Source organism: Ornithinimicrobium sp. F0845 (genome assembly GCF_023015765.1).
In the GTDB taxonomy this organism is placed as follows: Bacteria; Actinomycetota; Actinomycetes; order Actinomycetales; family Dermatophilaceae; genus Ornithinicoccus.
Window position 1 is genome coordinate 569,986 of record NZ_JALKAL010000001.1, and the last position, 113,831, is coordinate 683,816.

Annotated in this window: 106 protein-coding genes, 1 tRNA gene and 3 pseudogenes (2 of these 110 only partly in view); 69 read left to right on the forward strand and 41 right to left on the reverse strand. The window is 71.3% G+C overall.

The window, feature by feature from the left end:
• Nucleotides 1–479, reverse strand: partial view of an ABC transporter permease gene (locus tag MWU75_RS02675; RefSeq protein WP_247088007.1) — the beginning only. The gene continues 532 nt to the left of window position 1, outside the view; only the first 479 of its 1,011 coding nucleotides appear in the window; it begins with the start codon at nt 477–479; its stop codon lies beyond the left edge, outside the window.
• 118 nt (nt 480–597) lie between these two features.
• Nucleotides 598–2,325 (reverse strand): ABC transporter substrate-binding protein, encoded by a 1,728-nt coding sequence (locus MWU75_RS02680; RefSeq protein ID WP_247088008.1) that lies wholly within the window; start codon nt 2,323–2,325, stop codon nt 598–600.
• 230 nt (nt 2,326–2,555) lie between these two features.
• On the opposite strand from MWU75_RS02680, the gene MWU75_RS02685 reads away from it, so the two are divergent.
• The 11 genes from MWU75_RS02685 (at nt 2,556) to MWU75_RS02735 (ending at nt 15,481) form a co-directional block, all read left to right on the forward strand.
• Nucleotides 2,556–2,978 (forward strand): (deoxy)nucleoside triphosphate pyrophosphohydrolase, encoded by a 423-nt coding sequence (locus tag MWU75_RS02685; protein WP_247088009.1) that lies wholly within the window; start codon nt 2,556–2,558, stop codon nt 2,976–2,978.
• A 31-nt stretch (nt 2,979–3,009) separates the two neighbouring features.
• Complete coding sequence (gene typA, locus MWU75_RS02690) at nt 3,010–4,917, forward strand: translational GTPase TypA (protein ID WP_247088010.1); 1,908 nt, start codon at nt 3,010–3,012, stop codon at nt 4,915–4,917.
• A 97-nt stretch (nt 4,918–5,014) separates the two neighbouring features.
• Nucleotides 5,015–5,842: an N-acetyl-1-D-myo-inositol-2-amino-2-deoxy-alpha-D-glucopyranoside deacetylase gene (gene mshB / locus MWU75_RS02695; RefSeq protein WP_247088011.1), complete on the forward strand. Its 828-nt coding sequence runs from the start codon at nt 5,015–5,017 to the stop codon at nt 5,840–5,842.
• 38 nt (nt 5,843–5,880) lie between these two features.
• Entirely contained in the window at nt 5,881–6,393 is a 513-nt protein-coding gene (locus tag MWU75_RS02700) for a flavin reductase family protein (protein WP_247088012.1), read from the forward strand.
• A 270-nt stretch (nt 6,394–6,663) separates the two neighbouring features.
• Complete coding sequence (locus tag MWU75_RS02705) at nt 6,664–8,187, forward strand: FAD binding domain-containing protein (protein WP_247088013.1); 1,524 nt, start codon at nt 6,664–6,666, stop codon at nt 8,185–8,187.
• The gene (gene xdhB / locus MWU75_RS02710; RefSeq protein ID WP_247088014.1) at nt 8,184–10,568 is read left to right on the forward strand and encodes a xanthine dehydrogenase molybdopterin binding subunit; all 2,385 of its coding nucleotides are present in this window, start codon (nt 8,184–8,186) and stop codon (nt 10,566–10,568) included. The genes MWU75_RS02705 and xdhB overlap by 4 nt, the downstream gene beginning before the upstream one ends.
• Nucleotides 10,569–11,417, forward strand: a complete 849-nt coding sequence (xdhC, locus tag MWU75_RS02715; protein ID WP_247088015.1) for a xanthine dehydrogenase accessory protein XdhC — start codon at nt 10,569–10,571, stop codon at nt 11,415–11,417.
• Between the two features lie 10 nt (nt 11,418–11,427).
• Nucleotides 11,428–11,646 carry a hypothetical protein gene (locus tag MWU75_RS02720; RefSeq protein WP_247088016.1) on the forward strand — a complete coding sequence of 73 codons (219 nt, stop codon included), beginning with the start codon at nt 11,428–11,430 and terminating at the stop codon, nt 11,644–11,646.
• 261 nt (nt 11,647–11,907) lie between these two features.
• The gene (locus tag MWU75_RS02725; RefSeq protein ID WP_247088017.1) at nt 11,908–13,632 is read left to right on the forward strand and encodes a VanW family protein; all 1,725 of its coding nucleotides are present in this window, start codon (nt 11,908–11,910) and stop codon (nt 13,630–13,632) included.
• Between the two features lie 135 nt (nt 13,633–13,767).
• Nucleotides 13,768–14,094, forward strand: a complete 327-nt coding sequence (gene fdxA, locus MWU75_RS02730; protein ID WP_247088018.1) for a ferredoxin — start codon at nt 13,768–13,770, stop codon at nt 14,092–14,094.
• A gap of 100 nt (nt 14,095–14,194) precedes the next feature.
• A complete protein-coding gene (locus MWU75_RS02735; RefSeq protein ID WP_247088020.1) occupies nt 14,195–15,481 on the forward strand; it encodes a citrate synthase in 1,287 nt (428 codons plus the stop codon).
• Between the two features lie 131 nt (nt 15,482–15,612).
• Here the strand turns inward: MWU75_RS02735 and MWU75_RS02740 are convergent, their stop codons facing one another.
• Complete coding sequence (locus MWU75_RS02740; protein WP_247088021.1) at nt 15,613–16,485, reverse strand: hypothetical protein; 873 nt, start codon at nt 16,483–16,485, stop codon at nt 15,613–15,615.
• Nucleotides 16,486–16,589: 104 nt separating this feature from the next.
• Between MWU75_RS02740 and dapE the strand changes: the two genes are divergently transcribed.
• From dapE to MWU75_RS02765, 5 genes are all read left to right on the forward strand, one after another.
• Nucleotides 16,590–17,666 (forward strand): succinyl-diaminopimelate desuccinylase, encoded by a 1,077-nt coding sequence (gene dapE / locus MWU75_RS02745; protein WP_247088022.1) that lies wholly within the window; start codon nt 16,590–16,592, stop codon nt 17,664–17,666.
• 64 nt (nt 17,667–17,730) lie between these two features.
• Entirely contained in the window at nt 17,731–18,447 is a 717-nt protein-coding gene (locus MWU75_RS02750; protein ID WP_247088124.1) for a TIGR00730 family Rossman fold protein, read from the forward strand.
• Complete coding sequence (locus MWU75_RS20175) at nt 18,444–18,836, forward strand: DivIVA domain-containing protein (RefSeq protein WP_247088023.1); 393 nt, start codon at nt 18,444–18,446, stop codon at nt 18,834–18,836. The genes MWU75_RS02750 and MWU75_RS20175 overlap by 4 nt, the downstream gene beginning before the upstream one ends.
• Nucleotides 18,823–19,257: an SRPBCC family protein gene (locus tag MWU75_RS02760; RefSeq protein WP_247088024.1), complete on the forward strand. Its 435-nt coding sequence runs from the start codon at nt 18,823–18,825 to the stop codon at nt 19,255–19,257. The genes MWU75_RS20175 and MWU75_RS02760 overlap by 14 nt, the downstream gene beginning before the upstream one ends.
• Nucleotides 19,254–20,453 (forward strand): hypothetical protein, encoded by a 1,200-nt coding sequence (locus MWU75_RS02765; RefSeq protein WP_247088025.1) that lies wholly within the window; start codon nt 19,254–19,256, stop codon nt 20,451–20,453. Before MWU75_RS02760 ends, MWU75_RS02765 begins: the two co-directional genes overlap by 4 nt.
• 303 nt (nt 20,454–20,756) lie before the next feature.
• Here MWU75_RS02765 and MWU75_RS02770 read toward each other — a convergent pair whose 3' ends face one another.
• Together MWU75_RS02770 and MWU75_RS02775 are read right to left on the reverse strand one after the other, a co-directional pair.
• Nucleotides 20,757–21,560: an enoyl-CoA hydratase-related protein gene (locus MWU75_RS02770; RefSeq protein ID WP_247088026.1), complete on the reverse strand. Its 804-nt coding sequence runs from the start codon at nt 21,558–21,560 to the stop codon at nt 20,757–20,759.
• Nucleotides 21,557–22,384: a PaaX family transcriptional regulator C-terminal domain-containing protein gene (locus tag MWU75_RS02775; protein WP_247088027.1), complete on the reverse strand. Its 828-nt coding sequence runs from the start codon at nt 22,382–22,384 to the stop codon at nt 21,557–21,559. Before MWU75_RS02775 ends, MWU75_RS02770 begins: the two co-directional genes overlap by 4 nt.
• Before the next feature lie 173 nt (nt 22,385–22,557).
• On the opposite strand from MWU75_RS02775, the gene MWU75_RS02780 reads away from it, so the two are divergent.
• Nucleotides 22,558–22,725: a DUF3117 domain-containing protein gene (locus MWU75_RS02780; RefSeq protein WP_247088028.1), complete on the forward strand. Its 168-nt coding sequence runs from the start codon at nt 22,558–22,560 to the stop codon at nt 22,723–22,725.
• Nucleotides 22,726–22,731: 6 nt separating this feature from the next.
• Here MWU75_RS02780 and MWU75_RS02785 read toward each other — a convergent pair whose 3' ends face one another.
• A complete protein-coding gene (locus MWU75_RS02785) occupies nt 22,732–23,364 on the reverse strand; it encodes an O-methyltransferase (RefSeq protein WP_247088029.1) in 633 nt (210 codons plus the stop codon).
• 117 nt (nt 23,365–23,481) lie between these two features.
• Between MWU75_RS02785 and sigE the strand changes: the two genes are divergently transcribed.
• From sigE to MWU75_RS02800, 3 genes are read left to right on the forward strand one after another with little or no spacing between them, the layout of a single operon-like run.
• Nucleotides 23,482–24,060 carry an RNA polymerase sigma factor SigE gene (sigE, locus tag MWU75_RS02790; protein WP_247088125.1) on the forward strand — a complete coding sequence of 193 codons (579 nt, stop codon included), beginning with the start codon at nt 23,482–23,484 and terminating at the stop codon, nt 24,058–24,060.
• 50 nt (nt 24,061–24,110) lie between these two features.
• Nucleotides 24,111–25,568, forward strand: coding sequence for a trypsin-like peptidase domain-containing protein (locus tag MWU75_RS02795; protein ID WP_247088030.1), 1,458 nt, complete (start codon nt 24,111–24,113; stop codon nt 25,566–25,568).
• 4 nt (nt 25,569–25,572) lie between these two features.
• Nucleotides 25,573–25,992, forward strand: coding sequence for a Sec-independent protein translocase TatB (locus tag MWU75_RS02800; protein ID WP_247088031.1), 420 nt, complete (start codon nt 25,573–25,575; stop codon nt 25,990–25,992).
• Between the two features lie 26 nt (nt 25,993–26,018).
• Here the strand turns inward: MWU75_RS02800 and MWU75_RS02805 are convergent, their stop codons facing one another.
• From MWU75_RS02805 to MWU75_RS02815, 3 genes are all read right to left on the reverse strand, one after another.
• Entirely contained in the window at nt 26,019–27,152 is a 1,134-nt protein-coding gene (locus MWU75_RS02805; protein WP_247088032.1) for an Mrp/NBP35 family ATP-binding protein, read from the reverse strand.
• 92 nt (nt 27,153–27,244) lie between these two features.
• Complete coding sequence (locus MWU75_RS02810) at nt 27,245–27,745, reverse strand: DUF1003 domain-containing protein (RefSeq protein ID WP_247088126.1); 501 nt, start codon at nt 27,743–27,745, stop codon at nt 27,245–27,247.
• A 130-nt stretch (nt 27,746–27,875) separates the two neighbouring features.
• Nucleotides 27,876–29,234 (reverse strand): CBS domain-containing protein, encoded by a 1,359-nt coding sequence (locus MWU75_RS02815; RefSeq protein WP_247088033.1) that lies wholly within the window; start codon nt 29,232–29,234, stop codon nt 27,876–27,878.
• A gap of 132 nt (nt 29,235–29,366) precedes the next feature.
• Here MWU75_RS02815 and MWU75_RS19775 point away from each other — a divergent pair, with 132 nt between their 5' ends.
• From MWU75_RS19775 to MWU75_RS02825, 3 genes and pseudogenes are all read left to right on the forward strand, one after another.
• The gene (locus tag MWU75_RS19775) at nt 29,367–29,489 is read left to right on the forward strand and encodes a hypothetical protein (protein WP_281496650.1); all 123 of its coding nucleotides are present in this window, start codon (nt 29,367–29,369) and stop codon (nt 29,487–29,489) included.
• A gap of 79 nt (nt 29,490–29,568) precedes the next feature.
• The gene (locus MWU75_RS02820; RefSeq protein ID WP_348647720.1) at nt 29,569–30,111 is read left to right on the forward strand and encodes a general stress protein; all 543 of its coding nucleotides are present in this window, start codon (nt 29,569–29,571) and stop codon (nt 30,109–30,111) included.
• A gap of 14 nt (nt 30,112–30,125) precedes the next feature.
• Nucleotides 30,126–30,374 (forward strand): annotated as a pseudogene (locus tag MWU75_RS02825) (LLM class flavin-dependent oxidoreductase); the annotation flags it as partial.
• A 49-nt stretch (nt 30,375–30,423) separates the two neighbouring features.
• On the opposite strand, the gene MWU75_RS02830 reads toward MWU75_RS02825, so the two are convergent.
• The 3 genes from MWU75_RS02830 to MWU75_RS02840 all read right to left on the reverse strand — a co-directional run bounded on the left by MWU75_RS02830 (nt 30,424) and on the right by MWU75_RS02840 (nt 31,961).
• Nucleotides 30,424–31,074, reverse strand: coding sequence for a cation transporter (locus MWU75_RS02830; RefSeq protein ID WP_247088034.1), 651 nt, complete (start codon nt 31,072–31,074; stop codon nt 30,424–30,426).
• The gene (locus MWU75_RS02835) at nt 31,071–31,430 is read right to left on the reverse strand and encodes a metalloregulator ArsR/SmtB family transcription factor (RefSeq protein ID WP_247088035.1); all 360 of its coding nucleotides are present in this window, start codon (nt 31,428–31,430) and stop codon (nt 31,071–31,073) included. Before MWU75_RS02835 ends, MWU75_RS02830 begins: the two co-directional genes overlap by 4 nt.
• 141 nt (nt 31,431–31,571) lie before the next feature.
• A complete protein-coding gene (locus MWU75_RS02840) occupies nt 31,572–31,961 on the reverse strand; it encodes a heavy metal-responsive transcriptional regulator (RefSeq protein ID WP_006215441.1) in 390 nt (129 codons plus the stop codon).
• 105 nt (nt 31,962–32,066) lie between these two features.
• Here MWU75_RS02840 and merA point away from each other — a divergent pair, with 105 nt between their 5' ends.
• Nucleotides 32,067–33,488: a mercury(II) reductase gene (gene merA / locus MWU75_RS02845; protein ID WP_247088036.1), complete on the forward strand. Its 1,422-nt coding sequence runs from the start codon at nt 32,067–32,069 to the stop codon at nt 33,486–33,488.
• Nucleotides 33,485–33,840 (forward strand): annotated as a pseudogene (locus MWU75_RS02850) (hypothetical protein). Before merA ends, MWU75_RS02850 begins: the two are co-directional and overlap by 4 nt.
• 18 nt (nt 33,841–33,858) lie before the next feature.
• Here the strand turns inward: MWU75_RS02850 and MWU75_RS02855 are convergent.
• Entirely contained in the window at nt 33,859–34,731 is an 873-nt protein-coding gene (locus MWU75_RS02855; RefSeq protein WP_247088038.1) for a hypothetical protein, read from the reverse strand.
• On the opposite strand from MWU75_RS02855, the gene MWU75_RS02860 reads away from it, so the two are divergent.
• Nucleotides 34,730–35,566, forward strand: a complete 837-nt coding sequence (locus tag MWU75_RS02860) for a hypothetical protein (protein ID WP_040158803.1) — start codon at nt 34,730–34,732, stop codon at nt 35,564–35,566. The genes MWU75_RS02855 and MWU75_RS02860 overlap by 2 nt on opposite strands.
• A gap of 343 nt (nt 35,567–35,909) precedes the next feature.
• Here the strand turns inward: MWU75_RS02860 and MWU75_RS02865 are convergent, their stop codons facing one another.
• The 4 genes from MWU75_RS02865 to MWU75_RS02880 all read right to left on the reverse strand — a co-directional run bounded on the left by MWU75_RS02865 (nt 35,910) and on the right by MWU75_RS02880 (nt 40,208).
• Nucleotides 35,910–38,102, reverse strand: coding sequence for an RNA helicase (locus MWU75_RS02865; protein ID WP_247088039.1), 2,193 nt, complete (start codon nt 38,100–38,102; stop codon nt 35,910–35,912).
• A 26-nt stretch (nt 38,103–38,128) separates the two neighbouring features.
• Entirely contained in the window at nt 38,129–38,377 is a 249-nt protein-coding gene (locus MWU75_RS02870) for a helix-turn-helix domain-containing protein (RefSeq protein WP_040158807.1), read from the reverse strand.
• Nucleotides 38,377–38,589 carry a hypothetical protein gene (locus MWU75_RS02875; RefSeq protein ID WP_040158809.1) on the reverse strand — a complete coding sequence of 71 codons (213 nt, stop codon included), beginning with the start codon at nt 38,587–38,589 and terminating at the stop codon, nt 38,377–38,379. The genes MWU75_RS02870 and MWU75_RS02875 overlap by 1 nt, the downstream gene beginning before the upstream one ends.
• 182 nt (nt 38,590–38,771) lie before the next feature.
• Nucleotides 38,772–40,208 carry a recombinase family protein gene (locus tag MWU75_RS02880; protein WP_247088040.1) on the reverse strand — a complete coding sequence of 479 codons (1,437 nt, stop codon included), beginning with the start codon at nt 40,206–40,208 and terminating at the stop codon, nt 38,772–38,774.
• A gap of 35 nt (nt 40,209–40,243) precedes the next feature.
• Here MWU75_RS02880 and MWU75_RS02885 point away from each other — a divergent pair.
• Nucleotides 40,244–41,023 (forward strand): annotated as a pseudogene (locus MWU75_RS02885) (LLM class flavin-dependent oxidoreductase); the annotation flags it as partial.
• A 153-nt stretch (nt 41,024–41,176) separates the two neighbouring features.
• Here the strand turns inward: MWU75_RS02885 and MWU75_RS02890 are convergent.
• Complete coding sequence (locus tag MWU75_RS02890) at nt 41,177–42,670, reverse strand: aminopeptidase P family protein (protein ID WP_247088041.1); 1,494 nt, start codon at nt 42,668–42,670, stop codon at nt 41,177–41,179.
• A 59-nt stretch (nt 42,671–42,729) separates the two neighbouring features.
• Here MWU75_RS02890 and MWU75_RS02895 point away from each other — a divergent pair, with 59 nt between their 5' ends.
• Nucleotides 42,730–44,241, forward strand: a complete 1,512-nt coding sequence (locus MWU75_RS02895; protein ID WP_247088042.1) for a threonine/serine exporter family protein — start codon at nt 42,730–42,732, stop codon at nt 44,239–44,241.
• A 107-nt stretch (nt 44,242–44,348) separates the two neighbouring features.
• Here the strand turns inward: MWU75_RS02895 and MWU75_RS02900 are convergent, their stop codons facing one another.
• Complete coding sequence (locus tag MWU75_RS02900) at nt 44,349–45,017, reverse strand: DcrB-related protein (RefSeq protein ID WP_247088043.1); 669 nt, start codon at nt 45,015–45,017, stop codon at nt 44,349–44,351.
• Between the two features lie 71 nt (nt 45,018–45,088).
• Here MWU75_RS02900 and MWU75_RS02905 point away from each other — a divergent pair, with 71 nt between their 5' ends.
• Complete coding sequence (locus tag MWU75_RS02905) at nt 45,089–45,949, forward strand: PHP domain-containing protein (RefSeq protein ID WP_247088044.1); 861 nt, start codon at nt 45,089–45,091, stop codon at nt 45,947–45,949.
• A gap of 28 nt (nt 45,950–45,977) precedes the next feature.
• On the opposite strand, the gene MWU75_RS02910 is transcribed toward MWU75_RS02905, so the two are convergent.
• Nucleotides 45,978–47,525 (reverse strand): DEAD/DEAH box helicase, encoded by a 1,548-nt coding sequence (locus MWU75_RS02910; RefSeq protein ID WP_247088045.1) that lies wholly within the window; start codon nt 47,523–47,525, stop codon nt 45,978–45,980.
• Nucleotides 47,526–47,747: 222 nt separating this feature from the next.
• Between MWU75_RS02910 and MWU75_RS02915 the strand changes: the two genes are divergently transcribed.
• A complete protein-coding gene (locus tag MWU75_RS02915; protein WP_247088046.1) occupies nt 47,748–48,503 on the forward strand; it encodes a ferritin-like fold-containing protein in 756 nt (251 codons plus the stop codon).
• Nucleotides 48,504–48,656: 153 nt separating this feature from the next.
• Here the strand turns inward: MWU75_RS02915 and MWU75_RS02920 are convergent, their stop codons facing one another.
• The 3 genes from MWU75_RS02920 to MWU75_RS02930 form a co-directional block, all read right to left on the reverse strand.
• Nucleotides 48,657–48,944 (reverse strand): GlsB/YeaQ/YmgE family stress response membrane protein, encoded by a 288-nt coding sequence (locus MWU75_RS02920; RefSeq protein WP_247088047.1) that lies wholly within the window; start codon nt 48,942–48,944, stop codon nt 48,657–48,659.
• A 151-nt stretch (nt 48,945–49,095) separates the two neighbouring features.
• The gene (locus tag MWU75_RS02925; RefSeq protein ID WP_247088048.1) at nt 49,096–49,320 is read right to left on the reverse strand and encodes a DUF3107 domain-containing protein; all 225 of its coding nucleotides are present in this window, start codon (nt 49,318–49,320) and stop codon (nt 49,096–49,098) included.
• A gap of 44 nt (nt 49,321–49,364) precedes the next feature.
• Nucleotides 49,365–50,054: a TetR/AcrR family transcriptional regulator gene (locus tag MWU75_RS02930; RefSeq protein ID WP_247088049.1), complete on the reverse strand. Its 690-nt coding sequence runs from the start codon at nt 50,052–50,054 to the stop codon at nt 49,365–49,367.
• Between MWU75_RS02930 and MWU75_RS02935 the strand changes: the two genes are divergently transcribed.
• The 3 genes from MWU75_RS02935 to MWU75_RS02945 are packed head-to-tail and all read left to right on the forward strand — an operon-like array spanning nt 50,049 to nt 56,975.
• Nucleotides 50,049–50,375: an MGMT family protein gene (locus MWU75_RS02935; protein WP_247088050.1), complete on the forward strand. Its 327-nt coding sequence runs from the start codon at nt 50,049–50,051 to the stop codon at nt 50,373–50,375. The two genes, MWU75_RS02930 and MWU75_RS02935, sit on opposite strands and share 6 nt — an antisense overlap.
• A gap of 13 nt (nt 50,376–50,388) precedes the next feature.
• The gene (locus MWU75_RS02940; protein WP_247088051.1) at nt 50,389–53,772 is read left to right on the forward strand and encodes an ATP-dependent DNA helicase; all 3,384 of its coding nucleotides are present in this window, start codon (nt 50,389–50,391) and stop codon (nt 53,770–53,772) included.
• Nucleotides 53,769–56,975 (forward strand): ATP-dependent DNA helicase, encoded by a 3,207-nt coding sequence (locus tag MWU75_RS02945; protein WP_247088052.1) that lies wholly within the window; start codon nt 53,769–53,771, stop codon nt 56,973–56,975. The genes MWU75_RS02940 and MWU75_RS02945 overlap by 4 nt, the downstream gene beginning before the upstream one ends.
• A gap of 31 nt (nt 56,976–57,006) precedes the next feature.
• On the opposite strand, the gene MWU75_RS02950 is transcribed toward MWU75_RS02945, so the two are convergent.
• Complete coding sequence (locus MWU75_RS02950; RefSeq protein ID WP_247088053.1) at nt 57,007–58,770, reverse strand: phosphotransferase; 1,764 nt, start codon at nt 58,768–58,770, stop codon at nt 57,007–57,009.
• Nucleotides 58,771–58,852: 82 nt separating this feature from the next.
• On the opposite strand from MWU75_RS02950, the gene nudC reads away from it, so the two are divergent.
• The 4 genes from nudC (at nt 58,853) to MWU75_RS02970 (ending at nt 62,911) form a co-directional block, all read left to right on the forward strand.
• Nucleotides 58,853–59,815, forward strand: a complete 963-nt coding sequence (nudC, locus tag MWU75_RS02955; protein ID WP_247088054.1) for an NAD(+) diphosphatase — start codon at nt 58,853–58,855, stop codon at nt 59,813–59,815.
• A complete protein-coding gene (locus tag MWU75_RS02960; RefSeq protein ID WP_348647721.1) occupies nt 59,812–61,935 on the forward strand; it encodes an ATP-dependent DNA helicase UvrD2 in 2,124 nt (707 codons plus the stop codon). The genes nudC and MWU75_RS02960 overlap by 4 nt, the downstream gene beginning before the upstream one ends.
• A gap of 527 nt (nt 61,936–62,462) precedes the next feature.
• Complete coding sequence (locus MWU75_RS02965; RefSeq protein WP_247088129.1) at nt 62,463–62,726, forward strand: WhiB family transcriptional regulator; 264 nt, start codon at nt 62,463–62,465, stop codon at nt 62,724–62,726.
• Between the two features lie 35 nt (nt 62,727–62,761).
• A complete protein-coding gene (locus MWU75_RS02970) occupies nt 62,762–62,911 on the forward strand; it encodes a hypothetical protein (RefSeq protein ID WP_247088055.1) in 150 nt (49 codons plus the stop codon).
• A gap of 150 nt (nt 62,912–63,061) precedes the next feature.
• On the opposite strand, the gene MWU75_RS02975 is transcribed toward MWU75_RS02970, so the two are convergent.
• Together MWU75_RS02975 and MWU75_RS02980 are read right to left on the reverse strand one after the other, a co-directional pair.
• Nucleotides 63,062–63,889 (reverse strand): hypothetical protein, encoded by an 828-nt coding sequence (locus MWU75_RS02975; RefSeq protein WP_247088056.1) that lies wholly within the window; start codon nt 63,887–63,889, stop codon nt 63,062–63,064.
• Between the two features lie 170 nt (nt 63,890–64,059).
• Complete coding sequence (locus MWU75_RS02980; protein ID WP_143782589.1) at nt 64,060–64,233, reverse strand: DUF5679 domain-containing protein; 174 nt, start codon at nt 64,231–64,233, stop codon at nt 64,060–64,062.
• A gap of 187 nt (nt 64,234–64,420) precedes the next feature.
• Between MWU75_RS02980 and MWU75_RS02985 the strand changes: the two genes are divergently transcribed.
• Nucleotides 64,421–64,999 (forward strand): M48 family metallopeptidase, encoded by a 579-nt coding sequence (locus MWU75_RS02985; protein ID WP_247088057.1) that lies wholly within the window; start codon nt 64,421–64,423, stop codon nt 64,997–64,999.
• 43 nt (nt 65,000–65,042) lie between these two features.
• On the opposite strand, the gene MWU75_RS02990 is transcribed toward MWU75_RS02985, so the two are convergent.
• Nucleotides 65,043–66,587: a zinc-dependent metalloprotease gene (locus MWU75_RS02990; protein WP_247088058.1), complete on the reverse strand. Its 1,545-nt coding sequence runs from the start codon at nt 66,585–66,587 to the stop codon at nt 65,043–65,045.
• Between the two features lie 130 nt (nt 66,588–66,717).
• Here MWU75_RS02990 and MWU75_RS02995 point away from each other — a divergent pair, with 130 nt between their 5' ends.
• The 3 genes from MWU75_RS02995 (at nt 66,718) to MWU75_RS20180 (ending at nt 69,462) form a co-directional block, all read left to right on the forward strand.
• Complete coding sequence (locus tag MWU75_RS02995; RefSeq protein WP_247088059.1) at nt 66,718–67,824, forward strand: NAD-dependent epimerase/dehydratase family protein; 1,107 nt, start codon at nt 66,718–66,720, stop codon at nt 67,822–67,824.
• Nucleotides 67,825–67,894: 70 nt separating this feature from the next.
• Nucleotides 67,895–68,329 (forward strand): molybdenum cofactor biosynthesis protein MoaE, encoded by a 435-nt coding sequence (locus tag MWU75_RS03000; RefSeq protein ID WP_247088060.1) that lies wholly within the window; start codon nt 67,895–67,897, stop codon nt 68,327–68,329.
• The gene (locus MWU75_RS20180) at nt 68,326–69,462 is read left to right on the forward strand and encodes a S16 family serine protease (RefSeq protein WP_247088061.1); all 1,137 of its coding nucleotides are present in this window, start codon (nt 68,326–68,328) and stop codon (nt 69,460–69,462) included. Before MWU75_RS03000 ends, MWU75_RS20180 begins: the two co-directional genes overlap by 4 nt.
• A 64-nt stretch (nt 69,463–69,526) precedes the next feature.
• Here MWU75_RS20180 and MWU75_RS03010 read toward each other — a convergent pair whose 3' ends face one another.
• Nucleotides 69,527–70,045 carry a PPA1309 family protein gene (locus MWU75_RS03010; protein ID WP_247088062.1) on the reverse strand — a complete coding sequence of 173 codons (519 nt, stop codon included), beginning with the start codon at nt 70,043–70,045 and terminating at the stop codon, nt 69,527–69,529.
• A gap of 184 nt (nt 70,046–70,229) precedes the next feature.
• Here MWU75_RS03010 and MWU75_RS03015 point away from each other — a divergent pair, with 184 nt between their 5' ends.
• The 5 genes from MWU75_RS03015 (at nt 70,230) to MWU75_RS03035 (ending at nt 77,868) form a co-directional block, all read left to right on the forward strand.
• Nucleotides 70,230–73,412, forward strand: coding sequence for a UPF0182 family protein (locus tag MWU75_RS03015; RefSeq protein ID WP_247088063.1), 3,183 nt, complete (start codon nt 70,230–70,232; stop codon nt 73,410–73,412).
• A gap of 85 nt (nt 73,413–73,497) precedes the next feature.
• Nucleotides 73,498–73,574 (forward strand) — tRNA-Met (locus MWU75_RS03020).
• A 114-nt stretch (nt 73,575–73,688) separates the two neighbouring features.
• A complete protein-coding gene (locus MWU75_RS03025; RefSeq protein ID WP_247088064.1) occupies nt 73,689–75,074 on the forward strand; it encodes an NAD(P)/FAD-dependent oxidoreductase in 1,386 nt (461 codons plus the stop codon).
• Between the two features lie 74 nt (nt 75,075–75,148).
• Nucleotides 75,149–76,441, forward strand: coding sequence for a pitrilysin family protein (locus MWU75_RS03030; protein ID WP_247088065.1), 1,293 nt, complete (start codon nt 75,149–75,151; stop codon nt 76,439–76,441).
• Nucleotides 76,438–77,868: a pitrilysin family protein gene (locus MWU75_RS03035; protein WP_247088066.1), complete on the forward strand. Its 1,431-nt coding sequence runs from the start codon at nt 76,438–76,440 to the stop codon at nt 77,866–77,868. Before MWU75_RS03030 ends, MWU75_RS03035 begins: the two co-directional genes overlap by 4 nt.
• Here MWU75_RS03035 and MWU75_RS03040 read toward each other — a convergent pair.
• Genes MWU75_RS03040 through MWU75_RS03070 form a run of 7 tightly spaced genes read right to left on the reverse strand, consistent with a single transcriptional unit; the run spans nt 77,808 to nt 83,873 of the window.
• On the reverse strand, nt 77,808–78,506 hold the full coding sequence (locus tag MWU75_RS03040) for a M15 family metallopeptidase (RefSeq protein WP_247088067.1): 699 nt from the start codon (nt 78,504–78,506) through the stop codon (nt 77,808–77,810). The genes MWU75_RS03035 and MWU75_RS03040 overlap by 61 nt on opposite strands.
• A gap of 33 nt (nt 78,507–78,539) precedes the next feature.
• Nucleotides 78,540–79,355, reverse strand: coding sequence for an inositol monophosphatase family protein (locus tag MWU75_RS03045; protein WP_247088068.1), 816 nt, complete (start codon nt 79,353–79,355; stop codon nt 78,540–78,542).
• A 47-nt stretch (nt 79,356–79,402) separates the two neighbouring features.
• Entirely contained in the window at nt 79,403–80,422 is a 1,020-nt protein-coding gene (rsgA, locus tag MWU75_RS03050) for a ribosome small subunit-dependent GTPase A (RefSeq protein ID WP_247088069.1), read from the reverse strand.
• A complete protein-coding gene (gene aroA / locus MWU75_RS03055; protein WP_247088070.1) occupies nt 80,419–81,795 on the reverse strand; it encodes a 3-phosphoshikimate 1-carboxyvinyltransferase in 1,377 nt (458 codons plus the stop codon). The genes rsgA and aroA overlap by 4 nt, the downstream gene beginning before the upstream one ends.
• 5 nt (nt 81,796–81,800) lie before the next feature.
• Nucleotides 81,801–82,301, reverse strand: coding sequence for a DoxX family protein (locus MWU75_RS03060; RefSeq protein WP_247088071.1), 501 nt, complete (start codon nt 82,299–82,301; stop codon nt 81,801–81,803).
• Nucleotides 82,302–82,353: 52 nt separating this feature from the next.
• Entirely contained in the window at nt 82,354–83,028 is a 675-nt protein-coding gene (locus MWU75_RS03065) for an alpha/beta family hydrolase (RefSeq protein ID WP_247088072.1), read from the reverse strand.
• Nucleotides 83,025–83,873, reverse strand: a complete 849-nt coding sequence (locus MWU75_RS03070; protein ID WP_247088073.1) for an SOS response-associated peptidase — start codon at nt 83,871–83,873, stop codon at nt 83,025–83,027. The genes MWU75_RS03065 and MWU75_RS03070 overlap by 4 nt, the downstream gene beginning before the upstream one ends.
• Nucleotides 83,874–84,005: 132 nt before the next feature.
• Here MWU75_RS03070 and MWU75_RS03075 point away from each other — a divergent pair, with 132 nt between their 5' ends.
• The 3 genes from MWU75_RS03075 (at nt 84,006) to rsrA (ending at nt 86,792) form a co-directional block, all read left to right on the forward strand.
• The gene (locus MWU75_RS03075) at nt 84,006–85,250 is read left to right on the forward strand and encodes a pyridoxal phosphate-dependent aminotransferase (protein ID WP_348647722.1); all 1,245 of its coding nucleotides are present in this window, start codon (nt 84,006–84,008) and stop codon (nt 85,248–85,250) included.
• 586 nt (nt 85,251–85,836) lie between these two features.
• Entirely contained in the window at nt 85,837–86,508 is a 672-nt protein-coding gene (locus tag MWU75_RS03080; protein ID WP_247088074.1) for a sigma-70 family RNA polymerase sigma factor, read from the forward strand.
• Complete coding sequence (rsrA, locus tag MWU75_RS03085; RefSeq protein WP_247088075.1) at nt 86,505–86,792, forward strand: mycothiol system anti-sigma-R factor; 288 nt, start codon at nt 86,505–86,507, stop codon at nt 86,790–86,792. Before MWU75_RS03080 ends, rsrA begins: the two co-directional genes overlap by 4 nt.
• A gap of 153 nt (nt 86,793–86,945) precedes the next feature.
• On the opposite strand, the gene MWU75_RS03090 is transcribed toward rsrA, so the two are convergent.
• The gene (locus MWU75_RS03090) at nt 86,946–87,095 is read right to left on the reverse strand and encodes a hypothetical protein (protein ID WP_247088076.1); all 150 of its coding nucleotides are present in this window, start codon (nt 87,093–87,095) and stop codon (nt 86,946–86,948) included.
• 310 nt (nt 87,096–87,405) lie between these two features.
• Here MWU75_RS03090 and MWU75_RS03095 point away from each other — a divergent pair, with 310 nt between their 5' ends.
• From MWU75_RS03095 to MWU75_RS03120, 6 genes are read left to right on the forward strand one after another with little or no spacing between them, the layout of a single operon-like run.
• On the forward strand, nt 87,406–88,842 hold the full coding sequence (locus MWU75_RS03095; protein WP_247088077.1) for an HD domain-containing phosphohydrolase: 1,437 nt from the start codon (nt 87,406–87,408) through the stop codon (nt 88,840–88,842).
• The gene (locus MWU75_RS03100) at nt 88,839–90,164 is read left to right on the forward strand and encodes an HD domain-containing phosphohydrolase (protein ID WP_247088078.1); all 1,326 of its coding nucleotides are present in this window, start codon (nt 88,839–88,841) and stop codon (nt 90,162–90,164) included. The genes MWU75_RS03095 and MWU75_RS03100 overlap by 4 nt, the downstream gene beginning before the upstream one ends.
• Nucleotides 90,165–90,212: 48 nt before the next feature.
• Complete coding sequence (gene tsaB / locus MWU75_RS03105; protein WP_247088079.1) at nt 90,213–90,905, forward strand: tRNA (adenosine(37)-N6)-threonylcarbamoyltransferase complex dimerization subunit type 1 TsaB; 693 nt, start codon at nt 90,213–90,215, stop codon at nt 90,903–90,905.
• Nucleotides 90,902–91,429 carry a ribosomal protein S18-alanine N-acetyltransferase gene (gene rimI, locus MWU75_RS03110; RefSeq protein WP_247088080.1) on the forward strand — a complete coding sequence of 176 codons (528 nt, stop codon included), beginning with the start codon at nt 90,902–90,904 and terminating at the stop codon, nt 91,427–91,429. The genes tsaB and rimI overlap by 4 nt, the downstream gene beginning before the upstream one ends.
• A complete protein-coding gene (gene tsaD / locus MWU75_RS03115; protein ID WP_247088081.1) occupies nt 91,422–92,483 on the forward strand; it encodes a tRNA (adenosine(37)-N6)-threonylcarbamoyltransferase complex transferase subunit TsaD in 1,062 nt (353 codons plus the stop codon). Before rimI ends, tsaD begins: the two co-directional genes overlap by 8 nt.
• Nucleotides 92,480–94,282, forward strand: a complete 1,803-nt coding sequence (locus tag MWU75_RS03120) for a glycoside hydrolase family 3 N-terminal domain-containing protein (protein ID WP_247088082.1) — start codon at nt 92,480–92,482, stop codon at nt 94,280–94,282. Before tsaD ends, MWU75_RS03120 begins: the two co-directional genes overlap by 4 nt.
• A gap of 209 nt (nt 94,283–94,491) precedes the next feature.
• Here MWU75_RS03120 and MWU75_RS03125 read toward each other — a convergent pair whose 3' ends face one another.
• Entirely contained in the window at nt 94,492–94,851 is a 360-nt protein-coding gene (locus tag MWU75_RS03125; RefSeq protein WP_348647723.1) for an integrase core domain-containing protein, read from the reverse strand.
• Nucleotides 94,852–95,260: 409 nt separating this feature from the next.
• Entirely contained in the window at nt 95,261–96,502 is a 1,242-nt protein-coding gene (locus MWU75_RS03130) for a class I SAM-dependent methyltransferase (RefSeq protein WP_247088084.1), read from the reverse strand.
• 110 nt (nt 96,503–96,612) lie between these two features.
• On the opposite strand from MWU75_RS03130, the gene MWU75_RS03135 reads away from it, so the two are divergent.
• The 3 genes from MWU75_RS03135 (at nt 96,613) to groL (ending at nt 100,089) form a co-directional block, all read left to right on the forward strand.
• The gene (locus tag MWU75_RS03135; protein ID WP_247088085.1) at nt 96,613–97,860 is read left to right on the forward strand and encodes a phospholipase D-like domain-containing protein; all 1,248 of its coding nucleotides are present in this window, start codon (nt 96,613–96,615) and stop codon (nt 97,858–97,860) included.
• A gap of 166 nt (nt 97,861–98,026) precedes the next feature.
• A complete protein-coding gene (groES, locus tag MWU75_RS03140) occupies nt 98,027–98,323 on the forward strand; it encodes a co-chaperone GroES (protein WP_247088086.1) in 297 nt (98 codons plus the stop codon).
• Between the two features lie 164 nt (nt 98,324–98,487).
• Nucleotides 98,488–100,089, forward strand: a complete 1,602-nt coding sequence (gene groL / locus MWU75_RS03145; protein WP_247088087.1) for a chaperonin GroEL — start codon at nt 98,488–98,490, stop codon at nt 100,087–100,089.
• 73 nt (nt 100,090–100,162) lie between these two features.
• On the opposite strand, the gene MWU75_RS03150 is transcribed toward groL, so the two are convergent.
• Entirely contained in the window at nt 100,163–100,501 is a 339-nt protein-coding gene (locus MWU75_RS03150; RefSeq protein ID WP_247088088.1) for a WhiB family transcriptional regulator, read from the reverse strand.
• Between the two features lie 236 nt (nt 100,502–100,737).
• On the opposite strand from MWU75_RS03150, the gene guaB reads away from it, so the two are divergent.
• Nucleotides 100,738–102,261 carry an IMP dehydrogenase gene (guaB, locus tag MWU75_RS03155; RefSeq protein WP_247088089.1) on the forward strand — a complete coding sequence of 508 codons (1,524 nt, stop codon included), beginning with the start codon at nt 100,738–100,740 and terminating at the stop codon, nt 102,259–102,261.
• Nucleotides 102,262–102,298: 37 nt separating this feature from the next.
• On the opposite strand, the gene MWU75_RS03160 is transcribed toward guaB, so the two are convergent.
• Nucleotides 102,299–103,105: a class III extradiol ring-cleavage dioxygenase gene (locus MWU75_RS03160; RefSeq protein ID WP_247088090.1), complete on the reverse strand. Its 807-nt coding sequence runs from the start codon at nt 103,103–103,105 to the stop codon at nt 102,299–102,301.
• A gap of 123 nt (nt 103,106–103,228) precedes the next feature.
• On the opposite strand from MWU75_RS03160, the gene MWU75_RS03165 reads away from it, so the two are divergent.
• The 8 genes from MWU75_RS03165 (at nt 103,229) to MWU75_RS03200 (ending at nt 111,649) form a co-directional block, all read left to right on the forward strand.
• A complete protein-coding gene (locus MWU75_RS03165) occupies nt 103,229–104,350 on the forward strand; it encodes a GuaB3 family IMP dehydrogenase-related protein (protein WP_247088091.1) in 1,122 nt (373 codons plus the stop codon).
• Nucleotides 104,351–104,501: 151 nt separating this feature from the next.
• Entirely contained in the window at nt 104,502–105,830 is a 1,329-nt protein-coding gene (locus tag MWU75_RS03170) for a YncE family protein (protein ID WP_247088092.1), read from the forward strand.
• 43 nt (nt 105,831–105,873) lie between these two features.
• Nucleotides 105,874–106,677, forward strand: a complete 804-nt coding sequence (locus tag MWU75_RS03175) for an SURF1 family protein (RefSeq protein ID WP_247088093.1) — start codon at nt 105,874–105,876, stop codon at nt 106,675–106,677.
• Nucleotides 106,670–106,999: a DUF3817 domain-containing protein gene (locus tag MWU75_RS03180; RefSeq protein ID WP_247088094.1), complete on the forward strand. Its 330-nt coding sequence runs from the start codon at nt 106,670–106,672 to the stop codon at nt 106,997–106,999. Before MWU75_RS03175 ends, MWU75_RS03180 begins: the two co-directional genes overlap by 8 nt.
• A gap of 107 nt (nt 107,000–107,106) precedes the next feature.
• Nucleotides 107,107–108,684, forward strand: a complete 1,578-nt coding sequence (gene guaA / locus MWU75_RS03185) for a glutamine-hydrolyzing GMP synthase (RefSeq protein WP_247088095.1) — start codon at nt 107,107–107,109, stop codon at nt 108,682–108,684.
• Between the two features lie 194 nt (nt 108,685–108,878).
• Nucleotides 108,879–109,478: a DoxX family protein gene (locus MWU75_RS03190; RefSeq protein ID WP_247088096.1), complete on the forward strand. Its 600-nt coding sequence runs from the start codon at nt 108,879–108,881 to the stop codon at nt 109,476–109,478.
• 117 nt (nt 109,479–109,595) lie between these two features.
• Nucleotides 109,596–110,894, forward strand: coding sequence for a Mur ligase family protein (locus MWU75_RS03195; protein WP_247088097.1), 1,299 nt, complete (start codon nt 109,596–109,598; stop codon nt 110,892–110,894).
• Complete coding sequence (locus MWU75_RS03200) at nt 110,891–111,649, forward strand: cobalamin biosynthesis protein CobB (RefSeq protein WP_348647724.1); 759 nt, start codon at nt 110,891–110,893, stop codon at nt 111,647–111,649. Before MWU75_RS03195 ends, MWU75_RS03200 begins: the two co-directional genes overlap by 4 nt.
• Before the next feature lie 47 nt (nt 111,650–111,696).
• Here the strand turns inward: MWU75_RS03200 and MWU75_RS03205 are convergent, their stop codons facing one another.
• Nucleotides 111,697–112,899, reverse strand: a complete 1,203-nt coding sequence (locus MWU75_RS03205; RefSeq protein WP_247088098.1) for a lysylphosphatidylglycerol synthase transmembrane domain-containing protein — start codon at nt 112,897–112,899, stop codon at nt 111,697–111,699.
• 217 nt (nt 112,900–113,116) lie between these two features.
• On the opposite strand from MWU75_RS03205, the gene MWU75_RS03210 reads away from it, so the two are divergent.
• Nucleotides 113,117–113,725, forward strand: a complete 609-nt coding sequence (locus MWU75_RS03210) for an NUDIX domain-containing protein (protein ID WP_247088099.1) — start codon at nt 113,117–113,119, stop codon at nt 113,723–113,725.
• Nucleotides 113,726–113,792: 67 nt separating this feature from the next.
• Nucleotides 113,793–113,831, forward strand: the beginning of a protein-coding gene (locus MWU75_RS03215) for a hypothetical protein (protein WP_247088100.1). 327 nt of this gene lie beyond the right edge of the window; only the first 39 of its 366 coding nucleotides appear in the window; its start codon is at nt 113,793–113,795; the stop codon falls past the right edge of the window.

Below are 113,831 nucleotides of genomic sequence, written 5' to 3' on the forward strand. Positions count from 1 at the left end.
TTCACCGCGAAGATGTACTTCAGGACGTAGGCCAGGAAGAAGACGGGGACCGCGACGCCGACCAGGGAGAAGATCACGCTGCCGGTGTCGAGGGGCCCCCCGCGGCGCCGCGCCGCGATGTAGCCCAGCGGTATCGCCAGCAGGAGCGCGAGCGCGATGGCGAAGATGCTGAGCTCCAGGGTCGCGGGGAAACGCTGGATGAAGACGTCGAGCGCGGGCTCGCCGCGATAGACGCCGTTGGACACGCCGAAGTCGCCCTGGATCGCGCGCTGCAGGAACCGCCAGTACTGCACGAAGATCGGGTCGTCGAGGCCGAGCTGGGCCCGGAGCTGGGCCGCGGTCTCCGGCGTGCCGCGCTCACCGAGCAGCGCGCTCACCACGCCTCCGGGCAGCGAGCGGAGCCACGCGAACAGGAGCACGCTGAGCACGAAGAGTGCCAGCACCGCCTGCAGCACGCGGCGGATGATGAACTTCAGCACCTAGACCTCCTGGGGGCTCGGCTGTCCGGACATGATGACGGGCTGGGCCAGTGTGCAGCCCAGCCCGTCATCTGTGCTGTCCCGCGTCAGGATAGACGTGGGATCGGGCGGTGTCGCCTTACTCGGTGATGGTGACCGTCGAGAAGTCCTCAGCGGTCAGCGGGCTCGCGACCATGCCCTGCACGTTCGCCGCGACGACGAGGGCCGGCGGGCTGTGCGAGAGCGGCAGCCCGGGCAGCCACTCGGGGCTCATGATGTTGGCGTTGAGCTCCTCGTAGAGCGCGGTGCGGGCCGCCTCGTCCGGCTCGGCGTCGGCCGCGGCGATCTGCTCCTGCAGGTCGGCGTGGAAGTCGTAGGCCGAGGTGCCGAACTGGTTGTCGTCACCACAGAAGAAGGCGCACAGGAAGTTGTCCGCCGAGTTCAGGTCACCGGTCCAGCCCAGGAAGAAGGCGGGGGCCCGGCTGGCCTGCGTGTCGTCGATGTAGCCACCGGCCCACGGCTTGGTGACGGTCTCGACGGTGATGCCGGCCGCCTCCCAGTCAGCCTTGACCGCGTCGTAGATGCGCTGCGGGTCCGGCATGTAGGGACGGGTGACCTCGCTCGGGTACCACAGCTCGATGGTCAGGTCGGACTTGCCGGCCTGCTCGAGCAGGTCCTTGGCCTTCTCCACGTCGTACTCGTACGCCGCGATGTCGGCGTTCCAGCCGCTGACGGTGTCCGGCATGAACTGCGTCGCCACGCTGGCGCCGGCCGGCAGCTGAGAGGTGACCAGCTGGTCGCGGTTGAGCGCGTGGTAGAGCGCCTGGCGGACCAGCGGGTCCTCCAGCTGCGGGTCGGCGACGGGGTTCAGCGCCAGGTAGAGGACGTTGAACGGGTCGCGGATGAGCACCTGGTTGCCGGCGTCCTCAAGGGCCTGCCAGTCGATCGGGTTCGGCAGGTCGTAGCCGTGGATGGTCCCCGCCTCGAGCTCCTGACGGCGGGCGTTCTCGTCGGCGATGATCTTGAAGACGAGCGTGCCCACGCCGGCCTGCTCGCCCCAGAAGTCGTCGTTGCGGACGAGGGTGACGGTGCCGGCGGCGTTGTCGTAGCCCTCGAACTTGAACGGACCGGTGCCGGTCGGGTGCTCCCGGCCATACTCCGGGAAGACGAAGGCCTCACCCTCGAGGGCGATGTCGTTGGCGTTGAACTCCTCCATCGCGGTCGGGGACTGGATGGCGTAGGAGGACTGCGACAGGACCGACGGGAACTTGCCAGTCACCCGCGTGACGGTCACCTGGGCGGTGTAGTCCTCGGTGGCCTCGCAGCCGCCGTAGAGCGAGTCCTCGCCCCACCCGAAGTCGTTGCCGTAGTAGTAGGCGCCGGAGGGGCTCATGCCCGCCTCGTTCTGGTCGGCCCAGCGCTCGAAGTTGTCACAGACCGCCTGGGCGTTCAGCTCGGTGCCGTCGTGGAACGTCACACCCTCCTGGATGGTGAAGTCCCAGACCAGGCCGTCCTCGCTGGTCCACTCGGTGGCCAGCTCGGGGACGAAGTCGGTGCCACCCGGCTCGACGCCGATCAGGTTCTGGTAGATCTGACGGGTGACGCGGAAGGTCTCGCCGTCGCTGGCGTAGAACGGGTCGAACACCGTCGGCGCACCCGCGGCACCGAAGATGAACGTGGCGTCGGACGCGGCCTGGGCCCCGTCGTCGCCACCGTCGTCGGTGGAGTCGGCTCCGTCGCCGGCGTCCTCGCCTGCAGTGTCTTCGGCCCCGGTGTCGGGCTCGTCCCGGTCGGACTCGGCGCACGACGTCAGGACGAGCGCCAGAGCGGCGGTCCCGGCGATCGCCGCCATCTTGCGGATAGTCATTCTGCCTCCTCGTGAGGCCGCCGGAGGAACCCGGGGCCGGATCGCAATGGCCCAAAGGTAGGCGCATGTGCGGCCCAGCGGAAGCAGGGGGCACGGATCGATGCCGAACCTTGACCTAATCGATGCCGGGCCTGCCCTGGGCAACGGTGATATGTCTGTGAGAGCGGTATATCCGCTGCGCCGGCCCGGGGCCGCGCCCGGGGAGGTGGGGGAGCCGTAGCGTGTCGGTCGTGACCGACCGACTCGTCGTGGCCGCAGCCCTGGTGGACGACCTCACCCACCCCTCCCGCCTGCTGGCGGCCCGCCGCTCGGCGCCCGCGGCACTGGCCGGCCGGTGGGAGTTCCCCGGCGGCAAGGTCGAGCCCGGCGAGGACCCGCTCGCGGCGCTCCACCGGGAGCTGGAGGAGGAGCTGGGCATCGGCATACTGCCCGGCGAGCAGATCCCAGGTCCGCGGGACGGGCGCTGGCCGCTCACGGCCCCGGGTCTGACCCTCGCGCTCTGGTGGGCGCTGCCCCTGGCGGAGCCGCGGCCGCTGGAGGACCACGACAGGCTGCGGTGGCTCACCGCGCCCGAGCTGGACGACGTGCCGTGGCTGCCGAGCAATGCGCCGATGGTGGCCGCGATCAGGGCGTCCCTGACCGACGTGTCCTGAGCACGGCCCGCGGGATGAGAAAATCGTCCCCATGCCCTTGAAGAACCGCGACGACATCCGGAATGTCGCCATCGTTGCCCACGTCGACCACGGCAAGACCACGCTGGTCGACGCCATGCTGTGGCAGGCCGGCGCGTTCACCGGACACGACGCCGAGTCCCACACGGTCGAGCGGGTGATGGACAGCGGCGACCTGGAGCGGGAGAAGGGCATCACGATCCTGGCCAAGAACACCGCCGTGCACTACAACGGTCCGGCCGCCCAGGAGCGCGACCTCGACGGCGGCGTCACCATCAACATCATCGACACCCCCGGTCACGCCGACTTCGGGGGCGAGGTCGAGCGCGGTCTGTCGATGGTCGACGGGGTGGTGCTGCTCGTCGACGCCTCGGAGGGGCCCCTGCCGCAGACCCGCTTCGTGCTGCGCAAGGCGCTGGCGGCGCGCATGCCGGTCATCCTGTGCATCAACAAGGTGGACCGGCCCGACTCGCGCATCGAGGCGGTGACCGAGGAGGTCTACGAGCTGTTCATGGACCTGCTCGACGATGCCGACCACAACGAGTCGGCCCTGGAGTTCCCCATCGTCTACGCCTCGGCCAAGGCGGGACGGGCCAGCCTGGAGCAGCCGGCCGACGGTGCGATGCCGGACAACGACAACCTGGAGCCGCTGTTCCGCACCATCCTGGAGACGATCCCCGCGCCGTCCTACGACGACGAGGTGCCGCTGCAGGCGCACGTCACCAACCTGGACTCCTCCCCGTTCCTCGGGCGGCTGGCGCTGTGCCGGGTGCACTCCGGCACCATCACCAAGGGACAGCAGGTGGCCTGGTGCCGCAGCGACGGCAGCATCCAGAAGGTCAAGATCACCGAGCTGCTGCTCACCGAGGCGCTGGAGCGCGTGCCGGCGACCAGCGCCGGCCCCGGCGACATCATCGCGATCGCCGGGATCCCCGAGATCACCATCGGGGAGACCCTCGCCGACGCGGACGACCCGCGTCCCCTGCCGCTGATCACGGTGGACGAGCCGGCGATCAGTATGACGATCGGCACCAACACCTCCCCGCTCGCCGGGCGAGTGAAGGGGGCCAAGGTCACCGCCCGGCTGGTCAAGGACCGGCTGGACAAGGAGCTGGTGGGCAACGTCTCCCTGCGGGTGCTGCCGACCGAGCGTCCCGACGCCTGGGAGGTGCAGGGCCGTGGCGAGCTGGCGCTGGCGATCCTCGTCGAGCAGATGCGTCGCGAGGGCTATGAGCTGACCGTCGGCAAGCCGCAGGTGGTCACCAAGGAGATCGACGGCAAGCTCCACGAGCCGGTCGAGCGCCTCACCATCGACGCCCCGGAGGAGCACCTGGGCACCATCACCCAGGTGCTGGCCGCCCGGAAGGGCCGGATGGAGCAGATGTCCAACCACGGCACGGGCTGGATCCGGATGGAGTTCGTGGTCCCGGCCCGCGGCCTGATCGGCTTCCGCACCGAGTTCATGACCGAGACCCGCGGCACCGGCATCGCCAACCACGTCTTCGACGGCTACGCCCCGTGGTTCGGCGAGATCCGCACCCGGCAGACCGGTTCCCTGGTCTCCGACCGCGCCGGCGTGGCGACGACCTATGCGATGTTCAACCTGCAGGAGCGCGGCTCGATGTTCCTCGAGCCGACCACCGAGGTCTACGAGGGCATGATCGTCGGGGAGAACTCCCGGGCCGACGACATGGACGTCAACATCACCAAGGAGCGCAAGCTGACCAACGTGCGCAGCTCCACCTCCGAGGTGCTGGAGCGGCTGATCCCGCCGCGCCGGCTCTCCCTGGAGCAGTCGCTGGAGTTCTGCCGCGAGGACGAGTGCGTCGAGGTGACCCCGGAGGCCGTGCGCATCCGCAAGGTTGTGCTTGACCAGTCGCTGCGGGCCCGTGCCGCGGCGCGCGCCAAGAACCGTGACTGACCGGCCGAGCGGGACGGACGCCTCGCGTGCGGCGTCGGGTCGGCGTCCGACCCTGAGCGAGGCCGTGGCCGGTGAGGGCGCCCGCAGGCTCAGGGTCGTGGCCGTGCACGCCCACCCCGACGACGAGACCCTGGCCTCCGGGGTCGCGCTGGCCCACCACGCGGCCCGCGGCGACGTGGTGCACGTGATCACCGCCACCCTCGGGGAGGAGGGTGAGGTGATCCCGGCGGACCTCGCGCACCTGGAGGGCGACCCGTCCCTCGGCCCGCACCGGGCGGGTGAGCTGGACCGGGCGATGGCCGAGCTCGGGGTCGAGCACGACTACCTCGCCGCGGGAGCCAGCCGGCTGACCCGGCCCCGCTGGCGGGACAGCGGCATGGCGGGGTCCGAGGCGGCCGCGCACCCCCGGGCCTTCGCAGGTGCCCCAGTCGCGGAGGCGGCGGAACTGCTGGCCGAGCGCCTCGGCATACTGCTGCCCGACCTGGTGATCACCTATGACCAGCACGGCGGCTACGGCCATCCGGACCACATCCAGACCCACCGGGTCACCGTCGCGGCGGTCGCCGCGCTGCCCGAGGCGGTCCGACCCCGGCTGTATGCCGTGCTGACCCCGCGGTCCTGGGCGCTGGAGGACCGCGCGTGGCTGGCCGAGCACGTGCCCGAGGGCAACGGCCTGACCGTGCCCGCAGCCGACGACCCGTGGCCGCCCTCGGTGGTGGACGACGCCGTGGTCACCCACGCGGTCGTCGACCCGGCGGTCGTCGCGGACCAGGTCCGCGCGCTGCGCGAGCACCCGACGCAGGTGACCGTCATGGACGACGCCGACGCGCCGTACTACGCGCTGTCCAACAACATCGCCGCGCGGCTCGCGGGGCGCGAGGGGTTCGCGGAGATCGACCCGGGGACCGGCGAACTGGTGCCGTGAGGCACGATGGAGCGGACGCGGTGAGAGGAGCTGGAGTGGTGGAGGACGTGGGTGCCGAGCCGGTGCCCGTCGACCCCCAGGACTACCGGCGGGCCATCGGCCGCTTCGCCACCGGCGTGACGGTCGCGACGACCTTCGCGGGACAGCACGACCACGCGATGACCGCCAACTCGATCACCAGCGTGTCCCTCGAGCCGGTGCTGATGATGATCTCCGTCGAGCAGTCCGCGCGGTGGCACGAGGCGGTGCTCGAGGCGGGGGTCTGGGGGATCAGCGTCCTGGCGCAGAGCGCCCGTCCAGCCGCCTCGTGGCTGAGCACCCCGGGCCGGCCGCTGCACGGGCAGCTCGACCGGGTGCCGCACCACCGCGGCGCCGCCACCGGCGTGGCTCTCCTGGACGGCGCGCTCGCGGCGTTCGAGTGCCGCACCACCGGGGTGCACGCTGCGGGCGACCACAGTCTGGTGGTCGGCGAGGTCGTCGGCCTGGAGATCCCGCCGCGGGTGGAGCCGGCGCTGATCCACTTCCGCGGCCGGTACGGGCGCCTCGACTAAACAATTTTCGTAGTGGTTTTGTCGGTGCTCCACGCATTTTCGTAGTGGTTTTGTCGCCGCTCCGCGCACCCCGGGTCGCCCCGTCGTGCGCTCGGTCGTCTCGAATCGCGCCACGCCATGCGCTCGGTGGGGTGAGGCTTTCGGGACTATGCTCGAAGGTCACAGCGCGGCCGTCGTTCGCATGGATAACCGGTGGTCGCGGGAGTGCACCGAACCATGCACCGCGCGGTCGACGACGCCCGCGCGGCCGCGGCCGGAAGGAGCACGCCGATGGGCTCGAGCGACATCACCGTCAACGGCACCGCGCGCCCGTGCGACGCGTCCCCCCACACCAGTCTGCTGGACTGGCTGCGCGACCAGGGGTGGACCGGCGCCAAGGAGGGGTGCGCCGAGGGGGAGTGCGGGGCCTGCGCGGTGCTGGTCGCCCGGCCGGACGGCCCGGAGCGGACCCGCTGGGTCGCGGTCAACGCCTGCCTGCCGCCGGCGCTGGCCTTCGACGGTCAGGAGGTCGTCACCTCCGAAGGGCTGGGCACCCCGCCCGCCCCGGGGCGGGAGGGTGATCTCCACCCGGTGCAGCGCGAGATGGCCGACCGGGGCGGGTCGCAGTGCGGCTACTGCACGCCCGGGTTCGTGTGCGCGATGGCCGCCGAGTTCTACCGCCCCGAGCGGACGCCGCAAAACAGTGCCGACGATCACGAGTGCGGTCCCAACGGTTTCGACCTGCACGCCCTGAGCGGGAACCTGTGCCGGTGCACGGGCTACCGTCCGATCCGGGACGCGGCGTACGCGCTGGGGGAGCCGGACCCCGGCGACCCTCTCGCCCGGCGGAGCGACACGCCAGCCCCGGCGGCACCACCCACGCGGGTGAGCCTGGCGGAGGCGGAGTTCGTCCGCCCCGCGGACCTGACCGAGCTCCTGTCGCTCCTCGCGGAGAGTCCGGACGCCGTCCTGCTCGCCGGGGCGACTGACGCCGGCGTCGAGCGCAACCTGCGCCACCACCGACCGCCACTCGTGCTGGCCATCGACCGCGTCGACGAACTGCGCGACCTGCGCGTCGAGGCCGAGTCCGTGGAGATCGGGGCAGCCCTCACGCTCAGCGAGATCGAGCGGGGTCTTGCCGGGCGCGTGCCGCTCCTTGAGGAGCTGTTTCCGCAGTTCGCCTCCCGGCTCATCCGCAACACCGCGACCCTCGGCGGCAATCTCGGGACCGGCTCGCCGATCGGCGACGCCGCCCCGGTGCTGCTCGCCATGGACGCCAGCCTCCTGCTTGCCTCCGCAGAGGGGGAGCGGGAGGTGCCGCTGGCGGACTACTTCACCGGTTACCGCCAGAGCGTGCGTCAGCCCGGCGAGCTGATCCGCTCCGTGCGCGTCCCCCTGCCGGCGGCACCCGACGCCGCGTTCTACAAGATCGCCAAGCGGCGCTTCGACGACATCTCCTCGGTCGCGGTCGCGATCGCGATGCGACTCGAGGACGGTGCGGTCGCCGCCGTGCGGATCGGCCTGGGCGGGGTCGCCGCCACCCCGATCCGGGCGACGGCGACGGAGGAGGCCCTCGTCGGACAGCCGTGGACCGCGGCCACCGTCGCCCGTGCCGCGGAGGTGCTGGCTGCCGAGGGGACGCCGCTCGACGACCACCGAGCCAGCGCCCGCTACCGCTCCGCCATGCTCGGGCAGGCGCTGCTGCGCTTCCACGCCGAGCAGGGTGAGGGTGCCGGGGCGGGACCAGCAAAACCCCTGCAAAAAGGCGGGTTCGACCGACAAAACCACTATGAAAATTGGGGGGAGGGGCGATGAGCACGCCACAGGGAGCCGTCGGCCTGACCGTCTCGCACGAGAGCGCCGACCTGCACGTCACCGGTGCGGCCCTCTACACCGACGACCTCGTCGGCCGGACCCCGGGCGCGTTGCACGCCTGGCCCGTGCAGGCGCCGCACGCGCACGCGACGGTGACCACACTGCATACTGCCCCCGCCCTCGCCGTGCCCGGGGTGGTGCGGGTCCTCACGGCCGCGGACGTGCCGGGCACCAACGACTCCGGGATCCACCACGACGAGCCGCTGTTCCCGACCGAGGTGATGTATCACGGGCACGCCGTCTGCTGGGTGCTCGGCGAGACGCTGGAGGCGGCACGGCTGGGAGCCGAGGCCGTGGAGGTGGCCTACGAGCCGCTGCCGTCCGTGCTCACGCTCACCGAGGCGATCGCGCAGGAGTCGTTCCAGGGCGCCCACCGCACCGTCGCCCGGGGCGACGCCGCCGCGGGCCTCGCCCGCTCGGCGCACCGCTTCAGCGGCCAGGTCGAGATCGGCGGGCAGGAGCACTTCTACCTGGAGACCCAGGCCGCCCTCGCCACCGTGGACGAGGGTGGCCAGGTCTTCGTGCAGAGCAGCACGCAGCACCCGAGCGAGACCCAGGAGATCGTGGCGCACGTGCTGGGCCTGCGCAGCCACGAGGTGACCGTCCAGTGCCTGCGGATGGGCGGCGGCTTCGGTGGCAAGGAGATGCAGCCGCACGGTCTCGCGGCGGTCGCGGCTCTCGGCTCGGTGCTCACCGGCCGCCCCGTCCGGGTGCGCCTGACCCGCACGCAGGACATCACGATGACCGGCAAGCGGCACCCGTTCCACGCCGCGTGGGAGGTCGGCTTCGACGACGAGGGGCGCCTGCAGGGTCTGCGGGCCACGCTCACCTCCGACGGCGGCTGGTCCCTGGACCTGTCCGAGGCGGTGCTGGCCAGGGCGCTGTGCCACGTCGAGAACGCCTACTTCGTGCCCGACATCGAGGTCCACGGCCGCGTCGCGCGCACCCACAAGACCTCCCAGACCGCCTTCCGCGGGTTCGGCGGCCCGCAGGGCATGCTGGTCATCGAGGACATCCTCGGCCGGTGCGCCCCCGCCCTCGGGCTGGACCCGACCGAGCTGCGCCGCCGCAACCTCTACCAGCCCGGGCAGAGCACGCCCTACGGCCAGCCCGTCCGCCACGCGGAGCGGCTCGAGGCCGTGATGGAGGAGGTGACCACCCGCGCGGACCTGGCCACCCGGCATACTCAGATCGCGGCCCACAACCAGGCCCACCCCCACCGCAAGCGCGGGATCGCCTGCACGCCGGTGAAGTTCGGCATCTCCTTCAACCTCACCGCGTTCAACCAGGCGGGCGCGCTCGTGCACGTCTACAAGGACGGGTCGGTGCTGATCAACCACGGCGGCACGGAGATGGGGCAGGGGCTGCACACCAAGATGCGCCAGGTCGCCGCGACCGCCCTGGGCCTGCCGCTGAGCGCGATCCGGCTCGCGCCGACACGCACCGACAAGGTGCCCAACACCTCCGCGACCGCCGCCAGCTCGGGCTCGGACCTCAACGGCGGCGCGGTCAAGGACGCGTGCGAGCAGATCCGAGAGCGGCTCGTCACGGTCGCGGCCAAGGCGTTCGGCACCCCACCGGGAGAGGTGGAGATCTCCGACGGGGTCGTCAGCGCCGGCGAGGAGAGTATGCCGTGGGCCGACCTGGTCCGCGCGGCCTACCTGGCGCGGGTGCAGCTGTTCGCGGCCGGCTACTACCGGACCGAGGGTCTGCACTGGGACGCGACCCGGATGCAGGGGGAGCCGTTCAAGTACTTCGCCTACGGCGCCGCCGTCTCGGAGGTCGAGGTGGACGGTTTCACCGGCGCCTACCAGGTGCTGCGCACCGACATCGTGCACGACGTCGGGGACAGCCTCTCGCCGCTGGTCGACCTCGGGCAGATCGAGGGCGGCTTCGTGCAGGGCGTCGGGTGGCTGACCCTGGAGGAGCTGCGGTGGGACACCTCCGACGGCGACGGCCGCGGCCGGCTGGCCACTCAGGCCGCGAGCACCTACAAGCTGCCGTCCTTCTCCGAGCTGCCCGGCGAGCTCACCGTCCACCTGCTGGAGCACGCCACGGAGGACGGCGCGGTCTACGGCTCCAAGGCGGTCGGTGAGCCTCCGCTCATGCTGGCCTTCAGCGTGCGGGAGGCGCTGCGTCAGGCGGTCGCGGCCTTCGGACCGTCGGGTCACGTCGTCGACCTCGGCTGCCCGTCGACCCCGGAGGCGGTGTTCTGGGCGGTGGAGGCCGCCAGGGCGGCGCGGGCCGGGCGGGCGACGCCGCGGGAGTATGCCGTGCAGGTCCCGTCGGGGTCGCTGGTCACCGGACGGACGGTGGACTGAGTGGACTGGTTGCGGGCGCTGGAGCACCTCCGCGGCGCGGGGCGGTCCGGGGTGCTGGTCACCGTGACGGCCGCCCGGGGACACGCGCCGCGGGAGCCCGGCGCCAAGATGGTGGTTGCCGCCGAGGAGGTGTGGGACAGCATCGGCGGCGGCAACCTCGAGGCGACCGCGGTGGCCCGCGCCCGGGCCATGCTGGCCGCCGGGACCGCGCAGCCGGTGCAGCTGGACCTGTCCCTCAGCGAGCACGCGACCACGGAGTTCGGGCGGCAGTGCTGCGGTGGCGAGGTGAGTGTGCTGCTCGAGCCGGTGCCCGCGCGCCCGGTGGTGGCCGTCTTCGGGCTCGGCCACGTGGGTCAGGAGCTGGGCCGGATCCTGGCCCGGCTCCCCGTCGTCGTGCACCTGGTCGACAGCCGGGCCGGCCAGGTGGAGCAGACCCGTGGCCTGACCCCCGACGCCCTCGCCGACGTCCGCGTGACGCACGCCCCCGCGCCGGAGACCGTGCTGGACACCCTGCCGGGCCACGCCCACGTCCTCGTGATGACCCACGACCACGCCGAGGACCTGGTGCTGTGCGAGGCCGCGCTGCGACGCGGCGACCTGGGCTCGGTCGGTGTCATCGGGTCCACGGCCAAGTGGCAGCGCTTCCGCAAGCGCCTGCTCGAGGCCGGTCACAGCGAGGCGGCGGTCGCCACGATCACCAGCCCGATCGGGCTGCCCGACCTGCCCGGCAAGCAGCCCGCGACCATCGCGATCAGCGTCGCCGCGGCCCTGGTGCGCACCCTTCACGCGGAAGCCGGGAGTGGGCTTGACCCGGCCGCTACGGTTGAGGGAACGGTCAGATCGACCTGAGGAGGCTCCGATGCTGCAGCGGTTGAGGAAACTGGTGAGCCGGCTCTCCCGGGCAGGGGACCGGGTCGTGCCGCAGCCTGAGCGCGCCGCCGACCACGAGTCGGGCACCCACGAGGGCACCACGGCGCAGGAGCGGCAGCTCCAGCGGGCCGAGGTCGAGCGCGACCGCGCCGTCCGGGAGTCGCGGATGCGGCAGGGACAGCAACCGGAGAGCGTCACCTACTGGTGATCCGGGCCTGCCGCGCGCTGGGGACGGCGGCCGGCAGGGATGGCGCGGGGCGCGAGGGCACGTCGCGAGGCGTGAAGGAGACGTGACGAGGCGCGACGGAGACGTGGCGAGCCGATGCCGGGAGATAACTATTCGGCATCGATACGGGTCTCCTGGGCAACGCCACGCTGCGCGGGAGGTATCTAGGTCAGGGGCGCACGGCATACTGCCACAGACGCCTGAGCCGTCGCTGACTCAGATCCGAGCAAAGAGGGAAGCCGCGTGACCGAACGACAGAGCCTGCCGGAAGAGCCGCAGCGCAACGAGTGGATCGGCATCCTCGTGCGCACCCTGGTCGCCGTCCTGGTCCTGGGCGGTGGCTACTACGCGGCCGCGCAGTATCTCGGGGGGCGTATCCCGAACGGCACCCAGGTCGAGGGCATCGACATCGGCGGACTGAGCCCCGAGGCGGCCCGCGACAACCTGCAGGAGCGGCTCGAGGAGATGGCCACCGACGAGGTGGTCATCGAGGTCGAGGGCGACAGCTTCACGATCGACCCGGCCGAGGCCGGCCTCACGCTGGACCTGGACGGCACCCTCGAGGGGATCACCGGCGTGAGCTACGACCCCAGCGTGATGTGGGGCCGGATCACCGATGACGGCAACGACCTGCCGCTGCTGGTGACGGTGGACCGCGCCGCACTCGAGCGGGCGGTGGACGAGCTGAGCGAGGACGTCAGCATCGAGCCGGTGAACGGGAGCGTCTGGTTCAGCCTGGGCGAGGTGCGGTCCACCGAGTCCGAGCCGGGCCGCGAGCTCGATGTCCAGGCCACCAGCGACGCGGTCGAGGCGGTGTGGCCGCAGACCACGACCGTCACTGGGGTCCTGACCAGGCCCGGGCCCGACCTGACCCAGGCGGAGATCGACCGGTTCGTGGAGCAGGTCGCCGCCCCCGCCGTGGCCGGGCCGATCGCGGTCGACGTCGACGGGGACGAGTCCAGCATCAGTCCCAACCAACTGGCGCGCCTGCTGACCGTCGTCGAGTCCGAGGACCACGTGCTGAGCCTGGAGCTCGACACCGATGGCATCCGCGAGATCGTCAGCGGCCAGCTCGACGAGGCCACGGTCTCCCCCCGCGATGCGAGCCTGGTGCTCGACGACGGACGGGCCGTGATCACCAAGGCCCGTGCCGGTCAGGTCGTCGACGAGGACGAGCTGATCGCCGGCGTCGAGGCGGCACTGTCGAAGAAGGGCGACGAGCGCCGGGTCGAGGCCAGCACCATCGACGTCGAGCCGACCATCACCGACGCCCACGCCGCCGACTGGGACATCTCCCGGATGGCGACCTTCCGCAGCGCCTTCCCCGGCGGCGCGGCCAACGCCGCCCGCACCGAGAACATCCGGGTCGGGCTCCGTCACGTCAACGGCACTGTCGTGGCCCCGGGCGAGACGTTCAGCCTGGCCGACACGCTGTCCCCGATCTCCCCGGAGCGGGGGTATGTCGAGGCCGGGGTGATCAACAACGGGCGGCTGGTCCAGGGGATCGGGGGCGGGCTCTCGCAGGTCTCCACCACGGTGCTGAACACCGCGTGGGACGCCGGCCTGCAGCTCGATGAGTTCCACCCGCACTCCTACTACATCTCGCGGTACCCCGCGGGCAAGGAGGCCACGATCGCGGTGGGACTGCTCGACAACCGCTGGACCAACGACACCAACACCCCGGTGCTGATCCAGACCTACATCGAGGGCAGCGAGATCGTCATGACCTTCTGGGGCGACCGCAAGTATCAGGTGGAGACCATCTCCGGCCCCCGGGTCGACGTGGTGACCCCGGAGCGCCAGACCGACGACAGCCTGGAGTGCCTGCCGCAGAGCCCCCAGGAGGGGTTCCGGATCACCGTCACCCGGGTGCTGAGCTGGTCGACCGGCGAGGTTTCCCGCAACTCCTGGACCACGACCTACGCCCCGTCCCCGGAGGTCGTGTGCACCAACCCGAATGCCGGCTGACCGTCGTGATGCCTGCCACACAACCAGGGGCTGGCTACCTGGTCCACGGGACCCGACGGCATACTAGGAAGTGGTCTGTCTCGTGCTTCGGCCCGCGTCGGGCCGCCACACCACCATCAAGAGCAGGAGCCGTTCATGACCTACGTGATCGCACAGCCGTGCGTTGACCTCAAGGACAAGGCATGTATCGAGGAGTGCCCGGTCGACTGCATCTACGAGGGTGAACGTTCGCTCTACATCCACCCCGACGAGTGCGTCGACTGCGGTGCTTGCGAGCCGGTGTGCCCGGTCGAGGCCATCTACTACGAGGACGACGTCCCGGAGGAGTGGGCTGACTACTACAAGGCCAACGTCGAGTTCTTCGACGACCTGGGCAGCCCGGGCGGGGCCGCCAAGCTCGGCCTGATCCCCAAGGACCACCCGATCATCGCCGTGCTGCCCCCGCAGGAGCACGACGAGTAAGAACCCCCCGGATTCGGGCAGGTGCTGCAGTGGCTCTGCTCGGCCAACGACAAGCGGCGCGCCCGGCCCTAGGGCGCGCCGACCCCGAGCAGGAGGACCCATGACCGACACCGCCAAACTCACTCACCAGGGCTCAGACCTCGAGCTCCCCGTCGTCCCGGCGGTGGAAGGCAACAACGGCCTCGACATCTCCTCGCTGCTGAAGACGACCGGTGACGTGACGCTCGATGTGGGCTTCGTGAACACCGCCTCGTGCTCCTCGGAGATCACCTACATCGACGGCGGCGAAGGCATCCTGCGCTACCGCGGCTACCCCATCGAGCAGCTGGCCGAGAAGTCCAACTTCCTGGAGACCAGCTACCTGCTGATCTACGGCGAGCTGCCGACCGCCGCCCAGCTGGAGGAGTTCGACCAGCGGATCCGTCGTCATACTCTCCTCGTCGAGGACATGAAGGGGTTCTTCAACGGCTTCCCGCGCGACGCGCACCCGATGCCGGTGCTCTCCTCGGCCGTCTCCGCGCTGGGCACCTTCTACCAGGACAGCCTCGACCCGTTCGACCCCGAGGCCGTGGAGATCTCCACGATCCGCCTGATGGCCAAGCTGCCGACGATCGCGGCCTACGCCTTCCGCAAGAGCCAGGGGCAGCCGCTGCTCTACCCGGACAACGACTACAACCTGGTCGAGAACTTCCTGTGGATGACCTTCGGCCAGCCGACCGAGGAGTACCAGCTCGACCCGGTCGTCGCCAAGGCCCTGGACCTGCTGTTCATCCTGCACGCCGACCACGAGCAGAACTGCTCGACGTCGACGGTGCGCCTGGTGGGCTCCTCCGAGGCCAACCTGTTCTCCTCCATCTCCGCCGGCATCCACGCACTGTCGGGCCCGCTGCACGGTGGCGCCAACTCGGCCGTGCTGACCATGCTCGAGGAGATCAGGGACAGCGGCGGCGACGTCAAGGACTTCGTCCGCAAGGTGAAGAACAAGGAGGAGGGCGTCAAGCTGATGGGCTTCGGCCACCGGGTCTACAAGAACTACGACCCCCGCGCCGCGCTCGTCAAGAAGAGCGCCCACGAGATCTTCTCCAAGGTCGGCGGCGGCAACCCGCTGCTGGACCTGGCCATGGAGCTGGAGCAGACGGCGCTGGAGGACGAGTACTTCGTGGAGCGCAAGCTCTACCCGAACGTCGACTTCTACACCGGCCTGATCTACGAGTCGATGGGCTTCCCGTCGAACATGTTCACCGTGCTCTTCTCGATCGGTCGCCTCCCGGGCTGGATCGCCCAGTGGCGCGAGATGATCAACGACCCCGCCACCAAGATCGGCCGCCCGCGGCAGTTGTATGTCGGCAGCCCGGCCCGCGACTACGTCCCGGCGGACGCTCGCTGAGCGCAGTCCCTGCCGCTGAGTCCCTGCCGCAGGCCCCCGTTCCGGCTCGCCGGGGCGGGGGTCTGTGCGTGCGGCGGCGCACTGCGTGGTCGGCCTGTGGGAGCGCATCACCGCGCCCGGTCGGTCTCGTCTCAGCCGGAGGCGACGGTGACGGTCACCGTGGTGCCGTCGGCGGGGGCGCCGGTGGTCTGCCAGGTCAGCGGGTCGTCGTGGCGGTTCCACACGCGGTCCGCCACCTCGACCCGGACGATGTGCTCGGCCTCCGCGTGCGCGACCGCCCAGCTGGCGATGGCCCAGGCGGTGGCGGCGTCGGAGGCCTGGAACGTCACGGTGTCGCCGTCCACCTGGCCGTCGCCGGAGAAGGTCCGCCGCGCCTTGTCCAGCACGTCCTGCGCCGAGCCCGCGGACTCGGCGGCGTCCAGGCGGCACGCGACGCCGGCGGGGCTCTGCCCGACGAGGGCCGAGGCCATCACCCGGGCCTCGCCCTCGTGATCTGCGTAGGCGTCGGGGAAGGCGCTGCGCTGCACCTCCTGGGCGATCGTGGTGACCTCCCAGTCCTCCCAGCCCGGGATCGCGACCAGGGCGTCGAAGAAGGCGTTCGAGGCGAAGACCGGATCGTTGACCTCCTCCGGGCTGCCCCAGCCCTGGCTGGGGCGTTGCTGGAAGAGCCCGAGGGAGTCGCGGTCGCCGTAGGTCAGGTTGCGCAGCTTGGACTCCTGGATCGCCGTGGCCAGTGCGATCGTGGAGGCCTTGGGCGGCAGGTCGCGCCCGACCGCGACCATGCTGATCGTCGCGGCGTTGGCCGCCTGCTCCGGTGTCAGCCGCTCGGACGCGCTGCCGGCGGTGAACTCGCAGGTCGGGGTCCGGAACTCCTCCACGACCCACCGAGCCCCGACCACGCCGACGAGCACGGCCACCGACGTGGCCGCCGCCAGGGTCATCCAGCCGCGCCGCCGTGGCTGACGCGCCTCGGCGGCCGGGTCATCCTGGCCGGCCGGGGTCATGGTGGGGAGTCTACCTACGGCCGACCCCCAGAACCGTGTCGCGACGGCCGTGGTGCGACCGGCGACGCCGCTCCTGCCGACCCCGCCCGGATAGGGTCAGAAGTATGTCGTCGGTGCCCCGGTTGGACCTGGGTCAGGATGTGGTTGCCCTGACCGAGAGCCTGTGCAACATCCCCTCCGTCAGCCTGGCGGAGGGGCCGCTCGCGGACGCCCTCGAGGCCGCGCTGCGCGCCCTGCCACACCTGAGCGTGACGCGCGACGGCGACGCCGTCGTGGCGCGCACCGAGCTGGGGCGAGCCGAGCGGGTGGTGCTCGCCGGGCACCTCGACACGGTGCCGCTCACCGACCCTCCCAACCTCCCGGTGCGGCGCGAGGGCGGCTACCTGGTGGGCCGCGGCACGACCGACATGAAGGGCGGCGTGGCCGTGCAGCTGTGCCTCGCGGCCACGCTGCCGCAGCCGAACCGGGACATCACGTTCGTCTTCTACGACGCCGAGGAGATCAGCGACGAGCACAACGGACTGGCGCGGCTGGCCCGACAGCACCCCGAGCTGCTCGCCGCGGACTTCGCGGTGCTGCTGGAGCCGACCGACGATGCCGTGGAGGGCGGCTGCAACGGCAACGTCACGGCGCTCGTGCACACCCGTGGGAGGGCCGCGCACTCGGCACGACCCTGGATGGGCCACAACGCGATCCATGACCTCGCCGATGTCCTGGCGCGCATCGAGCGCGGTCAGCTGCCCGACGCGGAGGTGGACGGGCTGGTCTACCGGCAGTCGCTGAACGCGGTCGGGATCAGTGGGGGCATCGCGCACAACGTGATCCCCGACCACGCCGTCGTCACCGTCAACCTGCGGTTCGCGCCGCGGTGGGACGCCGACCGGGCGGTGTCCTACCTGGTCGACGACGTGTTCGCCGGGCTGGAGGTGGAGATCATCGACCGCTCCGCCGGGGCCCGTCCGGGTCTGCAGCGACCGGCCGCCGCGGACTTCGTCCGTGCGCTGGGACTCCCGGTCCGGGCCAAGCAGGGGTGGACGGACGTCGCGCGCTTCTCGGCGCTGGGGGTCCCAGCGGTCAACTTCGGCCCAGGGGAGAGCCAGTTCGCCCACGCGGACGACGAACGCTGCCAGATCGCACAGATCGTCGCGGCGCAGGAGGCCCTGACCGGGTGGCTCGCATGAGCGGGTCGCGGCGGGTTCGCCCCGCGAGCGCCCCACGGTTTAGGTTCGGGGGGTGAGCCAGCCGATGGAATACCGCAAGGGCCCCGTGACCCTGCGGGGACGCAAGGTGCCGACCAGCACGACGGACCAGCGACTGCTGGACTCCAGCGGGCCGGCCGACTGGGTGCACACCGACCCGTGGCGGGTGCTGCGCATCCAGTCGGAGTTCGTCGAGGGCTTCGGGACGCTCTCAGAGCTGGGTCCGGCGGTCAGCGTGTTCGGGTCCGCCCGGCTGCTGCCCGGGCACCCGGTCTACGAACTGTCCGTGGCGGTCGGCGCGGCCCTGGTGGAGGCCGGGTACGCCGTGATCACCGGCGGCGGGCCCGGCACCATGGAGGGTGCGAACCTCGGGGCCGTGCGGGAGGGCGGCACGTCCGTGGGTCTGGGGATCGAGCTCCCCTTCGAGACCGGGCTGAACGCCCACGTCAACCTGGGCATCAACTTCCGCTACTTCTTCGCCCGCAAGACGATGTTCGTCAAGTACGCCCAGGGGTTCATCGTGCTTCCGGGCGGTTACGGCACCCTGGACGAGCTCTTCGAGGCGGTGACCCTCGTGCAGACCGGCAAGGTCACCAACTTCCCGATCGTGCTGATGGGCACCGACTTCTGGACGCCGTTGCTGCAGTGGCTGCGCTCCACCCTCGTGGCCGAGGGGACCATCGCCGAGGCGGACCTCGACCTGCTGCACCTGACCGACGACCCCGCGGAGGCGGTGCGGATCGTCCGCGAGGCGCGCACGTGATCCTCATCCTGGTCATCGCAGGCGTCCTGGCGCTCGGCCTGGCGGCGGCCGCCATCGTGCTGCGCAGCGGCGTGCCCGGTGTTGCCGACCCCGTGACGACGGAGGCCTTCGAGCCACTCCCGCGGGGCATCGTGCGCCCGGCGCAGGTGACCGAGCTGCGCTTCGACCAGGCCATCAGGGGCTACCGGATGGCCCAGGTCGATGAGGTGCTGGACCAGCTCACCGAGGAGCTGCGCGACCGCGACGCCGAGGTGGCCCGGCTGCGGGCCGAGCTCGCCGCGACGCCGGTGGACTTCACCGGCCGCGAGGGACAGAGCGACGACCCGCACGACGTGCACGAGGCGGGGGAGGCCCCCCAGGCAGGGGAGAGCGATCGTGGGGACCTTTGAGATCGTGCGCACCTGGGATGCCGACCCGGACCGCACCTTTGACGTCCTGGGTGACCTCCCGGCATACGGGCAGTTCCAACCGCTGACCCGGATCCGGGCGACCCCGGGACCGATCGCCCCGGGCTGGTCGTTCGTGGCCTACACCGGGCTCGGGCCGGCCTCGGTCGTCGACCGCATGGTGGTGACCGCGTGGGCGCCCGGGGAGCACTTCGAGATCGTCAAGATCGGTCCGGTGCTGGACGGCTGGGCAAGGGTGCACCTGACGCCCGAGGGCGAGGGCACGCGGATCGTCTGGCGCGAGGAGATCGTCCCCCGGCCGGGGTGGCTCGGGCGCCGGGTCGGGCCGGTCAGTGACCCGCTGATGCGGTGGTTCACCGGGCGGTCGCTGGACCGGATGGGCGAACGGGTCAGCGCCCGGTGACCCGCTCGACCGGCCGGTTTCTGCTGATCCTGCTGGGGCTGTACACGCTGTTCCGCCTGTTCACCACCGGCGTGCTGCTGTGGATCGTGGCCCAGCACCAGGACCCGGTGATCTTCAGCGGCGAGGTGCCGCGCTACTTCGACCTGGCCACGCTCTGGGACGGTGCGTGGTACGAGCGGATCGCGACCACCGGCTACCCCTCCGAGCTGCCGGTCGACGACCAGGGTCAGGTCCGGCAGAACGAGTGGGCGTTCTATCCGATCTTTCCGTTCCTGGCCAGGGGCCTGATGGCCGTGACCGGCCTGCCGTTCGCCGTGGCGGCACCGGTCGTCGCCACGGCCCTGGGGTATGCCGCAGCCGTGGTGATGGGCCTGATGCTCCGCGAGCGCGTGGGGTCGGCCGCAGCCCTGGCCGGGGTGGCGCTGTTCGCCGCCTTCCCAGCCTCCCCGACGCTCCAGGTCGCCTACACGGAGTCCCTGGCCGCACTGTTGCTGTGCGTGGTGCTGTGGCTGCTCATGCGGCAGAAGTGGTTGGCCGCTGGTGCGGTGGCCCTGCTGACCGGCCTGGCGCGACCGATCGCGCTCCCACTGGGGCTGGTGGCGCTCGTCGCCGTCATCCTGCGCTGGCGTCGCCGGGAGGCCGAGCCGATCAGCGGCGGGGAGTATGCCGGGATGGCGGCGGCCCTCGCGGGGTGCGGGATCTCCGGTCTGATCTGGCCGGCGATCGTCTGGGCGCAGACGGGTGTGCCGAACGGGTACACCGTCACGATGTCGGCCTGGCGCGGTGGCGAGCAGGTGACCCCGTTCACGCCGACCCTGGAGATGGTGCAGTGGCTCTTCGGTGACCTGCGCGGCCTGCTCCTGCTGGCCGGCTTCTTCGTGCTGCTGGCCGTGATGATGCTGGGGCCGTGGGCGCGCGGGCTCGGCCCGGTGCTGCAGACCTGGACCCTGGGGTACCCCTTCTATCTCGCGGCGGCCCTAGACCCGTGGACGAGCATCTACCGCTACCTCATCCTGCTCTTCCCCGCGTTCGTCGTGATGGTCGGCGGCGGCTGGCCACCCGACGACCCGCGGTCCCGACCGACCTGGCTGCTGGTGCTGCGGACCGTCGTGATCGCCCTGCTGTTCCTGGGCTGGCAGGTGTGGTGGTCCTGGGAGCTGTTCCGCTTCGAACCACCCCGCGACAACCCGCCCTAAACCCAAAAAATATAGTGGATTTGTACGCCCTCCACGCATTTTTGGGGAGGTTTTGCACGGTCTCCGACCTGCACGCTGTTTTGGGGACGAACCAGGACGTCGTGGGGCCAGTGTCGGACCCGGTGCTCCTGTGGTACCCCCTGCGACTGGGGGCCACCCGCGGCCGTAGGCACTCGTCATACTGAGGACGAAACCACAGCCGGGCTTGTACAAAGCCACTACAAGAATGGCGTGGGAGCGTACAAAACCTCCCCAAAAAGGCGTGTGGGCCCTGCAAAACCACTACAAAAATGTGTGGGGACGTTACTGGCCGGCGAAGGTGGGCTTCTCCTTGGCGAGGAAGGCGGCGACCGCGGTCGCGTGGTCGGCCGTGGCGCCGGTGCTGTTCATCAGCTCGGCCTCGTGGGCCAGCGACTCGCTCAGGGAGTGGCCGGCGGAGTAGGCCACCGCGCGGCGCACCGCGCCGTAGGCCTTGGTCGGGCCGGCCGCCAGGGCCTGCGCGACCTTACGGACGTGTGCCTCGAACTCCTCGTCGGCGACGACCTCGCTGGCCAGGCCGAGCTCGAGCGACTCCGCCGAGCTCAGGGTGCGGGGGCGCAGGAGCAGCTCCTTGGCGCGGGCAGTGCCCACCAGCCGCGGCAGGTGGTAGGACGCACCGGAGTCGCAGGACAGCGCGATGCCGGTGAAGGCCATGTTGAAGCCCGCCGAGGCGGCCAGGATGCGCAGGTCGGCCGCGAAGGCGAACGACGCGCCGGCGCCGGCGGCGACACCGTTGACGGCCGCGACGACAGGCTTGTCCATCGTCGCCAGCAGCTCGACGATCGGGTTGTAGTGCTCCACCACCGTGCTGGCGAGCGAGGCGCCCTCCTCCTGCATGAGCCGGATGTGCTCCTTGAGGTCCTGGCCCACGCAGAAGGCGCGCCCGGTCCCGGTCAGGACGACGCAGCGCACGGACTCGTCGTCGGCGACCTCACGCAGCGTCGCCAGCAAGGCCTCCTTGGTCGCGATGTCCAGGGCGTTCATCGCCTCCGGACGGCTGAGTCGCACGACGGCCACCCCGCCGTCCCGCTCGAGGGTGACAGGGCTCGTGGTCGTGGGGTCGGTCATCGCTGGCTGTCCTCTGCGCTCGGGGTCTCGGGTGCGGGGGCCCCGGCCGCGACCAGGGCGTCGGTGACGAAGATACGGGCTGGGGGGAGCAGTTGGTCAGCCACCTCCAGGAACAGGTCGCGAGCGGACTGTCCCGGCCACCCCGGGGGCAGCACCTCGACCGGCAGCGCGGGGTCGACGAAGAGGAACTTGCGCCAGCGGTGCAGCAGAGCCGCCCGGACCGGGTAGGCGTCCTCCGGAGCGAGCGACCCGCGGACCCGGTCGCGCAGGGCTGCGGTGTCCTCGGCGAAGCCTCGGTAGCTTGCCGCCAGCTCGGCGAGATCCCACGTGCGGGCCACGACCTGGGGTGCGTCGTCGAGGTCGGTCGTGGTGAACGCCGAGTAGCCGATCCTGTGGCTCTCCAGTGAGGAGGCGAGCTCCGGGGCGGGCCGGGCGGCCAACCAGGTCTGCGGTGCGATACGGCCGTAGCCCAGGTAGCCCAGGGTGGCGGTGACCCGGTCACGCTGCCCCCGGTCCGCGGGCCGCGCGGTGACCACGACCTGCCACCGCCCGTCCCACTCGGCCGTCGTGGGTCGGTAGATCCGGGCCCACGCCTCACCGAGACGTTCCCGCCCGGCCGGCGTGGCGGCATACCCCCGGACCGCGTTGCGCGAGACCGGCTCCAGCCAACCCTGGGAGGTGATGCGCGAGACCGCGGTGCGGGTGGCCGGGGCGGCGATGCCGCACGCCTGGAGGAGGGTGATCACGCCCGAGATCGGGGCCCAGTAGCCACGCGGCGCAAGGTGGTCCCCGTAGAGGTCGAAGACGGCGGAGCGGGCACGCATCCTCCCAGTCTGCCGCACCCGCGCGCCGGGCCGGGCCGACGGTTACCGACCCACCGTCCAAACCCAGATTTCGGGGGAGGGTGCTGGCAGGGGATAATAGGGATCCACGCACTGACCGTCGCGACGTCGCGGCAGGGAACCAGCGGCCCTGGCCGCACAGGAGGAGATCAGACATGGCAGCCATGAAGCCCCGCACCGGCGACGGCCCGCTCGAGGTCACCAAGGAGGGCCGGGGGATCGTCCTGCGGATGCCGCTGGAAGGTGGCGGCCGGCTGGTCGTGGAGATGAACGCCGACGAGGCCAACGCCCTGGGCGAGGCCATCAAGGGTTGCCTGGGCTGAGGTCGCTCAGCGCTTGACGGCGGCGAACAGCCCGTCACCCACGGGCAGGAGGACCGGCAGCAGCCGGTCGTCCTCCCGCAGGGTCTTGCCCAGGTCGCGCAGGACCGTCGTGTGCTCGTCCCGGACCGCAGGGTCGGCCACCCGGTCGTGCCACAGCATGTTGTCTAGGGCGAGCACCCCACCGCTGCGGAGCACGCGGATCCCGTGCTCGGCATACAGCGGATAGTTGCCCTTGTCGGCGTCGATGAACACCATGTCGTAGGTCGCGTCGTTCAGCCGGGGGAGCACCTGCGCGGCGTCGCCGGCGATCACCCGGGTGCGCTGCGGCTGGATGCCCGCCTCGGCGTAGGCCTTCTTGGCCAGCCGCTGGTGCTCGGCCTCGACGTCGATCGTGGTGAGAACGCCGTCCCGGGCCATGCCCTCGAGCAGCCACAGCCCGGAGGTGCCGGCACCCGTGCCGATCTCGACCACGGTCCTGGCCGCCAGGGCCGCGGCCAGGAGGCGCAGGGCGCTCCCCACGGCCGGGTGGACGGGCACGGCGCCGAGGGTCTCGCCCTCGGCCCCCGCACGCTCGATCAGCTCGCTCGGCGCGATGAAGCCCTCGGCGTAGGCCCAGGTCGCCAGTTTCTGGGTGCTCATGGGCCCACCCTAGTGCGCCCCGGACGCTCAGGAATCTCCCAGCCGGCTCTGTCACTGTGGGGTGAGGTGACAGCGCTGCAGGGGCGCGGCCGCTCCCGCACAGCGACGGAGGAGACGATGGACGCACCGGAGCAGGACTGGCAGGTCCCCTCGTGGGACGAGATCGTCCGCGAGCACTCCGCCCGCGTCTACCGGCTGGCCTACCGTCTCACCGGCAACCAGCACGACGCGGAGGACCTTACCCACGACGTGTTCATCCGCGTCTTCCGATCCCTGCACACCTACCGCCCCGGCACGTTCGAGGGCTGGCTGCACCGGATCACCACCAACCTCTTCCTGGACCGCGTGCGCCGCAAGCAGCGGATCCGGTTCGACGCCCTGAGCGAGGAGGCCGCCGCGCGCCTCCCCAGCCGGTTGCGCTCGCCCGAGGATGAGTATGACGCCACTCACCTCGACGACGACGTCCAGCGAGCGCTGGCCGCGCTCTCCCCGCAGTTCCGTGCCGCGGTCGTGCTCAGCGACATCGAGGGCTACTCCTACGAGGAGGTCGCCCAGACCCTGGGCATCAAGCTCGGGACGGTGCGCTCGCGGATCCACCGGGGTCGGGCGCAGCTGCGCGAGGCCCTAGCGCACCGTGCGCCTCAGCCGCGCCGCGTGCCCGTCACGCACAGCCAGCCGATGCCCATCCTGGGCTGAGGGCACCCGCGTGTTCGGTGGCGGCCCGGTGATCAGGCAGAATCGGGTGCATGGCTGACGAGCGGGACCGGACGGGCGAGGACGCCGCAGCATCCGGCGTGTCGCCCGATGAGTCGACGCCGGCCCCCCAGGACACGTGGACCTTCGGGCGCCCCGACGCGCAGCTGACCGGACGGGACCCCGAGGCGCAGCGGGGTCCGGAACTGCCACCGGAGGCCCGGATCGACCAGACCTCGGGCATCCCGGTGGACTCCACGGCGGCCTTCCCGGTCCACAGCGCCTACGCGCCCCCCACGGGGGCCAGCCACAGCTCCTACCCGCCGCCGCTCGCGGAGGCCGGCCACCCGACATACTCCACGGTCCGGGCGGCAGGCCCGGCGGCCACCGGCGCCACCGCGCTCCCGCGCCCGGCCCGGCGGGGACGCCGGGGATCGGCCGGTCTGCTCGCGGGGGCGCTCGCGCTGGGCCTCCTCGGTGGCGGGGCGGCCGGGTTCCTCGGGGCGCAGGTGGCGGCCGAGAACCAGGAGCCGCTGCCCACGATCCTCGAGGCGGTGCCCGTCGGGACGACCCCGCCCACCCAGGTGACCGCCATCGCGCAGCACGCGCTGCCCAGCGTCGTGTTCATCTCCGTCGGGTCCGCGTCGGCCGACGGGGTGGGGTCCGGCTTCGTGGTGCGCGAGAACGGCTACATCGTCACCAACAGCCATGTCATCGAGGCGGCGACAGACGGTGGCTCCATCTCCGTCCAGTTCTCCGACGGCCAGGAGTTCGAGGCCGAGGTCGTGGGGGCCGATCTGGAGTATGACGTGGCGGTGATCAAGGTGGACCGGACCGGGCTGCAGCCACTGCAGTTCGGTGACTCCGACCAGCTGCAGGTCGGCGCCTCCGTGGTGGCCGTCGGCGCGCCGCTGGGCCTGGACAACACGGTGACCTCGGGCATCGTCTCGGCCCTGAACCGTCCGGTGATCGCCGGCGGTGGCGGTGGCGGGCAACCGTCCTACATCAACGCCATCCAGACCGACGCCGCGATCAACCCGGGCAACTCCGGTGGGCCCCTGCTGGACCTCAACGGTGACGTCGTGGGCGTCAACTCCGCGATCGCCCAGATCCCCGGTGAGCTGGGCGGGCAGGCGGGCAGCATCGGCCTCGGCTTCGCGATCCCGGCCCGCCAGGCGGAGCACACCGCGACCCAGCTGATCGAGACCGGCACCAGCAACCACCCGATCATCGGTGTCCTGCTCGACATGAGGCACACCGGCGAAGGGGCCAAGGTGCTGGAGGAGGCGCCCGACGGCAGCGACCCGGTCGTCGACGGCGGCCCCGCGGACCAGGCCGGCGTGCAGCCGGGCGACCTGATCCTCGCGGTGGACGGTCAGCGGATCGACCACGGCAGCCACCTGATCATCGTGCTGCGCAGCCACGCGATCGGCGACGAGGTCGAGCTGCTGCTGGAGGCACCGGACGGCAGCGAGCGCACGGTCACCATGACGCTGCAGGGCTCGGAGTAGGCCGGTGATCCCCAACGGCACGGAGTTTGTGCTCCTGATCGTGCTGGCGCTCATCATCCTGGGACCGGACAAACTGCCTGAGTATGCCGCCAAGCTGGCTCAGTTCGTGCGCTCGGCCCGGGACATGGCCGAGGGTGCCAAGAGCCAGATCAGGGAGGAGATGGGCCCCGGCTTCGAGGACGTGGACTGGAAGGCCCTGGACCCCCGGCAGTACGACCCCCGACGGATCGTCCGGGAGGCGCTGGCCACGCCGGCGGGCGGGGTCGCCGCCGCTGGCGCGATGGCGGAGGCCACCCGCGAGACGGCGGCCGGTCGGGCCGCGAACGAGGCGGCGATCGCCGGTGGCGGGCCGGGCGGGTCACCCCGGAGGGGCCAGGCGTTCGACCCGGCGCGACCGACCCCCTGGGACGTCGACGCGACCTGATCAGGGACGTGCGCCGGTGCCTGAGGTCAGCGGCCGGTGGGCGTGATGCCGAGCTTGCGCCCCGCCAGGCCGCGGCCGCGGTGGGCCAGCTGGCGGGCGATGCCGCGCAGGGCGGTCGCTGCGGGGGAGTCCGGGGTGCCCAGCACCGACGGCAGCCCGACGTCGCTGCCCTCGCGCAACGTGGTGTCGAGCGGGATCTGCCCCAGGAGGGGGACCTCGGCGCCGATCGAGCGAGACAGGCTGTCGGCCACGGCCTGGCCACCGCCCGATCCGAAGATCTCCTGACGGGAGCCGTCCGGCAGCTCGAGCCAGGACATGTTCTCGATGACCCCGACCAGCCGCTGATGGGTCTGCAGCGCGATCGACCCGGCGCGCTCGGCCACCTCGGCCGCGGCCTGCTGCGGCGTGGTCACCACGAGCAGCTCGGAGTTCGGGAGCAGCTGGGCGATGCTGATGGCGATGTCGCCGGTGCCCGGCGGGAGGTCCATGAGCAGGACGTCGATGTCGCCCCAGAACACGTCGGCGAGGAACTGCTGCACCGCCCGGTGCAGCATCGGGCCGCGCCACACCACCGGCTGGTTGCCGGGCACGAACATGCCGATGGAGATGACCTTCACCTCGTGCGCGATGGGCGGCAGGATCATGTCGTCGACCTGCGTGGGCTGGTGCTCGACCCCCAGCATCCGCGGCACCGAGAAGCCGTAGATGTCCGCGTCGACCACGCCGACCCGCAGCCCCTCGGCGGCCATCGCGGCCGCCAGGTTGACGGTGACCGAGGACTTGCCGACGCCGCCCTTGCCGGAGGCCACGGCATACACCCGGGTCAGGGTGTCGGGGCGGGCGAAGGGGATCTCCTTCTCGGGTGCTCCGCCGCGCAGCTGGGACCGCAGGGCGCCGCGCTGCTCGTCGCTCATCACCCCGAGCTGGACCCGCACGTCGGTCACGCCCTCCACGGACTGGACGGCGCTGGTGACGTTCTTGGTGATGGTGTCCTTCATCGGGCACCCGGGCACGGTCAGCAGGATCGTCGTGCTGACGCGTCCGGTGTCGTCGATGTCGACTGCCTCGACCATCCCCAGCTCGGTGATCGGCTTGCGGATCTCGGGATCATCGACCGTCGCGAGTGCGGCGTGGACGGAGTCGAGAGTGGGGGCAGACATGCTTCCCATGGTAAGCCGGGTGCCGCGGGGGACCTCGCCGGGTGGCGCCGCGGGCGTCGGGGGCGCGGTCGGGGCGATCCCTGACCGGTGGACTACCCCTCGGACGAGCCGGCCCGCCCGGGGTCGGTGCGGGGAGACTCCGCGGACTCGTCCCCGTCCTCGCGGCCGACCCCCTCCACGCGCAGTCCCCGCTCCTCCATCTCGTCCAGCAGGCTGCGCAGCTCGCTGCGGACGAAGTCGCGCGTCGCGGCGTCGCGCATCGCGATGCGCAGTGCCACGACCTCGCGGGTCAGGAACTCGGTGTCGGCCAGGTTGCGCTCGTCCCGCGTCCGGTCCTGCTCGATGACAACCTTGTCCCGGTCCGTCTGACGGTTCTGTGCCAGCAGGATCAGCGGTGCGGCGTAGGAGGCCTGGAGGCTGAGCATCAGCGTCAGGAAGATGAAGGCGTACGGGTCGAAGCGCAGGTGGTCAGGGGCCAGGAAGTTCCACGCGATCCAGATGATGACGAACACGGTCATGTAGCCCAGGAACCGGGCGGTGCCCATGAACCGGGCGAACCCCTCGGCGAAGCGACCGAAGGCGTCGGGGTCCATCTGGGCCCGGGGGACGAGACGCCGACGGGCTGCCAGGGGTTGGTCGAGCCGGTCCAGTCGGCTCTCGACCTCACGGTCGACCGCGCGGCCGGCGAGCCGGTCACGCCGGGGCGGGGTGCTGGCGTTGGGCTCAGACACGAGCGGCTCCCTCGTCGTTGCTTCGCGTCCCGGTGGCCTCGACCCCGTCGCCGGACGGCGCGTCCTCGAGGTCGTCGCGCCGCTCCTCGCGCCAGTCCTCGGGCAGGATGTGGTCCAGGACGTCGTCGACGGTGACCGCCCCGAGCAGACGCCCCTCGTCGTCGGTCACCGGGACCGCGACCATGTTGTAGTTCGCCATCAGCCGGGTCACCGTCTCCAGGGACGCCGTGGCTGACACCGGCTCGAAGTCCCGGTCCAGGACGCTGCCGAGCGACTGGTGCGGCGGCTCCCGGAGCAGGCGCTGGATGTGGACGATGCCGATGAGCCTCCCGGTCGGGGTCTCCAGCGGCGGCCGGCAGACATAGACCAGGGACGCGACGGCGGGGGAGAGCTCCTGCCTGCGGACAGTGGCCAGCGCCTCGGCGATGCTGGCCTCGGGCCCGAGTATGACGGGCTCCGGGGTCATCATGCCGCCGGCGGTGTCCTCGTCGTAGGTCAGCAGCCGGCGGATGGGGGCGGCCTCGTCCGGCTCCATCATCTCGAGGAGCTCCTCGATGGTGTCCGAGGGCAGCTCGGAGAGCAGGTCGGTGGCGTCGTCGGGCTCCATCACCTCCAGGACGTCGGCGGCCCGTTCGGTCGGCAGGCTGGTCAGGATCTCCACCCGGTCGTCGTCCGGGAGCTCCTCGAGGACGTCCGCCAGCAGTTCGTCGTTCATCGCGCTGGTGACCTCGCCCCGCCGCTTGGGGGTCAGGTCGTGGATCGCGTCGGCGATGTCGGCGGGCTTGAGATCCTCGAGGCTGTCGAGCAGCGCGTGCGCCCCCTGCTCCGTCGCGGACACGAGCAGGCCCTCGACATCCTCGATCGGGACCAGGACCGTCTCGCCCTTGGGTCGGCGCAGCTGCAGCCCGGAGCGGGAGCGCCTGGGAGCGCCACGCCGGGCAAAGACCTTGGTCACGAACCAGTCCCGGCTGGGCTGCTGCTCCAGGGCGATGTCCTCCACGACCGCCGGCTCCGGACCGGACTCGCGGTCGACGCGGATCCGCACCGGCCGGTCGAACAGCTCGGCCACGACGCTGGTCTCGCCGGGCCGCTGCTCGAACCGGCGCATGTTGACCAGCCCCGTCGTGATCACCTGACCGGCGTCGATGGTGGTGACCCGCGTGGTCGGCAGGAAGACGCGTCGACGGCCGGGGACCTCGACGACGAGCCCGATGGCCCGCGGTCCGCGACCACGGGCGCGGGTCGACCTCGCGAGCACGACGTCCCGCACCCGGCCGACTTCATCACCCAGCGGGTCGAAGACGCTGAGCCCGACCAGCCGGGCCACGAAGACGCGGGGGTTGCTGCTCACCCGGGAAGGATACCCGCGACGCCCGCCCGTGTGAGCGACCTCACCACCGCCCTGGGAATCCTCTGGAAGGTGTCGTCGTTGTCATTAGTACATCATTCAACTATGCATTTCTTCAGGAGTGAGCAACCCTTGATGGGTTTCCAGACCGGCGTGACCTACGACTACGCAACCCTGCGGGCCTTCCGGCCCGTCCGCCCCTCCGACGTCGCCCGCCGCGCGGTGAAGCCGCGCCGGCGCTTCTTCGGGGCTCGCTGACCCGCTCCGTGTCCCACGAGTTCGCGGCACGGGGTCGGTCGCGCACCACTCCGGCCGCGAACAGTGTCAGGATGGACCAGTGACCAGCATTCCCAGCAGCGGCCGGGGCCGCATCAGCGGCCTGACACTGGAGTACCCGATGTCCCTGGGCGTCTTCGAGAAGTACGAGGACGCCCAGAAGGCCGTCGACTTCCTCTCCGACCGTGAGTTCCCGGTCGAGAACTGCATGATCGTCGGCACCGACCTCCGGCAGGTGGAGCGTGTCACCGGGCGACTGACCGTCGGTCGCGTCGCGCTCGCCGGCCTCGTCACCGGCATCTGGATGGGCCTGTTCGTCGGCCTCATCTTCGCGTTGTTCGCCCAGAGTGGTGACGCGTTCATGACCGTCCTCTGGGCGATGCTCTTCGGTGGGGTCTTCGGCCTGGTGTGGGCCCTGCTCGGCCACGCCCTGACCCGTGGCCAGCGCGACTTCACCTCGGTCTCCCAGGTGGTCGCCACCCGCTACGAGGTGCTGACCGAGCACAAGTTCGCCCAACGGGCCCGCGACCTGCTCGTCGAGCTGCCGAACGGCCCGGGCGCCACCGCGTGGGGCAAGCAGCCACCGCCCCCCACCGAGCCGTAGGCCCGACCAGCACCGTGAAGAAGATCGGTTTCCTGTCCTTCGGACACTGGACCGACTCACCGCACTCACAGGTGCGGTCCGCCTCGGATGCGCTGCTCCAGTCGATCGAGCTCGCGGTCGCGGCCGAGGAGCTCGGTGCCGACGGGGCATACTTCCGGGTCCACCACTTCGCCCAACAGCTGGCCTCGCCGTTCCCCCTCCTCGCCGCCATCGGTGCCCGCACGAGCCGCATCGAGATCGGCACCGGGGTGATCGACATGCGCTAGCACATGTCTGGGTTGCAGCACTGGCTCTTCATCGTCGGGTGACGGGTCAGTCGTCCTCGTCTTCGAGGTCCTCTAGCACTTCGAACGGCGACTCGACGTCGCCGCGCCAGGCCTCCAGACCCTCGCGCACCGCGAGCACCGCCACGACCAGCGCCGCGACCGAGTCAGCCCACCACCAGCCGAACAGGCTGTTGAGGACGAGGCCGATGAACACTGCACCGGAGAGGTAGATGCACAGGATGAGCTGCTTGGCGTCGGCCATCACGCTCTTGGAGCCCAGCTCCCGCCCGGTGCGGACCTCGATCCACGCCAGCAGAGGCATGACGACCAGGCTCAGCGCGGTGATGCCGAGGCCCAGCGGGCTGTGGTCGGGGCCCTCCTGGCCGACCAGGGCCAGCACCGCGTCGATCGAGACGTAGGCCGCCAGCGCGAAGAACGCGATGCCGATGGCCTTGACGGTGACCGTCTCCCACCGCTCAGGGTCCTTGCGGGTGAACTGCCAGGCGATGGCCGCGGCCGAGAGTACCTCGACGACCGAGTCGAGCCCGAAGCCGATGAGCGCCGCGGACGAGGCGAGGACGCCCGCCCAGACTGCGACGATCGCCTCGATCACGTTGTACGTGATCGTGAAGCCGACGATGAAGCGGACGCGCCGGTGCAGCGTCGCGCGGCGCGCGGTGGTCAGGGTCTCGCTCATCCTCCCACAGCCGTTCCACAGCAGCCCGGCACCGAGCATGCCGGGTCGATGCACGGCGCGTCCTCGTCCACCGCGAGCGCGACGTCGATCAGGGACGTCAGCGCCGCGGCGAGGTGCGGGTCGGCGATCTCGTAGCGCGTCTGGCGGCCCTCGGGCTCGGTGACGACGATCCCGCAATCGCGCAGGCAGGTCAGGTGGTTGGACACGTTCGAGCGGGTCAACTCCAGCTCGCGCGAGAGCACGGCCGGGTAGCTCGGGCCGCCGAGGAGGGTCATCAGGATCCGGGAACGCGTCGGGTCGGCCATGGCACGGCCGAGCCGGTTCATGACGTCGAGGTGTGAAGCAATAGTCAGCATACGATGACTATACAGTGCTAGCTGACTAATCGTCCACTTGTGCGGGCTGCCGCACGCGCTCCGCGCCCTTGCCCTCGGGAGGCGTGGTCACCGCTTAGCGCATATCGGGGTTGTAGCGTTGGAGTCATTGGCTACCGTCGTCTACAAGTACCTACACACTTGATCGGTGCTGCACGTTTCAGGGTCCGGGTGCGCGGCGTCCTGTCTGAGGTCCGCGATAGTGTCGCGCAGCACGGAGAGCTGCGCGATCTGCTGCTCGATCTCAGCGAGGCGCACGTCAAGCAGGTCGCGCACGTGCTCGCAGGGCGCATGGCCGCCGTCGCGGATGTCGAGGATCTGGCGGATCTGGGCGAGGGTGAGGCCCGCGGCCTGGCCGCGGTGGACGAAGTCGATCCGGGCGACCGTCTCGGGTGCGTAGTCGCGATAGCCGGACTGCGTGCGCTCGGCCGGCGGAAGCAGCCCCTGCCCCTCGTAGAAGCGGAGCGTCTTCGCCGTGGTGCCCGCGCGTTCGGCGAGTTCTCCGATGCGCATCGCGGCCTCCGATCGTTCGGCAGGAGCAGGCTTGACCTTCCCCTGCACTGGAAGGTCCAGTATGGCTGAGACAGAGCAGAAAGCCAAGGACTGACAGGAGCAGCGATGCCTACCAAGTACGACCTCGCCATCATCGGATCCGGAGGCGGAGCATTCGCCGCCGCCATCCGTGCGACCACGCTCGGCAAGTCGGTGGTGATGATCGAGCGCGGGACGCTCGGCGGCACCTGCGTGAACACCGGCTGCGTGCCGTCGAAGGCCCTCATCGCCGCTGCCGACACCCGTCACGTCGCCGCCGACGCTTCAGGCCGGTTCCCGGGGATCGCGGCGACGGCTGAGACAGTGGACATGCCTGCGCTGATCGCCGGGAAGCAGGCGCTGGTCGAGTCGCTGCGCGGCGAGAAGTACGCCGACGTCGCCGACTCCTACGGCTGGCAGGTCCGCCGCGGCGATGCATCGTTCGCCGGCGGCCCAGACGCCCCGGTACTGGAGATCATCGCCGGCGACGGGACGGTCGAGACCATCGAGGCCGACCACTTCCTGGTCGCGACTGGTTCTCGCCCGTGGGCTCCGCCGATCGACGGCCTGGAGAAGACCGGGTACCTGACCTCGACCACGGCAATGGAACTCGCTGAGGTTCCTGAGTCGTTGCTGGTGCTCGGCGGGGGCTACGTCGCCCTGGAGCAGGCGCAGCTGTTCGCTCGCCTCGGCTCGCAGGTCACGCTGCTGGTGCGGTCCCGGCTCGCCTCGAAGGAGGAGCCGGAGGTGTCCAAGGCGCTTCAGGAGGCGTTCGCCGACGAAGGCATCCGCGTCGTCCGCCGCGTGGTGCCCACCCGGGTCTCCCGCGGCACGGGAGGCGAGGCCGTCGTGACCGCCGACGTGTCCGGCGACTCGCAGGAGTTCCGCGCCGAGCAGGTGCTCGTCGCCCTCGGACGCCGTCCCGTCACCGATGGCCTGAACCTCGATGCGGTCGGGGTGAAGACCGGGGACTCCGGCGAGGTGGTCGTCTCCGACCGGCTGCGGTCCTCGAACCCGCGGATCTGGGCCGCGGGCGACGTGACCGGGCACCCCGAGTTCGTCTACGTCGCCGCCCACCACGGCACCCTCGTCGCCGAGAACGCGTTCGCCGACGCCGATCGTGCCGTCGACTATTCCCGCCTGCCGCGGGTGACGTTCACCGGGCCCGCGATCGGAGCGGTCGGGATGACCGAGAAGGAAGTGCTTGCTGCGGGGATCCGCTGCGATTGCCGCGTCCTGCCGCTGCACCACGTGCCCCGCGCGCTGGTCAACCGCGACACCCGCGGGTTCATCAAGATCGTCGTGAACGCCGACACGAACGAGATCCTCGGCCTGACCGCCGTCGCCAAGGACGCCGGAGAGCTCGCCGCCGCCGGTGTCCACGTGCTCGGCAAGACCGTCGCCGAGATCGCCGACGCCTGGGCTCCCTACCTGACGATGGCCGAGGGCATCCGGATCGCCGCGAAGGCCTTCACCACCGACCCGTCGCTGCTGTCGTGCTGCGCATGACCGGCAGCGCAGGCAATCGGGGAGATCTCATCCTGAAGAGGTGCAGACGAAGAGCGCCGATCAGGACCGCGACGAACGGCGCGCCGGTCCCGTCGTCGCTGCAGGGACCGGACTGCTCTTGCTGGCATGCTGCGCGCTTCCGTTGCTGCTCTGTTGCGGCCTGCCGCTCATCGCGGCGGGCGGAGCACTCGCGGGCGTCGGTGGGCTCCTCGGTAACCCCTGGATCATCGGTGCCGGGATCGCCGTCGTGATGGCCGTCACGGCGGGGATGCTCGTCAGGTTAGGGCGGCGGCACCGAGGCCGCAGGACCGGCTGCTGCGAAAATCCTTCGACCGCTGATCGGAACCGGTAGCTCGAGCGGATCCAGCCATCATCGCCACCTCGGCCACTTCGGCACCCCGCGACCCTTCCACGTCTCCACGAGACCGGCGGCCGAGCGGACGGACGCGAAGAGCCCGTAGCCGGCCCCGGCGAGACCCACGGAGACCACGAGCCAGCGCCCGATGCCGAGCCAGATGCGCCCGTCCACGTCGAGCGCCCACTGAGCGCCCGTGATGAGACCGGCGATGCCCATCCAGAGCCCGGCGACGACCACGACCACCGGCAGCAGGGCGAGGCACATCGCAGCGGCGGCCGACCAGAGCTGACGCGCTTCGAGCTTCGCCGTCGCCGCCATCATCCGCTCGGCGCGCTCGTTCGAGGCGTCGAGGTTCGCGGTCATCGTGGCCGAGGCCTCCCCGGCGACCTGCTCGACGGCCTTCTCGACCCGCTCCTCAGTACGCTTCTCGATCCGCTGCACCGCGCCGCCGACCTGGCTCACGAGCTTCTGGTTCGCCGCGGCCTGCACCTTGAGCCCGTCAATCGCCGAGGCCGTAGCCGCGCGATTCTTCTGCGCCTCCGCGACCAAGCTCTGCGACGCGGCGCTCAAACGCTTCCCGTCGAGACTCTGCGCGAACTCGCCGAGCGTGCTCTCGATCTCGCTCAGCCTGCTCTCGACGCTCGCGATCTGCGGCGACGTGCTGGCGGACGGCTGCGAGATCGACGCCCGGTCGATCCGCTTCGTCAGCTCCTCGTCCATGATCTTCTGATGCCCGGTGAGGTCCCTCACGGCCTTCGTCAGCGTCGTGAGCTGCTGCTCGACGGCGGCGTGCTTCGAGACCAACGTCTCCAGCATCTCCGTAGTCCGCTGCTGCTCGATCTTCTCCGTCGCCCTCGCCGTGGCCATCGCGGTGATGCTGTCCATGTCCCTGCTCCTCCTGCGCGCGGATGCGCTGCTCGATCTCGTTCGTGTACTCGTCCAGCACCTGGCCGAACGCCTCTGGGTGCTGCTGCTCGAAGAACTGGCCGAAGTCCGACTGTTCGACCTGCTCGCGGACCGTGGCGAGGTGCTGCGCGGCCTCAGCGGCCCGTTCGCGGGCCTGGTCAACCTTCTTGGCGAACTCCTCGCTGCTCAGGTGCTCCTTCGAGCGCTTGGTGACCTTGAACTCGACGTCGTACCCGGCATCGGCCAGCGCTTGGCGGTGCGCCTTGTGCTGGCGCTGGAGATCGCCGGGACCCTTGAAAAAGTCCTTCTGGCTCAGCCTCCCGTCCTCCGTCACCGGGGTGAACAGGAGCTGGAGTTGAGGATTCGTCTCATCCATATGCACGGAGTAGCCCGGAAGGTTCTGCTGCCCGAACTCCTGGGCGGCCCAGTCGAGCTGCGTGCCGATGTACTGCTCTGCTTCGGCGTTCAGACCGTCCTCGCGCCAGTCCGGGTTGTGCTCGGCGAACCACTTCGGATCGAGCTGCAAGACGAGGGGGCGCATCGCCACCGCGTCGGCCTTGATCTTCTTCTCGACCGTCGCCAGGCGCGCGTCCAGATAGTCCGTCAGCTCTGCCGACGGCGGCCGGTCGTTGCCCTTCTCGTCCTGCGTCACGACCGGGGCACGCCAACCTCCGTTGCCGTCGTTGACCATCGTGATGTTCATCGACGTGCGCGCCGGATCGATGTTCGGGTTCCGCTGAGCGAAGGAGAACCCCGCGGCCTGATCCGCATCGCGGGCGATGTGGCGAACGAAGTTCGTCGCGTGAGCGCCTGACGCCTTGACCTTGTGGCTCGCGTCAGAAGTTGCCGTGTAGCTCATCGCGCACCTCCCGATGATCCGACGCCCGCCGCTGCGCGACGTGCCCCGGAGCCTCCGGCGGCACTCCCGTGGGGCCTTCCGTTCCGGAGGTCATCGCCCCTCCACATCTGGGACCCTGCGCCCTGATGTGGAGCCTCTGCGACAACCTCCGGAACGGAAGGTGTAGCCCCATACACCTTTCCGCTGCGCTCCAAGGTTCCCGGGGCCCTCCGGGGGCCGCAGCGCGGGCATGCAGCCCAATCCTCCAGCGCTCCACCGGAGCCCTGACGAATCGGCTGCGGCTGGCCGTCGAAGGTACTCATCGTGCACCTCCCACGACCAGCAGGCCGCCGTTCGCGCGGAGCCGCGCGACCTTCCGCTCAAGCTCGGCCTGACGGTGGGCCTCCGCCGCCGCTTCGCGCTCGGCCTCGCGCTGGCGCATCTCCGCCATCGCCGCCTCGGCATCCGTGCGGATCGGGCAGGACTCGGTGTGGTCCAGGGCGTAGCCCTGCCACTCGTCGCAGATGCAGCGATCGCGGGGGCTCGGCTCACTCGGTGCAACTGCGACCTCGACGGAACTCTGCGGGATTGGCTGCCCGACCCCGGCGAACTCCGCGAACAGATCGTCCGCGTCAATCGCGTCCAGCTCAGGGCATGCGATCCGGTCGTGCTGCTCCACGATCGGCGCGACCGTGCGCGCCTCGATCGCACCGCGAACGCGCTCCCGCTCGGCGGTGTCCTTGATCGCCTTGCACTTGCGTGCCAGCAGCTCCAGGTCCTGGCGCATGTGCTCGTACCGCTCGTAGCTCTGGTACTCGCGGGTGCCGTTGAGCACGCCGGAGTTCACGAAGATCGAGAACTCACGCTCGGCCACCGGGATGATCACCGGGAAGCGGCGGAACCCCTGCCCGAGGTTCTCCGCATGGTGCTTGACCCGAACTCCGCCCTGCATCGACTCGTACTCGCCCGCCAAGCCCCGGAGGAACTCCTCGTAACCCTCAGGCCCCGTCACAATGTTCACCCGGTTGAGCAGCTGCGTCTTGGACCCCTTGATGTTCACGACCGGCTTCTCGTCCGGCTCGCGCCACGGGCCGAGAATGCGGAAGAGCATTCCCCGGCTCTTCGCCGTGCGGATCATGTCGCCGACGCGCATGTCCTCCCAGATCACGACCGGCTCGCCGTCGTATCCCTCCCACGAGACGTTCTCGCCGCCGACCTTGAAGTACGGCTTGTCCGCGTCCGGGGCCAGGGCGCGAGCGAGCGCCTTCGCGAGCAGGTCCTTGCCCGTGCCGCCCTCGCCGAACACGTAGAAGTTCATGACCGACTCCGGCGCGTCCTGGTGCGAGAGGAAGTCGCCGCGCAGCTTCTGAAAATGCGCCAGGTTGCCCTTCGCAAAGTAGATCGCAGGCTCCTGATCACGGACCTGCTTTAGCGTCAGCGAACCCTTGCCCACGGCCTGGAAGAGCTTGCTCAGCTTCGCGCTGCCGCCGCCCTCCGCGGCGGTGCGGCGCATCGCCATGTGCGCGTCCAGCTCCCGGCCGAAATCGAAGTTCGCGACGATCCGCCCGCGCCCGTACTGGTACTTGCCGGGCTTGCCCTCCTGCGTCTTGTCCACGAGGTAGTGCCGATCCGACTGGTGGATGCCGGGGGTTGCGTCCCTCCCGCGCGATTCGTGCGGCAGGTACTCGGCGAGGTCGAAAAACGCCTTCTCCGCAGCGCCTCGGCCCTTGTGCTCGGTGCCGTCCTGCTCCGCGGTCTCCTTCGGCGGCTTCACCCGCGCCGAAGGGATCGAGAAGGCATCGGAGACCGTGCGGATCGTGGGGCGCGGACCGTCCGCATCGGCGACCCACAGCACCATGTGCGCGTGCAGGCCCTTGATTCCGCAGCACACCGTCTCGCCGGTGCCCTCGTCCACCTCGACCAGGCGGTCGTACGGGTGCCACACGTAGGCCCAGCGGTGGAGGCGATCGCCCAGCGCCGCGAGGCCCTCGTCGATCTGCTCCTGCGTGAGCATGACCTCGCCGGTCTCCGGGTGCTCCCGGTACTGCATCACCGAGAACACGCGCGACTGCATCCGTGCGCGCTTCACCTGCTCCGAGCTTTCCGCAGCCTTCGCCCGGGCGAAAAAATCCTTCGCCTCGGCGACCTGCGCGGGCGTGGATTCGACCACGAACGCCTCAACCTCATCACCGGGATCGGCCCCCGGCACGTCCATCTCGGCGAAGTCCACGGGTGTAGCCGAAGTAGGCGCCTGTGCAGCCGTTTCTGAAACGGATGCGCGGCCACCCAAGGAAGGCCGCGCATGAATTGCGGCGGTAGATCCCAGGTCAGAGCTGAGATCGGCGGTCGTGTCGGAGCCAGCGGAATCGCTCTGTGCAGCCGTATAGCCGTTTTCTTCGAGAAGGTCCTCGACGGCGAGAACCGGGTTCGCGACATTCGGATCGACGACGGGCAGCCCGCCTTCGGCGGGTGCCAGGCCAGGCCCTCCGGGCGGGGTCAGGTCGGTGGACACGAGGGCGCTTGTGCGTTCGGCGGCGTTCATCGGGCACCGCCCTTGCGGTAGCGCTTGATGACGGCCTGGTGCGTGACGCCGAGGGCGTCGCCGATCTTGGCCCAGGTCACACCGTCGGCGCGGGCATCGGCGACGGCGATCTCGACGGCCTCCTCCAGCACGGAGCGGAGCACACCGAGGTCGTAGAGGTGCGCCTCGCTGTCGGCGAGGGCGGGATCGCCCAGACGCCAGCGGAAGCCGTTCACGTAGTCGAAAGCGGTGGAGTTGGCGCTCATCAGCGATCACCGCCCATCACAGCGGCGACCGCGGCGCGCTGGCGCGGGGTCAGCGGCGTGCGGGCCAGGCGCTCACCAGCTCGGCGACCGGCGGCGAGGGCGGCAGCGATGACGGGATCGAGCCCATCAGCCTGCGGAACGGGGTTCAGGTCCTGGTCGAGCCCAGGACGGTCCAGCGCAGATGCGCGGGGAGCGTCGATAACGACAGACATCGGAAGTCCTCAAACATGAGTGTGCTTCCGGTTCCCCGCCACGTTCGTTGGGCTGTTTGACCGGCTACTCATCCGGGAGCAGAACCCCGCGCTTCTAAGTCGCGGCCCCGGTGGGATCTTCTTGTCTGCAACTATTCTCCCACGACTCGACTCACCGGTCCACTGACGAGTCGACTCGCGTGTCAGTCGCGACGAGGCTCTATTCGAATGAGGTCGGGGTCGAACTTCACGTGACCCGGCGCGATGGGCTCGATTGTCACCGTCACCAGCTCGTCCACGAGCATCCGGCGACGGTCCACGTCCAACTCCTTCCACTTCGACTCGACCACCTCGCGGCGCTCCGCGGTGCCGACCAGCTCGTCCACGTCCGCGAGCAGCTTCGCCGCCACCGACACCGATCGGTCGAGCAGCTCCGCGTCGATCTCGTCGATGCGAGCCTTCACGTCGTTGATCGCCGCGGTGATCTCCAGTACGGGCTGGTGGATGTCGCGCAGCAGCGGGCTCAGCTCCTTGACGCGCTCGACCAGGGCGTTCCGCTCGCTCAGCAGCTCTTCGCGGTCCGGCCCAGCATCTTCCTGCGGCATCACGAGGTCGTGCACGTCCACCGAGGACAGTCGGATGAGCACCGCCTCGGTGACCATCGCATCGACGGGCTCGCGCTGGCGGGTGAGGTGGAACTGCTCACCGCAGCGGTACGTCGGCTGCTTGCGGCTGTTCGTCCCCGAGACGAGCGTCGCGCCGCACTTCCCGCACAGCCCGATCGTGGACAGGAGGTACTTCGGTTGGTTGCCCTGCCTCGCCGACCTCCGCACGTTGTCCTCCAGCTTCGCCACCGCAGCCCGCCATGTCTGTTCGCTGACGATGGGCGGGAACCCCGCGCCCTGCACCGGGTACAGCTCGCCCGAGGCGTAGTGCTTGATGTAGCCAGCGTAGAGCGGGTTCGCCAGCAGGTACCGCACGGCATCGACGGAGAACTCCGCCCCGCGCGCGGTCAGATGACCGGCGTTGTTCAGGTCCTCGCGGATGCGCCGGATCGACAGCGACGGCTCGCCGAGGAACGCGTCGAAGGCCCGCCGAATCGCGTCGGCCTCCTCCTCGATCAGCTCGCCCTCCCTTGTCCAGCCGAACGCCTTCCAGGTGGACGCCGGTATGCCCTCGGCGCGGCGGCGCTCGTTCGACCTGATCTGACGCTCGGCCTTGCGACGCGCCTCGAACCGCGCGAGAGCGGCGAGCATCGTCGCCCGGAACTCGCCGTCCGCCGTCGAGAGGTCGATCTCGCCGTCCACGGTGACGACCCGCAGACCGAGGTCGATCAGCGTGTTCAAGTCCTTCGTGCTGCGCAGCAACCGGTCCATGTCCACCGCGACGACCATCGAGAACCGACCCGCCCGGGCGTCATCCAGCATCTCGGCCCACCGGGTGCCAGCGCGGCGCTTCTTCGTCGCCGACACCGCGTTGTCCTCGTAGACCTCGACGACGTTCCAGTCCTTGGCCTCGGCCAGCGCCCTGATCTTCCTCAGCTGCGTATCGACCGTCCAGCGGTCGCCCTTGCGGTCCATGGAGGCGCGGACGTACGCGGCCACCTCGTTCGTCTTCCTCAGCGCTACCAGTTCGACCATGCAACCAAGCTTACGTGAACGGGCGTTGCAACCACGATATGCGGTACGAGAACCCGCTCTACATGGCCGAGGACGCCGGCGCTGCGGATCTGATCTCCGGCGGTCGTCTGCAACTGGGCATCAGCCGGGGCTCGCCCGAGCAGGTGATCAGGGGTTACGAGCACCTCGGCCACGTCCCCGCGGAGGGGGAGACCGACGCGGAACTGGCCCGTCGGCATACTGCCCGGTTCCTCGAGATCCTCGCTGGTGAGGGATTCGCCGAGCCGAACCCGCGGCCGATGTTCCCCAACCCACCCGGTCTGCTGCGGATCGAGCCGCACTCACCCGGCCTGCGCCGCCGCATCTGGTGGGGTGCTGGATCGCGCGCCACGGCGGAGTGGACCGCGAGCCAGGGGATGAACCTGATGAGCTCCACGCTGCTGACCGAGGACACCGGCGTGCCGTTCCACCAGCTGCAGGCCGAGCAGATCCAGGTCTTCCGCGACGCCTGGGCGGCGGCCGGGCACGACTGGCAGCCGCGCGTCTCGGTGAGCCGCAGCATCTTCCCGCTGGTCAGCGAGATGGACCACCAGCTCTTCGGACTGCAGACCCGGAGTCAGGACCAGGTCGGCCAGTTGGAGGGCGGCCGGGCACGGTTCGGCAGGACGTATGCCGGGGAGCCGGACGACCTGATCGCCCAGCTCGCGCAGGACGAGGCCGTCGCCGCCGCGGACACGCTGCTGCTGACCGTGCCCAACCAGCTGGGCGTCGACTACAACGCCCACATCCTGGACAGCGTCGTGCGGCACGTCGCACCGGGCCTCGGCTGGCGCTGAGTCGACCCGTGGGGTCAGACGTGCGGCGAACATCCGGCCGGCACTCGTCCGGCCCGCAAGGCGAAGGTGGTGGCGGGCCGGCTGCCGGGGTGTCGGCGGACAAAACTTCCCCAAGAATGCGGGGGAGGCGGACAAAACCTGCCCAAGAATTGGTTAGCGACGGCCGCCCGCCTGGACCCAGGCCTCGACGTCGTCGGCGGAGCGGGGGAGCGCGGCCGAGAGGTTGCGGCAGCCGTCCTGCGTGATGACGACGTCGTCCTCGATGCGCACGCCGATGCCGCGGAACTCCTCGGGCACGAGCAGGTCGTCGGCCTTGAAGTAGAGGCCCGGCTCGACGGTGAGGACCATGCCGGGTTGCAGCTCGGCGTCCATGTAGTCCTCGCGCAGCGCCAGGGCGCAGTCGTGCACGTCGAGGCCGAGGTGGTGGCTGGTGCCGTGCACCATCCAGCGCCGGTGCAGCTGGCCGTGCTCGGGGTCCAGCGTGCTCTCGACCGTCACACCCTCGGGCAGCAGGCCCCACTCGAAGAGCCTGGTCGCGATCACCCTGATCGCCGCGGCGTGGATGTCGCTGAACTTGTTGCCGGGGCGGGCCGCTGCGAGCCCGGCCTCCTGCGCCTCCAGGACGGCCTCGTAGACCGTGCGCTGGGTCTCGGTGAACGTGCCGTTGACCGGGACGGTGCGGGTCACGTCGGCGGTGAACAGCGAGTCCACCTCCACGCCGGCGTCGAGGAGCAGGAGCTCGCCGTCGCGGACCTCGCCGGTGTTGCGGATCCAGTGCAGCGTCGTCGCGTGGTCACCCGCGGCGCAGATCGAGTCGTAGCCGACGCCGTTGCCGGCGTGCCGGGCGTGCAGCCCGAAGACCCCCTCCACCCAGCGCTCGCCACGCCCACGCCGCACCGCCTCCGGCAGCTCGGCGACGACGGCGTCGAAGGCCTCCGCCGTGGCGTCGCACGCCAGCTGCATCTGGTCGACCTCCCACTCGTCCTTGACCAGGCGCAGCGTGGACAGGAAGCGGGAGAGCTCCACGTCGGCCTCGGCCGCGGTCTCCGCCGAGTGCTCGGCGGACTGGGACCGTGCGGTCTCCACGACCTCGGCCACCTCCGCGTCCGCCTCACGCACAACGCGGACCGACACCGTCCCGACGTCCTTGGCCACCGCGTCCGGCAGCTCGGACAGGTCCCGGGTCGCGATCCCCAGCTCGGCGGCCATCGCCGCCAGCGTGGGGCGACGGCCGACCCAGAACTCGCCGACCCGGGCGTCGGCGAAGAACTCCTCGGTGTCGCGACCCGCCAGCGGGCGGAAGTAGAGCACCGCCTCGTGCCCGCCGTCCTCGAGCGGGTCCAGCACCAGCACCGCGTCGGGCTCCCGGTCCGAGCCCAGGCCGGTCAGGTGCGCGAAGGCGGTGTGCGGCCGGAAGACGTAGTCCGTGTCGTTGCTGCGGACCTTCAGGCCGCCAGCCGGGACCACGACCCGTTCCCCCGGGAAGGCCGCGGAGACAGCCTCCCGGCGCGCTGCGGCATACTGCGCCGCATCGGTCTGCTCGGGGAGGGACTCGTCGTGGTCCGCCCACCCCTTGGCGATGAACGCGCGGAACTCGGGGCTGTTGGGGCGGCTACGGTGCTCGGCCTTGTGCTGCTTCTCACTCACCGCTCAATCCTCGCACGCCACATGGCGCCGAGCGGCGGCGGAGTCCCTACGCTGGAGCCGTGACCGACGAGCTCAGCCCCTCCGACGCGCGCCTGGGTGGTGACGTCACCGGACCGCAGGTGATCACCGGGCCGCAGGTCCGCGCCGTCCCACGGGTCGGCCGGGCCTGGCGCCGGCGCGCCCAGTGGGCGGTGCGTGGCGTCGGCCCGCCCACCACGGCCATCGCCGTGCCGGGCAGCGACGACGCCGTGTCCCAGCGGCACGCCCGGGCCGTGATCGACCTGGCCCTGCGGGTCGGCGAGGCGATGCTGTCGACCGGGGCCTCGGCCTCCGAGGTCGTGGCGACCGTGCTCCGGCTGACCGGCGCCTACGGCATCCGCTCGGCTCACGTGGACATCACCTTCACCTCGATCACGGTCTCCATCCACCGCGGGCTGCACGACGACCCCCTGGCCGTGCTGCGGGTGATCCGGGTGCGCAACCTGGACTACACCCGGCTGCAGAACCTGCAGCTGCTCGTGGACGAGATCGCCCACCCGGCCCCCGGGGAGGACGTCCTGGACCCGGAGGTGGCGCGGGACCGGCTCGCGGACATCCTGTCCGCCCCGCACCCCTACCGCCGGTGGCTGGCCACCGGCGGCAGCGCGCTGCTGGCCGTCGGTGTCGTGCTGCTGTTCGGGGCCGGCTGGCTCACCATGCTGCTGGCCGCCCTGTCCGCGGTGCTCATCGACCAGGTGCAGCGCTGGCTGTCCCGGCTCGGGGTCGCGGCCTTCTTCAGCCAGGCGGTCAGCGCCGCCATCCCGACAGCCGTGGCGGTCCTGATCTTCTGGCTGCTCTCCCGGGGTTGGGAGATCCCCGGCATCGACCAGCCGTCGCTGGTGGTCATCGCCGGGATCATCATGCTGCTCGCCGGGCTCACCGTCATGGGCGCCGCGCAGGACGCGATCGACGGCTACTACGTGACGGCCGGGGCCCGGGGCCTGGAGGTGCTCGTCCTCACCCTCGGCATCGCCGTCGGCGTGACGACGGTCCTGGGTCTGGCCTGGCGCTTCGGGGTGCCGATGGAGATCAGCCCCAACCTGATCGTCCGCGGCTCGCCCCTGGTGGTCACCTTGGCCGCCGCAGCCATCGGGGGCGGCTTCGCGCTGTCGACCTACACGGGCTTCCGCGCGACGCTGCTGGCAGCGACCGTCGCCGGCGGGGGGTCGGTGATCTATCAGGGCATGCTGGCGTTCAACCTCGGCGCCGGTGGGTCCGTCGTCCTGCCCGCGGCGGTGGTCGGGGCGCTGGCCTACGCGGCGCACCGCGTCCTGCGGGTCCCGGAGCTGGCGATCATCACCGCGGGGATCGTCCCGATGCTCCCCGGTCTTGCCGTCTACCGCGCCCTCTTCCAGCTGATGGACAACACGGTGCTCCTCCCGAACGCCGCGGCCGAGTTCGTCACCGCCCTGTCCATCGGCCTCGGTCTGGCGTCCGGGGTCTGGATCGGGCAGTATGCCGCGCGCCGCCGGTTCGGTCTCGACCTGGCGGCACAGCGGGCGCGCTCGCGCGCGCGGGGCGCGCCCCGCTGACCCTCGTAGACCCGAGGCTGACCCTCGTAGACCCGCGGATGGCCCTCGGGGACCCGAGGGACCGGCGGGGACGCACCCTCGCCGGCCACCCGGCATACTCCCGCGGGTCAGTCCGTCCAGGACCAGCTGTCCAGCAGCTCCTCCATGAGCGGCTGGGTGGCCTCCTGCTGGCTCTGGGCGGCGCTGAACGTCGCGACGTAAAGCCGGTCGCCGTGCTCGACCCACCACTGGGTCTGGGCGACGGGCACGCCGCTGGTGGTCCGGGTGAGCAGGAAGCCCAGCGCCTCCTGGCCGTCGACCTCGATCGGGTCGAGCATCTCGAACTCGCCGTCGGACCCCGCGACCTGGGCCGCGGCGACCTCGATGGACTGCTCCAGGTCGTCGATCGGCTCCTCGCTGGCGACCACGAGGTTGGTGAAGAAGTCGTCGGTCATCTCGTCGTCGCGCACGGCCAGCTCGACCTCCTGCTCGACCTGCGAGGTCACGTCGAGCCAGCCCTCCGGGAGGGTGAGCTCGAAGGCGCCGTCGGTCGAGGTGACCGGGCCGGCGGCCTCGGTCGTGGCCGTGGTGTCGTCGGCCGGCGCGCCGGTGTCCTGCGCGGTGTCGGTGGTGGCGGCGGTGTCGTCGGTCGGCGCACTGGTGGCCTCGGCGTCGGTCGGGGCCTCCGAGGTGGTGGGGTCCTCGACTTCCGGGTCGTCACCGCCGCACCCGGCGAGCACCAGGGCGCTCAGGGTCGCGGTCGCAGCCAGGGCGCGGAGCGGGGTCGTGCGTCGCATCGGGAATCCTCGGTCTCGTCGGACAGTCACCCGATCAAGTATGCCGGTGCGCGGCTCAGTAGGTTGCCTCTATGCGGATCGACCTGCACACGCACTCCACCTGTAGCGACGGGACCGAGCCTCCAGGACAGGTGGTCCGCTCGGCCGAGACCGCCGGGCTGGACGTGGTGGCCCTCACCGACCACGACACGGCAGCCGGCTGGGCGGAGGCCGACCTGGCGGGTCAGGAGGTCGGGGTCACGGTGGTCCCCGGCATCGAGGTGTCGTGCCGGAGCAGGGGGGCCAGCGTGCACGTGCTCGCCTACCTGGTCGACCCGGAGGTGGAGGCGTTCCGGCACGAGCTCGAGCTGGCCCGGGACTCCCGCGCGACCCGGCTCCAGCGGATGGCGGACCTGCTGATCAGGGACGGCTACCTGGACAGTTTCGAGCAGGTGCTCGAGGGGGTCCCACCCGGTGCGACGCTGGGGCGGCCCCACCTGGCCGACGCGATGGTGGCCGCGGGGCGCTTCTTCGACCGGGACGCGGCCTTCGCCGACGTGCTGAGCAGCAGCTCCCCCTACTACGTGGGTCACTACGCCACCGACCCGGTGCGCGGCGTCGAGGTGATCCGTGCGGCGGGCGGCGTGGCCGTGCTCGCCCACCCGCTCGCGGCAGCCCGTGGCCGGGTCGTGGGGGAGGACGTGATCGCGGCGATGGCGGACGCCGGCCTGGCCGGTCTGGAGGTCGACCACCGGGACCACACCTCCGCCGACCGGGCGCGGGCCGCCGACCTGGCCGACCGTCTGGGGCTGCTGCGCACCGGGTCCAGTGACTACCACGGCACCGGCAAGCCCAACCGCCTCGGCGAGAACACGACCGCCCCCGAGGTCCTCGCCGCCATCCTCGAGCGCGGCACGGGGACACCGCCGATGGGGGCCGAGCTGCGCCGGTGAGCAGCTGCCCGCGCCGATGGCGGGGGGATCAGTCGCTAGCGTGCTGAGCGGCCTGCTGGCCGCTGCCGCCACGGCGGCGCTGCCGGTTGCGGGGCTTGCGCTGACGCGGCTCGCCGGAGGGCTGGCCCTCGGAGCCCCGCTGGGACTGACCACGGCTCTCGCCGCCAGACCGGCCGCCCTCGGAACGGCCACCGCCCGAGCGACCACCCGAACGGCCGCCACCTGAACGGCCACCCCCGGAACGACCGCCGCCGGAACGGCCGCCGCCCCCGGTGCGGCGACCACGACCACCGGTCTCGCCGAGGTCCTCGTAGCGCTCGGCCGCCAGGCCCTCGCGGGTCCGCGCGGACCTCGGCAGCGTGCCGCGCGTCCCCTCGGGGATGTTCAGGTCCGCGAACAGGTGGGGGGAGGAGGAGTAGGTCTCGGTCGGGGCGGGGATGCCCAGGTCGAGCGACTTGTCGATCATCGCCCAACGGTGCAGGTCGTCCCAGTCGACGAAGGTGATGGCCACGCCGGTGGCGCCCGCCCGGCCGGTGCGGCCGATGCGGTGCAGGTAGGTCTTCTCGTCCTCGGGGCACTGGTAGTTGATGACGTGCGTGACGGCCTCGACGTCGATGCCGCGCGCGGCCACGTCCGTGGCGACCAGGATGTCGACCTTACCGTTGCGGAACGCGCGCAGCGCCTGCTCCCGTGCGCCCTGCCCCAGGTCGCCGTGGATGGCGGCCGCGGCGAACCCGCGCTCGACGAGGTCGTCGGAGACCTTGGCGGCGGTCCGCTTGGTGCGGGCGAAGATGATGGTGAGCCCCCGGCCCTCGGCCTGCAGGATGCGGGCCAGCATCTCGACCTTGTCCATGGCGTGGGCGCGGTAGACGAACTGCTCGACGGCGGCCACGGTGTGCCCCTCGCCGTCCTCGCTCATCGCACGGATGTGGGTCGGCTGGGTCATGTAGCGGCGGGCCAGTGACACGACGGCGCCCGGCATCGTGGCCGAGAACAGCATGGTCTGGCGGCCGCCGGGCGTCATGGCCAGCAGCTTCTCGACGTCGGGCAGGAAGCCCAGGTCGAGCATCTCGTCGGCCTCGTCGAGCACGACGGTGCGGGCGTGCCCCAGGTCGAGGTGGCCCTGCTGGGCCAGGTCGATCAACCGGCCGGGCGTGCCGACGACGATCTCGATGCCCTTGCGCAGCGCCTCGATCTGCGGCTCGTAGGCGCGGCCGCCGTAGACGGTGAGGACCCGGATGCCGCCGCGCCGTGCCGCGGCCTTGGTGAGGTCACCGGCGACCTGGACGGCCAGCTCGCGCGTCGGAGCGACGGCGAGGGCCTGGGGCGCGCCGGGCTTGGGCAGGCTGTCGAAGCCCTCGTCCTGCGGCGCCACGACGCGCTGGATCATCGGGATCCCGAAGCCGAGGGTCTTGCCGGTGCCGGTCTTGGCCTGACCGATGATGTCGTGTCCGCCGAGGGCGACGGGCAGGGTCATCGCCTGGATCGGGAACGGGTGGGTGATGCCGCCCTCGGAGAGGGCGTCGACGATGTCGCCGTCGACGTCGAAATCGGCGAACGTGCGGGTTTCTTCCATGGGTGATGTCTTCCGGTCGGCGGGTCCGGGCGCCGGGACAGTGATGGACACCGCACCGGTCGGCAGGTGCGCGCAAGGAGTGGGCGCGCCAGCGTGAACCCTGCATGGTCGGGCCGATCGGAAGTCTTCTTGGGCGGCCGCTCGGAACGGCCAGGCGTCATGCCGACCGGGCACCGCTTGTCCCTGCAGTGTAAGCCCTGCGGGGGGCGATACGGTGCCACCATGGAGCTCGAGCCGCCCGCGGACCCCCAGAACGACCCAGTGACCGACCTACCGCACGACCCTGGGAAGGACCGTGAGAACGACGCAGGGGACGCCGGACCGGGGGGCCCGGCGGCGAGCCCGGAGGCGGTCACCGAGCTGCTCGGGGTGATCGGCTACGCCGAGCTCACCGCCGCCCTCCGGCTGGCGGCCGATGCGCTCACCGCCCCGGCCCTGGACGTGCGGGTCTGGATGGGGCGGGCCTCGTGCACCGAGTTCGAGCACTTCGAGCGGATCGTGACCCGGCTGCGCGAGACGGGGCACGATCCCGAGACCGTGCTCAGCCCGTTCGCCGGCCCGGTGGACGCCTTCCACGAGCGGACCCGGCCCCGGGACTGGCTCGAGGGGCTGGTCAAGGCGTACGTCGGCGACGGGATCGCCCGCGACTTCTACCGCGAGATCGCCCGCCGCGTCGATGCGCCGTCGCGGGAGCTTATCGAGTCCGTGCTGCACGTCGATGCCCAGGACGAGTTCGTGGTCCGGTCGGTCACCGAGGCCATCGAGGCTGACCCCACGGTGGCCGGTCGGTTGGCGCTGTTGGCCCGTCGCCTCGTCGGGGAGGCGATCGCGCAGGCGCAGTATGTCGCCCTGGAGCGTGAGGCGCTGATCGACCTGTTGGTCGGTGGCCAGGGAGACCTGGGCGACCTGGGGCGCATGTTCACCCGGCTCATCGACCTGCACGGCGAGCGGATGGCCCGGCTCGGGCTGACGCCGTAGCCGGCCACCCGACATACTCCCTGGCCGATCAGGACCGCCGCCGAGAACCACCGACGTGACCGGCACGAAGGCAGCGGGACGAGCCCAGGTGACACGACAGAAGGCGTGACCCCGGTCCAGGGTCACGCCTTCTGCGGGTGGTGATGGGGTTGGTCAGGAACCGACTCGTCGGTGGGTGTTGTCCTTGCCGGTGACGGCGCCGTAGATGAGCACGAGGACGATGGCCACGATGACCCCCAGGAAGAAGGCGATCCAGTCGATGCCGCTGGTGTCCTCGTTGCCGCTGAGGGCGGTGTAGATCCAGGAACCGGCCACGGATCCCACCGCGCCGAGCAGGATGGTCATCGGCAGCGAGATGTTCTGCTTGCCGGGGAGGATGAGACGGGCGAGGGGGCCGATGATGCAGCCGGCGATCAGTGCCCCGATGATGGTCCAGATCATGGCGAACCTTTCTCGCCGTGCATCCACGGCGCGTGTCCGAGGCAGCCGGGGTCCCGGCGCCGCGCGCCCAGTCGTCCTGGGCAGTGCTCATGGTACTGGTGGGACGGGAGTGATGGGGGGATTTGGCACCCCCAATTCACCTGGACCTCGGTCAGTAGCTGCCGAACCCGACCCGTCCGGCCTCCTCGACGCCGATCTCGACATATCCCACGGCGTCGACGGGGACGACCACCTTGTGTCCCTTGGCGTCGGCCAGCTCGAGAGTCCCCCCGTCGCGCAGGGCGGCGGACACGATCTCCTGGACCTCCTCGGGCTTCTGCGACGACTCGATGACGACCTCGCGGCTGACCTGCTTGACACCGATACGGACTTCCATGCTCCCTCAACTCTCTTGTATGGACCTTGTCTTCGGCGTCAACGTTAGTCGGAGCCGCTTTCTGCCCGGGCCAGCGGGAACCGTCCCAGCCCGCGCCAGGCGACGGTGGAGACGAGGGTGATCGCCTCCTCGAGCGGGGTCTGGCGGCCCTCGGACACCCAGCGCTGGGCGCAGGCCTGGGCCATCCCGACGAGGCTGACGCCCAGCAGCTGGGCGCTGCCGAACGGCATCCCGGTGTCCTGGGCGATCAGCTCGGCGACGGCGTCGGCACACTGCCGGAACGGTCGCTCCAGCAGGTCCCGCACGGCGGGCTCGCTGCTCAGGTCGGTCTCGAAGAGCAACCGGTGGGCCCCGTCGGGGGCGTCGGCGAACTGGAAGTAGGCGCGCACGGTGGCCGCGATCCGCTCGGCGTTGTCGTCGCTGGAGGCCAAAGCTGCCTCGAGCCGGTTGATCAACAGGTCGCTCTGGGTCTCCAGCAGACCCAGGTAGAGCTCGAGCTTGCCGTCGAAGTGCTGGTAGAGGACCGGCTTGCTGACGCCGGCGCGCTCGGCGATCTCGTCCATCGAGGTCGCGTGGTAGCCGGACTCGACGAAGGCCTCCTGGGCCGTGGTGAGCAGCTGCTCCCGCCGGGCGGCACGGGGGAGCCGCGCGCTCGGGGCGTGGTGGGTGGGCAGAGGTCCTCCTCGGGTCGCGCTCCCGGTGGGAGCGGTCAGTCCTATCCTGAGCCTATGCACCCGGACCTGGCGGACCCCGCGCCGCTGCCAGCATTCGCCGGTCGGGTGATCGACCTGGTTGACACTATCCCGTCCGGCCGCGTCCTCAGCTATGGCGACGTGGCTGAACTGCTGGAGTATGGCGGGCCGCGCCAGGTCGGTCAGGTCATGTCACGCTACGGCAGCAGCACGAACTGGTGGCGGGTCGTGCGCGCCGACGGCCGCCTGCCGGAGTGCCACCAGGGGGAGGCGCGGGTGCTGCACCTGGCCGAGGGGACGCCGCTGACCAGCAGGGGAGTCGACATGCGCCGGGCCCGCTGGGACGGTGTCAGCCCCTCCTGATCTGATGGGGGCGATGACCTCACCGGATGACCTGCTCGACGACTCCCAGCGCGCCGCCGTGCGGGAGCGCGCGCCTGTGCTGCAGGTGGTGGGCGCCCCCGGCACCGGCAAGACCCGCGTGGCGGTCGCCACCGTCGTCGACCGCGTCGCGCGCGACGGCATCCCGGCGGACGCGGCCCTGGTGCTCGCCCCGACCCGGGTCGCCGCGGGGGCGCTCCGGGACACCATCACGGCCGCGGTGGGCGGGACGACCACCCAGCCGCTGGCGCGCACCCCCTCCGCGTTCGCGTTCAGCCTGCTGGTCGATGCCGCAGCCTCGGACGACGAGCCGGCGCCGCGCCTCCTCTCGGGGGCCGAGCAGGACGTCGTGCTCGGTGACCTGCTGGCCGGGCACCGGGAGTCCGGCGGCGGTCCCCGGTGGCCGGGCGGCCTGCGGGAGGCCCTGCCCACCCGGGGGTTCCGGGACCAGTTGCGCGACCTGCTGATGCGCACCGTCGAGCACGGGCTGGGGCCGGAGGAGCTGACCGACCTGGCCGGCCGCCACGACCGACCGGAGTGGGCAGCCGCGGCACAGGTCCTGCGGGAGTATGACGAGGTGACGGCGCTGCAGCGGCCCAGCGCCTACGACCCCGCGTGGATCTGCACGGCCGCCGCGGACCGGCTGGCGGGTGACCCCGAGCTCCTGCGGATCGTCCGGCGCCGGATCCGGCTCGTCGTGGTTGACGACGCCCAGGAGCTGACCGCGTCCGCCGCGCGGTTGATCGAGCAGCTCTACGCACCGGGCATGAGCGTCGTGCTGATCGGCGACGGTGACGTGACGGGCCAGGGGTTCCGCGGCGCGGACCCGGCGCGGTTCAGCCGGCTGGCCGAGCGTCTCGCGGCCCGGTCCGGCGCGACGCCCGGCCGTGCCGTGCTCCGGACGAGTCACCGTCGAGGCGAGCGGCTGCTCATCGCGACGGGGCGGGTGGTCGACCGGATCGGCGCCACGACCGGGGTCGAGCACCGGCGGCCGCAGCCGCCAGCCACCACCGGGGTCGAGCCGCAGCTCGTGACCAGCGACGCACCGCAGCCGTCCGCGACCAGCGACGCACCGCAGCCGGCCGCGACCAGCGACGCACCGCAGCCGTCCGCGACCAGCGACCCACCGCAGCCGTCTGCGGCGGGCGACTCCGAGCCGCCGGTGCGGGTGCTCACGGTCCGGACCGCGGCCCAGGAGTCCGCGCTGGTGGCCGGCTGGTTCAGGGAGGCGCACCTCGGTGACCGGCGGGTGCCGTGGTCGCGGATGGCAGTCCTGGCCCGGAGCCGGTCCCGGCTGGAGCAGGTGCGCCGGACCCTGGTCAGTGCCGGGGTCCCGGTGCAGGAGCGGGCCGGCACCGGGCCGCTGCACGAGCACCCCGTGGTGCGGGCCCTGCTGCTGGCCCTCGAGGTGTCGTTGCGTCCCGAAGGTCAGGGGTGCACGGCTGCCGAGGCGGTCGACCTGGTCACCTCTTCCGTGGGTGGTGCCGACCCGGTGGCACTGATGCGGCTGCGCCGGGTCCTCGCGGCGTCCGAGCGGGAGGCGGGCGGTGCCCGTCCCTCCGAGGAGGTCCTCGCGGCGTTGCTCGACCAGCCGGGGGCGCTGAGGTTGATGGGCTTCGACGCCGCGCCCGCGGCCCACCTGGCCGAGGTCCTTTCGGCCGGGCGCGCCGCCGCGACCCGTGGAGAGGCCGGCGGCTGGGCGCCCGGTGTTACCGCCGAGACGGTGCTGTGGGCCATCTGGTCGACCGCGGGCGTCGCCGACGACTGGCGCTCGGCCGCGCTGGCCGGCGGTGCTGCCGGGGCACGGGCCGACCGTGACCTCGACGCCGTGATGACGCTGTTCGGTGCCGCCGAGGCCTACGTCGAGCGGTTGCCCGGTCGTGGCCCCGACGGGTTCCTGACCCATGTCAGGTCCCAGGAGGTCAGTCCCGACTCGCTCGTCGCCCGGGCCCGCTCGGCCGAGGCCGTCGAGGTGCTGACGCCGCAGGCCGCGGCCGGCCGCGAGTGGGACCTGGTCGCGGTCATCGGCGTGCAGGAGGGGGTGTGGCCCGACCTGCGGCTGCGCGACTCACTGCTCGGTGCCGAGGCGCTGGTCTCGGTGCTCCGCGGCCGCCCGGTCGAGGGCACCGCGGGGCTCCGCGCCGCCCAGGCCCAGGTGCGGGCCGACGAGGTCCGTCAGTTCTACGCCGCGCTGACGCGGGCCCGGGAGTCCCTCCTGGTGACCGCGGTGGCCAGCACCGACGAACAGCCGTCCAGCTTCCTCGGCCTGGTCGACCCGGTCGAGGGCGAGCGCGTGCCGGTTGACGTGTCGCCGCCGCTGACGCTCCGCTCGCTGGTCGCGCGGTTGCGGGCCGACCTGGTCCGGGCCCACCGCGACGGGGACCACGCGGGCCGCGACCGTGCGGCCACCCACCTGATCACGCTCGACGATGCCGGGGTGCCCGGCGCCGATCCGGCCGGTTGGTGGGCCGCGCGGGCCCTCTCGGACGAGCGTGGGCTGCAGCAGGAGGGGCCGGTCCCCGTGTCGCCGTCCCGTGTGCAGCTGTTCAGCGAGTGCCGGTTGCGCTGGCTCCTCGGCAGCCGCGGTGGCGAGGCCGGCGGCCTCTCCGCGGCGGCGGTCGGGACGCTGGTGCACGACGTCATCGCCGTCACCCCTGAGGCGCCGTTCGAGCAGCTCAGCGAGTCGCTGCGGTCCCGGTGGCACGAGCTGGCCCTGGGGGAGGGGTGGGTGCAGAGCCGCGAGTGGACCCGTGCCCAGCGCATGCTGGAGCGCTACGTCGCCTACGTCGCGGAGGCCGCCGGCCAGGGACGTGAGCTCGTCGGCGTCGAGCTGGAGCTGACCGCGGCGCACGAACGGGCCCGGATCACCGGGCGGGTCGACCGGCTCGAGCGCACCGCGGACGGTGACCTGTTCGTGGTCGACCTCAAGACCGGCAAGTCCCGACCGAGCAAGAAGGACATCGAGCACCACCCCCAGCTGGGGGTCTACCAGGTCGGCATCGTCGAGGGAGGCGGGCCGGGGCTGCTCGCCCAGTCCTCCCAGTCCTCCCCGTCCTCGCAGTCCTCCCAGCCCTCCGGTGAGGATGTCTCCGGCCCCGCCGGCCCGGCATACTCCCCGGGTCCGGAGTTGCCCGGGACGGGCGGCGCGGCGCTGGTCCAGCTCGGCGCGCCCGGGGGCAGCCCGCAGGCTGGGCACCGCGTCGACCGTCAGGCCCCGCTGGGTGACGACCCGGAGCCGCGCTGGGCCCACGACCTGGTGGCGCAGACCGCTGAGGGGATGGCCGGCGACCAGTTCCCGGCGTCACCCGGGGACTGGTGCCGGGTCTGCCCCGTGCGGTTCAGCTGCCCGATCCAGCAGGAGGGGAGGATGCTCGCGTGACCGGAGCCCTGGAGATCGCTGCGGCGCTCGGCCAGCTGCCGCCCACGGACGAGCAGGTCGCCGTCATCGAGGCACCGCTCGAGCCGACCCTGGTGGTCGCCGGCGCAGGGTCCGGCAAGACCGAGACCATGGCCGCCCGGGTTGTGTGGCTCGTGGTCAACGGTGTCGTCCGACCCGAGGAGGTCCTCGGCCTGACCTTCACCCGCAAGGCAGCCATCGAGCTCGGCGAGCGCCTCGGGCGACGGCTGCGGGCGACCACCGAGCGCGGCCTGTGGACCCCGGAGGACGACGAGGTGCCCCTGCCGGAGGTGTCCACCTACCACGCGTATGCCGGACGGCTGGTCTCCGAGCACGGCCTGCGGTGGGGCATCGAGCCGGACTCCCGGCTGTTGTCCGAGGCGTCGGCCTGGCAGCTCGCGCACGAGGTGGTGCACACGACGGACGCCGACCTCAGCGGTTTCGAGGGTGCGCCGTCGACCCTGGTCGATGCGGTCCTCTCCCTGTCCGGTGAGCTTGCGGAGCACCTCGTCGAGACGGGACCGGCCCATGAGTTGGTGGAACGCCAGGCGGCGCGGTTGGCCGACCTGCCCGGCCGGGACCACAAGAAGGCCACCGTGGAGGGACGTGCCACGGCTGCCGCCCTGCGTGATCAGGCTCGGGTCTACCCCCTGGTCGATCGCTACCTGGAGCTGAAGCGGGCCCGGGGCACCCTGGACTTCGCCGACCAGATGGCGATCGCCGCGCGCCTGGCCGCGGGTCTGCCCGAGGTCGGTGCACAGCAGCGCCAGCTCCACCGGGCCGTCCTGCTGGATGAGTTCCAGGACACCAGTGAGGCCCAGATGGTCCTGCTGTCCAGTCTCTTCTCCGGGCACGACCTGCCGCTGACCGCGGTCGGCGACCCGAGCCAGTCGATCTACGGCTGGCGCGGGGCCAGCGCGACCACGCTGAGCAGCTTCCCCACGGTGTTCCCGGCCGCCGGACGACCGGCGACCGTCCTGCCGCTGTCGACCTCCTGGCGCAATGCCGAGCGGATCCTCGCCGTCGCCAACGACGTCTCGGCGGCGCTGCGCCGCCAGAGCCGGGTCGACGTCGCCGAGCTCCGCGCCCGCCCGGGCGCCGACACCGGTAGCGTGCGGGCGGCCCGGCTGCTCACCCACCGGGACGAGGCGAGCCACGTCGCGGACTGGGTCCGTGGTCACTGGCTCGACGCCGACGGCACCCCGACCGGCCGGACCGCGGCGGTCCTGTGCCGCAACCGCGCCCAGTTCGACGAGGTCGTGCAGGCGCTCCGGGCCCGTGGGCTCCCGGTCGAGATCGTGGGCCTGGGCGGCCTGCTGAGTGCCCCGGAGGTGGCTGACCTCGTGGCGCTGCTCACCGTGGCGCAGGACCCGACGCGCGGCGACGCGCTGATGCGACTGCTCACCGGGCCGGTGTGCCGGCTCGGACCCGCCGACATCGACGGGTTGTGGACGTGGGCCGGTGCCCTGGCCGAACGGGACGGCGTGCCCCGGGGCGACGTCGTGCTCGCCGACGTGCTCGACCGGCTCCCGCCGACCGACTGGCGTGCCTCCCGGGGCCGGTCGGTCAGTGAGAGCGCCCGCACGCGGGTGCGCGCCCTCGGCCAGGCGGTCGACCGGGTGCGGACCCTGGCGGGTCTGCCGCTGTCCGAACTCCTCACCGAGGCCGAGCGTGCGATCGGGCTCGACCTCGAGGTGACCTCCGACCCCGACCTGCCGCCGGCCTGGGGGCGCGCGCAGCTCGACGCGCTCGCCGAGGTGGCCGCGACCTTCGCGGCCAGCGCCGAGCGTCCGACCCTGGGTGGCTTCGTCGCCTGGCTCGAGGCGGCCCGGGAGCGGGAGCGGGGCCTGGAGATGGCCGAGGTCGCGGTCTCGGAGTCCGCGGTCCAGGTCCTCACCGTCCACGCGGCCAAGGGGCTGGAGTGGGACGTCGTCGCCGTGCCCGGCCTCGCCGAGGGGACCTTCCCGTCATACACCACTCAGACGAAGGTGACCGAGACCGGCTGGCGGGCACGGACCCCCAAGGACAAGGGCTGGCTCACCGGGCTCGGCAAACTGCCCTACCCGCTGCGCGGCGACGCGGCGGGGCTGCCGGCGCTGCCGCTGGACTCGGTTGCCGACACGCAGGAGCTGAAGGAGGCTCTCGAGTCGTTCGCGGTCGCCGGGGGGAGGCATCAGCTCCAGGAGGAGCGTCGACTCGCCTACGTGGCGTTCACGCGGGCGCGCCACGACCTGCTGGTGACGGCACCGGTCTGGTCCACGGGCCAGACCCCGCGTGAGACCTCTCGCTTCCTGACCGAGCTCATCAACTCCGCCGGGGGCGGGGTCGTGACGGACCACTGGGAGGCGATGCCGGACGCGGACGACCCGCAGCAGCTGCTCAACCCGCTGCGTGCCGAGGAGCAGTTCGCCCCCTGGCCCGTCGTCCCGGACGCCCGGCGCCGGCTCGTCTCCGATGTCGTGCAGGCGGTGGTCGACGCCCGCCGCGCGGGCGACCTCGGCACGTCCGACCCCGACGACCCGGTGGGGCGGCAGGTTGCCCGGCTCCTGCGGGAGCGGGAGGAGCTCCGGGCTGCCCGCGCGGCCGGTGTGTCGACCGAGCTGCCCGCGCACCTGTCCACCTCGGGTCTCGTCGAGCTCACCGCGGACCGCGACGCCTACCTGCGCAATCTGCGGCGGCCGGTTCCTCGACCCCCGGCGCACGCGGCCCGCGCCGGCACCTCGTTCCACGCGTGGGTTGAGCGGCACTACGGCATGCCGTCCCTGGTCGAGATCGACGACCTGCTGGCGGACACGGACCACGAGGTCGTCGACCTGTCGGCGATGCGCGCCAACTTCCTGGCCAGCGAGTGGGCGGGCCGGCTGCCGGTCGACATCGAGGTGTCGGTCGAGACGCTGCTCGGGGCACGTGCGGTGCGCGGTCGGATCGACGCGGTGTTCGCCGAGGGCGACGACTTCGTGATTGTCGACTGGAAGACGGGCTCACGGGGGAGTGAGGGCCAGGAGCGTGCCCGTGTGCTGCAGCTCGCCGTCTACCGAGTGGCCTATGCGCGGTTGCGGGGCATCGACCCGAGCCGGGTCTCGGCGGCGTTCTTCTACGCCGGCAGCGGTGAGACGGTCCGTCCGGAGCTTCCCACCGAACAGGAGCTGGAGGCCCTGGTCCACCAGGTCGCCTCACCGGTCTAGGCGCCCTCCCCGAGGCGAGACCCGCGCAGGATCAGCGCCCGCCGGACTCGGGTGGCTCAAGGTCAGCGGCCTCCGGCATGCCGTAGATCGTGTGCAGACGCTCCTCGGCGGCGCGGTCAGCACGCTCACGTTCTTCGGCGGCGCGGTCAGCACGCTCACTGTCCTCGGCGTCCTCGCCTCCGGTCGCTGCCTCCGTCACCGGGAGGGTGCCAGTGTCTGGGCGCTCCGTGTCCGGACCGTCGGCGTGCGGGCTGTCGGTGCCCTTGCCGTCGCCGTCGGTGTCGTCGGCGTCCGTCTCGGCTTCCCCGTCCGCGGTGGTCTCGTCGGTGCCCGTCTCGTCGGCGTCCGCCCCGTCCGGGCTCGGTGTTTCGTCCGTTGCCGCCTGCTCGCCGGGGCCTCCCCCCTCGGCGTCCGCCTCGTCGGTCCCGACCTCTCCCTCCGCAACGCCTTCGGTCGTCTCGGCCTCCGTCACCTCGGGACCCTCAACATCGTCGGACTCCGTCACCTCCGGACCGTCAACATCGTCGGCCTCCGACGTCTCCGGACCGACGACCTCCTCGATCTCGGTGTCCGCCGAAACGGGCCGGAACATCGGGATCGGGGCGGTGACGTCCGCCGCCGACACCTGTGTCTCCGGCGGGGTCACCGGCTCCAGGTGCGCCCCCTCGGCGGGGGCCTCGACCTCGAACGCCGCCTCGTCGTCGGTGCCGTCGACGACGTCGGTCGTGCAAGCGTCCTCGACGGCCGTCGTGGGTGCGCCGGGGCCATCCGTGGCGGAGGCGTCCGCGGCATCCCACGACTCGTCGACCGCGAGCTCGGACTCTGCCGCCACCGGAGCGAGCGCCGTCCGGGGGATGAGCGAGTCATCGTTGGCGGTGAGCCGGTCGAGCTTGCGCAGCTCGTCGGCCCTGTGCCGGATGAACTGCTCGTCGCCGCTGCCGACCGCCGCCGCGAGGCCGTTGAGCAGCCGCATCTCCGAGGCGAGTCGCGCGCGGCTGAGCAGGTAGCCGTCGGGTCGCTGCGAGCGCGCGATCGAATAGCTGTCGAAGACCGCGTCCACGGCCCGCGGGTTGGCCACCTCGACCAGCCGCGCGAAGTCCTCGGCGGGATCGGCGACCTGGGCCCGCTCCCAGCCGGTCAGGCCGACCACCCGCCCGCTGGCGGAGTCTGTCTCGTCGGAGAAGGCGACCAGGAACGACTCCCCGTCGAGCGAGCCGTGCGTCGGGACCGTGGCAAACCGCCACAGCGGAGCGGCGTCGAGAGCCTGCTCCCACCGCGCCAGCAGGCCGTTGGGGACGTGCCCGGTCTCGGCGGCACGATCCAGCTCGGACAGCTTGCGGTCGCGGAACGGTCCGGCGTCGAAGACCGGCACGGCGAACTCCTCGAAGAGCTCCCGCGGCATGTTGTGCACGGCGGCGATCGCCCGGCCGACGGCACTGGCCAGACCCGGCCCCACCGGAAGGTGCCGCAGGCTCAGGGCCAGCCCCTCGACAAACGGATAGACGGCGGCCCGACCGTCCGGGCCGAGATCGGCGTACCCGGCCGCCGCGGGGACCTTGAACGGGAGGTGCTTGCCGAGCTGCCGGACCAGGTCGTCGTTGCGCTCGAGCTCCGCGCCGGCGGCGGGAGTCAGTGGCGAGCGGACCACCCAGGTGCGCCCGGTGACGTCCTCCACCAGCGCGGACTGGTGGAGGGGGTTGTCCTCGCCGCTGCGGATGGCGGCGACCGACACGGGCCGCATCCCGGGCACGGCGGCTGTGGCCAGGGCGGCCAGGGCCAGGTCGCTGCGAATCACCCTCCCACCGTATGACGTCTGGCACGTGCCGTGGTGTATGCCGCGCGACACGAGCGTCGGGGGGCCGGCCTACAGTGGTGGCGTGAGTCTGGATTCGGAGGCCCTGCTGGACCTGTCGCTCTCCCGGGGGACCCTGAACCGCAACGGCGTGAGCAGGCGCGACAGCGACCCGATCGCCCGGGCTCTGAGCGACTCCACGACCCGTGTGGTCGAGCTCGCGGACGGACGTGCGCTGACCTGTCGGGTCGACGGGCGGCTCCGGCTCGTCCACCGGGCCCCCCGGTTCGAGGACTCCGTGGACCACGCGCTCTACCTCGGGCACGACGCCGACGGCATCGCCTATGTCGCGGTCATGCGCGACACCGGACATCCGGGCGGGCACGTGCCGGAGCGGGGTTGGCGCAGCCTGCGTGAGGCGGGGGCGGAGCTGGATGACACGGAGGCCGGGGTGCTGACCACCGCGGTCGCCCTGGCCAACTGGCACTCCCGGCACCAGTTCTGCCCGCGGTGCGGGGGGTCGACCGTGGTCGAGGAGGGTGGCTGGGTCCGACGGTGCACCGTCGACGGCTCACAGCACTACCCCCGGACCGACGCGGCGATCATCGTCGCGGTCATCGACGAGGACGAGCGGATCCTGCTGGCCCGGGGTCCGCATTGGCCCGAGGGCCGGATGTCGGTGCTCGCCGGGTTCCTGGAGGCCGGCGAGTCGCTGGAGGCCGCCGTGCGCCGGGAGATCGAGGAGGAAGTGGGGATCACGGTCACGGACCTGGTCTACCGGGGCAACCAGCCGTGGCCGTTCCCCGCGTCGTTGATGGTGGGCTACACCGCGCGGGCGACCAGCACGGTGCTGACGCTCGACCGGGTCGAGATCGTCGAGGCCGCCTGGTTCACGCGGGGCGAGCTGTCCCACGCCGCGCGCTCCGGCCATCTCGGCCTGCCCCCGCGGGTGTCCATCGCCCGGCACCTCATCGAGCACTGGCACGGTGGCCCCATCGAGGCAGCCAGCGACGCCTCGGTCGGTCCGGCGCCCCGAGTCGCCACGTGACCGGTCCTCCGCACGGCCCGCGACGGCCCACCTCGGCCGACGAGATCCTGCAGGGGCTCGACCCCGAGCAGCACGCCGTCGCGGCCGCGCCCACGGGACCGATGTGCGTGCTCGCCGGCGCCGGCACCGGCAAGACCCGGGCGATCACCCACCGGATCGCGTATGGCGTGTGGTCCGGTGCCTTCCAGCCGCACCAGGTGCTGGCGGTCACCTTCACGGCGCGGGCCGCCGGAGAGATGCGCACCCGCCTGCGGGGCCTCGGGGTGCCCGGTGTGCAGGCCCGCACCTTCCACGCAGCCGCCCTGCGGCAGCTCCAGTTCTTCTGGCCGCAGGCGGTCGGCGGCGCACCGCCCGAGGTCGTCGCGCAGAAGGCCCCGGCCGTCGCCGAGGCCGCCGGTCGGCTGCGGCTACGCCTCGACCGTCCCGCCCTGCGTGACCTGGCCGCCGAGATCGAGTGGGCCAAGGTCAACCTGATCACCCCGCAGGGCTATCCCGAGGCCGTGCGGGGCCGGCGCGACGGTGTCGCCGGGCTCGACCTCACCGCGGTCTCCCGCGTGATGAGCACCTACGAGGACGTCAAGGGCGAGCGTCACGTCATCGACTTCGAGGACGTGCTCCTGCTCATGGTGGGCATCCTGGACGCGCACCCCCGGGTGGCCGGGTCGGTGCGTGACCAGTACCGCCACTTCGTCGTCGACGAGTATCAGGACGTCAACCCCGTGCAGCAGCAGCTGCTCGACCTGTGGCTCGGCGGGCGACAGGAGATCTGCGTGGTCGGCGACCCGGCCCAGACCATCTACTCCTTCACCGGCGCCTCGCCCAGGCACCTGCTCGAGTTCCCACAGCGGCACCCGGAGGCCACGGTGGTGCGGCTGGTTCGCAACTACCGGTCCACCCCGCAGATCGTCCAGGTCGCCAACCTGGTGCTCGGTGCGGCGGCCCGGGGCGGGGTCGAGCTCCGTGCCCAGGGCGAGCCGGGCCGGGCGCCCCGGCTCACGGCATACTCCGACGACGTGGCGGAGGCCGACGGCGTCGCCGAGGCGATCCGTGATCTCCTCGGCAGCGGCACCATGGCCAGCCAGGTGGCCGTGCTGTTCCGCACCAACGCGCAGTCCGCGGCCGTGGAGTCGGCGCTCGCCGCGCGCGAGGTCCCCTACCTGGTGCGCGGAGGGGAGCGGTTCTTCTCCCGTCCGGAGGTGCGTCAGGCGGTGCTCCTCCTGCGCGGGGCCAGCCGCGGTGACACAGGCAACGCACCGCTCGGACAGGTCGTCCGCGACGTCATCGGTGGTGCCGGGTGGAGCCCGCAGGCGCCGTCGGCGGGTGCCGCGAGCCGGGAGCGGTGGGAGTCCCTGGAGGCGCTGGCCAACCTGGCGGACGACCTCTCGGTGGTGGAGCCGGAGATGCGTATCCCGGGGTTCGTCACCGAGCTGGACCGGCGCGCCACCGAGCAGCACGCCCCGACGGTGCAGGGGGTGACGCTCGCCTCGCTGCACGCCGCCAAGGGCCTGGAGTGGGACGTCGTGTTCGTCATCGGCTGCAGCGAGGGGCTGCTCCCGGTGTCGATGGCCGAGGGCGCCGCCCGCATCGAGGAGGAGCGCCGGCTGCTCTACGTCGGGCTGACCCGCGCACGTCGCGACCTGCGGTTGAGCTGGGCCGCCTCCCGCGGTGCCGGTGGCCGCGCCGGGCGCAAGCCGTCCCGGTTCCTGCAGCCGGCGGGCACGCTGCTGGGACTCGCGCAGGGCCAGGGTGGATCGCCCGCACACAAGGCTCCCCGCGCTCCGCGCCGGCCGAAGACCTGCCGGACGTGCGGGGCGGCGCTCGGGTCTGCGGCCGAGCGCAAGGTCGGTCGTTGCGACAACTGTCCCCCGACCTACGACGAGGCAACGTTCGAGCGGCTCCGGGAGTGGCGGCTCGAGGTGTCCCGTGAGCAGAACGTGCCGGCCTACGTCGTCTTCACCGATGCGACGCTGACGGCCATCGCCGAGCTGACACCGAAGACCACCGCGGCGCTCGCGGAGATCGCCGGGGTCGGCCCCCGCAAACTAGAGCTGTACGGCGCCGATGTCCTCGCTGTTCTTGCTGGTCAGGACGTTGTGCCGATATCACGGAAAAATTCTTGATTAATTACGTTGCGCGCCCGCGAGCGGCTGTCGTACGGTAGTTCCTGACCAACCCGCCGGGGGTGACAACCGGGGGACCAGCAGAGCGAGCGAGAGGAGGCGGAAACAAATGGACTACATGATCCTGACAGGCGTGGCAGGCACCAAGGGTGCCGTGTGCCCAGTTTCCGTCCGCTCGGTTGAGCTGCTGCGGCGGGAGCGCATTGGCACCGGTGTCTTCGGGGCCGATTCTGGCGCCATCACCAACCCTGCCACCGATGTGGCGTTCCCCCTTGCGAGGGCTGTGGGTTAGAACAACCTCCATCCCCCTCGCAGGCCGCGGAACCCCATCAGAGGATCCGCGGCCTTTGTGCATCTGCAGCAGGTGCCTGAAGTCCGGGTCCTCGATCGAGGAGCCAGCCATGACAGATCAGGACCGGGCCGAGCGCCCGCACCACCACTGCACACCGCGCGAGGAAGGGAACAGCGTGTCAACCCACGCAGGCGTCCAATACGCCCAGCAGACCGAACCGTCGATGAACCCCTGGATGGTCGGGGGGACCGGCGACGTCGAGGCCGAGTTGCCCTGCCGCCAGCACCCCGCTGACCTGTGGTTCGCCGAGCTGCCCGAAGAGGTCGAGGCAGCCAAGGCACTCTGCGGCGACTGCCCGATCAGGGCGATGTGCCTCGAGCAGGCGCTCGAGCGGCACGAGCCGTGGGGTGTCTGGGGAGGGCAACTCGTCCTCCAGGGGACCGTCGTGCCGCGCAAGCGGCCCCGCGGCCGTCCCCGCAAGAACCCCGTCGCCGCGTGACGACGACGGATCCACAACACAACTCAGGAGCAGACATGTACCACCTGTTAGACGAGCAGTTGGCCCGCGCCCAGCATCGGGAGCGGTCCGCGAACCTGGAGCTGGAGCACCGGCAGAAGCTCGCGATGAGCCTGCGGCCGACCGCCCTGCGCCAGGCCACCCAGGCGTATCTCCTGCAGCGGTGACACCGGCACGTGCCGGGGCGCATTGCCAGGCGCCGCCGCAGGAGCACCCGCCGAGGCGGGGTCGACACACCCAATCGTGTGCCGGCCCCGCCTCTTTCTGTGCCGCCTCCTTCGGTGTGGTGCCCAGGGCCTGTGTGGAGCCCAGGGTCATCAGGTATGGGTCGCACAGTCGCAGGCCGGGTGGCGCTCCCACCGACGGGTGCGCACATCGGGCAGAGGCAGCGACAGGTGCCAGGAGACACCGAGCACGCTCTCGACGGACACCAGGCACTCCAGCGTGATCATCGCCACCAGGGCGGCCACCGCGTTGGCGTGGGCCGGCGGGGCGTCGACCCTTCGTGTCAGCTCCACCGCGGGAGAGGTGATCTGGGTGAGGATGGTGGGCCAGGCGCGGTCTCGGTCGCGACGGTGGAGGTCCAGGCAGCGCAGGCAGGCGGACCGCCCGGGGTGGACCAGCGGGCCGATGACGACCTCCCCGTCGCGCAGCACGACAGGCAGCTGCGGCACCCGCGCGACCTGCCAGGGCCGGCCCTGGTCCGGAGCGATCGCGTCCGCGGCGCAGAGGACCACCAGACTGACGTCGCCGTTCGCCGGGTCGCCCTCCCCGGCCACCAGCCGACCGGCCCCGAGACCGGTCAGCTCGCCCCGGATGCGGTCGATCACCTCCCCGCGGCCGGGGACCGCCAGGTAGCAGTCGTCAGCCCTCCTGGGCGCCGCACCCGGGTCGACCAGCAGACCGTGCCCCCCGAGGGTGTCGACGAGGTCCGTGACCCGTTCGACGGGGACACCAAAGCGCTGCGCGAGGACCGTGTCGCGGGAGGTGCCGCCGCTGCCGGCGAGCGAGAGCAGGAGCTCGGTCTCCGGCTCGGTCAGCCCGGCGAGGACGATGCCGTGCGCTGGGGAGAGCCCGAACTGCACCTCACCCGGGGCTCGGCGCACCGGGCGGGCACTGGGGCGGAGCCGGACCATCGGGGACATGGGCAGACCCTGCCATCCTGGAGCGCGCGGTGGGCGCGGTTGTCCACAGGGTGCACGTCAGGCACGCACCGGGACTGCAGCAGACGACCTGGACAACAACCCGGACAGGCAGAAGGGCGGGTCGGTGCACCCGGCACCGGCCCGCCCCTCTGGCAGGGTGGTCAACTCGCTCAGGCGCTGGCGGCCTTGCCGAGGATCCGGTTGAGGTTGGTGCCGCACACCGGGCACACGCCCTTGGCCATGCGGCGGCCGTTGGTCTCCACCACGCGCCCCTCAGCCTCGCGCTTCTCCTTGCACTTCACGCAGTAGAACTCGCCCTGGTAGGTCTCGTTGGTCTCAGCCATGGTCTCTCACTCCTCATCAGTCCGCGGGCCGGAGCCCGGCTGGAGCAGGTCGTGCGACCCGCATTTCGGTTCCACCCTAGACCCAGGTGAGCACAAATCCCGCACGATTCGTGCTCAGCCACCCTGCGTGTCGGTCCCTGTGGACACAGGCACGACCTGTCGGTCCGGGCGGCTAACGTGACCCTTCATGACGCACACATCCCGCGGATATGAGAGCGCCGGCCCCGCGAGCGCCCGGCCGGAGGTGGAGATCCGCCGCAGCGCCCGCCGACGCAGGACGATCTCCGCGCGTCTGGAGGGGGACACATTCGTGGTGCTCATGCCGGCCGGGCTCAGCCAGGAGGAGGAACAGCAGCACGTCGACAACCTGCTGGGCCGCCACCTGCGGGCCCAGGCACGGCGACGGCTCGAACGCGAGGACCTGATGGCCCGGGCCATGCTCCTGTCCGAGCGCTACCTGGACGGTCGGGCCCGTCCCGCGTCCATCACCTGGGTCACCAACCAGCAGAAGCGGTGGGGGTCGTGCAGCCCGACGACCCGCACGATCCGGCTGTCCACGGAGCTGGAGGGCATGCCCGCGTGGGTGGTCGACAGCGTGATCCTGCACGAGCTGGCCCACCTCCTGGAGCCCAACCACGGACCGCGGTTCAAGGCACTGGTGGGCAGGGACCAGCGCTACGCCGAGTCGACCGCGTTCCTCCGGGGCGTGGCCTTCGCGACAGGACGCGAGATGTCCGACGACGACGGGGACCTGGAGCCGGGGTGACCCGCGCCACGAGCCGTGCCGCGAGCACTCGGCACGACGTCGGTCAGGACTCCTCGTCGCGGAGGAGGCGCTCCAGCTCCTCGTCCAGGGTGGTGTCGTCCTCGCTGGCGCTGGTGACGCGCTCCACGAAGCCGAGCGGGTCGTCCAGGTCGGCGGCGCCGGGTGCCAGGTCCGGGTGCTCCCACGCCCGGTCCCGGGCGCTCTGACCGGCCTCGGACTCCAGCGCCGCCCACAGGTTGGCGGCATCGCGGAGCCGCCGCGGTCGCAGCCCGAGCCCGACCAGGGAGGCGAATGTCTTCTCCGCGGGGCCACCGGTGGCCCGGCGGCGACGCACCGCCTCGGCGAGCGCCTGTGCATTCGGCAGGTGCGGGTCGGCGGCCCGCCCGGCGACCGTGTCGACCCATCCCTCCACCAGGGCCAGGTAGGTCTCCAACCGCGTCAGGGCCTTGCGCTGGGCGTCGCTGGGCTCGGGGGAGAATAGGGACCCGGCGACCGCTTCCTGCATGGCCTGCGGGTCACTGGGGTCGACCGACCGCAGTGCCTGCTCGATCCCCTCGGTGTCCAGCCGGATGTCTCGCGCGTAGTCCCGCACCGCGGTGAGCAGCTGCGGGCCGAGCCACGGCACCCCGGCGAACAACCGCACCCGGGCGGCCTCACGGACGGCCAGGTAGAGATGGACCTCGCCAGCGTCCACCTGGAGTCCCTCGGCGAATGCCGAGACGTTCGCGGGCAGCAGCGCCACGACCTCGCCCGGCAGCAGCGGGAGTCCCACCTCGGTGCCGGACACGGTCTCCGTCGCGAGGGTCCCCACAGCCTGCCCGACCTGGGCACCGAACATGCCCGCGCTCATCCGCCGCATCATGGGTTCCATCTGACCCAGCAGGGCACGGGGGTCCATGCCCGGGGGCATCCCGGGCAGCTGGGGGAGCTCGCCCTCCCCGAGGCCTCGCAACTGCTCCTGCATGGCGTTGGTCATGGCTGCGGCCACCCCGGCCGCGACGGGCTCGGTGAGGGCCTGCCACACGGGCATACTCAGCTCGACCCACTCGGCGCGGCTCAGGGCACGCACCCGCCCCTCCGGCGGAGCCAGGTCCGTGACCTGGTCCAGCCACAGGGTGGCGACCTGCACGACCTGCTCGACATCCCGCACGGTGGCCTCGGCAATGCTCTGGTCGCCAGCCGCCGCCACCACATTGCGGGCGCCGTCGTTGGCGACGCCGATGTTGACGGCAGAGCCGTCGTCCGGGCCGGCCATCATCGCCTGCACCTGGGCCTGAACCATCTGCATCATCGCGGGATCGATCTGTCCGAGGCCCATGGCCTCGAGCTGCTCCCGCAGCTCGGGCGGCAGCTCGCCACCGAACAGCGCGCCGAGCGCGTCGGCACCCGACTCGGGTGTGTCCGGTGCGGAGCCCCCCGAGCCGGGCGTGTCCGGCGCGGAGCCTCCCGTGCCGGAGTCCCCGGCGGACGAGTGCCCTGACACGTCTCCGGACGCGGGATCACCGGACCCGCGGAAGCCCATCGGCTCGTGACGCCCCTCGGCGTCGTCGCCGGGGTTGCCGGCCCCAGAGTTCTTCTCATCCGACACGGCACTGTCCTTCCGTCGCGTTGATCCGCTTGCCCATCATGCCCCTCCTGGGAGGATGGGTCCCGAGGTCACCCCCGCACCACCGTGCCCGCGGGGCCTCTGTTACCCCAGTCAACAGGAGGAGCGGGCCATGAGTTCCCACGAGGAGGACTTTCGCTCTCGGCGTACCCACGACGCGCGCCGCGTCGGCGTGACGCGCGCGGGCACGTCGCTGGGGGCGGTCCTCACGCAGCAACTCCGGTCAGGCGGGCACCAGGTGATAGGGCTGGGCCATGCGCCGGAGTCGCCCTCCGGCCCATCCGCCGAGCCCTCCTGGCGGGACACCGACCTGGTGTCCCCCGAGGTGGTGGACGCACTCCAGGACCTGGATGCCGTCGTGCACCTCACCCACGGTGCGCACCTGAGCGGCGAGCTCGCCGAGGACCCCGGCGTCCGCCGGTCCCGCCTAGTCAGGGAGATGCAGACCCTGACCGTGGCCTCCGCGGCGGCCGGGGTCCGGCACCTCGTGGTCGTGACCAGCGCGATGGTCTACGGCGCCCGGCCGGACAACCCGGTGCCGCTGCCGGAGGACAGTCCGTTGCGGTCGGACGACACCGAGGGCATGGTCGCCGACCTCGTCGAGATCGAGGAGCTCCTGGACCGGGCCCGCGACGTGCACCCGGCCGTCCTGGTGACCTCGGTCCGCCCGGCGGCCCTGGTGGGGCCGGGGGTGGACAGCATCATCACCCGGCACTTCGAGGCACCGCGTCTGCTCGCGCTCAAGGGGGCACGACCCCGTTGGCAGTTCTGCCACGTCGAGGACCTGGGTCGGGCGCTGGGGACGGTCCTGGACGAGCGACTGGGCCCGGTCGTGACCGTGGGAGCCCCCGGGAGCCTGGGCCTGGAACAGGTCGAGGAGATCTCCCACCTGAGACACATCTCCGTGGCCCCGGCCGCGGCGCACGGCGCAGCGGACCGTCTGCACCGTCTGGGGGTCCTCCCCGTGCCGGCCTCGGACCTGGCCTACGTGTCCAGCCCGTGGGTCGTGGACTCCCGACGGTTGGTGGACCACGGCTGGCTGGCCACGCACGACAACGTGGACTCCCTGAGGGTGCTCCTGGAGGAGGTGCGGGCTGACCGCCTCGCCCGGCGCGTCGAGCGCAAGGAGGCCGCCCTCGGCGCGGCCGGGGCGGCCAGCGCGGCGGTCGCGATCGTGGCCACGGCCGCGTTGCTGCGCCGTCGGCGCAACCGGACCTGAGGAGGGTGCTGACAGCATGCGCACGGGGGACGCCCAGCCATCTCACGGCCAGGTGATGGATGATGGCGCGGTGACGATTGACGAACATGAGGTGGTCCTGGCGCAGATCGTGGACTCCGGACCGTCGGTCGATGAGGTGCTGGCCGCGGTCCGGCATCCCGCGGCCGGGGCCGTCGCGATCTTCGTGGGCACCGTCCGGGACCACGACGGCGGACGCGAGGGCGTGGTGCGCCTGGACTACAGCACGCACCCTGACGCGGAGGAGCACCTGGCCGCGATCGCGGAAGAGATCGGCAGTATGCCGGGGGTCCTGCGCGTCGCCGCCGTGCACCGGCGCGGTGAGCTGGCTGTGGGGGACACGGCGGTCGTGTGTGCCGTGGCGGCCGGGCACCGCGCGGAGGCCTTCGACGCCTGCCGCGCGCTGATCGAGGAGCTGAAGGCCCGGGTGCCCATCTGGAAGAAGCAGCTGTTCGAGACCGGTTCGACCGAGTGGGTCGGCCTGTGACCTACTACGAGAGTCCACCGGGCGCCCAGCGACCAGCGCACCCGCCGCACACCCGGATCGGCTGGCGCACCGGGTTTGCGCTGGGTCTGGCGGTGCTGCTGGTGGTGGGCATGGCGCTGCTGAACCTGGTGACCGTCGACAAGGTGCTCTACCGGCCCGCCGGCGTGCACGACACCCTCGGTGAGATGAACGGCCAGCCGGTCGTGCACGTCGAGGGCCTGGAGACCTATCCGACCTCCGGCACGCTGGACTTCCTCACGATCATCCTGGACGGTGGCCCCCGCTCGGACGTGACCGCCTGGGACTGGCTCATGGCAACACTCGACCCGGCGGTGGACATCTACGACGTCAACGACGTCTACCCGCCGAACGTGACCGCGGAGCAGATCCAGGAGGAGAACGTCCAGCTCATGACGCGCTCGCAGCTCGGCGCCGCCGTCGTCGCGCTGCGAGCTATCGGGGTGGAGGTCCCCGAGCAGGTCAAGGTCGGTCAGATCATCACGAATGCCCCGGCTGGGGACGCGCTCGAGGTGAACGACGAGATCCTCGAGGTCGGAGGCACCGCGATCGCGGTGCCCGACGACGTCAGCGACCGGCTGCAGGACTTCGAGCCCGGCGACGTCGTCCCCTTCGTCCTGATCCGTGACGGGGAGCGGCTCGAGGTCGACGTCCCCACCGGGGAGGCGGACCCGTCCCCGCAGGACCCGGACGCCGAGCCACGGACCATCATCGGTGTCTACCTCGCCAGCGACTTCGACCTGCCCTACGAGGTGACCATCGATGCCGGGAACGTGGGTGGTCCGTCGGCGGGCATGATGTTCTCCCTGGCCATCTACGACAAGATCACCCCCGGCGAGCTGACCGGCGGTCTCCGCTTCGCCGGGACCGGCACGATCAGCTCGGACGGGTCCGTCGGCGGGATCGGCGGCATCCGGCAGAAGATGTGGGCCGCGGAGCGGGCCGGCGTGGACTACTTCCTGGCACCGGCAGCCAACTGTGACGAAGTCGTGGACCGCATCCCCGACGGGCTGCAGGTCGCCAAGGTCGAGAACTTCCAGCAGGCCAGGGACATCGTGGAGTCACTGGGTGAGGGTGAGGACGTCGACCTGCCCCAGTGCACGGCGGACGACTGACGGTGGACGACCCGGGGCGGACGACCGACCCGGACGACTGACGGCGGACGACCAACGGCGGGCGTCAGTCGGTGAGCGTGGCGCGGAGCGCGGCCACCAGGCCGGGGGCGATGTCGGCCCCGATCGCGACGGCATCGTCGCTGTCGTGGTCGCGCTGACGCAGCAGGCAGACCGACTCGCCGGTGCGCAGCACGGCCGCGAGCAACCGGACGTCTTTGCGGGCCGGATGTGCGGCCAGCGCCTCCGTCGCCTCGGTCGGGTTGAGGGGGAGGTCCCGCTCGGCCTCCGGGGGGACCACGATCCGCTCCAGCGCGATCGCCGCGCCGTCAACCCCCTCGGGCCAGGCCAGGGTGCCCAGCATCGTCTCGATGTTGGAGGTCTTGCGCAGGCCCTCCTGCTCGATGGAGGTCAACGACTCCGGTGCCGAGCCGGCCAGCTGATCCCGCAGACCGGGCTCGGCATTCCTGAGTGAGTCGGTGCGCACCAGCGCGAACAGGCGAGGGGCCTGGTCCCAGCCGAGCCTGGCCACGTGGCGCTCGGTGTCGGCGGCGGCCTGGGTGAGGATCTGCGCGAGGTCGGACACCCGCCCATCGTGCCATCCCGACACCTGAGCGCCGCACCGGTGCAGATCGGCGCCCCCGCCGAAGGTGCGGGACCGGTCACAGCGGCCGATCCGGAGGCCGTTCCCGGCCACCCGCTGGGTTAGCGTTGGGCACAGACACAGCGTGGTTCGGCCGGGAGACCCGGTCACGAGGAAGCGGGTAGCAGTGACTGAGCGGGATGGAACGACTCCGGAGGAGCCGGGCGAGGGCTCGGGGAGCCCGGACCCACGGGGACGGGCACCACGCGACCCGTTCGGCTTCGGTATGAGCGGCGACCGCCCGGAGGGGGAGGGCAAGGACAAGGCGCCCGGAGCCGGTGGTCCCGGTGGTGGTCCGGGACGCCCCGGCCTCGGTGGCCGGGGACGGTTCATCCCGACCGTCCTGGTCCTCATCGCACTCCTCACCGGACTCACCTGGCTGGCCCAGCTGTGGACCGAGTTCCTCTGGTACGAGTCGGTCGGCTACCGCACCGTCCTGACCACCCGTCTGTTCACGCAGGTCGTGCTCTTCGTCGGGGCCGGTGTGGCCACCGCGCTGCTGGTGTGGTCCTCGCTGCACCTTGCCTACCGCAACCGGCCCATCTATGCACCGAGCAGTCCGGAGCAGGTCAACCTCGACCGCTACCGCGCCGCCCTGGAGCCCGTCCGTCGGCTCGTCTTCATCGGCGCCCCCGTCCTGCTGGGGCTGTTCGCCGGCTCGGCGATGGCCGCCCAGTGGCAGACGCTGCTGCTCTTCCTCAACCGACAGCCGTTCGGCGTGAACGACCCGCAGTTCAACATCGACGTCGGGTTCTTCGTCTTCACGATGCCGTGGCTGAACGTGCTGATCAGCTTCGCCACCCTCACCCTCGGGCTGGCGCTGATCGGGGCCCTGATGACGCACTACATCTACGGCGGGCTGCAGCTCCAGGGCCCGGGTGAGCGGACCACCCGCGCCGCCCGGATCCACCTGTCCATCCTGCTGGCCCTGCTGGTCGGCGTGCGCGCCGTCGCCTACTGGGTCGAGCGCTACGCGCTCGCCACCGCCGAGCACGGCCGGATGACCGGCATGACCTACACCGACGTCAACGCGGTGCTGCCCACCCGGGGCGTCCTGGCCATCGCCGCCCTGCTGTGTGCCCTGCTCTTCCTGTCCACCATCTGGACCCGCAGCTGGCGCCTGCCCCTCATCGGCCTGGCCGGGCTGGTCGTGATCGCGCTGCTCGTCGGCGGCGCCTACCCCGCGCTGGTCCAGCAGCTGCGGGTGCAGCCGTCGGAGGCTCAGCTGGAGGAGCCCTTCATCCAGCGCAACATCGACTCGACGCTGGCGGCCTACGGACTCACGGACACCGAGATCACGCCCTATCAGGCCGAGACCGAGGCGACACCGGGTCAGCTGCGGGAGGACGCCGAGACCATCCCCGGCATCCGCATCGTCGACCCGGCGATCGTCTCCGACACCTTCCGGCAGCTGCAGGGTGTGCGCAACTACTACCAGTTCCCCGACGCCCTCGACGTCGACCGTTACGAGGTGGACGGTGAGACGGTCGACACCGTGGTGGCGGTGCGTGAGATGCGCCTGGACGGCATCCCCGCGGCCCAGCGCAACTGGGTCAACGACCACACCGTCTACACCCACGGGTTCGGTCTGGTCGCCGCCTACGGCAACCAGCGCACGGAGGACGGCGAGCCGATCTTCTACCACCGCAACATCCCGCCGGTCGGGGAGCTGGGTGACTTCGAGCCGCGCGTCTACTTCGGCGAGCACTCTCCGTCATACTCCATCGTCGGCGCGCCCGACGGCGAGACCCCGCGCGAGCTCGACTTCCCGGACAGCGACAGCGAGTCGGGTGAGACCCGCAACACCTACACCGGCGGCGGCGGGGTCGACATGGGGACCTTCCCGCGGCAGCTCGCCTACGCGATCAAGTACCGGCAGATCGAGATCCTCCTGGCAGACGCGGTGGGCTCGGAGTCCCGGATGCTGGACCACCGCGAGCCGCGCGAGCGCGTCGAGCGGGTGGCGCCGTGGCTGCGCCTGGACGGCAACCCGTATCCGGCGGTGGTCGACGGGCGGATCAAGTGGATCGTGGACGGCTACACCGTCTCCTCCCAGTACCCCTACAGCGAGCTCGAGCAGCTCGGTGAGGTGACGACTGACTCCCTCGTGGCGACCTCGCAGAACGTGCGCTCGATCGGGCAGGGCGACATCAACTACATCCGCAACTCGGTCAAGGCGACCGTCGATGCCTACACCGGCGAGATCGTCCTCTACGCCTGGGAGGAGGAGGACCCGCTGCTGAAGGCGTGGTCCGCGGCCTTCGACAACACCGTGCAGCCGATGTCCGAGATCGACGCTGAGCTCATGAGCCACCTGCGCTACCCCGAGGACCTGTTCAAGGTGCAGCGCGAGGTCCTGGCTCGCTACCACGTCGACACCGCCGAGGCGTTCTTCGGCGGCCAGGACTTCTGGGACGTCTCCGCCGACGAGAGCGCGGCCGGGGACACCGAGGTCGCGATGCCGCCCTACTACCTGAGCATCGCGATGCCGGGCCAGGATGAGCCGACCTTCTCCCTGACCAGCACCTACATCCCCGGAGGCGAGCGGCAGAACCTGGTGGGCTACCTCGCGGTCGACGCCGACGCGGGCAGCACCGACGGGGAGAAACGCGAGGGCTACGGACAGATGCGGTTGCTCGAGCTGCCGCGTGACTCGACGGTCACCGGCCCGGGCCAGTTCCAGAACGAGATCGAGTCCTCCAACCAGAACTCCGAGGCGTTCACACAGACCCTCTCGCAGTTCCTGTCGTTGAACCGGCAGGCGGGCTCGCGGGTGGAGATCGGCAACCTGCTGACCCTGCCCGTCGGTGGCGGGTTGCTCTACGTGGAGCCGATCTACGTCCGTGCAGCGGGCGGGTCGTCCTACCCGCTGCAGCGACTGGTCGTGGTCTCCTTCGGCAACCAGCTGGCCTGGTCGGACACCCTCGACGGGGCGCTGGACGAGCTGTTCGGTGGCGACTCGGGCGCGACGGCAGCCGACGAGGGGACCGGGACCGACGAACCCGTCACCGATCCCGTCGTCCCACCGACCGAGGGCGGTGAGGAACCGACCGGGGAGGAGCCGACGGGTGAGGAGCCCACCGGTGAGGAGCCGACCGGTGACCTCGCCGACGCCATCGCCGACATCCAGCAGGCCTACGAGGACGGTCAGGAGGCTCTCCGCAACGGTGACTGGGAGGCCTACGCCGAGGCCCAGGACCGCCTGGACCAGGCGATCAACCGCGCGATCCAGCTCTCGCCCGACGGCGGGGCGGTGACCGTCGCCCCGACGCCGACCGGAGACACCGACGACGCGACCGCAACCCCCTGACCTGCGGCGACCGCATCCGCCGGCCTCCACGAGGGGCCGGCGGATTTGGTCCGCCCACGGCGGTGGCGTATGCTTGAGGGACCAACGCGGGGTGGAGCAGTTCGGTAGCTCGCCGGGCTCATAACCCGGAGGTCGCAGGTTCAAATCCTGCCCCCGCTACCAGAGGTCAGGCCCGGGGATCCACGGATCTCCGGGCCTGACTGCATCCGGGAGGGTGGCAGAGGTCACGGCATACTCGGACGGCTGTTGTCGTTTCCCCTCTGAGGAGGCAACACCATGAATCCCATCGCCACCCGCCCCAGGGTCATCATCATCGGATCCGGTTTCGGCGGACTGTTCGCGGCCCGGGCACTTGCCAGGGCGGACGTCGACATCCGGTTGATCGCGCGGACGACCCACCACCTCTTCCAGCCCCTGCTCTATCAGGTGGCGACCGGCATCCTCGCACCCGGAGAGATTGCCCCGGCCACCCGCGAGGTGCTGGCGCACCAGGACAACGTGCAGGTCGAGATGGGCGATGTCACCGACATCGATCTCGACGCCAGGACGGTCACCGCTGCCACCCTGGGCGTGGCTCGGACCTACGGCTACGACCACCTGATCGTGGCGGCCGGGGCGAACCAGTCGTGGTTCGGCAACGACCAGTTCGCCGAGTACGCCCCCGGGATGAAGAGCGTCGACGACGCGCTGGAGCTGCGCGGGCGCATCTTCGGTGCCTTCGAGCTCGCCGAGCTCGCGGCGGCCGCCGGTCGTGACGAGGAGGCGGAGGCGCTCACCACCTTTGTCGTCGTGGGCGCCGGCCCGACGGGCGTCGAGATGGCGGGCCAGCTCGCCGAGCTCTCGCGCCGGACGCTGCGGCACGACTTCCGGCACATCGACCCGCGCACAGCCAAGATCTACCTGATGGACGCGGCCGACGCGGTCCTGGGGTCCTTCGACGAGTCGCTCCGCGACAAGACCCGGACCGCTCTGGAGAAGCTCGGGATCGACGTGCTGCTCGGGGCCAAGGTCGTCGACGTCGACGCCCGGGGCCTGGAGTACGAGGACGAGGCGGGGGAGCGGCACCGCATCGAGGCGCTGACCAAGGTCTGGGCCGCGGGTGTGGCCGCCAGCCCGCTGGCGGGCCGGCTCGCCGAGCAGGTGGGGCTCACGGTGGACCGTGCGGGACGGATCCCTGTGCGGGCGGACCTGACCCTCCCTGGGCACCCCGAGGTGTATGTCGTGGGAGACATGGTCGCTCTCGACAACCTCCCCGGTGTCGCCCAGGTGGCGATCCAGCAGGCCCGCTACGCGGCCAGCAGGATCAAGGCGACCCTCGGCGGGAAGCCGGTCACCGAGCCGTTCAGCTACTTCGACAAGGGCAACATGGCGACCATCTCCCGGTTCCGGGCGATCGCCGAGATCCGCCGGTTGAAGGTCACCGGCTTCCCGGCCTGGGTCCTCTGGCTCGGGGTGCACCTCGTCTACATCATCGGCTTCAAGTCCCGCGTCACCACGCTCCTGCACTGGCTCGTGAGCTTCCTCGGTCGAGGCCGGTCCGAGCGCAACATCACCGAGCAGCAGATCTTCGGGCGGCTCGCGATGAACCGGGTCAGCGACCTTCCGGAGAAGGCCGGGCGGAACGTCGGCTGGCTGCCTGACGGCGAGGACCAGGGGTCCTGACGGGCTGAGGTCTGGACGCTGGCCCTGGCACCCGTCATGCCGCTCGCCGCGAGCATCCTGTTTACAGTAGCCAGATGTCGTTGGACTACCCGATCGCGACCCGCACCCTCAGCAACGGGCTGAGGGTTGTCGTCAGCCGCGATCACACCGTGCCCACCGTCACCGTCAACATCTGGGTCGGCGTGGGCTCCCGGCACGAACGTCCCGGCAGCACCGGGCTGGCGCACCTGTTCGAGCACCTGATGTTCCAGGGGTCGGCGAACGTTGCCGAGGGGGAGCACTTCACCCTGCTCATGGAGCAGGGCGGCACGCTGAACGCCACGACGTGGTTCGACCGCACCAACTACTTCGAGACCGTGCCGACCGGTGCGCTGGAGCTGGCGCTCTGGCTGGAGGCAGACCGTCACGGCCGGTTGCTGGAGGCTGTGACCCAGGCCAACCTCGACAACCAGCGGGACGTGGTGAAGGAGGAGAAGCGCCAGCGCTACGACAACCAGCCCTATGGCACGGCGATCGCGGACCTGGGCGCCCTCGTGTTCCCCGAGGGCCACCCCTATCACCACCCGACCATCGGGTCGATGGAGGACCTCGACGCAGCCACGTTGGAGGACGTGCACGCCTTCTACCGGCGCCACTACTCCCCGGCCAACTCCGTGCTCACCCTGGTGGGCGACATCAGCCCCGAGGCCGGGTTCGCCGTGGTGGAGCGCTACTTCGGTGACCTCCCGGCACAGCCGCCCACGGCGCAGGAACCCTTGCCGCAACTGCCGCCCCTGCAGGCCGCCCCCCGCCGGGAACGGGCCGAGGACGTGCCCAACGACCGCCTCTATCTCGGGTTCCGGCTGCCCGTCGCACACACCCCGGAGTTCCTGGCCTGCGCTGTCGCGCTGGATGCCCTCGGCAGCCTGACGACCAGCCGCCTCTACCGTCGCCTCGTCCGGGTCGAGGAGCTGGCGACCAGCGTCTCGGGCGCCTCGCTCGGGCTCGTCGACGGCGCGTCCCTGGGCTTCCTGGGTGTCGACGTGGCCGAGTCGGCCGACCCGCACGCGGTGGAGCTCGCGGTCTGCGCGGAGCTGGAACGGTTTGCGGCGGAAGGTCCCACCGACGTCGAGCTGGAGTCCTCCCTGGCGGACACGGAGCGCTCCTGGCTGGAGGCGCTGGCCGGGCACCAGGAGCGGGCCGACCTGATCAGCCACTACACGCTGCTGCACGACGACCCCGGACACATCAACACCTACCTGGACGGGGTTCGCCAGGTGACCGCTGCACAGGTCCGCGAGGCCGCGGCACGCTGGCTGACCCCCGACGCGCGGGCGACAGTCGCCTTCACGGCAGCCGCCGACGAGCCGACGGAGGGCGTGGCATGACCACCGCGCACGAGGAGACCGCGCGCCCGGCACCACCGCGACCGCAGGTGGCCGATCCCACCGCGTGGAGCTTCCCCGAGCCCGACCAGTTCGTCCTCGACAACGGCCTCCGGGTCCAGGCGTTCGACATGCCGGGGCAGCACGTGCTGTCGGTGCAGCTGGGCATCCCGGCCCCGCTCGCCGGTGAGCCGGAGGACGTCGAGGGCGTCGGGCTGATCATGGCCCGCTGTCTCGACCTGGGCACCACCCGGCATACTGCCGACGAGATGGCCGAGCTGCTCGCGCGCAAGGGGATCGCCCTGCACGCGGGGGTGGGGGAGCGCGGCATCCTGGTCGAGCTGGACACGATCAGCCGGGAGCTCACCGGCGCGCTGGACCTCCTGGTCGAGTGCCTGACCGACGCGAGTTTTCCGGAGGGGGAGGTGCGCCGCGAGGTGCGCCACCGGCTGGCAGACATCGGCCAGGACCGGGCGGACCCGGCCAGCCTGGCCGCCCTGCGGCTCATCGCGACCTACTTCGACCCCGCGGACCGGGCGTCCCGCCCCGCCGGCGGCAGCCGTGAAACCGTCGCCCGGATCACCCCCGAGGACGTCCGCGCGCACCACGCCGGCACCATGCACCCCGACGGCGCAGTGCTCGCCGTCGCCGGTGACCTGACCGGCATCGAGCTGCGCGAGGTGCTGGAGGAGGCCTTCGCCGGGTGGCCCAGCAACCCCGGCCACCGACCCCTGCCCGGCGACCCGGGCGCCCGGGCGGCCGACGGCGGCCGCATCGTCTTCGTCGACCGTCCCGGTGCCGTGCAGACCGAGGTGCACGTCGGCGGGCCCGGCCCGGACCGCTCCGACCCGCTTGGATGGGGCCCCTACCAGGTGCTGTCCTTCGCGGTGGGTGGGTCGCCGCACGCCCGCCTCGACGCGGTGCTCCGCGAGGAACGGGGCTACACCTACGGGATACGCGCCGGCTTCCGGCCCCGCTCGCATGGAGGGTTGTTCACCGTGATCGGGTCGGTCCGCGACGAGGTCACCGTCGAGGCGGTGGACGCGCTGCTGTCCATCCTCGACCTGCGCGGATCCGACCTGACCGACGCCGAGCTGCAGCACGCCGCCCGCTACCAGGCGCGCACCGCCACCGCGCGCTTCGCGACGTGCGAGGCCGTGGCGGGCGAGGCCGTGTCCCTGGCGCTGGACGGCCTGGACGTCGACTTCGTCACCCGCACCGTCACCCAGGTCCGCACCCTGGACCCCGAGGTCGCACGGACCGCGTGGGACCGGCACCGCGGTGAGCCGTGGACCGTGATCCTGGTCGGGGACGCCCGCCACGCCGACGGCATCCGGGACCTGGGTCGGGGACCGGTCGAGGTGGTGCGTCAGCCGCGCGAGCCCAACAGCTCGCCGATGCGGGTGGAGGAGGCCGGGACTCCCACGTAGGCGCTCAGCAGCCTGATGCCCCGCCGGTCCATGTCGCCGGCGACCTGCGGCCCGACATAGCGGACGTGCCAGGGCTCGTAGGTGTAGCCGGTGGCCGCCCGGGACCCTTGCGGGTAGGAGAGCACGAAGCCGAACTCGTGGGCGTGCTCGGCGACCCACCTGCCCTCGTCCGTGTCCCCGAAGCACGGATCCAGGTAGCACCCACCGGTGGTGCCGTCGAGATCGACCGCCAGTCCGGTCTGGTGCTCACTGTGCCCCGGCCGGGCGCTGGAGGCATCGGCGGCCGCACGCCCGTAGTGCCGCACCCAGTAGTCGTAGGTCCCGGCCTGCGTCTCGAACGACCGGTAGCCGCTGATCACGCGGAGCCCCAGGCCGTCCTCGTCCGCGGCGCCGAACATCGCCTCCAGCTGGTCGCGGACCTCGGCCCGCATCTCGAAGTCGGTGCCCGGCCAGGTCGCCAGGTCATCCGGCTCGTAGTCCAGCGGGGAGATCGGCCTGTCCTTGGTGACGACCGTGAGCAGGCGGCTGGGGTCGTGCTGCTCCAGGTCGGTGCGACCGTCCGGCGCGCTCGAGGCGGCCCCCGCCAGCGTCAGCAGGGTGGCCAGGACGGCGCTCGCGGCACCGCGGGGAAGGGGCACAATCCCCTATTCTGCCAGTTCAGCGGGCTGCTGTCAGCGCAGAGTCGTGGTGCCCGTCACCGGGCCGTCGTCACCCAGCAGCGAGAGTATGTCGTGGTGCAGGGTGCCGTTGGAACTCACCGCACTGCCGCCGAACGGGCCATCGGTGCCGTCCAGGTCGGTGAACCGGCCACCGGCCTCGGTGAGGATCGGCGCCAGCGCCGCCGTGGCGTGGACTGCCAGCTCCGGGTCGACGGCCGCGTCCACGGCCCCCTCGGCCACCAGGACGTGACTCCAGAAGTCGCCGTAGGCGCGGGTGCGCCAGCAGCGCGCCGCGAGCCTGAGGAAGCCCTCACGGCGTGGGTGCTCGAGCCAGGAGTTGACGTCGGAGAACGACAACGAGGCGTGCTCGACGCGTGAGGTGTCCGAGGCCCAGATGCGGCTGGCGCGCGACAGCGACCGGCCGGTCCACGAGCCGGAGCCCCGGGCCGCCCACCACCTCCGGTTGAGGGCCGGGGCCGCCACCAGACCCACGACGGGCTCGTCGTCGACGACCAGTCCGATGAGGGTGGCCCAGACCGGGACCCCGCGCACGTAGTTGACCGTGCCGTCGATCGGGTCGAGGACCCACCGCCGGTTGCCGTGACCGGTCGTCGGCAGCTCCTCGCCCTGCACCACGTCCCGCGGGCGGGTGCGGCCCAGCTGGTGCCGCAGCAACTCCTCGGTGTGCGTGTCCGCACCCGTCACCAGGGCGCCGTCGTCCTTGAACCGGACCTCGAGACCGTCGGAGCGGAAGGACTCCAGCGTGAACCGTTCGACCGCGTCCGCCAGGACGTGGGCGAGGCGCAGGTCGTCATCGAAGGTGGCCATCGGCACCACGCTAGTGCCTCAGGCCCCCAGAGCCCGGGAGGCGCTGGTCAGGCGTCGCTACCGTCACCGGTGCGGCTGCGCAGCAGCCGCCGCAACGACTCGAGCCGGACCTCGCCGGAGGGTCCCGCCCGGCCGGCGGCCACCCACGCGTCCAGCGCGCAGTCCGGCTCGTCGTGGCTGCAGCTGCGCGGACAGCCCGCAGTGCCCGCTGCCAGATCAGGGAAGTGCTCGATGAAGGATCCGGGATCGACGTGACCGAGTCCGAAGGACCGGACGCCCGGGGTGTCGACCACCCAGCCACCGTCGGGCACCTCGAGGGCGACGGCGTTGGTGGAGGTGTGCCGGCCGCGGCCGGTCACGACGTTGACCACGCCGGTGGCGCGGTTAGCGTCCGGCACGAGCGCGTTGACCAGCGTCGACTTGCCGACACCGGAGTGACCGACAAACACGCTGACCCGGTCCCGCAGGTGCCCCAGCACCTCCTCGACGCCCTCGGCGTCCCGGGTGCCGGTGGGATCCAGCCGGGTCACGACATACGGCACGTCCAGCGGGCGGTAGATCTCCAGGAGGGCCTTGGGCGAGGCGAGGTCGGCCTTGGTCAGCACCAGGAGGGGGTCGAGTCCGGCGTCGTAGGCCGCGACCAGGCAGCGATCGATCATCCGCGGACGAGGCTCCGGGTCGGCCAGGGCCGTGACGATCACCATCTGGTCGGCGTTGGCCACGATCACCCGTTCAACACGGTCGGTGTCGTCAGCCGACCTGCGGAGCACCGAGGAGCGGGGCAGAACCCGCACGATCCGGGCCAGGGCATCCGGGCCGCCGGAGGTGTCACCGACCAGGCCGACCCGATCGCCCACCACGATGCTCTTGCGGCCCAGCTCACGGGCTCGCATCGCGGTGACCTGCCGGTCCTCCAGGCGCGTGGTGTAGCGGCCACGGTCGACCCCGATCACCCGGGCCTCCTGCGCGTCGTCGTGCGCGGGGCGTTCCTTGGTGCGGGGGCGGCTGCCGCGCCGGGACGGACGCACCCGGACCACCGACTCGTCGAGATGGTCGTAACGACTCACCCGACGCCGCCGTCCGTGACGCCGCCGTCCGTGACGCTGCTTCTCGTGTCGCCGCCGCTCGGGGCAGCGGCGGGGTCCTGCCCGAGGACGAGCGAGGTCCACGCGACCTGGAAGGCGGGGAAGGTCTTGGCGACCGTCTCCGCGCCGAGGATCTCGGTGCCCGGCACCGCGAGGGCCAGCACCGCGGCCGCCATGACCATGCGGTGGTCCTCGTAGGTCTCCAGCGCGGCCGGGGAGAGCCGGGCCGGCGCGATGACCAGCCCGTCCTGGGTCTGGGTGATGTCGCCACCCAACCGACCCACTTCGTTCTCCAGCGCGGCGAGACGGTCCGTCTCGTGACCGCGCAGGTGGGCGACCCCGGTGATCTGTGACGGGGTCGAGGCCAGCGCGGCCAGGGCCGTGACCACCGGGGTCAGCTCGCCGACGTCGTGCAGGTCGAGGTCCGCGCCGCGCAGCACGCCCCGTGCCGGCCCCCTCACGGTGAGGTCGTGCGTCGCCCCCTGGGACCCGTCGGTCAGCTCGACCCGGCAACCCATCGTGGTGAGGATGTCGCGCATCCGGTCACCGGCCTGCGTCGTCCGCGGCGGCCAGCCGGTGACCGTGACCGTGCCGCCCGTGGCGGCCGCCGCAGCCAGGAACGGTGCGGCGCTCGAGAGGTCGGGCTCCACCTCAACCAGCCGCCCCGCCACCGCTCCCGGCTCCACCCGCCACACACCCGGCTCGGGGCTCCCGGCCTCGACACCCGCCGCGCGCAGGGTCTGCACGGTCATGTCGATGTGCGGCGTGCTGGGCAGCCGGTCGCCGGTGTTGCGCAGCGTCAGCCCGCCGTCGAAGCGCGGAGCGGCCAGGAGCAGGGCGCTGACGAACTGCGAGCTCGCGGAGGCGTCCACGCCGATCTCGCCGCCTGCCACCCGGCCGGTGCCCAGCACGGTGAACGGCAGGGCGTCGCGACCGCCGTGGTCGACCTCGACCCCCAGGGCGTCCAGAGCCGCCAGGAGCGGGGCGATGGGGCGGGAGCGCGACCGCTCGTCACCGTCGAAGGCCACGGGGCCGTCCGCGAGGGCGGCGACCGGGGGGACGAAGCGCAGCACGGTGCCGGCCAGACCGCAGTCGATCGCGCCACCCCCGCGCAGGTGCGGCGGCGGGGTCAGCACCCAGGACCGGTCCTCGGGGGCACGCTCGACCCGCACGCCCAGCTGCTGCACGGCGCCCAGCATCAGCTCGGCGTCGCGGGAGACCAGCGGCCGGTGCAGGGTGCTGGGCCCGTCGGCGAGGGCCGCGAGCAGCAGGTGGCGGTTGGTCAGCGACTTGCTGCCGGGCACCAGGACCGTGCCGGTGACGGGTCCCGGTGCGGAGGGAGCGGCCCAGACCACGGCGCTCAGAAGGGCAGCTTGTCGGACACCGCCGAGACGGCGTTCTTGGCCGCCAGCTGTGACTCGAGCGAGGCGATGTGTGCGGCGTTCTTGGTGCGCCACACCAGACCGGGGTTGCCTGCGGTGTCCAGCGAGGCGAGGAGCACGCCGCCCAGCAGGCCAAGGTTGCCGAAGAACTGCTTCTTCTCCTCGGCCTTGGCCTCTGGGTCGGACTCCTCCCAGAAGCGGTGCTCGAAGAAGGTGGCGGGCACCAGGCTGAGCGCCAGGGCTGCACCCGCGACCCGCGGGAACTTGCCCAGTGCGAGCAGCGTGCCCGCGCCGGCCATGACGGCCCCGTTGACACGGACGAGCAGCTCGGGGTCCCCGGGGACGCCGAGCGGCTCGGCGACCGACTCGGAGAACTTCTGGGCGGCGGGGATGCGTGAGCCCGGGTGCTGGAGAGCGTCGATGCCGCGCGTGATGAACGCACTGGCGAGCAGGGGGCGGGCGAGCTTTCGGAAGACCATGGGGCTCCTCGTGGGTCGGCCGGTGTCCGGGCGGCGGTGCACCGCCCTGGGTCTAACCTAGCCGGTCCAGCCAGGCCAGGACGGTGCGCGTCACCAGCGCCTGGTCCCGTGAGGGTGAGTGGTTGCCGGGGACCTCGACGAGCTCGAGGGTCGAGGCGTCCGTCTCGGCGGTGACGGCCTCGCGCACCTCGGCGGGTGAGCCGAACGGGTCGGCGCTGCCCTGCACCACCAGGGTCGGGATGCCGGCGGCCAGCGGCACGGCCAGCTCGGCCGCCCGGCTCCGGTCCGGTCGGCCGGGTGGGTGCAGGGGGAAGGCGAGGCACAAGACGGCGTCGGCCCTCGGCATACTGCCCTCGGGGTCTCCCGGACTGGTGCGGCAGGCGACGCGGGCGCCCGCGCTGCGCCCACCGACGACGAGGGGGCGGGGGAGCGGGTCCCGGAAGACGGCGGGCACGACCGCCCGCCAGGCGGTGTCCAGCGTGGGCGGTCGCGTGGCGACCTTGCGTCCGGCGACCCGCCAGGGCTGCTCGACCAGGACCACCGCCCACCCGTGGTCGGTGGCCGTCAGCGCGCTCTGCAGGTCGCGCGGCCAGGAGCCCAGGGGGCCACCGGCGCCGTGACCGAGGATCAGGGTGCCCCGCAGTGCACCCTCCGGGAGGTGCACGCCGACGCGGGCCTCGCCCTCGGAGGTGTCGACACTGGTCCAGGTGACCTCGCGCGGGCTCACTCGCCGAGCACCTCTCCGGTGGCGGGGTTGACCACGCCCACGAGCTGATCGTCGGGGAGACGCTCCAGCAGGTGGGCCCCGTTGTTGCGCGTGGCGTTGACGGCGGTGCTGATGGGAATGGCCTCGAACCGGCCCGGCCCGGGCGACTCGAGCATGGCCCTCACCTCGTCGGGGCCGGTCGTCGCGGGGTCCAGCCAGTCCTGCCACGTCGCCCGCTCAAGGACGACCGGCTGCCGGTCGTGGACGCGGTCCAAGCCCGGCTCCGCGGCGGTGGTGATGATGGTGAAGCTGACGATCCAGGCGCCCGGGTCGTCGTCTGCGGCGCTCCGGTCCCGCCAGAACTCGTAGAGCCCGGCGAAGCCGATCTGGTCGCCGTCGGCGCGGTGCATGAAGAACGGTTGTTTGCGCGGCTTGCCCTTGGCGTCCACGGCCACCGGGGAGACCTGCCACTCGTACCACCCCGCGGCCGGCACGATAGCCCGTCGGGCGGTCGCGGCACGGGCGAAGGCGGGCTTGTCCAACAGAGTCTCGGCGCGGGCGTTGGTCATCCGCAGACCGACCTTCGGGTCCTTGGCCCAGGAGGGCACCAGCCCCCACGTGAGGTGGCGCAGTTGGCGCACCGGGTCAGCGTCGGGCTGCTTCTCCCCGTCGGGTCCGCGCGGGGCGCGGGTGAGCACCACCGGAGCTTGCTTGGACGGCGCCATGTTGTAGTCGGGGGCGCCGACGGGTGGGTCCTGGGGATTGACCAGGACGCTCCGTGAAGCCTCCCCGGAGGCATCCAGGTCCACCTCGAACGCCTCGATGAGTTCATCCGGGTCTGCCGTCGCCGCGTACCTACCGCACATGGATCCAACCTACGGCCGGGCACCGACAACCACCTCACCGAGCGACCAACGTCACCGAGCGCTCCTGCCAGGCAGAGAGCCTGGCGCGCGGCGGTCCCGGTGGCGCGGGTCCGCGGGTGACACCATGGAGGGGTGAAGGTGTCAGAACGCGGGGGTCCGCTCCGTCCGCTCCGTCAGGCGAGCAAGCTCCAGAACGTCCTCTATGAGATTCGGGGCCCCGTCGCCGCGCGGGCCGCACATCTCGAGGCCGAGGGCCACCGGATCCTGAAGCTCAACATCGGCAATCCGGCGCCGTTCGGCTACGAGGCGCCTGACACGATCCTGCAGGACATGATCGCGGCGCTACCGACCTCACAGGGCTACTCCGAGTCCAGGGGGATCCTCCCGGCGCGCCGGGCGTTGGTCAGCCGATACCAGGACGAGCCCGGGTTCCCGGACGTGGACGTCGACGACGTCTATCTCGGCAACGGTGTCTCCGAACTGATCATGCTGGTCCAGCAGGCCCTCCTCGACGACGGCGACGAGGTGCTGATCCCTACGCCGGACTACCCGCTGTGGACCGCCGCCACGAGCCTGGCCGGCGGCACTCCCGTGCACTACCTGTGCGACGAGGCGGCGGACTGGGCGCCCGATCTGGAGGACATCCGGTCCAAGATCACCGAGCGCACCAAGGCCATCGTGGTCATCAACCCGAACAACCCGACCGGCGCGGTGTACTCCCGCGAGGTCCTCGACGGGCTGGCCGACATCGCCCGGGAGCACTCTCTGCTGATCCTGGCCGACGAGATCTACGACCGGATCCTCTACGACGACGCCCGTCACACCAGCATAGCCAGCGTGGCGCCGGACCTGCTGGTGGTGACCTTCAACGGGCTCTCCAAGACCTACCGGGTGGCGGGCTACCGGGCAGGATGGCTGGTCATCAGCGGTCCGAAGTCGCACGCGACGGGATTCCTCGAGGGCATCGAGCTGCTGGCCTCGACCCGGCTCTGTCCCAATGTGCCCGGGCAGCACGCCATCCAGGTCGCGGTGTCGGGACGCCAGAGCATCGAGGACCTGATCCTGCCCGGTGGCCGGCTGTTGGAGCAGCGGGACACCGCCTGGTCGATGCTCAACGCGATGGACGGGGTGACCTGCGTCAAGCCGCAGGGCGCGCTCTACGTCTTCCCGCGCCTGGACCCGGACGTGCACGAGATCCACGACGACATGCGGTTGTGCCTCGACCTGCTGGAGCAGGAGCACATCCTGGTCGTGCACGGGTCCGGGTTCAACTGGCCGACGACCGACCACCTCCGCATCGTGACCCTGCCGGCGCAGCGCGACCTGGCCGACGCCCTGGAGCGCATGGGCAACTTCCTGGCCAGCTACCACCAGTAGGCCGCGAGCTCACCACCGGCAGGCACAGGCTGCTCCGATGTTTGTCAAGCCGAAGGCTGGCGGCCGCGACAACCAGCGCCCGGTGGGCATCTTCGGGCGCCCTCTGGTTCCTCGGGCCGACTGTAGCCAGCCCGAGGAACACCGAGGCGCTCGAAGACGCCTGGGTGGGGTAGGCGCCCGCGACACGAGAGTGATACTCCTCGGTGTGTCAAGCGCTGGGGTCGATTCTCTCCGTCCCATCGTGTGGGACCGCCCTGCAATGCTCGTCGGGGTTGTGCGACGCAACACCGCGCGATGCTCGGTCGGGGTTGTGCGACGCAACACCGCGCGATGCTCGGTCGGGGTTGTGCGACGCAACACCGCGCGATGCTCGGTCGGGGTTGTGGGACGTGACACCGCGCGATGCCAGGTCGGGTTCGGGAAGAGACCGCGAGGGTGCGGTGTTGTGCACCACTGAGAGCGCTCGACCTCAGGAGGTTGCATGACCCTGGCCACCCTTGCCCCCACCGACGCCGGTGTGAGGGTCCCCGGTGCCCTACGGTTCGCGGGGCACTCCTCGCCCGGTACGGGGCTATCGTGGACCTCGATGACTAACGACGAGGTGACCGAGCCGGCGACCGACGAGTCGACCAACGACGAGTCGACCAACCCGGACCATGAGGTGGACGTCGAGCAGGAGACCGAGGCCGAGCGCGCCGCGCGGTTCCAGCGCGAGGCGATGCCCCTGCTGGACCAGATGTACAGCGCGGCCCTGCGGACCACCCGCAACCCCACCGACGCCGAGGACCTCGTGCAGGAGACCTACGCCAAGGCCTTCGCCGCGTTCCACCAGTACCGCCCGGGCACGAATCTCAAGGCGTGGATGTACCGCATCCTGACCAACACCTACATCAACATCTACCGCAAGAAGCAGCGCCAGCCCCTGGAGTCGGATGCCGCCGAGGTCGAGGACTACCAGCTCGCCCGGGCGGCGCAGCACTCCTCCACCGGTCTCCGTTCCGCCGAGGCCGAGGCGCTGGACCACCTGCCGGACTCCGATGTGAAGCGGGCCCTGGCCTCGATCGGTGAGGACTTCCGGATGGCGGTCTATCTCGCGGACGTCGAGGGCTACTCCTACAAGGAGATCGCCGAGATCATGGAGACCCCGATCGGCACGGTCATGTCGCGCCTGCACCGTGGGCGCAAGCAGTTGCGTGACCTACTGACCGACTACGCGCTGGAGCGCGGATTCATCAACGAGGCGACGGTGAAGTCATGACTGAGTGGGAACGCCAGGGTGAGACCGACTGCGCGCAGGTCGTCCTGCGGCTCTTTGAGTATGTCGACCACGAGGCCGCGGACGAGGACGGCCGGCGGATCCGGGAGCACCTGGACGCGTGCGGCTCGTGCCTGCGCGAGTACGAGCGGGACCTCCTGCTGAAGGAGCTGGTCAAGCGGGCCTGCCACCGCGAGGCGGCCCCGGAGACGCTGCGCAGCCAGATCATGGCGCGGATCAGCACGATCCAGGTGACGACCCATGTGGTCCGGGAGGACCCTCGCTGACCTGACCGTGACGAGCTCGAGCCGCCTCTTCGCAGGGGCGACGGAGAATTTCGCAGGGGCGACAGAAGGACGAACAGAAGGACCCCGTGCCCTGAGGGCGACGGGGTCCTTCTGTGCCAGCCTGACCAGGCGTCAGGGGTCAGGCGTTGGGGGTCAGGCGTTGGGCTTGCGGCCGTGGTTGGCGGCCTTCTTCTTGCGGTCGCGGCGCTTGCGGGCACGCTTGCTCATGGCATCTCCTCGCGGTCGTGGGCTGGGCGGGCCGGCGGCGTCAAGGCCCTCCGGTCCGGCCGCCCATTCTCGCACAAGTCGTCCCTCGGGCCGCGAAGAGTAAAGATTGGTTAAAGAATCAGCGGTTTAGTGCCCCTCGGGTGCCAAGTTCCGCCCGGATATGACACCCTAGTAGGCAGCCATGAACGTGCGCCCCGGCAGGTGGGGCGATGGTCGTGGTCCTGAGTATCGGCCCCGGGAAGGACTGACACTATGTTTGCCGCGATCTTCGATCTGCTCGCCGCTGGCTCGTTTATGGATGCGCTTGGCGCTGTCATCGACATCGTGAGCTGGGAGGACTGACGGCCCACGCCGCAGGTCTCCTGCGCTGAGTTGAGCGGCGTCGATGCCTGAGGCCCTTCAGGCGTCGGCGTCCCTGTCTCTGCCCCGACGCCGCCGACCGCGGCCCTCGGAGCAGGCCACCGCGACGGTCGGCATCTACATCACGTCGGTCTGTCTGCTCGCCGTCCTGGTGGCGGCTTTCGACTGGCGGGCGAGCGGCCCTCCTACCTGGAACCCGGTCATTGTCCTGACCGTCCTCGGCATCCTCGGTTCCTCGCTGCGCGAACGGGAGCTGGGGCCGCACCTGGGAGTGTCGGTCGCCACCGTCATCCTGGCGGCCGCACTGCCGCTGGCCGGGCCTGCGGGTGCCGTCATCGTCGGCTTCCTGTCCTACCTCGGGAGCCTCCGCTCCCAGCGGTTGCGCACGCGCATCTTCAACGCGGGGATGACCGGGGTCGTCGGAGGGGTCGGCGGCCTCGTCTACAGCCTTGCCGGCGGCGTCTATCCCGGCGAGGACAACGACCCCCTGGGTCTCCTCGTGCGCGTGGCGCTCCCACTGGTGCTCGCCTACGTCGTCATGACCCTGGTCAACACCATCCTGATCGGCGGGATGGCCAGGGTCACGAGTGGTTCGAGGGTCTGGGATGTTGCCCTGCGGACCTTCCGGCGGCTGGGGGGCGGCTATCTCACGCATGCCCTCATCGCCTTCCTCTTCGTGGTCCTCTGGGCACCGGTAGGAGTCGGCACGTTCAGTGCGGTCCTCATCCTCGGGCCGATGTTCATCGCCCAGTGGACGTTGAGCCGGGACTCGGTGGAGCGCCGCTCCCACGTGCGCACGGTCAAGACCATCGTCGCGGCGCTGGAGGAGGCCAACCCCTACTCGGTGGGCCACAGCGCGCGGGTCGCCGAGCTGTGCGACCGCATCGCTCCGCGGGTCGGGATCGACTCCGCGGGTGCGGAGGTGCTGCGCTATGCCGCGCTGCTGCACGACATCGGTCTCATCGCGGTCGCGCCGCGGATGCCGCGGGCCAGCGGACCCGTGGATCTCGACTACCTGGTGACCATCACCACCCATCCCGAGGCGGGGGTGCGGATGCTCAGGGGCATCGACTTCCTCAGCGGTGCCCGGCCCGGGATCCTGCACCACCACGAGCGGGTCGACGGGCGGGGCTACCCGGCCGGGTTGGCGGGCGAGGAGATCCCGCTGTTCGCCAGAGTGATCGCGGCGGCCGATGCCTTCGACTCGCTGACCACCACCAGGTCCTACCGCGGGGCCCTCGACCAGGAGGCCGCCCTGGAGGTGCTCCGCTCTCGGGTCGGCACACACCTGGACGGACAGGTCGTGGAGGCGCTCGCGGAGGCCCTGGCGACCCGCCGCTGGTGGCCGACCGTCATCGAGGAGGACGTCCGGTCCGCCGTCGGTGACGCCCACGACCACGACGACCCGCTGGTCAGCGACCTGTATGCCGAGTGGTCACCCGACGCGGAGGGGGTCCGGTGAAGCGGGCACGGGCCTGGTCGCGTCGCTCACAGGCCGTCGTCTACACCGCGGCCGCTGCGGTGGCGCTCGCGCTGCTCCACGCCATACTCAACATCGGCAACATCTCCGTCGGTGGGTGGGGGGTCGCCATCGTCTACGCCGTGACGATCGTCGTCGGCGAGCTGTGGCGCGTGAACGTGCTGGGCACACGAGACTTCACCCCGATCGCGCTGGCCGCGAGCCTGGCGATGCCCATGACGACGTCCCTGCCGGGGAACCCGGAGACGGGCTACTCGGCGGGCTTCGTGGTCGTGGTGGTGGCGCTGGCCACCTTCGTTGGCCACCTCGTGCGGCGGTGGATGTCGGTCGGGGCCTTCGTCCTCGACCAGATCGCCTCCCGGGTGCTGGTGGTGACCGTGGCGGCCATCCTCTTCCTCGAGGTGCCGCTGGACGGCCGACCGCTGGCCGTCCTGGTGCACGAGTGGCACGACATGATGTGGATGGCCGCGCTCGCGATGCTCGCGGTCGCCCTCGTGGCGATGGGACTGCAGCTGCTCCTGATGGCGATGCGCCACTCCGTCAGCACCCACGCGCTCCTGTGGCAGTCGCTGGTGGACGAGGTGGGCGCCGTCGGGCCGCTCGCCCTGGCCACCACCTCCAGCGCCACCGTGATCGCGCTGGCCGTGGGTGCTCTGGGGCAGGTCGCCATCCCGCTCTTCCTGGCGCCGCTGCTCCTCCTCCAGCTCGCGGTGAGCCGTCAGTCGCTGGTCCGGGACGCACAACGGCAGACGATCCGGTCGCTGTCCCGACTCACCGACCAGGGCGGGTTCACCACAGTGGGGCACGGGGACCGTGTGGCGACCCTGTCCCTGGCGATCGGGCGCGACCTGGGCCTGGCCGAGCGCGACCTGGTCGACCTCGAGTACTCCGCCCTGCTGCACGACCTCGGTCAGGTGTCCCTCCGGCGGCCCATCCCGGGCGGGGCCACGACCGCCATCTCCCCGCTCGACCAGCGCCGGATCGCTCACACCGGAGCCTCGATCCTGGCGCGCACGGCCGAGCTCAGCAGGTTGTCGATGGTGGTCTCCGGGCAGGCCACGCCCTACCGCCACGGGCGCGAGGCCCAGGACCTGGCCCTAGCCTGTCGCATCCTCAAGGTCAGCAACGCCTTCGACGACCTCACCGGCGGCCACGTGAAGCGTCCTGCCGCAGCACAGGCACTGGAACGCATCCGGCTCAACCTCGGCTACGAGTACGACCCGCTGGTGGTCCGATCCCTCTGCCGGGTGCTGGTGCGCGACGGGCGGGTCACCCCCGCCGAGGTCGTCGAGCTGGACGTCTGAGCCGCTCAGGATGCGACCCGGGCCCGGCTGAGCACGTAGCCTGGTGCGGTGCTGCTCGCCCTCGACACCGCCACCGGAGCCATCGGAGCCGCCGTCCTCGACGGTGACCGGGTGCTGTCCGAGGTGACGCACCAGGACTCGCGGCGCCACGGTGAGCTTCTCGCGCCCGCGATGGAGCAGGCGCTGGCGGGGGCGGGGATCGGGGTCGGCGACCTCACGGCGGTGGCGGTCGGGGTCGGGCCAGGTCCGTTCACCGGGTTGCGGGTCGGCATCGTCACCGGGCTCGTGCTGGGGCAGGTGCGCGGCATCCCGGTGCACGGCATCTGCTCGCTGGACGCCCTGGCAGAGCAGGCGGTGGTCGAACAGGTCGTGGACGACCGGTTCCTGGTCGCCACGGACGCCCGCCGCAAGGAGGTCTACTGGGCGGAGTATGCCGTGGAGCACGGCCACCCCCGGCGCACCGGCGGCCCCGGGGTCGCCCACGCGGCCGACCTTCCCGAGGCCGCTCGAGCGCTCCCGGCGGTCGGGCGCGGACCGCTCCTCTATGACGCCCTCACCCGGGCCGGGGGCGACGCACCGGTCGATGTGCGTCCCGGGCTGCTCGGGCTCGTCGCCCACCGAGCCCTCGCCGCCGGCGAGGTGCAGGGGGCGGTGGCGGACGGCATACTGCTGGCTCCCGAGCCCCTGTATCTGCGGCGCCCGGACGCGGCCGTGCCCGGCCCGCTGAAGACGGTCCCGTGAGCGGCGGGCACACCGGCACCCGGCTGCGGGCGATGCGGTGGCAGGACCTGCCCGAGGTGCAACGGATCGAGACGGCAGCCTTCCCCGACGACGCGTGGTCCCCGGCCAGCTTCTGGGGCGAGCTCGCGGCGCGCCCGCGGCGTGACTACGTCGTCCTCCACCCCATTCTTGGGGAGGTTTTGCACGCCCATCACGCCTTTTTGGGGAAGTTTTGTCCGCCCGAGCCGCTGATGGGCTACGCCGGTCTCGACCTGGCGGGGGAGACGGCCGACGTGATGACCATCGCCGTCGACCCCGCGCATCGCGGCGAGGGACACGGGGTGCACCTGCTCGAGGCCCTGCTGGACCGGGCCGAGGCCGCTGGTGCGTCGCAGGTGATGCTGGAGGTGCGGGCGGACAACGAGGCGGCGATCGGTCTCTACTCCCGCTACGGTTTCGCGGAGCTGCACCGGCGCCGGGGCTACTACCAGCCGGGGTCCGTGGACGCGCTGATCATGCGCAGAGAGGTGGGTCACCGTGACTGAGCCGCTGGTGCTGGGGGTCGAGAGCAGCTGTGACGAGACCGGGATCGGTCTGGTCCGCGGGACCACGCTGCTGGCCAACGCGGTCGCGAGCAGCGTGGACCTCCACGCACGCTTCGGCGGCGTCGTGCCGGAGGTGGCCAGCCGGGCGCACCTCGAGGCGATGGTGCCGACGGTCCAGCGGGCGTGCTCGGACGCCGGGGTGACCCTGCAGGACGTCGACGCCGTCGCGGTCACCGCGGGGCCGGGGCTGGCCGGGGCGCTGCTGGTGGGCGTGGCCGCGGCCAAGACCCTCGCGCTCGGGCTGGGGGTGCCGCTGTACGGCGTCAACCACCTCGGTGCGCACGTGGCCGTCGACGTGCTCGACCACGGGCCGCTGCCGCAACCGATGATGGCGCTGCTGGTCTCCGGTGGCCACACCAACCTCCTGCACGTGCCGGACATCACCAGTGACATCCGCTCCCTGGGCGAGACCATCGACGACGCGGCCGGCGAGGCCTTCGACAAGGTGGCCCGGGTGCTGGGGCTGCCCTACCCGGGAGGTCCGCACATCGACAGGGTCGCGAGTGGTGGTGATCCCACCGCGATCCGTTTTCCTCGCGGGCTGACGGCCCGCAAGGACATGGAGCGTCACCGCTACGACTTCTCGTTCAGCGGGTTGAAGTCCTCGGTCGTGCGGTGGGTCCAGGCGCGTGAGCGGGCGGGTGAGCCGGTCCCTGTCGCGGACGTCGCCGCCTCCTTCCAGGAGGCCGTCGTGGACGTGCTGACGGCAAAGGCGGTCCTGGCCTGCACCGAGCACGGCGTGATGGACCTCCAGCTGGGTGGCGGCGTCGCGGCCAACGGTCGGCTTCGGGAGCTGCTCGAGGAGCGGTGTGCCAAGGCGGGGATCCGGCTGCGGGTGCCGCGCCGCGACCTCTGCACGGACAACGGTGCCATGGTGGCCGCGCTCGGAGCCCTGCTCATCGCAGCCGGGCACGAGCCCTCACCCCTGGACATTCCCGCGGATTCCTCGCAGCCGGTCGGCCAGATCCGTCCGTTGGTGCGGGTCGCGTCATGAACCGGGTCACCGGCGCCCGGGCACCTCTTGTGGCTGCGGTGACCTGCGCGCTGCTCCTCGCGGCCTGTAGCGGTGGTGAGTCACCCGCGAGTGGCACGTCCGCGGAGCAGACGACCGGCTCCGGGTCCTCGTCGGGCCCGGCGGACAGCGGGACGACCACCGGTGATGCCGCGACCGAGACGGACGCACCAGACACGGGCGTGGACACAGACACCACCACCGGAGAACCCCCCACGAGCGCCCCGGACGGGGCCACCGCCCCCACCGGCGAGCAGGGGATCGGGCTGCCGTCCGCGGCCGGGCTCGAGGCGGCCCGCGCGGACGTCGCCGGGCTGTCCGACCGTGAGCTGGCGGGACAGCTGGTCGTCGGCGCCTACTCCGGCACCGACAGCGCGGCTGCGGCGGCGCTGGTGCAGGAAAACCACCTGGGTGGACTCATCACGCTCGGGGGGAACGTGCCGGAGTCGGTGGACGCCCGCGTGCCGGCCCTGACCGCGCTCACGGCCTCGGTCCAGCAGGCGGTGGCCGCGGACGGACGGGACTGGCCGGCGTTCCTGGCGATCGACCAGGAGGGTGGTGCGATCACCCGGGTCGGCGCCCCCCTGGACCACTGGCCCGCTGGGATGGCGCTGGGAGCCGCACGGGACCCGGCGCTCGCCCGGGAGGTCGCCCAGGCCTCCGGCGAGCAGTTGCGCGCGCTGGGCTACACCGTCGTCCTCGCGCCGGTTGCGGACGTCACCTCCGGGCCGGAGGACCCGACGATCGGTTCCCGTTCGCCCGGCAGCGACCCGGGCGTCGTGGCAACTGTCGCGACCGCCCAGGTCATCGGATTCGCGCAGGCCGGCATCCTGCCCGTGGCCAAACACTTCCCGGGACACGGCACGATCCCGGCCGACAGCCACGTCGGGGTGGCCGAGCAGACGGCCGACCTGGCTCTGCTCGAGGAGCGCGACCTGGTGCCGTTCCGGGCGGTGGTCGGGGCTGGCGCACCAGCGATCATGCCCGGGCACATTGTCGTGGACGCCCTCGACGCGGACCGGCCCGCCACGATCTCCCACGAGGTGATCACCGGGTTGCTCCGCGAGGACCTGGGCTTCGGCGGGCTGGTCGTGACCGACGCGCTAAACATGGGGGCGATCACCCAGGGCGGCAGCACCGACCACCCGGCGGTCCAGGCGCTGCTCGCCGGCGTCGACGTGCTGCTCATGCCGCCGGACCCGCGGGGCACCGTCGACGCCATCGTCTTCGCGCTGGAGGACGGCACGCTGCAGCGCGCGGACCTGGAGGAGTCGGCGGCCCGGATGGTCGCGCTCCTGCGACACCAGCAGCAGGTGCCGGCCCCAGACCTCTCGGTCATCGGCTCTGACCACGAGCTGTCGGTCCGCGCGGCCGCCGCGGGCATCACCCAGCTGTCCGGGCCCTGCGGGGAGCGACTCGTGGGTGACTCGATCACCATCGCGGGAGGGACGGAGACCGACCGTGCTGCCCTGGCCGCCGCCGCGGAGGCCGCCGGGCTCGGCACCGGGTCCGGGGACCGGGTGGTTCTGGTGGGCGGCGCCAACTACAGGGCCGGCGGGGGATCGGGCGGTCCGGGCACCGGCACGGGCGACGTGGTTGTCACCACGGACCGGCCCTACCCGCTGGCCGACAGCACCGCGTCGACCGCGCTGATCGCTGCCTACGGCCGTGACCCGGCGACGATGGAGGCCCTGGTGCAGGTGCTGTTGGGCGAGGCCGAGGCGACGGGCACGCTGTCGACGCCGGTCGGCGACTTCGCGATCGGTGCTGGCTGTCACTGATCGCGGCCTCCCACCCAGGAACCTTCACTGGGGGTGGGTCTGCGTGGGTGTTATGGATTTGTTATGACGTGGCACTGGTGTGGTGGTGTTGGGGGTGGGTAGGTTGCGGTTGTCCGCGTTGGGTGGGCGTTGTCTCGGGCCTTGGTTCGTGGCTCTTGTGGGGTTGGAGGGCGTGTTGTGGTTCCCCCCAGATCGTGGAGGGCTTCGGGCTACGCGGCGTCCGGGACGGGCGCTGCGGTGGACTGCTCGTAGTTGACCGGTGACATCATGCCAGCCGCGCTGTGCCGGCGTTGGTGGTTGTAGAACCCGTAGGCCCAGTCGATGACCACGGCCCGGGCCTGAGCCCGGGTGTCGAACTCCTGCCGGGACAGGACCTCCCACTCCAGGGAGGAGAAGAACGCCTCGGCGGCGGCGTTGTCGAAGCACGACCCGACCCGGCCCATCGACTGGCGGATCCCCAGCCCGGCACAGCGTGGTGTACGAGGTCGCCGTATAAGTACTGCCGCGGTCGGTGTGGAACACGAGACGCTCGGACTCCTCCTCTCGCCAGATCGCCTCCTTGCCGCCACGGGCCGTCACAGCCATCTGTATCGCCGCGCACGCCAGTTGCGCGTCCGGGTGATCGCTGGTCGCCGCGCCGAGCAACCGGCGCGAGTACAGGTCGATCACCGTCGCGAGGTAGAGCTTGCGCTCGGCGGGCGCGAAAGATCGGCCCTTCGGCCTCAGCCTAGTGCTGTGACCGCATCCGGGCGCCCATCTGACCCTGACTGCTGAGAGCGCAGCGTTCTTCGTCGGAGACGTCCCAGGACTTCCAGAAGCGCCACCGGACTATGGCGTCGGGGATCGAGGAGCGATCGCATCCGAGGTAGCCGGCTGGGCGTCATCCTTCGAGCCGATGAGCGCCGTCTTCTTGGACCCTGCGCCGCCGCCCTGACGCCCCGGTTCAGGAGACTCCCGCGTGTGGCGAGCCGGGTCAGGTCAGCGCGGTTGTCGCTGTGCGACGGGGCTGACCTCAAGGAGCATTGGCTGGCGAGCGACGGGGGTGAGCACGACGACGGCCTCCCGGGTGCCGCGCAGGCGCAGGTCGTGCCGTAGCCGGTCGGGGTCGATCGGCATGGAGCGCTTCTTGATGGTGAGGGCACCGATGTCCTCCTCGTGTGCCCACCGGCGGAGCGCCTTGGTGGACAGCGAGTGCACCGACCGCACCCGGAAGGGGCGTGCCCAGGGCACGTCCACCGGCGCCGGGCCGGTCACGTAGCCGACGCCTGGTGCGGTCTCGGTCCCGCTGGCCAGACGCGCCAGCACTCCGATCAGCCCCGCCTGCAGGACCGCTCGGTCCGGCTCGTGCAGCCACTCGCCGATGTCGTCTGGGCCGCTCGCCACCGGTGCGGGGCCGCAGCCGTCGTCGGTCACCTCGTGCCACTGCCCGCCCTCGGTCGTGCCGACGTGTACCTGGGCCGTGCGCCCGGCGTGCCGCACCAGGTCGCCCCACCACAGCACGCACTCCAGCGCCTCCCCGCCGAACGAGGCCCACTGGGCCTCCGCCCCGCCAGGGATCTCGTGGTGCGGGAACGAGGGCGCGAGCTTGGCGCCGGCGTGCTGCACCGTCGCCGCGACCCTCTGCACCTGGTCCCACGTCGGGGACAGCTGGTCCAGCGAGAACGTGCGGGCCGTGCGGCCCCGGGCGTCGGTCCGACCGGGGAGCCGTCGGGCCGGGTCGAGCCAGGCTCCGACACCGGGGTCGTGTCCCAGGTCGAGCTCCTCGATCAGCGCCCGGCGGACCCGCGCGCCCGCCACACCGTCGAGGTTGTGGGCGGCCAGGGCCGCGGTCGTCGGGTCGGCGTCCACCGCCTCGACCCGCAGCCCGGCCGCGGCGAGCGCCAGAGCATCCCCGCCGAGACCACAGCCCAGGTCCCACACGGTCTCCAGACCGGCCTCGGCGAACCGGGCTGCGTGACGCGCGGCCAGCTGCCACCGGGTGGCCTGCTCGACACCGTCCTGGGTCAGCAGCATCCGCTCGACCCGGTCACCGAACTTCACCCTCCCGCGGAGCCGCAGCCGGGACTGGGTGAGCACGGCGGCGACCAGCGCGGGATCGTGGCCGGCCGCGCGCAGCCTGGTGCCGACCGCCAGGGCCGCCCCCTCGTCATACTCAGGCAGCGACTGGAGCAGGTCCCAGGCTCCCGGGGCGGAGAGGGTCGCGGCGGTCTCCGGGTCCATGCCGCCCATCCTCGCCCACGACGCCACCCGATGCGGAAGGGCGGCGCGCGGGAGTATGCCGTAGGAGTATCCGGTGGGAACGGGTCGGGGACAACGACTAAGTTCGAGGCATGGGCCGATGGAGTGAGCTGGGGCGCAGCACCCGACGTCTCGTGGTGGGGGCGGGGGTGGCCAGCGTCGCCACGCCGGTCGGCCTGGCCGTCGTGCTCACCGGCGTCGACTTCATGCGCAAGGCCCGTGAGCCCGACGAGCACGTCGTGCCGCCCGCCGAGCCCCTGCCCGCCGCGGTCGACGGCAACGAGCTGACGACCTACACCTACGGCGAGTACCTCTTCGAGGCCATGATCGAGGCGATCGACAACGCCACGGACTTCGTCTACCTGGTGACCTACATCTGGAAGGGCGACGAGATCGGGCAGAAGTTCAAGGAGGCCGTCATCCGGGCCGCGGACCGCGGGGTCAAGGTCTGCGTGGTCTTCGACGGGTTCGCCAATCTTGTGGTGCCGCGGGACTTCAAGCAGTTCCCCCCGTCGGTGCACCTGCTGAAGTTCCCCACCGTGCGCTCGGGGCTGGTGGTCAACGTGCGGCGCACGGGCCGTGACCACCGCAAGGTGCTGGTCGTGGACGGGGAGGTCGGCTTCGTCGGCGGCTACAACATCGGCTCGTTGTATGCCGACAAGTGGCGGGACACGCACATGAGGGTCCGGGGCACGGCGGTGTGGGAGCTGCAGAACACCTTCGTCGACTTCTGGAACCGGCACCGAAAGCGGCAGCACCCGGAGCTGCCGGACAGCGGCGCGCCCGTCTGGAACGCGAGCATCATGGCCGCGCGCAACGAGCCGAGCCGGCTGGTCTTCCCGGTGCGCGGGATCTATCTCGAGGCGATCGACCGGGCAGTGCACCGGATCTGGATCACCCAGGGCTACTTCATCCCCGACCGGGAGATCCTGGCCGGCCTGCTGGCCGCGGCCAAGCGCGGCGTGGACATCCGGGTGCTGATGCCCGAGGCCTCCAACCACGTCGTGGCCGACTGGGTCGCGCGCTCGCACTACTCCACCCTGCTGCGCGGGGGAGTGCGGATCTTCCTCTACCAGGACGTGATGGTCCACGCGAAGACGGCGACCGTGGACGGCATCTGGACCACGGTCGGGACGGCGAACATCGACCGCCTCTCCATGATCGGGAACTACGAGGTCAACCTCGAGATCCACGACCGCGGCCAGGCCGCGCGGATGGAGGAGATCTTCGCCCGCGACCTGGACAACGCGCGTGAGCTGACCCTGGAGGAGTGGGAGGCGCGCGGCATACTCTCGCGGGCGGCAGAGTGGATCCTGGAGCCCCTGCACCCGCTGCTCTGAGCGAACATCTGGCACTCGGCTTGACCGAGTGCTAATCCATGCATAGATTCAGCATTAGCACTCTGCACCTGCAAGTGCCAATGCCCGGAACGAGCCGACCCCCGCGACGGCGGCCCCGACCGGACGCAGACACTGACAGTCGAACTCGCGAAGGGAAGGTCCTACCGTGACGGTTTCCATCAAGCCGCTCGAAGACCGGATCGTTATCAAGGCCGTCGAGGCCGAGCAGACCACCGCCTCCGGCCTGGTCATCCCGGACACCGCCAAGGAGAAGCCCCAGGAGGGCGAGGTCCTGGCCGTGGGCCAGGGTCGTTGGAACGAGAACGGCACCGAGCGGATCCCGCTCGACGTCGCCGTGGGTGACCGCGTGATCTACAGCAAGTACGGCGGCACCGAGATCAAGCACGGCGGCGAGGAGTACCTCATCCTGTCCGCCCGCGACGTGCTGGCCGTCGTCAGCTGACAGCCCCCGTGAGGACACGAGCTTGCGAGTCCCGCAACGGGGCGCGGAAGCTGACTGTGCCCTCTCGGCAGCAACTGACCCGCTGACGCCCCGGGTCCCCTGCCGCGCGCAGGGGACACCGGGGTGTCGTGCATCGACCCACCGCTACGGAAGGACCGGCCCTGATGGCCAAGCAGCTGGAATTCAACGACAATGCCCGCAAGGCGCTCGAGCGGGGCGTGGACGCCCTCGCCAACGCCGTGAAGGTGACCCTGGGACCCAAGGGTCGCAACGTCGTGCTGGACAAGAAGTGGGGCGCGCCGACGATCACCAACGACGGCGTCACCATCGCCCGCGAGGTCGAGCTGGAGGACCCCTACGAGAACATGGGTGCCCAGCTGGCCAAGGAGGTGGCCACCAAGACCAACGACGTCGCCGGTGACGGCACCACCACCGCCACCGTCCTGGCCCAGGCCATGGTGCACCAGGGCCTGCGCAACGTCGCGGCCGGTGCCGGCCCGGCCGGGCTCAAGCGGGGCATCGACCAGGCCGTCGCGGCCATCTCCGACCGCCTGCTGGAGACCGCCCGCGAGGTCGAGGGTCGTGACGAGATCGCCCAGGTGGCGAGCCTGTCCGCCCAGGACACCACGATCGGCGAGCTGATCGCCGAGGCCTTCGACAAGGTCGGCAAGGACGGCGTGATCACCGTCGAGGAGTCCTCCACCACCGCGATGGAGCTGGACTTCGCCGAGGGCATGCAGTTCGACAAGGGCTACCTCTCGCCCTACTTCGTGACCGACACCGAGCGGATGGAGGCCGTCCTGGAGGACGCCTACATCCTCTTCCACCAGGGCAAGATCTCCTCGGTCGCCGAGCTGCTCCCCCTGCTGGAGAAGGTCATCGGTGAGAGCAAGCCGCTGTTCATCGTCGCCGAGGACGTCGAGGGCGAGGCCCTCTCGACCCTGGTCGTGAACAAGATGCGTGGCACCTTCAACGCTGTGGCCGTCAAGGCCCCCGGCTTCGGTGACCGCCGCAAGGCGATGCTGCAGGACATGGCGACCCTCACCGGTGGCCAGGTCGTCGCCGAGGAGGTCGGCCTCAAGCTGGACCAGGTCGGCCTGGAGGTGCTGGGCAAGGCCCGCCGCATCGTCTCCACCAAGGACTCCACGGTGATCGTCGACGGCGAGGGTGCCGCCGATGAGGTGCAGGCCCGCGTGGACCAGATCACCAACGAGATCGCGAACACCGACTCGGACTGGGACCGCGAGAAGCTCCAGGAGCGCCTCGCCAAGCTGTCCGGCGGCGTCTGCGTCATCAAGGTCGGCGCGCACACCGAGGTGGAGCTGAAGGAGAAGAAGCACCGCATCGAGGACGCCGTCTCGGCGACCCGCGCAGCCATCGAGGAGGGCATCGTCGCCGGCGGCGGCTCCGCCCTCATCCACGCGTCCAGCGTGCTGGACACCCTGGAGCTCGACGGCGATGAGGCCGTCGGCGCGACGATCGTGCGCAAGGCGGTCGCCGAGCCGCTGCGCTGGATCGCCGAGAACGCCGGTCTGCAGGGCTATGTCGCCACCGCCAAAGTGGCCGAGCTCGAGGCAGGTCAGGGGCTCAACGCCGCCACCGGCGAGTACGGCGACCTGTTTGCCGCGGGCGTCATCGACCCGGTCAAGGTCACCCGCTCGGCCCTGCGCAACGCGGCCTCCATCGCCTCCATGGTGCTGACCACCGACACCCTGGTGGTGGACAAGCCCGAGGAGACCGAAGACGGACACCAGCACAGCCACTGACCTCGTGGTTGCCGCCCGGTCGGGTCATCCCGGCCGGGCGGCGTGCTCCGGGTGAGCCCGGTCCGACGCGGCCTCAGGCCGTGTTGCGACCGGGCTCCTCGGCGTCCGGGGTCTCCGTGGCACTGGTTGGCGTGATGTCGGCCTCGGCAAGGAGCGCGGAGCGCTCCTCCTCGGTCATGGCCCCCCACACCCCGTAGGGTTCGCGGGCGCTCAACGCATGGCTGCGGCACTGCTCGAGGACCGGACACTGCAGGCAGAGCCGCTTGGCTCGTTCGTCGCGGCGGCGCCTGGCCGATCCACGCTCCCCCTCCGGGTGGAAGAACAACTCCGGACTGACCGTCCGGCACAACCCCTCGAACTGCCACTCCCACTGCTCGGCGACCGGACTAGGTCCGGCAGTTGCGTCGGCCACCAGTGCCACCTCTCATCTCTGAGACACATCCCGTGCCTGATCGTGGTTCCTGCAGTCGCCCGTCGACTGCCCGGGCGTGTGGTTCTTCGATCGAGTGCACTGTAACGCGAGTCACCCCAAATGTTGTCAAATCGTTACCCCGGATCTGCCAGGCCGGATCGGGGTGGAGCGTGAGAGTCGTCACCCGCGCCCGACGCGGTCGGGTTCGCCCGCGGCGCCGCGCCTAGGATGGGCGTATGACTGTGGCTGACCCCCACCCCGCCGTGCGCGACCCGTTCCGTGCCCTCGGCCTGACCTACGACGACGTGCTGCTGCTCCCGGGTGAGACAGACCTGGTGCCCGAGGAGATCGACACGACGAGCCGTCTGACCAGGGAGATTTCTCTGAAGATGCCGTTCGTGTCGGCGGCCATGGACACGGTGACCGAGGGGCGGATGGCCATCGCCATGGCCCGCCAGGGCGGGATCGGCATACTGCACCGCAACCTGTCGATCGAGGACCAGGCCTACCAGGTCGACCTGGTCAAGCGGACCCAGACGGGGCGCATCACCAACCCGGTCACCATCGGTCCCGACGCGACGCTGGAGGACCTCGACCGGATCTGCGGGGAGTACCGCGTGTCGGGGCTGCCGGTCGTCGACGGTGACGGGCACCTGCTGGGCATCTGCACCAACCGTGACCTGCGCTTCACCCCCGTCGCGGAGTGGGAGCAGACGCTGGTCCGGGACGTCATGACCACGACACCGCTGGTCACCGCGCCGGCCGACGTCAGCCGCGAGGACGCCACGGCGATCCTGCGCGCCCACAAGCGGGAGCGGCTGCCGCTCGTCGACGAGCAGGGGCGCCTGGCCGGACTGATCACGGTGAAGGACTTCGTGAAGTCCGAGCAGTTCCCCAACGCCAGCAAGGACGGGCAGGGCCGGCTCCTGGTCGGAGCGGCCATCGGCTACTACGGCGACGCCTGGCAGCGCGCCACGACCCTGATCGAGGCCGGGGTTGACGTGCTGGTCGCCGACACCGCCCACGGCCACGTGCGGATGCTCACCGACATGGTGAAGCGGCTCAAGACCGACCCGGCCACCCAGCACGTCCAGGTGGTCGGCGGCAACGTCGCCACCGGAGCCGGTGCCCGCGCGTTCGTCGAGGCCGGTGCCGACGCGGTCAAGGTCGGCGTCGGGCCCGGCGCCATCTGCACCACGCGCGTGGTCACCGGCATCGGCGCGCCCCAGCTGACCGCGGTCTACGAGGCCGCGCAGGTCGCGCGCGAGGCCGGCGTGCCGGTCATCGCCGACGGCGGCATGAAGTACTCCGGTGACATCGCCAAGGCGCTGGTGGCCGGGGCCGAGTCGGTGATGATGGGCTCGATGCTGGCGGGCTGCGAGGAGTGCCCCGGCGAGCTGATCTTCATCAACGGCAAGCAGTTCAAGAGCTACCGCGGCATGGGGTCGCTCGGGGCGATGAGCTCGCGCGGCAAGCAGTCCTACTCCAAGGACCGCTACTTCCAGGCGGAGGTGAGCAGCGACGACCAGATCGTCCCCGAGGGCGTCGAGGGCCGGGTCGCCTACAAAGGGGCCCTGTCCAACGTGGTCCACCAGATGTCCGGCGGCCTGCGGCAGGCGATGTTCTACGTCGGCGCGCGCACGGTGCCCGAGCTGCAGGAGCGCGGCCAGTTCGTGCGGATCACCCAGGCCAGCCTGCAGGAGTCGCACCCGCACGACATCCAGATGACCGTCGAGGCCCCGAACTACACGGCCCTCTGACGCGGCCCGGCCAGGGCTCGCACCACCTCCGCGAGGGTCAGCCGAACTGCCAGGAGCGCTTGGACAGGCCGTACCAGAAGCCGTCCACCGCCACCTGGTTGTCCAGACCCCCGCTGGCATCGGCGACGCCGAGCGAGACATACAGCGGCGCCCAGTGCTCGGTGCGGGGGTGGGCCTCCAGCGCGCCCGGTGCGCGGGTCTCGAAGTCCAGCACCGCGTCGACGTCCTGGCGGGCCAGCGCCTCGGCGGCCCAGTGGTCGAACTCCTGCGAGACCTGCGGCGGGGGAGCGTCGGCCGGGTTGCGGGGGTTGAACCACTTCAGGTTGTGCGTGGTGAACCCGGACCCGACGATCAGCGTGCCCTGGTCACGCAGCGGCGCCAGGGCACGACCGATCTCGAACAGCTCGCGCGGCTCCAGCGTCGGCATCGACATCTGGAGGACCGGCACGTCGGCCTCGGGGAACATCTCCACGAGCGGCACGTACGCACCGTGGTCCAGGCCCCGGCCCTCGTCGCGGTGCACGGCGTCGTGCCCGAGGAGCGCCGCGACATCGTCGGCCAGCTCGGGGGCCGGCGGCGCGGCATACTCCACCTCGAAGTACTTCTGGGGGAAGCCCCAGAAGTCATACACCAGCGGCACCTGCTGCCGGGTGGCGCTCACGGTGAGCGGCGCGCTCTCCCAGTGCGCCGAGACCATGAGGATGTTCTGCGGCCGGGGGAGCCGCTCGGACCACGCGTGCAGCTGACCGGTCCAGGTCGCATCATCGGCCAGCGGCGGGGCCCCGTGGCTGAGGTAGAGCACCGGCTGCCGGTCGGCCGCCGGTGCGCTGCTGGTCGGGTCCATCTCGCCTCCGCTAGTGCAACCTTCAATCACACGAGTATGCCGGGTGCCGACTTCCCCTGCACGTCGGGGCGCGCGTCGCCGCGCCGGGCCGGGGTTGTGCCCGCGGGCTTGTAGCCTGACCGCGTGAACGAGATCGAGATCGGACGTGGCAAGCGCGGCAGACGCGCCTTCTCCTTCGAGGACATCGCGGTCGTGCCGTCCCGCCGCACCAGGGACCCCGAGGACGTCTCGATCAGCTGGCAGATCGACGCCTACCACTTCGAGCTGCCGGTGATCGCCGCGCCGATGGACTCGGTCGTCTCCCCGCAGACGGCGATCGCGATGGGTCAGCTCGGCGGCCTGGGGGTGCTCGACCTCGAGGGGTTGTGGACGCGGTATGACGACCCCACGCCCCACCTCGAGGAGATCACCGCGCTCGAGGCGACGGAGAGCACCGCGCGGCTGCGCGAGCTGTATGCCGCGCCGATCCGCCCCGACCTGATCACCCAAAGGCTGCGGGAGATCCGGGAGGCCGGGGTAACCGTCGCCGGCTCCCTGTCCCCGCAGCGCACGCAGCAGTTCTGGCGGACGGTCGTCGACGCCGGCGTGGACCTCTTCGTCATCCGCGGCACGACCGTCTCCGCCGAGCACGTCTCCAGCACCGCCGAGCCGCTCAACCTCAAGCGCTTCATCTATGAGCTCGACGTGCCGGTGGTCGTGGGCGGCGCCGGCACCTACACCGCCGCGCTGCACCTGATGCGCACCGGTGCCGCCGGTGTCCTGGTCGGCTTCGGCGGCGGGGCGACCCACACGACCCGCACGACGCTGGGGATCCACGCGCCGATGGCGACCGCGATCGCCGACGTGGCGGCCGCGCGCCGGGACTACCTGGACGAGTCCGGCGGACGCTATGTGCACGTCATCGCCGACGGCGGGATGGGCCAGTCCGGCGACATCGTCAAGGCGGTGGCCTGCGGCGCGGACGCCGTGATGATCGGGGCCGCGCTGGCCCGTGCGCAGGAGGCTCCGGGGCGTGGCTACCACTGGGGCTCGGAGGCCCACCACCCGTTCCTGCCGCGCGGGGAGCGGGTCCGGGTCGGCACCGTCGGGACGCTGGAGGAGATCCTCAACGGACCCGGTCGCGACGCCTCCGGCACGACGAACCTGATGGGTGCCCTCCGGCGGGCGATGGCCACCACGGGCTACACCGATGTCAAGGAGTTCCAGCGGGTGGAGGTCGTCGTCGCCCCCTACGCCCCGCGCTGACCACCGTTCCGGCATGGCCCGGGTGCCCCTGACTTCGGGGCGCCTGGTCGGCTCACGCGCCGTTGGCCCTTACCCTGGTTCTGTCGTATTTCAGGATCCCTGACGCGCGCGGGCCCTCGCCTGCCTGCCGAGAGGGTTGGAGGAGCAGAGTATGCAGGTGCGCCGCGAGGCCAAGTACCGACGCCGCCGGGCGGTCATCGGGGGAGTGGCTGCGCTGGCGCTCGCCGGGACCCTGACCGCGTGTCTGTCGGGGGGCGACGAGGACCCCGGGGAAGCCGCAGGGGACCAGCAGGTCGCCGACCCCACGCCCACCGGCGACGATGCCTCCGCCACCTCCGCCGGCGTGAGCGACGGTTTCCAGGACGCCGCGGGTCAGACCGCCGAGGCGGAGGCAACCGACGACGCGAGCGAGCCCACGGAGGACGGTCCGGTCGCCGCGCCGCCGGCGATCCCCTCGGACGAGTCCTTCATGGAGCGCATCGACTACATCACCGGCGGCATCACGCCGAAGTCCGTGGTGGCCTCCGGTGCCGGCCTGGTAATCGCCAACAACATGATGTACAGCCACACCTCGACGGTCTACGACGCTCAGTCGCGCGAGTTGGTCGAGACCCTCTCGGACGAGGTCGTCCCGAGCGAGCTGGGTGTCGAGGGGCATCCCGGCACGGCCAAGGGCTCGCCGGTGGAGGCCGCCTGGACCGACGACGGGAAGTTCGCCTACGTCTCCCAGTACACGATGTATGGCGAGAGCTTCGGCAAGGAGGGCTTCGACGCCTGCACCCCGGCCGACGGCGTCGGCCCCTCGCTGCTCTACCGCTTCAACGCCGAGACGATGGAGTGGGACCAGGCCATCGAGGTCGGCGCCGTCCCGAAGTATGTGGACATCACCCCAGACCAGAAGACGGTCCTGGTGAGCAACTGGTGCGACTCGACCATCTCGGTCGTGGACGTCGAGACGGCCCAGGAGGTCAAGACCATCCCGATCGCGGCCGCCCCGCGAGGGATCGAGGTGCTCCCGGACAACCGCACGGCCTACGTCGCCGCGATGTATGCCGACAAGCTGTTCAAGGTCGACCTGGAGACCGGCGAGTCCGAGGTCATGATGGAGACCGGGCGCAAGCCGCGTCACCTCAACCTCTCTGCCGACGGCAAGTACCTCTTCATGGCGGTCTCCGGAAACGACACGATCTACAAGATCGACACCGAGACCGAGGAGGTCGTCGACCAGGTCGAGTCGGGCCGGGAGCCGCGCTCGATGATCCTGTCCTCGGACGGCACGGCGCTCTACGTCGTCAACTACTACGAGCCGTCGGTCGCCAAGATCAGCACAGACGACATGGAGCTGCTCCAGAAGGAGCCGACCGACGCCAACCCGATCGGCATCACCTACGAGCCGATCACGCACACGGTCTGGGTCGCCTGCTACGGCGGATCCATCTACGTCTTCGACGACACGCTCGCCAGCGACCCCGACGCCTGACCTGACTGAGGTTCCGGACAGGGAGGTCACCTACCCTGGTGGGGTGTTGCGCACCCTGTTCACCCCCCGCTGGCTGGCGCTCCTCGGCGTGGTCGTCGCGGTGTGCGTCGCCTTCGTGTGGCTCGGGCTGTGGCAGCTGGCGGTGGCGCAGAACTCCGCCTTCGAGGAGCTGCAGGCCGAGCGCGACGCGCTGGTCGAGAAGCCGCTGGACGAGGTGATGGCACCGCACTCCGCCTTCCCCGAGGACGGCGCGGGACACCCGGTGCGCGTCGAGGGGGAGTATGACGGAGCGCGCCAGTTCCTCGTCCCCGACCGGGTGCTGGACGGGCAGGACGGGTTCTGGGTGGTGACCCCCCTCGTCGTCGAGAGCGGTGCCGTGGTCCCGGTGCTGCGGGGGTTCGTCACGGACCAGTCCGCGGTCGACATCCCGCCGGTCCAGCCGGTGACGGTGCGGGGGGAGCTCGCACCGGGGGAGTCGCCATACTTCGGCGAGGAGGCCCTGCCGAGCGGGCAGCACGGCACGATCGACCTGTCGCTGCTGGCCAACCTGTGGCCGGAGTCGCTCTACAACGGGTTCATCTTCGCCACGGCGGAGCAACCTTCTCTCACCGCCGACTCCCTCGCGACCGTCCCGCCGCCGCAGCTCACCGCCGGTGACGTCGACTGGCGCAACCTCGGGTACGCCCTGCAGTGGTGGGTGTTCGCAGCCTTTGCGGTCTTCATGTACCTCAAGCTGCTGCACGACGCGGCACGAGGTCGTGAGACCGGAGGTGGACGCTCAGGATCGGCGCCTACAGTGAGCAGCACCGCACCCGCCGACGAGAGGATCGAGCCCCACCATGTCTGACCGCGCCAAGCTGAAGTTCTTCCAGGCGATGGCGTTCGTCGTCGGCGTCGGTCTCCTGGTTCTCGTGCTGGGGATGGTGCTGAAGTACGGCTTCGAGAACGACGTCCTGGACTGGTGGGCGATGCCGCACGGCTTCATCTACATGGTCTACCTGGTCGCGGTGGCGATGCTCGGGTTCGCCCTGCGCTGGGAGCTCGGCCGGATGGTGCTCATCATGCTCGCAGGCTGTGTGCCCTTCCTCTCCTTCTGGGTTGAGCAGAAGGTCACCCGGACCGCCCGTGCGGAGATCGAGGCCAAGGAGTCCACCCCCCAGTTCTCGTAGCTCCGGCGACCTCCAGGTTCCCCAGGACACGGCTGAACCAGACCCAGGTCGATGGCGAGCGACATCGCGGCGAGGGCATTGTCACGAGAGGCGGATAACCTGTCCCGGTGACCGACGACCTCCAACAGCGCCCCGTCCTCGTCGTCGACTTCGGCGCGCAGTATGCCCAGCTCATCGCCCGACGGGTCCGCGAGGCCTCCGTCTACAGCGAGATCGTGCCCCACGACATGCCAGCGGCGGAGGTGCTCGCCAAGAACCCGGCGGCGCTGATCCTCTCCGGAGGTCCGTCGTCGGTGTACGCCGACGGGGCGCCCTCCCTGGATCCGGACCTGCTGACCGCCGGGGTGCCGGTGCTCGGGATCTGCTACGGCTTCCAGGTGATGGCGAGCGCTCTCGGCGGCGCCGTCGACAAGACCGGGCTGCGGGAGTACGGCGAGACCAAGGCGCGCATCTCCGACACCGGCAGCACCCTGTTCGACGGGCAGCCGGAGGAGCAGCCGGTCTGGATGAGCCACGGCGACTCGGTGTCCGAGGCGCCCGACGGCACCCGGGTCACGGCCACCACGCCGGGCGCGGCAGTCGCCGCCTTCGAGGACGACGACGCGCGTCGCTACGGGGTCCAGTGGCACCCGGAGGTGCTGCACTCCAGCTTCGGCCAGCGGGTCCTGGAGAACTTCCTGCTCCGAGGCGCCGGCATCGAGCCGACGTGGACCAGCGAGAACGTCGTCGAGGACCTCGTCGCCTCGATCCGGGAGCAGGTCGGTGAGGCGCACGTGATCTGCGGCCTCTCCGGAGGTGTGGACTCCTCGGTCGCCGCGGCCCTGGTGCAGCGTGCGGTGGGTGACCAGCTGACGTGCGTCTTCGTGGACCACGGTCTGTTGCGCGAGGGCGAGGCACAGCAGGTCGAGGAGGACTTCGTGGCAGCCACCGGCGTGGACCTGGTGGTCGTGGATGCCCGGGAGCGCTTCCTCACGGCCCTGGACGGGGTCACCGACCCGGAGACCAAGCGCAAGATCATCGGCCGGGAGTTCATCCGGGTCTTCGAGCAGGCCGCCCGGGACGTGGCCGGCACCGCGGACGCCGAGGGGCACCCGGTGGAGTTCCTCGTGCAGGGCACGCTCTACCCCGACGTCGTGGAGTCCGGCGGGGGCAGCGGGACCGCCAACATCAAGAGCCACCACAACGTCGGCGGCCTGCCCGACGACCTGCAGTTCACCCTCATCGAGCCGTTGCGCACGCTGTTCAAGGACGAGGTGCGGCAGGTCGGGCTCGAGCTCGGCGTCCCCGAGGGCATCGTGTGGCGCCAGCCCTTCCCGGGCCCCGGCCTGGGCATCCGGATCATCGGCGCGGTCGACGCAGAGCGCCTCGCCGTGCTGCGCCGGGCCGACGCGATCGCCCGGGAGGAGCTGACCAGCGCCGGCCTCGACCGCGACATCTGGCAGTGCCCGGTGGTGCTCCTGGCGGACGTGCGCTCCGTCGGGGTCCAGGGCGACGGTCGCACCTACGGCCACCCGGTCGTGCTCCGTCCGGTCTCCAGCGAGGACGCCATGACCGCCGACTGGAGCCGGGTGCCGTATGACGTGCTGGCCAAGATCTCCAACCGGATCACCAACGAGGTCGAGGAGATCAACCGGGTGGTGCTGGACGTGACCAGCAAGCCGCCGGGCACCATCGAGTGGGAGTGAGGCGGGGAGCCTCACGTGCGGCCGACGCGCGAACACACTGCGACACGGTGTGCCCCCGAGACGCTGCGAGGGGTGTGAGGTAGTAGACACCTCGGAAGGGCACTTTCAACTTTCCTTCGACGTTGCGTAGTACTACTCTGTGTAGTGGAAGCCGAGAACGGCATCCACCCCGCAGAAACCGGAAAGGCATCGTCATGAGCGCGAATCTCCACACCCCCGTTAAGGACGACGTTGCTGTTGACCGCGCGGCGGCGCGCGGCGAAGGCACCGTCTTCCAGACCGACATCATCCACTCGAGCCTGGTCCGCAAGCTCCTGGCCTTCATGCGGATCCTGATCGGCTGGACCTTCATGTGGCCGTTCGTCGACAAGCTGTTCGGCCTCGGCTACGGCACCGCCTCGGAGGCGGCCGTCGTCAACGGCGGCGCTCCCGCCCAGGGCTACATGATCAACGCCACCTCCGGCCCGTTCAAGGAGGTCTTCGTCTGGATGGCCGAGACCTTCGGCGGCCTGGCGGACTTCCTGTTCATGTTCGGTCTGTTCGGCATCGGCCTGGCCATGCTGACCGGCGCCGGCCTGAAGATCGCGGCCTGGGGCGGCACGCTCCTGATGGCGTTCATGTACCTCGCGGCCCTGCCCATCGGTCAGGCCAACGCGGGCTTCACCAACCCGATCACCGACTCCCACTGGATCGAGGCGATCGTCCTCCTGGTGGCTGCCTACACGCTGTCCGGCGACACCTGGGGCCTCGGCCGCTGGTGGGGCGAGAAGGTCGGCAACGGCTGGCTGCGCTGACCCACCCAACCCAACTGCCCGTCATACTCCACAGAGGAGTATGACGGGCAGTCGCGTGTGCGGACCGGCGGCGGCCACCGCGTCCGCCGGGTGCCGCGGGCGATTAGAGTTGCGCGCGTGATCCGCTCCTCGCTCGCGATAGCAGCCGGCAAACTGGCGCGGGGCGTCTCCCGCCTGCGTGGCGGGGGGTCCGCTCTGCCCGGCCTGGTGACCGAGACCATCGACCCGCAGGTGCTGGCCCACACACTCGCCGGTCTGCCCGGCGGCATCGTCGTCGTCAGCGGCACCAACGGCAAGACGACCACGACCAAGATGCTGGTCGCGCTCCTGCGCGCGCACGGCCAGCGGGTCTTCACCAACCCGACCGGGAGCAACTTCACCCGCGGTGTCATCTCGGCGATGCTGGCGGAGATCCCGCTGAGCGGCCGGCTGGACGCCGACTGGGCGGTGCTGGAGCTCGATGAGGCGCATGCCCTGCACTTCGCCAGGGCGGTCTCCCCGACCCACGCGCTGCTGCTCAACGTGGCCCGCGACCAGCTGGACCGGTTCGCCGAGATCGACCAGACGGCCCAGCTGCTGACCCGGCTGGCCGAGCAGACCACGCGGGGCGTGGTGCTCAACGTCGACGACTCGTTCATCTCCCGGATCCACGGGAGCGTCGGGGAGGGCGTGAGCGTGGCCTGGTTCGGGGTCGACCCGTCCTGCGCGGACCTGCTCCCCGGGCTGCAGGAGGCCGACGTGCGGGACGCCGACGGCGCCGCGGCCCTGCCCGACAGCGCGGACACCTCGTTGCTGCTCGTGCACGACGAGCGGTCCTTCACGGTCACCGGCTCCGCGGACGTCGGCCCGGTCACCCTCCAGCAGCGCGGGCTCGCGGCGATGATCAACGCGACGGCAGCCACCGCAGCGGCCCGTGCCGTGCTGGGCGAGACCTTCGACGCGGCACGCGCCGCGCGGACGCTGGCCACCGTCACGCCGCCGTTCGGGCGTGGCGAGGTGATCGACGTCGACGGGCACCCGCTCGAGTTGGTCCTGGTCAAGAACCCGGCCGGCTTCACCGTGGCTCTGGGGACCTACGGCAACGAGCCCGTGGACACGATGATCGCCATCAACGACAACTATGCCGACGGGCGTGACGTCTCCTGGCTCTACGACGTCTCGTTCGAGAGTCTGCGGGAGCAGGGGGTCGCCCTGACCAGCGGTGTGCGTGGCTGGGACATGGCCCTGCGGCTGCAGTATGACGGGGTGCCTGTGGCGCAGGTCGAGCCGGACCTCGACGCGGCGCTCGAGCGCTTCCTGGAGGAGCACCGGGGTCGACCCACCCGCATCTTCTGCACCTACACCGCGATGATGCACCTGCGGCGGCGTCTTGCCGCGCGCTACGGGCTGGCCCGCTTCGGAGAGGATGCCCAGTGACCGCGACAGCCGACGGCGGGGAGCCCGCCGTGAGCAAGGGCACCGTCCACCTCGTCCACCTGTATCCCCGGGAGATGAGCATCTACGGCGACCTGGGCAACACCCGGGCCCTGGCCAGCCGGTTGCGCTGGCACGGCTACTCCGCTGTCGTCCACGACCACCACCCGGGGGCACCGTGGCCCGAGCAGGTGCATCTGGTGCTCGGCGGCGGCGGCCAGGACTCCGGACAGGCCCGGGTCCAGGAGGACCTGGCAGTCCAGGCCGACCGGCTCCGTGGACTGGCGGCCGACGGGGTGCCGATGCTCATGATCTGCGGGATGTACCAGCTCTTCGGGCAGGCGTTCGTCACGGCGGAGGGGCGACGCCTGCCAGGGCTGGGCATCCTCGACGTGACGACGACCGGCAACCCGACCCGGATGATCGGGCCGGTCGTGCTCGACACCCCTATCGGTCAGGTCGTGGGCTATGAGAACCACTCCGGTGCCACGGTGCTGGGGGAGGGGCAGGAGCCGTTCGGCCGCGTGCGGCACGGCCAAGGCAACAACGGGACAGACGGGACCGAGGGCGCCCGCACCGGCAACGTGATCGGCTCCTATCTGCACGGCCCCATCCTGCCGGCCAACCCGGCACTGTCCGACCACCTGCTGGAGCTGGCCGCCACCCGCGCCACCGGCAGCTGGGAGCCTGCCGAGGTGGATGACTCCATCGCCGAGCAGGCCCACCAGCGCCAGGTGAGGCGGCTGCTGCGCGGCTAGTGCCCGGAGTTGGCTAGTGCCCGGAGTTGGCCAGTGCCCGGAGTTGGCTAGTGCCCGGAGTTGCCGGGAGGCTCCTCGACCGGCGCTCGACCGACCTCCTGGCCCGCGGCCCGTCCGACCTCGTCGGAGGAGGTGGCGTCCGCCCCACCGATCCGGGTGCTCGCCTCGGCCGTCGGCACGAGCTGGCCGTGGTTGTCGAGCTGGTGGGTGGCCGGGGTCTTGGGGCCGAGCCACCAGATCCCCATGGCGAGCGCCCCCAGGGGGACGTCCAGCAGGTGCGTCACCACGGCATACAGCAGGGCCGCGGCCGCGGCCGCCGTCGGATCGGCGCCGAAGGCGATGAGGACGGCCGCCGTGCCGGCCTCGGTGATCCCCAGGCCGCCGGGGGTGATCGCCACGACTGTGAGCAGCTGGCGGATCGCGTAGGCCGCGAACAGGTGCGAGATCGGCAGGTCCACCCCGACGGTGTGACACGCGACGTAGTAGAGGATGAAGAAGGTGCCCAGCATCCCGGCCAGGCCGAGGGTCATCTTCAGGCCGTTGTGGCTGGCCACGTTGCCCCAGCGGCCGCGCTGGTCCTGGATGAGCTTGTCCAGGTTGGCGCCGGCCTTCAGGCGCTTGGAGAAGGGCTTGGCGACCCAGCCCAGGCTGTGCCCGACCACGTGCGAGGCGGTGTCACTGTAGATCACGGCGAGGAAGAAGCCCAGGACCACGAGCAGGGCGATCACCGCGACCGTCGAGCCGAGGATGACAGGGGCGGGGGTGTCCATCGGGCCGATGATCACCATCACGATCGCGATCACCGGCAGTGCCAGGCGGGCCATGATGTTCCACACGCCGGTGACCACCAGCGACGTGGAGATGTTGCGCCGCAGGAAGCCCCAGGAGCGGCACATGACATAGGTGATCGCCACGGCGACCGCCCCACCGGCGGGCATGATGTTGCTGATCATCGACCCGGAGGCGTTGACCAACAGCGCCCGCGGGTGGGTCAGACCGGGCAGTGACCCGGTGAGGGTGAAGGTGTAGGAGTAGAGCCCGATCAGCTTCAGCGCCACCATCAGTGTCGCGACACCGGCGCCCACCAGGGACATCTGGTCCAGGATCTCCGCCCAGGATGAGTCCGCGACCCGCGGGAGCACGTAGATGAGCAGCAGCGTGGCGATGGTCAGCCCGACCACCGACTGCACGACCTCACGCCACCCGAACTTCCGGGTGGGCTCGAAGTCGTCGGTCGCGTGGATGCTCACGCGATGACCCCAGGCGGCTTTGCTGCCGGGCACGGGTTTGCGGGCACGGAGAACAGGCTACGTGTCGATGCTGGGCAACGACTCCTCACACACCCACCTCCCCTGCCCGGTCTCCCGGATGCCTAGAACAACCCAGAGCACGATACCCGCGCAAGAGGTTTTGTTGCGTGAGGGTAGGGTGCGACACCGCGAGGCGGCTCGATCAGGAGGGACTGACATGGCGCGGGTGCGGGCGGTGGACGAGACCGGTCGGACGTTGGTCGAGGACACCGTGCCCCACGGCATCGACCCGGCGGCCGTCCTGCAGACCCGTGGCCACGCGCCGGTCTGGGTCGGCAGCGAGGTGGTCGACGGCGAGGTCGTCCTCGTCTACCGCGTGGCGCCCGGCGATCGTCCAAAGCCCCACCAGCGGCTCAGTGCGTATGCCGTGGTGCACGCTGAGTACGACGGGGTCCCGTCCGTGCTGCTCACCACGTTCAGCATGAGCCAGCGCGAGGTGTGGGGTCTGCCCGGCGGTGGCCTGGACCCCGGGGAGGACCCCGTGGACGGGGCCGTCCGCGAGGTCTGGGAGGAGACCGGGCAGCGGGTGCGTGACCTGAGACCGCTCGAACTGGTCAGCCGGCACTGGACCGGGCGTGCTCCATCCGGGCGACTGGAGGACTACCACGCTGTCTCGGCCGTCTATCGGGCTACGTGCCCCGACCCGGTGCGCCCCGTCATCCACGACGTCGGCGGGAGCACCGCCGACGCGGCCTGGATCCCGCTCGCCGCACTGCCCCGGACGCCGGTCCTGGACTGGCAGCGGCGGTTCCTGCCCGACGGCTGAGTCCTCAGCTCGGCAGGTCAGGTCAGCCTTACGGTGACGCGCGCGACCGGCCACCTACCCTGGGATCATGGAGTTCGTCTACAACCTCACCGTCGTCGCCCACATG

Bases quoted from the DNA above. Each gene is read 5' to 3' on its own strand.
- MWU75_RS02680 (WP_247088008.1), bottom strand. From the start codon at position 2,325: ATGACTATCCGCAAGATGGCGGCGATCGCCGGGACCGCCGCTCTGGCG.
- typA (WP_247088010.1), top strand. From the start codon at position 3,010: ATGCCCTTGAAGAACCGCGACGACATCCGGAATGTCGCCATCGTTGCC.
- MWU75_RS02705 (WP_247088013.1), top strand. From the start codon at position 6,664: ATGGGCTCGAGCGACATCACCGTCAACGGCACCGCGCGCCCGTGCGAC.
- xdhB (WP_247088014.1), top strand. From the start codon at position 8,184: ATGAGCACGCCACAGGGAGCCGTCGGCCTGACCGTCTCGCACGAGAGC.
- MWU75_RS02720 (WP_247088016.1), top strand. From the start codon at position 11,428: ATGCTGCAGCGGTTGAGGAAACTGGTGAGCCGGCTCTCCCGGGCAGGG.
- fdxA (WP_247088018.1), top strand. From the start codon at position 13,768: ATGACCTACGTGATCGCACAGCCGTGCGTTGACCTCAAGGACAAGGCA.
- MWU75_RS02735 (WP_247088020.1), top strand. From the start codon at position 14,195: ATGACCGACACCGCCAAACTCACTCACCAGGGCTCAGACCTCGAGCTC.
- MWU75_RS02740 (WP_247088021.1), bottom strand. From the start codon at position 16,485: ATGACCCCGGCCGGCCAGGATGACCCGGCCGCCGAGGCGCGTCAGCCA.
- dapE (WP_247088022.1), top strand. From the start codon at position 16,590: ATGTCGTCGGTGCCCCGGTTGGACCTGGGTCAGGATGTGGTTGCCCTG.
- MWU75_RS02750 (WP_247088124.1), top strand. From the start codon at position 17,731: ATGGAATACCGCAAGGGCCCCGTGACCCTGCGGGGACGCAAGGTGCCG.
- MWU75_RS02770 (WP_247088026.1), bottom strand. From the start codon at position 21,560: ATGACCGACCCCACGACCACGAGCCCTGTCACCCTCGAGCGGGACGGC.
- MWU75_RS02775 (WP_247088027.1), bottom strand. From the start codon at position 22,384: ATGCGTGCCCGCTCCGCCGTCTTCGACCTCTACGGGGACCACCTTGCG.
- MWU75_RS02780 (WP_247088028.1), top strand. From the start codon at position 22,558: ATGGCAGCCATGAAGCCCCGCACCGGCGACGGCCCGCTCGAGGTCACC.
- MWU75_RS02785 (WP_247088029.1), bottom strand. From the start codon at position 23,364: ATGAGCACCCAGAAACTGGCGACCTGGGCCTACGCCGAGGGCTTCATC.
- sigE (WP_247088125.1), top strand. From the start codon at position 23,482: ATGGACGCACCGGAGCAGGACTGGCAGGTCCCCTCGTGGGACGAGATC.
- MWU75_RS02795 (WP_247088030.1), top strand. From the start codon at position 24,111: ATGGCTGACGAGCGGGACCGGACGGGCGAGGACGCCGCAGCATCCGGC.
- MWU75_RS02805 (WP_247088032.1), bottom strand. From the start codon at position 27,152: ATGTCTGCCCCCACTCTCGACTCCGTCCACGCCGCACTCGCGACGGTC.
- MWU75_RS02810 (WP_247088126.1), bottom strand. From the start codon at position 27,745: ATGGACCCCGACGCCTTCGGTCGCTTCGCCGAGGGGTTCGCCCGGTTC.
- MWU75_RS19775 (WP_281496650.1), top strand. From the start codon at position 29,367: ATGGGTTTCCAGACCGGCGTGACCTACGACTACGCAACCCTGCGGGCC.
- MWU75_RS02830 (WP_247088034.1), bottom strand. From the start codon at position 31,074: ATGAGCGAGACCCTGACCACCGCGCGCCGCGCGACGCTGCACCGGCGC.
- MWU75_RS02835 (WP_247088035.1), bottom strand. From the start codon at position 31,430: ATGCTGACTATTGCTTCACACCTCGACGTCATGAACCGGCTCGGCCGT.
- MWU75_RS02840 (WP_006215441.1), bottom strand. From the start codon at position 31,961: ATGCGCATCGGAGAACTCGCCGAACGCGCGGGCACCACGGCGAAGACG.
- merA (WP_247088036.1), top strand. From the start codon at position 32,067: ATGCCTACCAAGTACGACCTCGCCATCATCGGATCCGGAGGCGGAGCA.
- MWU75_RS02860 (WP_040158803.1), top strand. From the start codon at position 34,730: ATGTCCCTGCTCCTCCTGCGCGCGGATGCGCTGCTCGATCTCGTTCGT.
- MWU75_RS02855 (WP_247088038.1), bottom strand. From the start codon at position 34,731: ATGGACAGCATCACCGCGATGGCCACGGCGAGGGCGACGGAGAAGATC.
- MWU75_RS02870 (WP_040158807.1), bottom strand. From the start codon at position 38,377: ATGAGCGCCAACTCCACCGCTTTCGACTACGTGAACGGCTTCCGCTGG.
- MWU75_RS02875 (WP_040158809.1), bottom strand. From the start codon at position 38,589: ATGTCTGTCGTTATCGACGCTCCCCGCGCATCTGCGCTGGACCGTCCT.
- MWU75_RS02880 (WP_247088040.1), bottom strand. From the start codon at position 40,208: ATGGTCGAACTGGTAGCGCTGAGGAAGACGAACGAGGTGGCCGCGTAC.
- MWU75_RS02900 (WP_247088043.1), bottom strand. From the start codon at position 45,017: ATGCGACGCACGACCCCGCTCCGCGCCCTGGCTGCGACCGCGACCCTG.
- MWU75_RS02905 (WP_247088044.1), top strand. From the start codon at position 45,089: ATGCGGATCGACCTGCACACGCACTCCACCTGTAGCGACGGGACCGAG.
- MWU75_RS02910 (WP_247088045.1), bottom strand. From the start codon at position 47,525: ATGGAAGAAACCCGCACGTTCGCCGATTTCGACGTCGACGGCGACATC.
- MWU75_RS02915 (WP_247088046.1), top strand. From the start codon at position 47,748: ATGGAGCTCGAGCCGCCCGCGGACCCCCAGAACGACCCAGTGACCGAC.
- MWU75_RS02920 (WP_247088047.1), bottom strand. From the start codon at position 48,944: ATGATCTGGACCATCATCGGGGCACTGATCGCCGGCTGCATCATCGGC.
- MWU75_RS02925 (WP_247088048.1), bottom strand. From the start codon at position 49,320: ATGGAAGTCCGTATCGGTGTCAAGCAGGTCAGCCGCGAGGTCGTCATC.
- MWU75_RS02935 (WP_247088050.1), top strand. From the start codon at position 50,049: ATGCACCCGGACCTGGCGGACCCCGCGCCGCTGCCAGCATTCGCCGGT.
- MWU75_RS02940 (WP_247088051.1), top strand. From the start codon at position 50,389: ATGACCTCACCGGATGACCTGCTCGACGACTCCCAGCGCGCCGCCGTG.
- MWU75_RS02965 (WP_247088129.1), top strand. From the start codon at position 62,463: ATGGTCGGGGGGACCGGCGACGTCGAGGCCGAGTTGCCCTGCCGCCAG.
- MWU75_RS02970 (WP_247088055.1), top strand. From the start codon at position 62,762: ATGTACCACCTGTTAGACGAGCAGTTGGCCCGCGCCCAGCATCGGGAG.
- MWU75_RS02975 (WP_247088056.1), bottom strand. From the start codon at position 63,889: ATGTCCCCGATGGTCCGGCTCCGCCCCAGTGCCCGCCCGGTGCGCCGA.
- MWU75_RS02980 (WP_143782589.1), bottom strand. From the start codon at position 64,233: ATGGCTGAGACCAACGAGACCTACCAGGGCGAGTTCTACTGCGTGAAG.
- MWU75_RS02985 (WP_247088057.1), top strand. From the start codon at position 64,421: ATGACGCACACATCCCGCGGATATGAGAGCGCCGGCCCCGCGAGCGCC.
- MWU75_RS02995 (WP_247088059.1), top strand. From the start codon at position 66,718: ATGAGTTCCCACGAGGAGGACTTTCGCTCTCGGCGTACCCACGACGCG.
- MWU75_RS03025 (WP_247088064.1), top strand. From the start codon at position 73,689: ATGAATCCCATCGCCACCCGCCCCAGGGTCATCATCATCGGATCCGGT.
- MWU75_RS03030 (WP_247088065.1), top strand. From the start codon at position 75,149: ATGTCGTTGGACTACCCGATCGCGACCCGCACCCTCAGCAACGGGCTG.
- MWU75_RS03035 (WP_247088066.1), top strand. From the start codon at position 76,438: ATGACCACCGCGCACGAGGAGACCGCGCGCCCGGCACCACCGCGACCG.
- MWU75_RS03045 (WP_247088068.1), bottom strand. From the start codon at position 79,355: ATGGCCACCTTCGATGACGACCTGCGCCTCGCCCACGTCCTGGCGGAC.
- MWU75_RS03060 (WP_247088071.1), bottom strand. From the start codon at position 82,301: ATGGTCTTCCGAAAGCTCGCCCGCCCCCTGCTCGCCAGTGCGTTCATC.
- MWU75_RS03070 (WP_247088073.1), bottom strand. From the start codon at position 83,873: ATGTGCGGTAGGTACGCGGCGACGGCAGACCCGGATGAACTCATCGAG.
- MWU75_RS03080 (WP_247088074.1), top strand. From the start codon at position 85,837: ATGACTAACGACGAGGTGACCGAGCCGGCGACCGACGAGTCGACCAAC.
- rsrA (WP_247088075.1), top strand. From the start codon at position 86,505: ATGACTGAGTGGGAACGCCAGGGTGAGACCGACTGCGCGCAGGTCGTC.
- MWU75_RS03095 (WP_247088077.1), top strand. From the start codon at position 87,406: ATGCCTGAGGCCCTTCAGGCGTCGGCGTCCCTGTCTCTGCCCCGACGC.
- MWU75_RS03120 (WP_247088082.1), top strand. From the start codon at position 92,480: ATGAACCGGGTCACCGGCGCCCGGGCACCTCTTGTGGCTGCGGTGACC.
- MWU75_RS03130 (WP_247088084.1), bottom strand. From the start codon at position 96,502: ATGGACCCGGAGACCGCCGCGACCCTCTCCGCCCCGGGAGCCTGGGAC.
- MWU75_RS03135 (WP_247088085.1), top strand. From the start codon at position 96,613: ATGGGCCGATGGAGTGAGCTGGGGCGCAGCACCCGACGTCTCGTGGTG.
- groL (WP_247088087.1), top strand. From the start codon at position 98,488: ATGGCCAAGCAGCTGGAATTCAACGACAATGCCCGCAAGGCGCTCGAG.
- guaB (WP_247088089.1), top strand. From the start codon at position 100,738: ATGACTGTGGCTGACCCCCACCCCGCCGTGCGCGACCCGTTCCGTGCC.
- MWU75_RS03160 (WP_247088090.1), bottom strand. From the start codon at position 103,105: ATGGACCCGACCAGCAGCGCACCGGCGGCCGACCGGCAGCCGGTGCTC.
- MWU75_RS03170 (WP_247088092.1), top strand. From the start codon at position 104,502: ATGCAGGTGCGCCGCGAGGCCAAGTACCGACGCCGCCGGGCGGTCATC.
- MWU75_RS03180 (WP_247088094.1), top strand. From the start codon at position 106,670: ATGTCTGACCGCGCCAAGCTGAAGTTCTTCCAGGCGATGGCGTTCGTC.
- MWU75_RS03190 (WP_247088096.1), top strand. From the start codon at position 108,879: ATGAGCGCGAATCTCCACACCCCCGTTAAGGACGACGTTGCTGTTGAC.
- MWU75_RS03210 (WP_247088099.1), top strand. From the start codon at position 113,117: ATGGCGCGGGTGCGGGCGGTGGACGAGACCGGTCGGACGTTGGTCGAG.